Consider the following 112419-nt stretch of genomic DNA (forward strand, 5'->3'; position numbering starts at 1 on the left):
CGTGCCACCCGTTCCATACGGGCTCGCAGATCGCCGTCGGGGACCATCTCGCCAGCATTGGTGATGGTGATGTTCCCGGGAATGACGGTGACGAGTCCGGCGGTGTGCTTACCCAAGTAGGTGGGGGCTTTTGCGGAGCCGAGGACGGCCCGGATCAGCCAGTCAGGCAGCCGCGGTTCCAGCCACCGCCAGAAGGCGTACCAGGCGCCCACGATCACCGCGGTGATTATGGGCAGCAGGACGTTGGCCAGCCCGAGGAGCTGGTCCTGCAGCGGAGCAAGGGCGGGCAGCAGCAGAATCAGCCAGGTGATGAAGCTGCCCCACAGGGACGGGACCAGTGTGCGGAGGATGGAGGTCAAAAGGTTCATTACGTGGCCAACCTTTCCGCGAGCCCGTCAAGAACCTTTTTCACGAGGTCGGCCGGCACCGCCGAGACGATCGTTGGGGCGTCAAGCTGGGAGATGGCCGCCCGGACGTCTTCGAGGCTGTGGACTTGCTTGCGGTCGTTCAGCATGGACTCGGTGACCTCCGGGGCCATGGCCGACAGAATGGCAATGACGGTATCCAGTTTGCCCAGGTCCGGGCCGATCTTGGCGAGCTCGACGGCAACGGTGGACTTCTGTCCATCCGTGCGTTCGATGGGCCAGGAGAGTACTTCTTGTGCGCTCACGTCATCCTCCTCGGATGTAGTTGTGCTTTGTGGGTTGATGCCGGTGCGGGGGCGGATGATGCCGAGCAGTCCCTTGCGGGGGAGGTGCTGGAGGATGGTGGGGCCGGTGGTCCACTGCGGGTACGGGTTACCCGGCAGCGAGGCGGAGCTGTTCTGGCTGATGCACAGCAGCATGGCGCCCAGGTCCCGGACGGCCACCGCGACGTGGGTCTTGGGGTAGACCGCTTTGTTGCTGTCGTCCCAGACGAGGATGTCCCCACCGAGAACAGTGGCGCTCGGTGGCAGCAGCTCGTACGCGGCTGCGATCGCCGGGCTCTGTGGGAAGGCGTCCACCATGTTCCCGGCCCAGCCCGGCCAGCGGCCCTTGCCGTTCGTGCTGATCACGGGCAGGCCGAGGTACTTGGACCAGTTCGCCGGGACGTCCCAGCACTGCGCGCCGAAGCCCTGGTTCGTCGGGTTCCAGTCCTCGTTGAGGTACCGGCTGACCACCTGGGGTATCCAGTTGGTGAGGGCCGTGGTGATGGCGATCATGGCTGCTCCTGCTTGTCTGGTGGGGGTTTCTTGAGCTTCGGCCAGGGCCGGAGTTCCCGGCCGCTCATGCCGTGCTCGGTGCAGTCGCGGCGCAGCTCCGAGGCGTATTCTTCCGTCAGGCGCCGGTTGTGGGCTTCGAGGTCGGCGCGGTCCCGTTCCCGTTCGGCGTCGGCCCACGCCTCGTTACGCTGCTCTTTCATGCTGATGTTGCGGATCCTCTCGCGCCCGGCAGTGCCGTTGGCAACCTTCACGACGCCGTTCACGAGCGCGACGAGGAACCCACTGCTGCCTACGACGCCGAGGACCGCGACGAGGATCTGTGTTCCGTCCATCTGTTACCTACTTTTCGGGGTCGTAGGCGTAATGCCGGGTTTTCACCAGGCGGGCCGCGAACGCGAGGATGGCGAAGACGACGAAGCAGATTGAGGCGACACGGAGGCTGACTTGGCTGATGGGGATTCCCCAGTAAGCGGTGCCGTAGATGCCCATCGCGAACATGCAGAGGATCGCCCCGGCCCGTTCGAGCCACCAGACGCCTTGTAGTACGGTGCACGCGCCGATGCCGCCGCCGACCACGAGCATCCCGGCCCAACACGCCACGAGCGTCTGCCCGAGGGTGCCTTGGATCGTACGGGGCGGGTCGGACATGACTGCCAGGCCGAGTACGGTTACGGCCAGGTAGGCGAAGAAGTAAATCGCTGACAGCGCCCGGGGTTCCTGAACTCGGAGCCAGAGTTTCAGCAGGGCATGTCGCATGGATTTTCTCCTTAGTTCGTGGGCCGGGGTCATCCGGCGGCCGTCGTGCTGGTCATCTGCCGGGCTTGCCATTGCGCGGTGGCTGCGACGGACGCTGCGGCGGTGTAGTTGTTGAGCGTGACGGTGGCGCTGGTTGCGCTGTTGGCGGTGATCGCCCCGACGGTGACCCGGCCGTCCCCGCTGTTGACGTTCAGGATCGGCGCGACACTGAACCGGCTAGCAGGGTAGGTGATTGTGATCGAGGTCGAGGCCCCGGCAGCGATGATGCCAACCGCCACCGTGCCCGCTGCGCCGGCGTAACTGTTCTTATCCAGCTTCGCCTTGTCGGTGGTGCTCAGGAAGCCCGCCACTGAGGCAGTCGCCGCCGCGTGGGTGTGGTTTACCGGGGCGACTTCCTGCCATGCGTTGAAGGGGAAGGTGGAGTACTTGGTGCGCCAGAATTTCCGGTATTGGGTGGCGTAGCCGGTGTACCACTGGAAGGTGAACACGCCGAAGGTGACGACCTCCAGCAGCCCCGCCTGAGGCAGAGGATAGTTCAGCCCGGATACCGCATCTGCCACCTGGCTTTGGGAGTAGTAGCCTGAGGTTACGTAGGTGTCCAGGTCGGCGGCGTCCGGGATTTCCGTGACCGTAACGTCACTGAGCGGGTGCGTGTGTGCTGCCGGGGCGAAGGTGGCGGGTTTGGCCGTCACTTCGGTCCATGCCGGGAACCAGTTACCGGCTTTGGCGGTTGTGGCGGTGGCGCCGACGATCGGGGCGAAGGTGGTCGGCTTGTTGGTCAGGTCCGCCCACAAGTGTGTGTGCGCCTGCAGCGCCCGGAGTGCCACTTGCTGGTCGGTGTAGGTGTTCGCCGCCGTGACGCTGCCCGCCGCGGCTGTCGCGGAATTAGCTGCCGCTGTTGCGCTGCCTGCCGCCGCATTGGCGGAGGCGAAGGCCTGCGCCGCGATGATCGTCACCTGGTCGATGCCGACGCCCGGGGAGCTGGGCACCTTGACCACGGACGCGAGGTCGATCACGGAATTAGAAGGAACCGCCAAGCTGTGCGATGGGATCTGCGACACGGGGCGGCCGCCGCGGGGCAGGAACTTGTAGGTGACCTTCCACGTCCAGTTCAGGGCCATGAGGTCCGGGTCGTCGGTGGCGATGAGCTTCACCCAGGGGACCGTGGCGACTGACGTGTCGCCCGGATCCGGCGTGCAGAGCCGGCCCGATCCGTCCAGGATGCCGACGACGATCTCCGACAGGATCGTGACGGGGGCCGTGGCGGTGGGGTCAGGCCAGTAGTCCACGGACGCTTGGAAGTCGACCGTGCCCTGTACCGGGTAGGTGACGGTGGGGTTCTCGGGGTCGGGGCCATCGCCCACGGCGATGACGAACTGTCCGGTGACCTTCCCGGTGCTGACGTTGCTGGGCAGCGACATGGTCCTCCTGGGGGTAGGAGGAGGAGCCCTTTGGTGGGGCGCCTCCGGTGGGTGTTAGGGCAGCAGCGCCTTGGCGAAGACGCTGTGCAGGTCGAAGTAGCCTTCGGGGTTGGGGTGCCACTGGTCGAAGTAAAGCCCCCGGGCCGACCCAATGCCCCGGTTGATCCAGTGCGCCGACAGGTCCAGCAGGGGCACCTGGTACGCGTCCGCAACGTCGTACAACTTGGGGCAGAAATCGCTGAACCATGTGGTGCGGGTATCGGAGTAGACCGGAGGATCCACCACCAGCAGCACGTCCTTGCCGTACACCCGCAGGTTGGCGAGGATCAGCCCGAGGTTGGTCACCAGCGAGGCCGAGCCGGTGGACCAGATGATCTCGTTGGCGCCGAGCTGGATGATGACGCCGTCGGCCTTCCAGCCGTGCACGATGTCGCTGTACCCGTTGTAGAAGCTCGCCCCCGTGCCGGAGCCTGTGGGGATCCAGTCGTTGGCGATCGAACCGCTGTAACCGAAGTTGCCTATTTCCAGCCCGGTGGCGTTCCGCAGGCTGATGCCGAGGATGTACGCCGTGGTGGCGCTGAGGCTGGTGATCTTCACCGTGTGGGTGGTGTTCGCCAGACCCGTAACAGTGGTGACCTGGATGGCCGAAGCACCGGACGGGGTAATGGTGACCGGGGTTCCGTTGTCGATGCTGTAGCTGACCGCCGAACCGTTGCCGAAGGTGTAGATGTCCACCACCGTGGCGGCGTGATCGAACGCCACCGTGAAGGACTTGCCGGCAGTGGCGCAGCTCAGGTGCAGCTGCATGTTGCTGCGGGGCCCGCCCGTGATGAACCACTCAGCATCCTTGGTGATGCGGGCGTCCGGAGTGGTGTTGTTCCAAGCCGTCACCATGCCGGGGGTCGACTGGCCCGCCTGAGCCGCTCGAAGCTGCAGCAGACGCATGTCGTCGATGACGCCCGGAGTGCCACCCTGACCGGCGATCATGCTGTGTCCCATGCCGGCTGCCCGGTAGGTGTACTTGCCGGCCAGAGCGCCCGCGATCCGCCGCCGCATGGGGCCGATGTCGGCACCCTCCGGGAGGTAGAGCCGGTACGCCGTGGAGTAGCGTCCAGCCCGCACACCCGCCGCTGCGGGAGCGTTGGTGAATGGTGCCGCGAACTCCAGCTCGGTGTCCACCTTGACGGACGGCGAAAGGTTCTCCAGCCCGGTCCAGTAGGCATTCATGCTGTCACCGTCGTGCCACTTATGCACGATGTTGGATTCCATCGGCATACCGGCGCTGACCTCGACGATGTGGCCCGCCAGGGGCACAGTGCTCAGCGTGCTGTTCATGGCCGCGCCGATGCGGACGGTGGCCGTGCCAGCCGGGGCCCGCACGCCGTTGACCTCGAGGTCGGTCCACGCGGTCAGCCCTGCCGGGATGCGGATCAACCGGTTGTAGTACGTGGCCCCGATCTGGGCTCCACCAGCATCGTAGAAGTAGATGGTGGCACCCATCACCGTGGCCACCGAAGACCGCACAGAGACGATCCCGGCCCACATCTTCCCGGGGGTGGCGACACCGAGCGGCAACTTGAGGTTCGCCGACGCCGCAGTCGCGTCGTTGTTCCAGGTCATGCGGACGTAGCCCGCCTTCGACGGGGCCGTGACGTCCGTAACGAACGTGAGGAAGCCGCCGCCGCCAGCTCCGTAGTAGGCGGTCCAGGCAGGGGTGGGTGCCCGGGGAGCAGAATTGGACGTCGGGTTGACGATGAGCGCTTGACCGGAGGATGCTGCCAGGGCCTGCACGATGCTGTACGGGGAGGCGTCCCCGGGCTCACCCTTCATGAGGATGCGGTTGGGTGTGACGTCGGCGAACATGTTGCCAATTGGGCCGCCGCCAGGCTTGACGACGATCCGCTCATCGGGTGTGGCCGTCATCGGCAGCCCGGTGCTGGAGATCCACTTCACTGTCAGCTTGTACGGCACGAACGGACTCGTCCCGAGGGACTCCTGCAGGTCCACTCTGAAGTCCCCGTTAGGCTCGGCTAGGACTTTCGCTGGCTCCCACGGGATGAGAGTCCCGGAGCCGGCTACCACGAGCTGGTCTTCAATCTCAAAGATCAGCTCAGCGGACAGGTTCCCCATACTCGCGCCGATGATCGTTTCGAGGTTGCCGGTAACGGTGGCGAGTGCCATTTGATGCCTCCTGGCATGAAAAAAGGCCCTCATGGGGCCTTGATGTATTAATCTGCGGTCCGCATCGCTACACTCAGCGCATGGGAAAAACTGGGGGACTCGTACTCGTTGCTCTGCTCGCACTCACCGGCTGCTCCGCACCGGCCGCGGCGGACACTGCACAGACGCCGCCGTCACAGGCTTCGACCAACCGTGGCGAGGTGCAACCGATTACAGTCAGTGAAGACGCCAAGGTGCGGGCGTTCGTCAAGGAAATCCAGGAATCTGGCACGGACTACGCCAAGATGCCGGCCACAGACATCGCCGCGATGGCGCCCGAACTCTGCCAGCATTACGACGGCGGGTTCACCACGGAAGACCTGCGGAAGTCCGCTGGGGGCAAGCTGGCCGAGGCCGGCGAAGCTGCCCGCCTCACGGTGTGCCCGCCCCGCTAGAAGACCGCCGTCGAGACCTTGAGGACTTTTGTCACGGGGTCCATGTAGAGGTTCGGCTTATTCGGCGTCGTCGGCAGACCCAGCATTGATACGCCGTTGCCGTTGACGATCACGGCGTAAGCGCCGGCGCCCATATCCGCCTGCGCCGCCGAGACCGTGACCGCTCCGCCTCCGGCCTTGACCAGCTGCGCCCCGTTTGGCGTCGCCGCCAGATAGGTCCCATTCGAGAACCGGACGCTGCCGTCGAAATAGTTCGGGTCCAAGCTCACGCCGCCCGCGGTGACCTTGCCCGCGGTGTCGATCGTGAGAGCCCCGAACTTCACCGATCCGTCGGGGTTGATCTCCGCCGAGCCGGAAGTGATCTTCCCCGCCGGGCTGATAGTGAGGCTGCCGAACTTCGCCGATCCGTCGGGGTTTAGTTCGATGCTTCCCGCGGTGATCTTCCCGCCAGAGGCAATGATGAGGTTGTTTGTAACGGTCAGGATGCCGCTGACGTCCATGGGCCCGGACACGGTCACGTCTCCGGTGAAATCGATAATCCCGGAAGCTATCAGCCGCCCGATGATTTCCGCTGTGCCGGTGACCTTGAGACCACCGTTCTCGATGGTGATCACACCGCCGCCGTACACGCGGAGCCCGCCGCGGCCGATGGAGGCGCCGTTCATCGGGGTTGCGTACCGATCCCGGTGGGCCTGCCTGGCGGCTTGCCCTAGGGTGCCCTGCGTCAGGTCCCTGATCTTGGCCATTACGCCTCCATCGGCTGGAATTGTAGTGTGACTTCAGGCTTGAGCGAGCCGGAGACTCCGATGAGGCGGAGGTTCCGGGTGCCGTTGCCGAGCCAGGCGTTTTTTTGGACATGGACCCGGACGCCGAGTCCGGGCCGCAGCTCCGAGAGCTTATGTTCGGCGCCGGCCTGGATGTTGAAAGCCCACTGCTCTACCGGTTTTTTGTTGAGCGCGAGCTCGGCGTCGGCGAGCGCCTGCAGTACGGTCTCGTCTTTCTCCTGCGGGAACGAGATCGTCTTGACCAGGGCGGGGTATTCGGATGCGCCGTGGATCGCGGACTTTACGAGCATGGCGGCCTCCGTGCCTTCGCCGGTGGCGATAACGTGGTTCGCGAGTTCGTTCGCGTCTTCGGTTACGGTCAGTTTGGAGATACCGGACTTCTTCACTCCGACATGGAAGACCAGCAGCCCGGGGACTGGGACACCGATGTTCAGGACCCACTCGAAGAGGTTCGGGTTTCCAGGCTTCCAGCGGGGGGTGAATATGACGTCGGGACCGTAGGGCTGTTCCTTCAGGTCCTGGATGACGTCGGAGGCCTTCATCATGTGATAGCCGTAATAGGTGCGGGAGTGGACCCCGGCCATATCAGCCGGCAGCACGATCGGGAGCTCGAACATGTCCCCGGCGGTGGCGGCCTGCACGGCCCGCTTCACCTGCGTCTCTAGGGACAGCGGCCCGTACTCCAGGGGCGGGGCCGCCTGCATGCCCGCTGAAGAGTACGGCGCGACGAGTCGCTTCCCCAGGATCGAGTTCGGATCAGCATAGGTCAAGTGCACGGTCGAGGCGTCAAAGTCGTACTTGCGAATCCAGATGATTCCGGCGTACATGGGGAACCCGTCGTACTCGAAGACGAGGGTCCGGAGCACCGGTGTGGTCATGAAGTCGCCCGGCATCCCGAAAGAATCCCGATCGCCGACGAAGAACGACCCTTGCCCCAGCCCGGACGCGTCGAGCGGGCAGGCCCATGTCCCCTCTTTGAGGGGGACGATTCCCTCCCTTGCCCCTGTCTCGGTGTCCACTGACCAGACGACCCAACCCATAGCGGCCCTTCCCTAGATGTGGCTGTCGAAGATTTCGACGTAGCCGGAGCCATTCGTGATGGTGAACTGCACGGCCGGCCCCGGCGGGACGCTGCAGACCTCGGATTTTGTGATGAGGTCCGAGCGGTCGTTGCCGTTGAGCTGCAGACGGCCCGTGTTGAAATCGACCCGGAGCCAGGACCCGACCCCGAGTTCCGCGAGCGCCGAATACTGCCCGCCCGGGTGGTTGATCGTGAAGCCGCCCGTGAGAGGGCCGTTGAGCTGCACGACGGGGGAGGCGTCGTAGTTGCCGCGGTGGAAGACCTGCGCCGGGGTGCCCGGCGCGAGCGCTGGCCGGCGGCGCTCTCCGAGCTTCCGGGGGTCCACGGCTTTTACCCGGACCTGCCAGTGCGCGAAGGTGTCCGTGGTCGGGACGATGTCCAGGGCGGAGGACCGCTTCACGGGCAGCCATAGCGTCGGGCCATGGCCCTCGATCTGCAGCGTTGAGCGCTGGCGCAGGAGGCCGGAGAACCGGGCCATGGCTTTGTGCAGGGCCTCGTGATTCTTGGCTATCACCCGGCCGGTGAGGGTCACATACCGGGCCTTGTAGTAGACGTCGAGGTCGTGGTCGCCGTCCTGGCCGTCCCGTTCCTCGTCGTCTTCCTTCGGTTCCGGGGACCCCCACCAGCCCTCGAGGGTGTTGGTTTTCCAGTCGCCCAGGTGGTCGGACTCGTTCAGGGTCTGACCGTCCAGGGTGATCCGTTCAGCCGCCAATTGTCAGCCCTGCTTTCTGTGCTTCGAATCGGAACTTGCCCCAGATTTCCTGAACGACTGCGCCGGTATCCGTGGCCCCGTTGACCGAGATGTTCGGGGCGAACGTGACCGAGGATCCCTGACCTCCGCCTGCAGCGCTCCCTGCGGCGTAGCCACTGAATCCCTGCACGCTCCCATAGCCGCCGGCCATGGACTTCGACGGCGCTTCATACGACGCGGCGCCGAACACCTTGTCCAGGACCAGACCATCGTTGACAGCCCGCAACCACTTGTCATTGGCCTTGGACTGCGGCTCGTTGATGATCCACTCACCGGACCGGATGCCATACGGTGTACCGTTCTGGGTCCTCGCGCGGACGTTGTCCAGGCGAGGGTTCATAGGCGGAACACCCGGAACTTTGCCGCCACCAGCGAAGCCGACCACGCCACCCGTAAACCGGCCGCGCGGGTCCAGAGCGGTCATCGATGGGTCATCGGCATAGCCGCCACCCTTCACCTGGGTGTTGATGTGGCGGATCTCGATCTCCACGAGTTTGAACGGCGCGATGTCCTCCACGCCCTTCTTCAGGCCTGCCGCTTTCGCCATCGTGTCCGCGTAGTTCTGGATCGCCACATTGATCGGCACGTCCTTCGGGATGCCGAGCGCTGCGCGGGCCATATCGTCGGCCTTCTCCTTGCCCACACCGAAGGCGAAGGCCGTGTCGTACAGCGACTTGTACGTGTCGCCGAGCTTGGCCTGCAGCTCCGGCTGGGTGGCACCGGCGTCGGCCATGGCCTTCGTGGTGTTCCGCGCATTCGTTTCCAGTTCGCCGAACACACCATTCGCAGCACGTCCGGCTATTGTCGTCAGATCGAAGGACCCTGTGGTCGCGTCGAGAACGCGATTCCCTGCGGACTGCGATGCCTTCACCTTGTCGATGCTTACCTTGAGCGCGTCGAGGTTCTCCTGGTACTTGGCTTCCGCATCGCGTGCCGACATCGTGGCGAGGCCCGTGGCGAACATGGCATCCAGGAGCTTAGAGAGGGAAAGGACGGTGCCTTCGGCGCCGATGCCCATGTCCTCAAGCTTCTTCGTTGCCTCTTCGGTCATCTTCGCCTGGTACTCGGCGGCTTTGGCCTGCCCCTCGGCCGTCGTCGTGACGGCCTTGATCTTCTCCGGAGTGTTGCCCAGAGCCCACTGGTACAGCTCCTCATTGGAGATGGCCTTCTCGCCCTCGCCCACATTCACGCCGAGCGCGGTGGCCTGCTTGCGGAGAGCATCGAGGTAGTTCGGGAAGGTCTTGGCCGTCTGCTCCAGGGTGACGCCCTGCTTCTCGGCCTCACCAGCAATCGTCTTGAAGCCGCTGCCTGCGGCGTCGAGGTTGCCACCAGAGACGAATGACGAGAGCGTGGAATCGACGCCTTCGAGGGTCTTGCGCATCGTGTCCAGCCCAGAGCCGACGTTCAAGACGTCCTTGCCCCAGAGCTGAATGTGGTCATTCCCCGACAGGTTGTTCATGCGTTTTACCGCATCACCAATGCTGTTGATCTCGCTGGAGTACCCACCGAAGTCGGCATCCGCGAACAGCCTGTCGATGTTCTTTGACCCCTTGTCGAGGCCGACCATCGCATTCGCGATTTTCTCGAAGGACGTCGTTGCCGGCTGCATGGCGTTGGTGACTGTCGAGATGACCGCCAGCCCCGCTGCGGCGGCCGCCGCCACGCCTGCCGCCTTCGACACCCTGCCGAGGCCCTTGTCGAGCTTGTCCGAGGATCCCCGGAGCTCGTCGAAGAGCCGCTTGCTTTCAATGATCTTGGGGAACGTGGTGAGGAAAGCCCCGCCCAGAAGCGCAGCGCCGCCGGTGACGGCGGTCAACCCGAGCCCTGTCTGCAGCAGAGGGGCCGGGATCTGGCCGATGAAGTCCACCAGCTTGTCCGCGCCCTGGGCCAGCCCGCGGAGAACCTCGTTCGCCTGGGACCCGGACCTGATGAACACGGCATCAAGGGACCCGCCAACCTTCTCGATGTCGCCGGACAGATTGTCCTGCTTGATCGCAGCGGTGGCGGCTGCATAGCCGGACTCGTTGACTTTGTCGGTCCAGTCGGAGATGCCCTGGGCGCCCTCCTCGTAGAGGACATTCGCGGCACGGACGGCGTCGGCCCCGAAGATGATCTTCTGTGACGCGGCACGCTCCTCGTCGCTGAGCGTCTTCATCGAGTTCTGGAGGACCCCCGCGAACTCGGACATGCCGATGAACTCGCCCTTAGCGTCGTAGGCGGAGATCCCCAGCCGCTCCATCTCAGCCTTCGCCTCTTTCGAGGACGGGGTGAGGGCCTGCAGCATTGTCTTGAAGGAAGTGCCCGAGTCGGAACCGAGCAGCCCGGCCGAGGCGAACGCGGCCAGGGTGCCGGTGGTTTCCTCGATACTCAGACCAGTGGCGGCCGCGACGAGGCCGCCCTGCTTCAGGGCCATCCCGAGGTCTGCCACCGAACCCTGTGCCTTGCCGGCGCCGGCAGCGAGCAGATCCGCGACGTGGGGTACCTGGTCGCCGTTGAGCTTGAACTGCACCATGGCCGTCGCGGCGAGCTCGGCAGCGTCGGCGACTTCCATCGACCCGGCCGCGGCGAGCGACAGTGCGCCCGCAAGGCCTCCGCCGAGGATGTCCTTCGTCGTGACGCCGGCCTTCGCCAGCTCCGAGATCGCGTCCGCGGCTTCCTTCGCCGAGAACGAGGTATCGGCGCCGGCTTTGATCGCGGACTCCCGCAGCAGGCCCATGTCCGCCGCAGAGGCGTGCGTCGCCGCTTTGACCTCTGACATGGCCTTGTCGAAGTCCATGTACGACTTGATGGCCAGGCCGACGCCGACCGAGACGGCTGCCCCAAATCCGAGCAGGGCCGCCCCGGAGGACGTCCAGGCCCGTTCGTGCTTGTTTGCGGACTGGACCATCTGGCCGAGCGCCGTTGTGGACTTCGCGGCGGTCTCCTGGGTGGTCTTGCCGACCTCCTCGGTGACCTTGGAGGCTTCCTTCATCTGCTTGCGGAAGTCACTGATCTCGGCACGGATGCGGACAACTATTTGGCGCTCGGACGCCATGTGGTACCTCCGCTGTTGGTTGACTTGCCGAATGATTCAGCAGGGGATTGGGTCTGGCGCTACCGGCGTTCCGGGTCGTGGACAGGCGCCGCTAGCCCCAGTCCTTGGCCTGCCGGAGGATGATCTTCTGTCCGGGGAATGCGTCCCGGTTCTTGTCTGCCCGAAGGGCTTCCAAGGGAGCGCACCCCTCACAGATGACCTGGTCGTCGGCTTCGTGGCGTCCGACGTTGTGGTCGCCACGGGTGACGGAGGAGTGAAGCCCGCAGCCGGGGCACAGCCCGTCCTCATAGGCGGTGAGAGCCAGGGCCATGACCCGGTCGTGGAATGTCCACTTCCCGTCGTTGTGGCGGCCGCGCATGACGGTCTGCGGGACTTTCCAGTCCCTTGCCGAGCGGGCCTCTAGGAGGACGTGTGCCCATCGTCGGTCGGCGAGGGCTTCGACGATTTTGGGACGGTCACCTGGGGGGCTTCGTTCGAGGCGCGGGTATATGCCATGGAAAGAAGCCTGATCTGCGCGTCTCCGACCTTCGTGCACAGCTTGCGTACCTGGCCTACCGTGAGCTTCGGAGAGACCACAGCGGCGGCAATGGTCCGAATGGACACCTCGCGCTCAAAGATCTTTTCCGCAGCGGTGTTCGCCATCGTCCGGGCCAGCGAATTGATGTCATTGGGCTGGGTAATTTCCAGCCGCTTGCACTTCTCCTTGGCCTCTTTCCGCGCCTCGGCCGCGGCCTTGTCTGCCTCGTCCTTCAACTCGGCCTTCACCGCCACCTCGATGGCCTGTTGCTCCTCGTCATCGAGGAAGCTCACCCGGAAAATGCGTTTGGACGCGTCCAGGTCGATGTAGAGCGCGTCGAGTCGCTGCTGGATTTTCGCGCCGCCGTCGTCGCTCAGCGAGCGGTCCTCTTCGTGGACCTCCGCCGCGGTGCGCAGCTGGGCCTCCAGCTCGTCGATGTCCGCCAGGAGATCCGGGCGGGCGTAAAGCGTCACGGAACGTTCCGTGCGCTGGATGCCATCGAGCCAGTTATCGAGGTTGAAGTCGTCGGTGCCGGGTGTTTCAGTCATTTCAGTCTCCTAGAGGCCAAAGTTTTCGGGGGCGGACGTGAGCGTCACGGTGCGAAGCACCTTGCGGTAGTGCGGGTCGCCGCCGTCCTCGTCGAGGATCTTGGCCCCCGTAGGGTCTCGGTAGAACTCCACGTAGGTGAGCTGGTCGCCGTCGATCAGGACTTCCTGCGCGGCGGGTACCTGGCCGGGGTCGATGCCGTTGGCCTCGAACCATGCGATGAGCCGGGGATCTGGCAGGTTGGGAACGTCCAGGTTGATGCGTCGTGCGGTCATGGGAAAACCTCCAAGGTTTTTCGATGTGCGGGGCAAGGTTTTTGGGGTGGAACGCCGGCCGGGTGGAACCTTGGAAAACCACCCGGCCGGCAGTCTGTTAGGACGCGACGGCGCGCTGCTCGTACTTCTGCGGGGAGAAGACCTGCTTGAACTTCTCGTAGCCGGCCGTTGACGGGGACAGGATCTGCTGGTCGTGCGTCAGCACTGCCGCGACCTGCAGCTCGTCGCCGGCGGCCACCGGAACGATTTCCTGGTCTTCGTCGTCTTCGATCTGCCCGATGCGTTGCACCAGGAAGCCGTAGATGTTCTTGCCGTTGAACGTGGTCCAGCCGACGTCGTCGACAGTGTTCTTGAAGCGGAAGAAGTCCACCTCCGCGACGACGGTGGCGATGCCGGGGGAAGTGGCGTCGATCTTGTCGCACGCGGCCGGGTCCGTGATCGAGGCGTTGCCGGTGATCCCGAAGTTGTAGTTCGCGGCCGTGATCAGGCAAGTGATATTCTTGCCGGCTGCGATTTCGGCGACGGTAGGTGCCTTGATGTTGGCGATGGAGGGGACCCAGAAGAGTCCCCGGTTAGCGGTGTTGAGCATCTTGGGACCGGGAGCGACCATGGTCATTTACCTGCTTTCGATGAGGGGGTTTCTTTGAGGTTGGTGAACCTGCCGTCCAGGTGCGTTTCGGGCACCTTGTAGGGCAGCTTCTCGCCCGTCACCCGGTCATATGCGGTGACGCGTTTGTTGGAGTCATAGACACGCGCCGGTGCAGGCGCCTCTGACTGTTCCGATTCGGGAGCATCCGAGGGATCCGGTTCGGGGGCCGACGCCGGGGCCTTGGGTCTGGTTGCCACGATGGGCCTCCTCTGATTCGGGCGGCCCGGTGTAGGGCCTCTGGCTGGGTTTTGTGGAGTCAGCGCGTGCTGAAGACGGCCAGCTCGTCCACCGCGTACACGGGGTTGATGGAGAGGCCGGGGACGGTGATGTCGCGGTCGGTTCTGATGTCGACCAGAGGTTCATGGCGGAAGGGCGCAGAAGACCATCCGGGTACGACCAGGCGCTTTCCCCGAAAGGCGGCGCGGACCTGCTCGATGGCCACGAGGAGCTGGTCGAAGCTGAGTCCCGCGTAGGTCAGTTTGAAACGCAGATCGATCGCGTCAGGTTTGCCGGTGGCCGACTCCGAATAGTCGGCCCCCGCGTTCCCGCCGAGCACCACATACGGGTAGTCGGCCTCGACAGGCTTGCTGGGCGCCGAGCCCCGGAAGATGTTCAGCGTGTCAGGGAGCATGGCCTCGAAGGCGTCGTAGTGTGCCTTACTCATCCAGGACCATCCCCGCGAGCGCTTCGAGGGCCGCGGTGAAGCGGGGCCCTTCGGCTTGCAGGGCGATGATGGGGTCGGCGACGGTTCCACCGCCTCCTCGTGAGCCCCCGTAGATGGCCACGCCGGTCAGGCCGCCGGTGCCGTCGTCCTCGATGAAGGGAGCGATTTCCGCTTCCGCGCTATTGACTGTGTCCCGGCGGTTGTACCTGACGTTCTGGATCACGCCGCCGGGCTTGGTACTGCCGAAAGAATCCGATTGGCGGAAGTCGTTTTTGATTTCCTGCTTGATGTTCAGGCCGCCCTTCGCGACGACCTGGCCGACTTCCTTCCGGAGCTGGTCGGCGGCCGACTCCATGTCGGCGACGAGTGGGTCGAGGCCCGGTGTGTCAATGATCATCCGGTTACCTCCTCGACGCGGACACGTTGAGCGCTTGCCGCCGATTGCTTGGACAGCTCGACCACCCGGTAGACGGTCCCGGCGAGCGCCGGGTTGAATTCCGTGTGGGTCATGGTGATGACGTCGTTGACCTTGACGGGTCCGGCTCCGACGGGAAGCTTGACCACTGAGCCTTGGAGGGTGAAGCGGTACTCTCCTGAGTTCGGGTGAGTGGCCTGCCCCTCGGATTGTTTGACCTCACACCGGCCGTCCTCCCCGTCCAGCGGGTAGACCGGATCCGAGTTCCGCGCGAGCTTGTTTGTGACAGGGTTCAGGGTCCCGGGACCGGCAGGCCGTTCGATTTTGCAGCGGTCCGTCATGTTCCGCTCGGCCGCGCGTTGCGCCCGCCTGAGGCCGGCTGCACGCCTCACAGCTGGCCCCTCACGGATGGCCCGCCGCCGCCGAAGCGCTTCGCGAGACGGAGCCTGGTGCGCTCCGGGAGTGTCATTTCCGTGACCGCCTCGACTTCTTCGCCGGTCGCGTAGCCCTCCCGGTAGTCGTCGATGGCGAATGAGGACAGGCGCCCGTTGCTGAGCGCGAGCCCGTCGGCGTCGTCCTGCGCCGCCAGCAAGCCGGAAATGACCATCCTGGCGACGAGGTCCTTGATGTCCGCGGGGACGTTAGGGAGTCCGTGTGTGTAGTCCACGGTGACGGTCTCCAGTTCGTACCTTGACCACCCGGTGGCGCGGTACAGGCCTGCGATTATGCGCTTCCAACCCACCACGGCCGCCCCGTCCACCGTCACGGAATGGACGCCGGTCACGGGGAGTCCGGGCAGCGGTAGGATTCTGGCCGGCATGGCCGGTAGCTCCACCACGGAACGAGTCTGGAGGATGGGTGACCCGGCGGCGTCAATGACGGCGTCGGATGCGCTGCTGATGAACGTTGCTGCGCGGGGTGTGGTGAAGTCGAGATCTTCGAGCTCGTACTTCGCCAGGTCCGCCGGTGTGATCAAATCAGCCACCGGGCCACCTCCTTCTTACTTCTCGGTCTTGGAACCCTCATCAGTGGACGCCGCCGGAAGCTTGCCGCCCTCGTCGGTTGACGTTGCCGGCGGCTTGGACCCGTCGTCCGTGGACTTCTCCTCCGGAGCTGCGAACAGGGCGCGGATCTCGCCCTGCTTCAGACCATGGAGGTCATCCTCGGTTTTGCCGTTGGCGAGGGCGTAGGTAGCCCATTCCTCGCGGCTGGCGTTACCGCGAGGCTGGCCGTTCACGCCGGCCTCCGGGTCTGCCTGCTTGGGAACGACGTCGGAGACGCTGTTGCCCACCGGGTAGACCACCGCGGGGGACCCTTCCGGATTGAGGATGTTGCTCGGGTCCGGACGCTTCAGGCTGGCTTCGGACTCGCCGTCGGCCAGCTTGGCGAAGCCGTCACGCACGAGGCCCCGGGCCATCTCGCGGTCCACGTCCAGCTCTACGCCAGAGGGGCCGATGATCCGGGGGCTCATGCTGCGGTCCAGTGAGCAACAGCGGTCGGACGCAGAACCTTGCCGCCGTAGACGTGGAGGCCACGCATGCGGTCAGCGAACTTGTTCTGGGCCCGCATGGCCTCGGTCTTCTCGATCTGAGAGACGTAGGCGAGCGCGGACTTGTGGAAGGCCACGATGGACGGCTTGTTGACCGTCGGGAGGTTCTCCGAGCCGAAGCCGTCGAAGCCGAGGATCCGGGGGAGCTCGGCTTCCTGCAGGCCCTTGGTGGAGCCGCTGGTGTTGGCCTGCATGAGCTTGGAGTCGTTCTCCTCCAGGAGGGCGGAGAACTCGGCGTTGGCGACGAACAACCGCTCACCCATGGGGACCTTGGCCTTGTTGAGGGCCTTGCGGAGGTCACGGATGACGTTCCACGCGGTCTTGGCGTCGGTGCCGGGCGCGCCCGGGGTGACGGACGTTCCCTGGAGGAACAGCAGCGCGGCGAGGAACTTGTCCGAGTCCTCGACGAGGCCCTGGGCAGCGGAGTCCGTGTAGGGAGTCAGCTTGCCGGCGGCCTGTGCACGGTCGATGTCGTCAACGTAGAAGTCGAAGTTCTTCTCCTGGTTGATGAGCAGATCGATCGTGGTGTCGGTGATCTCGTCCGGCGTGGTCGTGCGGGGGAGGGTTCCGCCCGCGCCGTCGGGGAGTGCGCCGGCCTTGTAGTCCTTGACTGCAACGTCAACGACGCCGGTGATCTTGACCGTGTTGCCGGAGGTGGCCTCGCCCTCGTACTCGCGGTTGGCGAGTCCAGCGAAGATTGCCTTCTGTCGGAAACCGACCAGCATCTTCGCCGACCAAAGGGCCGGAATGAAATTGTCAATTGCCATGGTGCTCTGCTTTCTCTGTGTGCGTGTTGGCGGCGGCGTGGATTACGCCTGGACGCGTCCCTCGTCGTACGCCTTGGCAATTGCCTCCGGCGTCATCTTGGTGAGGTCCGCTTTCGTGAGTTTCGACTTCGGCTTGGATTTGCCCCGGGCAGAGTCGAAGGTGGTGGCGCCGCCTTGCGCGGCCAGATATGGGTGATCTTCGAGGAGCTTGGTGATCGCCTCGGCGATGGCGTCCTCGTCGACGTTTCCGTCTTCATCGACTTCGAGTTCATCGAGGTCGATGAGCTTCACGGCGAGCGCGGGACTCTTGAGTCGAGTTCCCGCTGCGGCTTTTACCTCGGAGCGGAGAATGCGCTTATTCCCCGCGGCGGTAGCTGCCTCAGTGGCTTCCAACTTCGCTGCCTCGATGGCCTGCTCGCTGGCGGACTTGCCGGCGTTGGCCTGCGCGGCTTTGAGCTGCGCGGCTTCCTGCTTGGCTGTGCGTTCGCCAGCCTTGGCTGCCTTCAGCTTGGCCTTCATGGCATCGATCGCCCGCTTGCCTTTCTCGCCCAGCGCCTTGTTGTCCTCCTCCGAGTCTTCGGAGTCGTCATCGTCGTCCTGGTCGGCATCGTTCTCGCTGTCCTGGTCGTCGGCGTCCTCGTTTTCGTCGTCGTCCTCGCTGTCGTCTTTCATCACTGCGTCCCCGAAGGTGGCGTAGTGGAAGGCGAGCAGCTGTCCAACGGCGCCCGGGGCGCTCATGTCGATGCCGTGCAGGGTTTTCTTGGGCATGGGCTTTCCTTTTCGTCTGGCGCGTTGCGCGTCTGATGAACCGTGCCCATTGCGGGCCCGGTGTCCTACTTGGTGAAGATCTGACCGCTTGACGCGAGCCAGCGGTCATGGTTCTTCTGCGCGAGCTCCAGCTGGCCCGACTGGATGGGCCCCTTGCCGAATGGATTTCGGCCGGCCTTGGCAGCGTCCAGCGAGAGTTTGGAGTCGAACACCCTGCGCTCCGCCTCGGTCATCGTGTAGCGGGACGTCGGGCTTCTGGAGCCGGAGAGGCGGGCATCGGCGACGGCCCGGCGGGCCCCGACAATCTCGCCTCCACGCCCGAGGGCTCCGAAGCCCTCGACATCCCCGCGAATGGACCCCCTGGGGGCCTGTCCGGCGGGAAGAATGTAGCCATACCTTTCAAGGTCCCGAAGCGCAGCGGCACGGTCGGAGCCGTTGAGCGCGTAGATTGCATCGGGAGTGAGTCGCTTGCCCTTCGTGCGGGCGCCTGCCTCAGTGTTGGTACGGAAGTTGCCGCGCCGGGTCGTGCCGGCCGATGTGAAGGAGCCGGCGGCCTTCTGGCCTCGCTTGGAGCCATCGGCGGACGTCCCGGCATAGGACATGCCACGGCGTGCGTTGACGACCTGGTAGATGTCCGAGCCATCTCTAATGGCCTCGGCACCCGCCTTGGTGAAGATCCGGTCCTGTTCCGGCGGGGGCAGTGAGCGGAAGTACTCGAACGGGTCAGTGGTCATGTCATCCGCCATCGCCTCGGCCGAGGGGATGTGCCGGCAGTCGCAGCCAGGGTGACGCAGGAAGCCTGCGTTCCACCGGAACCATTTGCCGGCGAGCAGCGCGCACCGCGAGCACGAGGGCGGGTTCAGCATCCGCACGTACCCTGCCGGCTTGGACCGCGTTGCCATGGCCACGCTCCCGGCGCTCCTCGCTGCATCCGAGATCTGCATCTGTGTGCGGAGCATGAGATCGTTCAAACCGCCGCCCATGGCCCGGTCCAGCGTCAGCCCGCCCCGGATCCCGGTGAGGGCCGTGAACGCTGGAGCCATGAACGTGGCGCTGAGGTCAAAGACCTCGGCAGTCTCCCCCAGCGGGTAGGCGATCCCAGCGAAAGCCTGCGGCGCCACGGGTGGGCCGTAGGTATCCAGGGACTGGGCCGCCAGCGCCACGCTCATGTAGGCCGAGCCGTCAGTTGCCGCGTCGAGTTGGGAGGCGGTGACAACGGCCACCGCCTCCGGGAGCATCTCGGACCACGACGCGAGGATGCTTCGGCGGTCAACGCCCCTCCAAAGCCCCAGCAGCGTCCCGGCTGCCGAGGCCTGGAGGGCCTTGCCGTGCTCGTAGTGGACGTTTGCCAGGTCAAGCGGGGACGGCATCCTACATTCCCTGCTGCATGGCCCGCTGTGCAGCGCGCAGCGGATCGGCCGCCTGTTCTGCCTTGATCATCTTCATGACGCGGGAGACCTCGGCCGGATCCACCAGGATCTTCTCCGCGATGTACTCCATCGGGAAGCCGGCACCTCGGAACTTCACGGCCACGTCGGCCATCTGGGAGTCGGACCGGTACTGCACGTTGGCCCAGATGAGCTTTCCGGCGTTGATGGCGGTGATCCGCCTGGCGTCGGCGCCCATGGCCTTGGCCATGAGCCGTTTGGTCTTCTTTATCCCGCGACCGGCGTACGTGATCCGTTCGCTGGTCTTGGAGACCAGGCCAGCCTCGGCGATGTTCAGGGACTCGGCCGCCGTGTTGACCATCTTGGCCACCAGGTAGTGCGGCGGCGTCCGGGTCTGGGCTGCAATGTGCTCGACCAGCTGGCCGATGACCTTTGAGAACACGTCGAGGGATGCAGCCGTCCACTCCTCGATCTTGGCCTCTTTGCCGGGGATCCAGAGGATGCGTTCTTTCATCAGCTCGTCGAGCTCGACGTCGCGATAGCCGGCGATGCTGCCGTCCGAGGCGAGGATCGGCACCTTTGGCAGCTCCGCGCCGGTGACGACCCGGGCTGGGAGTGAAGCCTGGTCAAGGGCATTCAACAGGTATGCCCAGATCAGGTTGACAGAGTCCTGCAGCGCACCGACGCCGTCGATGTCGGAGATCGGTTCATCATCGAGCAGCGTCTGGTTCCGCAGTTCCGACAGGGGGACTTCTCCGAGGGGATTGACCTCGACTTCGATCTTTTCGTCGCGAAGCATCCAGCCTGCTGCCAGATCGACGGCCTGGCCCTCGCGCTCGTGCCGGTCCTGCGAGGTCTCCTTCTTGAACTTGAAGACCTGGTCCGGGGTGTACAGGGTGGCGTAGTCCATCTTGTCGTCGGCCCAAACGACGAGGCCGAACCGGTCAAGCCCGGTGGCCGGGTCGGCGTCCACGATGGCCGATTCCGGGTGCTCCCACGTCAGCCGCGGGATCCCGTCCGGGCCGCTGGCAGGGTGCACCAGCGAGTAGGACCGGGAAGCCACACCGAACAGCAGGAACGCTTCGGAGGAGCCGGCGTCGCCGTCGTTGCTCAGCCAGGCGCGCTCCAGATCCCGGTCAACACCCGTGGAGCGGCCGTACGGGCGGATCCCCAGAAAGTTCATACGTTCCGCCGGCGCCTGGGCAACCGGCATGCACCAGTTATCCGAGAATCCGGCGTACTGCTTTTCGAAGTACTCGGCGAATTTGTCGGAGGCGAAATGGAGCTTGCCCGACTCGCCCTTGAAGTACTTGATGCGCTTGGCGATTTGCGGGCGGCGTGCCTGGAGTTCGCGGCTGAGCTGCTCGGTTTTGGCCTTCGCTTGGATCAGGTCCACTCGGTCACCTCCGTTTCGTGCTGGATCCCGTGTGAACCACGGATGTGCGCTCTCTCAGAGAGCTGCGGACAATGCCGTCCATGCCCGTCACGGCGGCCTGGAAGCCGTCGATTCGGGTGCTGGACTTCTTGCGGTTCGGCTTCACCGGGCGGATGTTGTCCAGGTCGTCGGTTTTGACCTCGACGACGGAGGCCATCCACTTCATGGCGGGGTTTCCGTCCCAGCCCATGGTCTTGGAGCGCCACAGACGTTCCATTTCCTTGGCCGCGGGGGAGAGCCCGTAGAAGGTCTGGGCCACGGGCGTGATCTCGATGCCCTTCAGGTCCTCGTCCAATTCCTGGACGAGCTGGCCGGCGAACATCCGGTCGTAGGAGACGCGCTGCATGTCGAAGTGGTGGCAGTCGCCGATCACCGCGGCCTTCACCGCGGTGTAGTCGATGACGTCGCCTTCGGTGGCCGTGACATAGCCGCGGTCGATCCAGTCCTGCAGCGGGATCTGCAGCTGCTTCTGCAGGTCGATGACGCGTTCTGCCGGGACCCAGATCCGGGTGAAGAGATCCAGCTCGAAGCCGGGCCGGTTGGACTCCACCCAGACGGACCAGGCCGTGAGGTCAGAAGTGGCGGACAGGTCGAGGCCGCCCCATGCCCTCCGGCCCCGGAGGGGGGTCCGTGTGGCGATCCGCAGGGCGTTCCACTTGTCCATGTCCACCCAACGCATCTGCGACGGCGAGCGCCGGTTCAGGGAGAGCTGAAGGAAGGAAGGGAGCGTGGTGGGGGAGGACTTGGCCTTCTCCGCTTGGCTGCGCATGTAAGCGAGCGTCGGGGACTTGCCCAGTCCGGGGTTGGCCTTGTACCAGGTGGACTCCGCGAAGGGGTCGTCGTCCGGGCCGGCGGCCCAGATCACGCCGTAGAACGACGGATCGAAGACGATGCCGTTGGCGATGTTGCGGGTGTAGAGGTGCTTCTCGTCGTACGGCGTACCCTCTTCGGCCTCATCCGCCGTCGTGATGAACACGATGAGGGGCTGGTCGCGGGCGCCGACGCCCGTCTCGATGGCCTCGATGAGCTTCCGCTGGAGACGGAGAGTGTGGATCTCATCGATGGTGGCCCCGGAGACGTTCAGGCCGTGGGCGGTCTCAGCGACGCGGGAGAGAACACGGAGGATGCCTGCGGTCTTCGGTACCCGAACGACCTCCTTAAGCGGCTCGATGCGCTTCCTGGCGGCCGGCGAGGTCATCAGCATGTGCTTGGCGTCTTCGAAGACGCGGCCGGCCTGCAGCGCGGAGCCAGCCGCGTTGTACACCTCGGCGCCCATCTCGCCGTCGGCGAGCAGAAGGACGCCGGAGATCCCCGACGCGAAGGTGGATTTGCCGTTCTTTCGGGGGATCTCGATCCAGACGGTCCGGATGACCCGGACAACCCTGTCAATCTCGGCGTCGTGGTACACCCAGCCAAAGACCGGCGCCATTACCCAGACAACCTGCCAGGGGTCCAGCCCTTCGCCCAGGCGCAGCCGGGTGCCGGCCCAGCGGCCTTTGGAGTGCTTGAAGGTCCCAAGGGCCCGCAGTGCTTTGCGGGCACGGTCAACGTCGAACCACGAGCCCGCGCGCTGGTCGGCCTGGTTGGCCACGACGAGCGGTTCCTTGCACGCTGCGTCGACGATCTGCTCGTGGGTCATGCCAAGCTCGACCAGCGCCTCGTACGGGGCTGGCAGCCGGGCGGGGTCGAAGTCCGCGAGCATCAGACCTCCTGGGGTGCGCTGGGTCCGCTATCGGGCCAGCGCGGCAGGTCACGTGCGCGGTGGCCACGACCAATGCCCGGGAGCGGGAACGTCACTGAAGGGGACGTTCTCGTTGAAGAACATCCCGGTGGGATTGAGTACAGCGAGGGAGATCGAGTCGATGTAGTCCGGTGCTTCGCGGATCTCGCTGTCCGGCTGTTCGACTCCCTGCTCGATGCCCTGCCAGTCCTCACCGTCGGCCGTGTCGCTCCAGTGAACGGCGGTGATGATGGCCGCACGAGCTTCGGGGCGGAACTCGCCGCCAGGGGTGCCGTAGGAGTGGTAGTGGACGATGCGTCCGACGCTTGGCTGCTGGGTCATGGGGTGCCTCACTTGCTAGTCGAATGGGTCGTCATCGTCTCCGCCGTCGGGGCGGGACGGCAGCCCGGTGCGGGCCGATGGAGACAGGCCCAGCTCCCGGATGTAGGTCTTGAGCTGCGTCCGGTACTGCCCGGCGATGGTTGTCATCGGGTTCTTGCACGGGCCACGCTGGCCCATCACGATCAGGCCCTCGCGGGAGAGTTCGTGCTCGCACCATTCGAGGCGGGCGACGCAGATGCACATGTCCACCACCACTGAGTAGTCGGGGTTGCCCAGACCGATGGAGTTTTGGAGCACGGGGACTACGCGTGCCCATTCCTGCGCTGCGCGGCGCTTGACGAACCGGGTGCCGTTGATGGCCTGCCGGCGGAGCTCGTAATCTTCGAGCTTCTTCTCGAAGCGGTACTCGCGCTGCACGAAGTGCTCGATGGACTCTTCCTCGTCGCGCTCCGGAGGAACAGGCTTCCTGGGCGCCTTCGACTCGGGCAGTTCCTTGGTCCAGTCCGGCTCAGGAAAATCGGCCGGCGGCACGGTCGCGGATTCGAGAACCGGACGGTGCCCGGGGTTCCCATCACGCACAACAGCGAGCGCCGGGCGGCCAATTGGACCAGACATTGGGGTACCCCCTGATCAAAAAGGTCTAACCTGCGGGTGTGTGAGTTTCCCTGCCCGGTGGCTAATTGGGAGGGGGTCAATGGGGGTACCCCCTCCCCCTTTGACCCCGGTTTCTAGGGGTGAAACGGCCTCTCATTGAGGTCGATTCCAGCCTCCGGGCTGATGTTTCGCTGTTTCGGCCGAGTGACACGGCTTGCACAGTCCGCGGCCCCGTTTGGGATCGTCAGGGTTCAGGCCGAGCGTTATCAGTCCCTTTCGCGAGACTGGGAAATGGTCGGCTTCTTGAGACGGTCTCCGCATACACATGACACAGATCGGGTCTCGTGCCAAGACCTCTTCACGGAATCTGAAGTGTCCGACGCTTGTGTATCCGCGCTCGGCCGCCGTACCCCGATGCTGATCAGCCGCCCTCCGGTGCTCCTCGCACTTGCCGGAGCTGACCAACTGCGGACAACCAGGCACGGGGCAAGGCTTCTTCATCGCTCGTGGCACATGGCGCCTCCGATGTTGGGCGGATACAACAAAGGCCCAGCCGGTTTGACCAGCAGGGCCTTTGCTTGAAGTGTTTTGGGGACAACTATCCCGCGCACCCACAGTCTATCCAGAGTCCCCGGGGATTAACAACTACCACTCAGCTCACGCGTGTCACATGGTCGGCCAGGTCGTGGAGCCGGTATCCCGACCAGGACGCCTTGCAATAGCCGCAGGATGCGAAAGTCCCACGCTCGTGAGGAACAGCAGTCAGCGTCCGCTTCCGGATGATCTCGCCCTCTTCCTCCACGAGGTAGTACGCCCAGCCGCATTCCGGGCACTTGCCCCTCAGCTCGATCCGGTGCTCCGGATTGAACAGGGCCTCTATGTCCATGCACCATCCGGTGATCATCTGAGTGGCTTCCTTCTCGGCCGCCGGCGTCGCCAGCGCCTTGGTTGCCCAGAACCAGATCCTCTTCTCCAGCGATGTGGCGTCAAGCCGGCTGGTCCCACCGAGAGTCCAGTACTGATGCGTGCTGACGCTTTCGATTCGGCGCATGAGGTCGAAGGCATTGAGGGCCAGGGGAGCAGGCCGTCCGGAACCACCGCCGGACCCTGCCCCCATGCTGGGCTGGAACGCTGCCCGGAGCTGGCCGAGCAGGGATGGCCACATCTTGAAGGTGGTCACGGGACTCCCCTCGGCGTCTTCGGTCTTGACCGATTGAGGGGTGTTTCTAGTCAACAGGCTGACAGCGGCGTCGAGGGTCAGTGGCTTGTTGTCGTTCAAGGCTTGCGGTCCTCCTGGCAGTGACGGCAGGGCTGCTCTTGCTGGTGTTCGGTGCAGGTGGTTTCTGTGACGGTGGACGGCTTGCCAGTCCAGCCATGCCAGGGTGAGCCGAAGCGACCCGGAGCGTTGACGGGAGGAGCTTCTCCTGCGTCGTGATTGGAAGAGGGAGCAGGTTCCTGCTGCCCAGGGGCAGCAGGGATTTGTGGTTTTCCTTTGCCCCGTCGTCTTCTGCGTGAGGGTTTGGTAGCGGGTTCAGCAGGCGTAACCCCTTCTCTTAACCCTTCGGTCACCCTGCCCTGCCCTGCCCTACCCGGACGCGTGCCCGTACGCGCGCCCGCGGGGATACCTTTTTCGTCTGATATCACAGTTGGTTCGGTCCGGATATCAGTCTGATCTGCCGGCCTGATCTGCTCCTGCAGCGCATCAGCGGCTCCTGCTGCTGCCTGGGACGTGTCAGCGGCCGCAGTTGCGGGCGATACGTCCTCGGAGGCTTCAGCGGGCTCCTGCGAGCGCGGTGCGGGGTTCAAGGTCATTCCGGCCTGCTCGGGTGTGCGTGCGCCCTTCTTGCGGTTGCATGCGAGGCAGGCGAGGACGATGTTGCGGGGGCCGCAGTACAGGTTGGGTACTACGTGGTCCATCTCGGGGCGGATCTCGGACTTCCGGTCCTGGCGTCGCACTTCCTTCTGGCAGTAACGGCAGAGACCGACGGCGGGGTTCGCCGGGTCGTCGATGCAGTCACGCGCCCAGACGGCGGCGATGATGACAGGATCCTTGAGTTCTTTGCGCTTCCCTCGGGTGGTCTTCACCTGGGCGGCGGTGTCATAGCCGAGGGAGAACCAGTCGTGGTAGAGGTACGTGCCAGCGTCAACCCTCGGGCATCGTTCGCAGCTGTGTCCCGGTGCGTGCCAGAGTCCTGCGGAGACCAGGTGGTCTGCGAGCTCAACAGCGGCGCCGTGGTTCAGCGTGATCGATACAAGGTCTTCGACTGTCGTGACACCGTCGGTGAGTGCGGCTTGGCACATCGAACCGGCCATGGTCCACAGGCCGAGACTGGCGAGGCCCCGGATGTCGTTCATGAGGGCTTTGCGGGCGAGTGTCTTTGCTTTCTGATTGACGTGGAACTGGTCATCGATCTGGAAGAACAAGGGTCAGGCACCGCCCATATCGTCGGCAGCCTTGTTGGCCAGCTCCAGGAGGAGGTCGGCGTGGCAGGCTTTGTCGAGCGGGCACCAGCACGCGAGGTTCTTGCCAGCCAGCTCAGCACGGATCGTGATGTCGATGCTGCGGCCCTGATCGTCGAGGGGCGCTCTTTGCAGCATGTCGCTGAACAGGCGTACGGCTTCGCCGGGGTCGCCGTGGGAGTGGTACAGGTTGCCCCACTTAGAGCCGCGGCCGACGTAAGCGGTGTTCTCGGGCATGCGCCAGCCCTTCGTCCGCTTCCGCTGGACTCTTCCTGGTGTCATTGGTGCTGCTCCGTTTCCGGTTGAGATCGGCGAGCGCCGGAGGTTTTGGTCGGTCGGTCGTGGTTGACGGGGTCATAGTCCGCGCCTGGGGCACTTCATGGGTTCTGGGATCTCCGGGCGAGGGGCGACGTGCGCGCCCCCGTTCATGCTTCGCGCCGGGTTGCCTCGGCGCGGGAGCGGATGACCTTTTCCACGATCACCAGATCGTTCCTGGCCCACGAGCCGGTTCGTTCCTGGTCGATCTCGCGAATCCGGGCCCGGAGAACGTCGGCCGCCTCGTCGAGCGCCCGGGCTTTGGCCTTCTGAATATCGTGGTCGGGATCCGGGACAACGAACAGGCGCGAGTCAGCCAGCTTCTCGACAGAGATCTCAGGGCTGCCCATGACAACGCGGATCCGGCCAGCCAACTGCATTACATACTCGAAGCTCGCCCTCAGGTGACGGGCGTCTTCCAGCGCATCGTGGAGACCCGACTTCTGGGACGGCAGCGCCTCGATTCCATACCAGCGGAGGAGGGAGCGGAGGTCGTTGGTGTACATCGGGATCCCGGTAGGGAAGTGCAGCATTGTGCCGAAGAGCTGAGCCAGGGCCACGTGGTCGTAGGCCGCGTAGTCTGCCCACAGCTCCGGGTGCCCATCGTGCAGCAGGAATGCTGCCACCTCGTCCCGGATCTGTACTTTGGGCTTCCAGTCCTGCATCGGTGGAAGCTGGGGTACGACGTTCCACATGAGCCACTGGTGCTCGGCGATCCGAGCCCAGTCGGCGTCTGCGTTGACGGCGTAATACTCGCGGCCGTCCTCAGCGACGATGGCGATGCTGATGAGGTCGATCGTGTTGCCGTCGTCGTGGAATTCGGTGTCGTAGAAGCACTTCACTTCGCCTCACCTTCGTGGTGCTGTGCGAACGCGCCGACGACGGCGTGGAAGACGAGGTCCTTGAGCCGCTGCTCGGCCGGAAGTTCGGAGTAGGGCACGACGCAGGGATGCGTCTTCTTGGCTGCGTCCTTCGCCTGGCCGTAACACCAGCCGTCCTGGATTTTCGACTTAGTCCAAGACTCGTGAAGTTCCTCGGGGGACGAGCCGGCGAGCGCCTGTTCCACTCCTTCAAACGCCGAGTCGACCTGCCATTGGGCCGCCTCCATGAAGTGCGGTGACACGGCGGGGTCTCCCTGGGTGACCTGCAATGCGCGGTTGGCCTCGTGACAGACGTGGGCGATCTGCTCAACGTCGATGCCGGGGTAGTGGTTCATGATGCTCCTTCTGTTTCGGGTTGGCTGCTCACGGGGTCTCTGCGAGATTCCAGAGACCGAGCTTGCCGGTCTCAGGGAAGGGGCAGGCCAGCGGTCGGGGATTGGCGAGCTCCCAGTGGTAGGAGCCGCGCTGCGCCCATTGCGAGCAGATCCATTCGCCTTGGCCGCCGACGGGTCGTTTCATGCAGTCAGCGGAGTGGTGGCAGCCGACGACGTCGACGGTTCCGAGGACGTATCCGAGCTTGTCGATAGTGTGCCGGACGTGCAGAGCCGCGTCCTGCAATGCGTTTGCAAAGAGAGTGAAGTGGAAGGCTTCATCGTCTGCGAGGGTCTTGGCGGCGTGGATATAGAGCTGGCCGCGGTAGCTGGTTGGCTTGGAACGGTTCTCTACGTCCTTGCCGGCGTTGATGATGGACCACGCCCAGGGGTTTTTGACGGTGAGGGCTTTCACGATTCCTCGATCCTTGGTCCGAGGACCAGCTCGGCGTCGATTACTTCCGCCGGGTACCTTCCGGGGAGCGCTGGGGCCTTCTCTTCCTCCGACATGAGCATTTCCAGCGGACAGTCCAGGAGGTGCGGGCGGCATTCAGGCGGGTGCTGGATACCGTACGAGGTAGGCCGAATCTCCAGAACGTGTCCGGGCCGGCGGAGAGGGTCAACGGCGTCGGCAGCGGCGAGCGCCTCCGTTGCGTAGCCCATGAATTCGGCGCTGACCTTTTCCGAGGTCCCGTAGGCGCCGATGACGCGGGCCACGGCTTCGACGCGTGGGTCGGTGCTCATTCGGAGTCTCCGAGTGCGTCGAGGGCTTCCTGGAGCTGCTCGGGTTTGAACTTCACGTCGCGGGCGTGGGAGCCGATGGAGGGTCCGACGATGCCCGCGGTTTCGAGGCGCTTCATGATCTTGCCGGCGTTCGCGAAGCCGATGCGGAGTTTGCGCTGCAGCATGGACGTCGATCCGAACTGGGTGTTGATGATGAGCTCGGCGGCCTGCTCGAGGAGTGCGGCGTCTTCGAAGATGCTGTGGACTTCTTTCGAAAGGTCGCGGGTGAGGGCGTCCGGGTCGGAGGCGTTGATGACAACCGGGCCGGACTCGGATCCGGAGTGGAAGCCGCGGCCGCGCTTGAGGAGGTCCGCGGCGGTCTTGGGTTCGATGTCGATGATCTCGGGGAGGCGGTCGATCCAGCCTTCCCGCCACTCTTTGAGGTTAGCGGCGAGCTTTGTGTCGTCGGCCGAGCTGACGGGCATCAGCAGTCCGAGGAACGACGGTCCGCAGCTGATGACGATGGAGCTGTCACTGCCGGTGGGCTCGATCAGGAGGGGCTCGCCGTACGCGGAGCCGGCCGCGGCGAAGGTCTTCAGGAACCGGGCGTTCGTCGCAAGGCGAGGAGGGACGCACTTCTCGGCGAGGATGGACCCGATCAGGGTGGGGATCAGGTTGCGTGCGAGCGCCTCGTTCTCGGAGCGGGGGATCTGGAACAGCTTGCCGGGAAACAGGCCAGAGATGTCTGTGAAGGTCAGTTTGTCGTCCTCTACGTGGATCCGGAGTGCCTGGCCGATTTCGTCGTCCGGCTGGCTGCTGCCGGAGCGGAACAGCTGGAGCAGTTCCTTGGCAACGTCCAGGTCAAGGTCGAAGGCGTCATCGGCGATGCTGCCGGTGAGCCCGGTGGACTCCCACACGCTGGCGATCGCGAGGGCGATGCTCACGCGGTTCGTGGCGGAGACGTACAGGTTGTTGGGGGTGGCGGTGAAGGCCACCGCCCGGAGGCCCGGCAGCTTCGCGTCCGTGTCTGCGTGAGGGATCACCGCCTGCAGCGCCTGGCGGAAGTCCAGGGTGTTGACGTCCAGGATCATCGGTTCCTCTTCTAGTTGGTGTGGTTGGGGCCGGAACATGCGCATCGCTTGGCGCCGCCTGCTTCGGTTCTCGTGACCGCGATGCACTTGGACCAGCTGCCGTCGCGGCCGTGGAAGTGGCCGCACCTGGTGCAGTAGGAGTGCATTGATCTGGCTCCTTCGCCGTCACGGGTGTTCGGGGGGCCGCCCGGATTCGAACCGGGCCCCGATCGCCTACTCCCTCATGGGGGGATTGGTTTCGGCGGGTGGGTTTCCTATCGGCCCCATGTGGTGCCGGCTATTCGGCCGGCACCCGGGTCTAGCGCTTGCCTTCGGCAGGGATTCCCCGTTCGTCCCGTCCTGCTCGGAAGGCTGCGAGGCCGAAATCGTTGGCAGGCTTCACGTTGACGGCGGTTGCCGGACCCTTGGGCGCCCGAGGCGGGGGAGTCAGTGCCGTTCCGGACTTGACTGCTTGCCGGACTTTGGCCTTGTCAGTGGCGAGGGCGGCCTCTTTGGCTGCCCCTTCGGGGTACCGGACGTAGACGCTGAACGTTTTTCCGTCCTTATTACGACGCGCCGTTCCTTCGCACCCGGCGCGCTTGAACGCCGGGGGGATGCTCGAGGATTTCCACTCTTTGTTGACACAGGCCCAGCGGCCGGGGTTGTTCTTCAGTTCGGTGATTATGCTGTCGTAATGTTCGTCGCGCTTGAGTAGGCGGACAGGCGGTTCTTCCCACAGGATTTCGACCATTGTTTTGCCTTCCTTCAGGAGCAGCGGCATTCGCCGGTCTGCATGTTGATGACGCCGTTGCACGAACCGCAACGCTCTACCTTTTCGGGCCGGGTGGCCTCGACCTTGGGGCTCAAGGGTTCTCGGTCCCGTCCAGGTTCGTTCCGGACTGCCGGCAGGCGCCCACGGTCAGGTGCCCCACGCTTACCGCGCTGTACCGGTCAGAGTGGATCCGGTCCCGCGCAAAGATGGCCGGCACAATGCGGTCCCGCTCCCAGAGCGTCAGCAACCAGGAGCCATCGGCCATCTGCCGGACACCGGCCCGCGGGTACTTTGCATCGCGGCGGCCGCGGAACGGGGACTCCGGGTCAATCCGGCCCGCGTCCGGGGCCTCGTCCTGAGCCACCGCTTCGACGTGGGCCAGGACGGCGGCCTTGGCCTTCCAGAGTTTCCCGACCGGCCCGAGGACGTCGAGGATCTCGGGCCGGTACCCGCACGCGCAGACGGGCTCGTTCCACGGGTTGCGCTTGAGGAAGTGATCAATCATCATCGGAACCGTCCTCGTCCTCGTCCTCGTTGGCGCGGTCGGCCTCGGCGGCGGCGAGCCGGGCGGCCTTGGCTTCGACTTCGGCAGCGCGCTTCTCGTCGATGTAGATCATGGCTTCCTGCTCGATGTCGCTGTAGGTGTAGCCGAAGACGGTTTCGACCTGTGCGCGGTGCCTGGCGCAGTAGTCCTGGCCCCAGTGCGTGGGTCCCCAGCCGTCGACGGATTCGAGCTCGCGCTCTTCGTAGGAGCGCCCGGCGATGAGGTCCAGCGCGTCGAGCTGGTGGGTACTGAAGTCCTTGATGGCTTCGCGGATCACGCCCTTGGCGGAACCTTCCGGGAGGTCGAAGAGCTGGCTCGCCAGCGGATCGGTCAGGCGCCCGGCCACGGTGGCGATACGTTCCTGGCGGATGTGCTCCAGGAGCGAAGCGGAGGGCTTCAGGATCGCCTCTTTGAGGAACTGGCGGCGGACGTGCGCGGCGACGGCCAGACCGGCGTCGAGGGCCTCACAGCGCAGGCGGTCCGCCTGCTCGTCGGGAGTCTCCGGCTGCGGGGCCGCCTCAGCTACTACAGGGGCCTGATCCTTGGGGAGGATCCAGACCGGCTTACCGTCGCCGGAAGAGACGTAGGCCGTATGGCCGGCGGTGACATGCTGCTCCTCGGTCCAGTCCTCGAAGTCCTTGAACCGCCGCGCTGACACGAACTCAGATGCTGCGTCGTAGGTGTCGACCGGCTCCGTAACCTCGGCCCCAAGCGCTTCCAGACGGGCCGTGGTCGCCACCGAGGCCGCACGGGCAGCGACCTGCCGGCGGAGTCGTTCAAGGACATACGGCCAGTTGTACGAGCCGTGGTTTTCGAGGAGCTCGGCAGTGGCCTCGGCATCGTCGTTGAACTCGGCCAGGATCAGGGCATCTTCGAGGGTCATCTGGTGCTTTTCGATCTTGTCAATCGCGCCCTGGGGCAGGGTTGTCAGCTTCACGCGGTCTTTGACCAGGCGCTGGGATCGACCGAGGTTCTTGGCCAGCTGCTTGACCGTGTATCCGGGGTACGACAAAACCGACTGCAGGCCGTAGGCCTCCTCCATCAGGGTCAGGTCCGCCCGCTGCGTATTCTCAACGAGCATGGCCTCGATCTGCTTGGGCTCGGTGTTCAGATCCGCTCTGATCACGCAGGGAAGCAGATCCAGATTGGCCAGCTGGGCGGCCGCGTAACGACGGTGCCCGGCGATGATGATGTACCGGAACGGCTTGTCATCCCACTGGCTGAGGTCCGGGGCTACCACGAGCGGCTGCATGATGCCCTGGGCGCTGATGCTATTCGCCAGATCGGTGACGATTCCGACGTCCTTCCGGACGTTCTTCGGGTGGACGAGAACCTGATCGACGCGGAGTTCTTTGAAGTTGGTGCTCACTGGTCGGCCACCTCTCGTACAAACTCAAGGAGCTCGCGGTCAGCCTCGGTGGAATCGATCTCCGCGAGGCTTTCCACAGCGAGCGCCGCGCTCAAGGCGTCCTCTGCCTGCTTGGCCGTTGCCCGGGCCTTGGAGAGCTTGGCTGCGGCAGTGATTGACTTGCGGAGCAGTACGTTTGCCTGGGCGACTTCGTAGGGGCGGGACATGGCGACGGCCGGGGCCGGGTAGATCGGGGCCGGGGGAGTGAGGCGGGGCGGTGCAATGCGCTGCGCGTTGGGCGGAGTGTGGTGCAGCATGGCCGAGGGTGCTGGGTTGCCGAGGAACTCCTGCTCGGTCATCGGATCTACGGGCTGTTCGGTCATTTCTGGTTTCCTGTCTCAAGTACGAATCCCGCGGCACCGGCGGCGAGGAAGATCACGCCCAGCACGTAGGCGGAGTTGAATGTCGGGAACGCTGCGAGCACCGCGAGCGCGCCGAGGATGAGGAGCGGGCTGTAGAGGAAGAGGCGGCGGCGGTTCCGGAAGGTCCGGGCACACGGCGCGTTCACTGTTTTGCTCCGGCCGCAGCGGGGGAGCGGTACTCGTGGATGGAGAAGTTCGCTCGGGGTGTGCCGTCGACGAGGATTTGTTCGGTCAGGACGTCCACGCTGATCTTCTGCGGGACGGGCCATTTCGTCCTGGCGTAGGTCGTCAGCTGGGTGGTCAGTTCGTAGTTGTCCCGGTAGTGGAGGTTGGCGCGGTCCTTGTATGGGGCGTGGCCGACGGGCTGGACGACAGCGAAGCGCCTGATTCGCGTCTTCACCGGAGGCCACCGGCGAGGCGGACAGATTTGCTGATCTGGTCGGCGATCATCGCGGGGCTCGGGGCGGGGGCGGAGTGGAAAGCTATGTATTCCGAGAGGTCCGCGTCGGCGAGGTTGTGGTCTTCCTCGTCATCTGGCCTGGCGTCGTCGACTCCGGCGTCTTCGCGTTCCTCCTGCTCGTCGGAGGCCTCCAAGATGGCGGTCTCGTACCGTGCCTCTGACTGCTCGATTTCGATGAGCAGGTTCGTGGTCAGCTTGAATAGGTCCTGCACCAGCACCTCGACGTGGGCCAGCGCGGCGCCGGCATTGCCGGTTCCGTCGAAATCTTTGAGCGTTCTTACACTGGCGAGCAGCCGCTCGGCTTTATGCGTCACGTGGCCGACGAGGGCGTGCCGCTGGTTCCGGACCAGCGCGAGGTCTTTGTCAGTGATCGAAGGCTGCAGCGCTACCCAGTCCTCTGCACCGAAGTAGAGGTTGCGGGGAAGATCCGTGGGGGATTCTGAAGGACTTCGAGCGTCCATTGATAGACTCGATTCTGATTCGAGCGTCAGCATTCATTTGATTGGGGGCTGACGTTTGGGTTGGGTTATGGGCGGTTCAGTGGATTCTTTGGCGAGAGGTCACTGGACCGCCCTTCTTACTGCCTGCCGGCTGTGCCTGGCAGGACAACTTAGGAATCAGGCGGACCGAGCTGTCCGCTGGTCGACGCGTGGGGCCGCATGCGCCGCTGCCAGGGCATCGATGGTTACTTCTGTGAAGCGGTGATGGCCCCCGGGAGTTGTGACGTCCGGGGTGACAATGCCGGCGTTAACCCACCGACGGACCGTGGCGATGTTGACGCCGAAACGGTCCGCGACTTGGCGAGTAGTGATATGCACCGGTTGTGTGTTCATGCCCGTAGCTTGCCACGCATATACAAGTAGTGTCAAACACCACAATAAGTACTTGTAGGGTGTCGCTGCGGCGCCATGTAGGGACTGCGCGGCTCGCGAGAGGCCCTGGCGTGCGGAAACGCACTAGCGGGGCAATGTTAGGTATTGCGCTTTATGCACTACTTGTGTAATTCTTTCCACATGAGCACACAGATGCATGAGTCGTTTGTTCCTCGCACAAACAGTTTCGGCGCGAGGCTGGCACTGATCCGTTGGCAGATGGGCTGGAACATGAAGGAAGCTGCGCTTGCTTGCGGCTTCTCCCAGCAGTCTTGGCGCGGATGGGAGCTTCAGGGGCACGATCCCCGGGGCTTCGCCGAGGTTGCTGAGCGCATCTCTGAGCGGACAGGCATCGACGAGTACTGGATCCTGACTGGCAAAGAGCAGTCGGCCGGCCCGGGGGGGCCTGGTGAAGGGGAGTCTTCCCCAAAAATTGAGCAGGTCTCGAAGTCTCAGCCTTTGGATTAGAAGGCCGCTGCTCTATCCCCTGAGCTACTGGGGCACGTCTGGCGCTCCGCCCGGCTGCTGCCGGGGGATGCCTCCAAGAGTTTACAGTGCCGGGCGTCCGAAGGTAGATATCATCGCCCGACGGGTTGGCCGCGCGGCCCGACCTGTCCCCAACAAGCCCTGCGGGTCTTGGTTTTCCACATGCCGCCGTCCGGCCCTCCCCGAAGCGTGTCCGTTGCCCGAAGCTGAAATTGCCTGCTAGGGCACGACAATTCGAGACAGGACATGAGAATGAGTGACAACATCACGGTCCGTGGCTTCGTTGCCTCGGAGATCAGAAGCTCAACGACGCCCGGTGGCGTGGCTACGGCGTCGTTCCGGCTGGGCTCCACGGAACGGCGTTATGACCGCGCCTCCAGCACATGGATCGACGGGAACACCAACTGGTTTACGGTCCAGGGTTATCGTCAGCTGGCTGGAAACATCGGCTGCAGCATCAAGAAGGGCCAACGCGTCATAGTCGTCGGGCGGCTGAAGATGCGGAGCTGGGAAAAAGACGGCCGGATCTATCACGTGGCCGAAATCGACGCCGAATCCGTCGGCCACGACCTCATGTGGGGATCCGCGAACTTCATCCGCATGGCCGCCGCCCACGCCACATCCGTGCCGTCCGCAACATCTGCCGCGGATGAGGACGAGGGGCCGGGGCGGCATCCGGAAGCAGGCGCGGACGCCGACGCTGACGGGGAGGAATCCCACACCACCTTCATGGACGATGCCAGCGGCGAGCTCGAGGAGGTCGATGAGGAGACCGGCGAACTGAAAGGAGCCGCAGCCTGATCCCCGGCGGCCGCGTGGCAGAATTGCCGGATGATACGGGCTGGACCGGGCATGTGGCAGGCGACAGCCCTCGGCGTCGCCGGGCTTTCCGTCCTGCTCAGCGCAGGCTGCTCCACAGCCACAGCCACAGCCACTGGCTCGGCCTCGGGAGCAAACGTCAGCGGGAACAGTTTGAGTGTGGCCCCGCCGCAAACCGGGGCGGCGTCTGCCCCGCAAACATCCGCTTCCCCGGCCGCCCCAGCCACCCAGGCCGCGCAGGCCCGGCTGGAGACGGCTTTGCGGCAGGCTGCCGGCAGCGGCAATCCCAGTTCCGGACAGCTCCGCGAAGCGGTGACCGCGGCCGGGTTCGCCGCCGGGGACGTCCAGGTCGCTGCGAGCCGCACGCCCACGGGCCTCGAAGCCGACGCGGTCGAGGTCGGGGTGAGGGAGGGCGACGGCTGCCTGGTCGGCCAGGTCCGGAAGGGGACGGTGAACGTCATAGTTTTGCCGGTCCTCGCGGACGGGCGCTGCCTTGCCGGTGCAGCAGCGCCCGGAATGTGAGTTATCCGGGCCAAGCCACTAGATTTGTAGGCATGGCGGAATTTATCTACACAATGACCAAGGCCCGCAAAGCCGTTGGCGAAAAACTTATCCTCGACGACGTCAGCATGTCCTTCTTCCCAGGGGCAAAAATTGGCGTCGTTGGCCCGAATGGTGCCGGTAAATCCACCATTCTCAAGATCATGGCCGGCCTGGACACGCCCTCAAACGGCGAGGCAAGGCTCAGCCCCGGCTACACGGTCGGCATCCTGCTGCAGGAGCCGCCGCTGAATGAAGACAAAACCGTCCTCGGCAACGTCCAGGAAGGCGTCGGCGAGATCATCGGGAAGATCCAGCGCTTCAACGAGATCTCCGAAGAGATGGCCAGCCCGGACGCTGACTACGATGTCCTTCTTGAGGAAATGGGCCAGCTGCAGGAAGCGATTGACGCCGCGGATGCCTGGGACCTCGATTCCCAGCTCGAGCAGGCCATGGACGCCCTCCGCTGCCCGCCGGCCGATGCCGACGTCACACTGCTTTCCGGTGGTGAGCGCCGACGCGTCGCCCTCTGCAAGCTCCTGCTCCAGAAGCCGGACCTGCTGCTCCTCGACGAGCCCACCAACCACCTCGACGCCGAGAGCGTGCTGTGGCTTGAACAGCACCTCTCCAACTACCCCGGCGCCGTCCTCGCCGTGACCCACGACCGTTACTTCCTCGACCACGTGGCCGAATGGATCGCCGAAGTGGACCGCGGACACCTGTACCCCTACGAGGGCAACTACTCCACGTACCTGGAGAAGAAGCGCGCCCGCCTGGAAGTCCAGGGCAAGAAGGACGCCAAGCAGGCCAAGCGCCTCACCGAGGAACTCGAGTGGGTCCGCTCCAACGCCAAGGGCCGCCAGACCAAGTCCAAGGCCCGTCTGGCCCGCTACGAGGAAATGGCTGCCGAGGCGGACCGCACGCGCAAGCTCGACTTCGAAGAAATCCAGATCCCGCCGGGACCGCGCCTCGGTGGCCTGGTGCTGGAAGCGAAGAACCTCCAGAAGGGCTTCGAGGACCGCACCCTGATCGACGGGTTGTCCTTCACCCTGCCCCGCAACGGCATCGTCGGCGTCATCGGCCCCAACGGTGTCGGCAAGACCACCCTCTTCAAGACCATCGTCGGGCTGGAACCCCTCGACGGCGGCGAGCTGAAGATCGGTGACTCCGTTAAGATCTCCTACGCGGACCAGAGCCGCGGCGGCATCGACCCGGACAAGACCCTGTGGGAGGTCGTCTCCGACGGTCTCGACTACATCCAGGTCGGCCACGTCGAAATGCCGTCCCGCGCCTATGTGGCCGCCTTCGGCTTCAAAGGCCCGGACCAGCAGAAAAAGGCAGGTGTGCTCTCCGGTGGTGAGCGCAACCGCCTGAACCTGGCACTCACGCTCAAACAGGGCGGAAACCTGCTGCTCCTCGATGAGCCGACTAACGACCTCGACGTCGAGACCCTCAGCAGCCTCGAAAACGCCCTGCTCGAATTCCCGGGCTGCGCCGTCGTGGTCTCGCACGACCGGTGGTTCCTGGACCGGGTGGCCACGCACATCCTGGCCTACGAAGGCGACGAGGAAAACCCCTCCAAGTGGTACTGGTTCGAGGGCAACTTCGAATCCTACGAGGAGAACAAGGTCGAGCGCCTCGGCCCCGATGCGGCCAAACCGCACCGCGTGACCCACCGCCGCCTCACCCGCGACTAGGCACGCGAGGCCGCCGGGCCACGACGCAGAAGGCCGGCTCCCCTCTGGCGGTTTCTAGGGGTCGTTGCAACTCCCAAAAATTCTGGGTGTTGCAACGACCGCTAGAACCCAAGACTGGGGAGCCGGCCTTTTTGTGTGTGCCGCTGGGCAGTTTGACCCGGGAGGGGCGGGTCAGCCCCGCTCGGCCTTGCGCATCTGGTGCTGCAGCACCTTGGACTGGACGGCGCCCCGGACCTTGTTCTTCAGGTCGGTCGGGACCCGGATCATTCCCTCCTGCGCCACCGTTGCCACGTGCTGGCCGTCGCGGCTGAAGATCTTGCCCGTGGCCAGGCCGCGGGCTCCCTGCGCGCTGGGGGACTCCTGGACGTACAGGAGCCACTCGTCCACGCGGACGGGCCGGTGCCACCACATGGCATGGTCCAGGCTGGCCACGGACATCCCCGGCGTGATCCAGCTCATCCCGTGTTTGCGGAGGATGGACTCCAGCAGCGTGTAGTCGCTCGCGTAGGCCAGGGCCGCCCGGTGCAGGTCCGGGTCCTCCGGCATGGGCCCGAACGTCTTCATCCAGACCGCGTTGCGTGCTTCCTTCGGACCCTTGGCCGAGACGTACAGCGCGGGATCGACGTGCCGGATGTCGAAGGGCCGCTCATAGGCCCAGTGCCGCGCCACCGGATGATCGAACTTCCCCAGGAGGTCGGCAGTGCTGGGCAGTGATTCAGGGTCCGGAATGCCGGCCGGCATCTCGGACTGGTGCTCGATGCCCTCGTCCTCGTCCTGGAACGAGGCGATCATCGACAGGATGGGCATGCCCTCCTGGTACGCATGGACCCGCCGGGCCGAGAACGACCGGCCGTCCCGCAGCCGCTGGACGCCGAAGGTGATCGGCTTGTTCGCATCTCCCGGCCTGAGGAAATAGCCGTGCATCGAGTGCACGCTGCGGCCCTCGGGGACGGTGCGGCTCCCGGCAATGAGGGACTGCGCCAGCACCTGCCCGCCAAAGACGCGTTGCCGCGGCTGCTGCTGCGAGGGCCCCATAAAGATGTCCTCATCCGTCCGGGCACCCTCCAGCTCGCCGAGGTTCAGGAGTTCGATGAGCGAGGATGTGGGGTCCTGGGCGGGCAGCCCCTGCAATCCGGCTTCGGCTTCAGTCATGGACTGACTCTAGACGTCACCACGGCACCGCTCAAAAGAGGCACAACCGGTAGAGTCCATATTGTGTCTGACGTCCTAACCCAGCCCCTGCAGTTCACCGATCCCCGAGACCTCGCGGACCTGCGCACCTTCGCCACCCGTGCCAGGTCCATCGACGACGGCGCCATCCGGCTCCAGGCCTCGGGCCCGGTCCTGGCCGCCTACGTGTGTGTGCTCCGGCCCCGGCTGCTCGGGGAATCCACGCCCACCATCCTCGGCCTGCGGACCATGGCGCTCGCGCAGCCTGCCGAGACCGACGTCACCGTACCGCTGTCAGCGGTGCTTGACCGGCTGGCCCGGGCGGGGGAGAACGACGTCGAGCTGCCGCTGCCGCCGATGACCGCCACTGAATCCTGGGCCGGCGTGGGCGCACCGCGGACCGGCTGGGTCCAGGTGGGCACCCTGCAGGATGCGGCGTTGCGGCAAGCAGCCGAGGCCGGCATCACTGAGGTGGCCGCCATCCTGCCGGACAAGCCCGGCGCACTGATCGTTAACAACGCCCGCGCCACCGTGTGGGGGCGGGACCTCCCCGGATCGGGCGGACTGCCGGCGGGGGCCGCCTTCGCGGCGCTTACCCTCGGCTTCCTGTCCGACGGCGAGCAGCAGCTCTACCGCGCCGGCCGCTGGTTCCGGCTCAGCGGCAGCCGCGGGCACGTGCTGGCCCGCACCGGCTCCGGACTCTAAGCCCGCCGGACTAGGCTCCGGACGGGCTGTTCACCATGGAGAGGGCAGCCCGCTCCATGTAGTCCCACAGTGTCCCCTCGTGCAGCGGCGGGAGCTGCAGGGCATCCACGGCGGTGCGCATATGCAGCAGCCAGCGGTCTTTGGCCTCCGGCGTCACACGGAACGGCTGGTGCCGCATCCGCAGGCGGGGGTGCCCGCGCTCTTCACCGTATGTTGTGGGTCCGCCCCAGTACTGTTCGAGAAACATCAGGAAGCGCCGCTTTGCGGGGCCGAGGTCCTCTTCCGGGTACATCGCCCGGAGCAGCGGATCCGTCGCGACGCCGTCGTAAAAGACGTCGATCAGCTTCACGAACGTCTCGTGGCCGCCAACGGCGTCGTAGAAGTTGTCGGTGTAGCCGGGCTGGCTGAACGGGTCGTTCTGCATCAGCTGCTTGGGCTGCCGGGGTTCGCCGGCCAGCGGGATCGTCATTTTTATTCTCCGGCTTTCTGCTGGGTGGCCGTAGCGGCGTCGGGAGCGGCCTCCGCGGCCGCCGCGGGAGCGACGTACGTGCCCTGCGAACGGTTCCCCACGCGCAGGATCTCGCCGTTGCGGAGGTACCAGACGGTGCCGTCTTCAGCCCGGACCCGGGTGATCCGCAGGCCCATGGCTTCAACCTCGCCCACCACCTCGGACGTTTCTATGATGTCGCCGATCCCGTACTGGTCCTCGATGGTGATGAAGATGCCGGCCAGGAAATCCCGGATCAACTGCTGGGCACCGAAGCCGATGGCCACACCCAGGATGCCCACGCTGGTCAGCAGCGGCGCAATGTTCACGTTCAGGTTATTAAGTACGTACATGATGGTGATCACGGCGACCAGGACGCTGACGACGCTGTTGAGCAGCGAGCCGATGGTGTTGGCCCGCTGGACCCTGCGCTCGTGGTCCAGGGCACGGAGTGCAGGAGCCACCCAGCGGAAGTGCGGCTTCTTGAAGAATGTGGTTCCGGCGGCAACGCGTTTGGTAATCCCGGCGATCACAAATGTCGCCACGAGCCACACGGCAACACCGACCCCGATGCTGATGAGGATTCCGGGAACGTTGATGTCCGAGATATCCGGAGGGGTGATCGGGGTAGTCGTGGTCAATCCGTACATCGTCTGGGGGTGCTCCTTGCCGTAGCGCTCTAGCGCCCTGCTGCCGGTCGGCATTCGCCGGGCGCGTTGTTCCCTTTCAACATTAGCGCCGTCGCGGCGCGGCGTGCGCATCGGTCGCCGGGCTGCGAGTCAAGGAAAGTTGAAGGTCCTTGTGCCACGGTATCCACGTGAATGGTCCGTAAGGGTCTTGTTGGCCCCGAGCTCCGGGCTTGTAGTTTTCCGGGCGGCAGCGCTCAGTTACGGATGGTGAACCCGTGCCAAGCAATCTGGTTGAAATGTTCCGAGGGCTGCTGGTCGGCATCGCCGTCTCGGCCATGGTGTTCGCGGGTGTGGTGCCCGCGCAGGCAGCAAATCCGGTTACCGTGCTGCACGTTTTCCTCGCCGTGGGACAGTCGAACATGTCCGGGCGCGGATTCCCCATCGGCGGAGCCCGGGATCCGGTCGATCCACGGATCTTCCAATACGGGGCCAAGGTCCGCACGCTGCGGGCCGCTACCGTCCCCCTGGACATGCACGACAAAGCCACCGGAATCTCCCCGGCAACCACGCTGGCCCGCGAGTACCTGAAAACCCAGGCCGGCAACGTCGGCGTCCTCATCATCCCGGCTGCCCACGGGGCCACCGCATTCACCAGCGCCGCGAACACCCTCACCTGGTCCGTCGGCAAGGCATCCGCGTCGAAGTTCGACCTCCCCACGCTGGCGGTGGTCCAGGCGCGCGAGGGCATCGCGGCGGCGAAGGCGGCCGGCTTCGCCGTCGACCTCAAGGGCATCCTGTGGCACCAGGGCGAAAACAACTCGACCATGTCCACCGCGGAATACAGCACGAGGCTGGATGAGCTCATTGCGTTCTTCCGGTCCAAGCTGGCCGCGCCGAAACTTTCCTTTGTGGTGGGTCAGATGACGCCGGAGGGAATCGCGGACACACCGGCGCGGGCCAACGTGGACCGGGCGCACCGCGGAACCCCCGCCCGGGTCCCGTACACGGGCTTTGCGGCGGCCACGACCGGCGGCGTGAATACCGGTGACAGGATTCATTTCTCCCGCGTGGGAGTTGAATACCTGGGCACGACCTACCTTTCCGCCTACCGGAAGGCTGCCGCGGCCGGGGGCGCCACCAGTCCTCCGGCGCCGGGCGGACCGGGCACAAGCCCGCCGGTCCCGGCCGCGGCCAGCGCGGCCATCGGGAAGGCGGCGGTTGCGAACCCCGGCCTCGGCCAGGCGGCCGCGCCCATAACGTGCGGGCTGCCCGGCGGCGGCTGCCGGCAGGAATACCAGCGCGGGGCGATCATCTGGTCCACTGCAACAAGTGCCCGCACAAGCGTCGGCGGGATCCGTGCGACCTGGGCTGCCGCCGGAGCCGAAGGCGGCCGGCTGGGGTATCCGACCAGCAATGAGGCCTGTGGCCTGCGCAACGGCGGCTGCTATCAGATGTTCCAGGGCGGCGCGATCATCTGGTCTCCCGCCACGGGATCGCGCGTGAGTATCGGCGGAATCCGCGCCGCGTGGGCTGCTGCCGGACTTGAGAACGGCAGGCTCGGCTATCCCACCAGCAACGAAGTATGCGGGCTTCGCAGCGGCGGTTGCCAGCAAACGTTCCAGGGCGGCGCCATTCTCTGGTCACCGGCCACGGGATCGCGCGTGAGTATCGGCGGAATCCGCGCAGCCTGGGGCGCCACCGGGTTCCAGAACGGCCGGCTCGGCTATCCCACCAGCGACGAATTCTGCGGCCTGCGCAGCGGCGGTTGCCAGCAGCTGTTCCAGGGCGGCGCGATCGTCTGGTCCCCGGCCACCGGCTCGCAGTTGAGCGTTGGCGCCATCCGGGCGGCTTGGGCCGCCAACGGGCTCGAAAACGGACGGCTCGGCTATCCGACGACCCATGAATACCGGATGGGCGACGGCGTCGCCCAGAACTACCAGGGCGGCCGCATCGTCTGGTCCCCGGCCACGGGTGCCCGAATCGGCTAGCCGGGTGGCGGCTTAGCCGGCCCGCTCCACAACCAGGGTCGGTTCGTGGAGCACCGGAAAGTTGACGCTTCGGGCGATGAAACAGACCCTGTTGGCCTCGGCGTGCAGCTGCTCCAGCAGCCCGGAGCCCGGCGGCTCCCCGTACGCCGGAGCCGCTGCCGTCACCCGGGGCTTGAGCGTGACGGACGCGAACTGGCCGCTGCCGTCCCGGTTGGTCCGCATCAGGCCCTCTGCGTGGTCCTCATAGGCAGTGACCAAGAGGCCGTGCTTCACCGCCACATGCAAGAAGGACAGCATGTGGCACTGCGAGAGCGCCGCCAGGAGCAGCTGCTCGGGGTTGTACCGGGTCCGGTCGCCGTGGAAGGTCGGATCGGCGGAGCCCCGGAGGACCGGGAGGCCGGGGAATTCGATGTCATGGTCGCGCGAATAGCCGCGGTACGACGCCGTCCCCTCGCCCAGGTTCCCGGTCCAGCGGACCGTCAGCGCATAGCGGTGCTCGTCGAAGCTCATGCGTCGATGTCGGCCTGGCGGGCACGCAGGGCGCGGGCCACGCCGTCGCGGTTCTCGAGCATCATCCGTCGCAGCGCGGCGCTGTCGTCCGGGAGGGCCGCGAGGAACGCGTCCGTCCGGTCAACGGTGGCCTGGGTGGTCAGCTGTGCCGGGTAGAGCCCGACGACGATCTGCTGGGCGAGCGCGTGCGTGCGGTCCCTGACGACGCCCGGGACGGCCTCGAAGTATTTCTCGGCGAAGGGTTCCAGCAGTGCCGTGTCCAGCACCCGGGTGAAGCCGGCCACGGCCGAGCCCTGAAGCGCGTTGGAAAGTTCGCCCTTGACCACAATCGACTCCCACGCTGCAGCCTTGGCCTCCGGGGTGGGGATGGCGGCCTTGGCGAGGGCCGCGGCGTTCTGCCCGGTGGCGGTGTTGTCGCGCCCCAGCTCGGCATCGATCTGCTCTTGCCCGGCCCGGCCGCCGGTGACGAGGGACGCGATCAGTTCCCAGCGGAGGTCCTGGTCCACGGTCAGGCCGTCGAGCGTCAGGGTGCCCTCCAGCAGGCCGGACACGGTGTCCAGCTGACCGGCGCTGCGTGCCAGCAGGGCGTAGGACTTCACAAACTGCAGCTGCGCGTCGGAACCGGCGGGGACGCTGGAGGCCAGCTCCCAGAGCCGGTCGGCGGCGGCGACGGCGTTGGCTTCCTTGTGGTCCCCGGCGACGTAGAAGTTCAGCGTCGTCGCCAGTTGGCGGAGCTGGACCAGGATCACTGAGGAATCGGATTCCTCCGCAATGTTCGCGAGGATCAGTTCCACGTAGCCGCGGGCCGGGGTTTCGCCGTCGCGGGCCGCGTCCCACGCAGAGCCCCACACGAGGGTGCGGGGCAGGCTCTGGCTGAAGTCCTTCAGGTGCGCCGTGGCGGTCGCGAGCGACTTCGGGTCCAGGCGGACCTTGGCGTAGGCGAGGTCGTCGTCGTTGAGCAGGATCAGGTCCGGCTGCGCACGGCCGGCCAGCGCCGGAACCTCGGTGCGCCCACCGTCAACGTCGAGCTCCTCGCGGTGGACCCGCTCCAGCTTCCCGGCGGCGGTGAGGTCATAGAAGCCGACGGCGAGGCGGTGCGGCCGGATGGTCGGCTGGTCCTCCGTGGCGGTCTGCAGGATCGCGAAGGACGTGATCGTGCCGTCCGCGCCCACGGCGAGCTCGGGCTTGAGCGTGTTGACGCCGGCGGTTTCCAGCCAGAGCCGGCCCCACTGGTCCAGGTCGCGGCCGCTGGCCTTTTCCAGTTCGGCCATCAGATCGCTCAGCTCGGTGTTCTGCCAGGCGTGCTTGCTGAAGTACTCGCGGACGCCGGACATGAATTCCTCCGGGCCAACCCAGGCCACCAGCTGGCGGAGCACCGAGGCGCCCTTGGCGTAGGTGATGCCGTCGAAGTTCACCTCGACGTCCTGCAGGTCGTTGATCTCGGCGAAGATCGGGTGGGTTGTGGGCAGCTGGTCCTGCCGGTAGGCCCAGGACTTCTCCACGGACGCGAAGGTGGTCCACGCGTGGTCAAACCTGGTGTTCTCCACGGCGGCCAGGTGGGACATGTACTCGGCAAAGGATTCGTTGAGCCAGAGGTCGTTCCACCAGCGCATCGTCACCAGATCCCCGAACCACATGTGCGCGAGCTCGTGCAGCACGGTGATGGCGCGGCGCTCCACCTGGGCGTCCGTGACCTTGCTGCGGAACACATACCCTTCCAGGATCGTGACGGCTCCGGCGTTCTCCATAGCGCCGGCATTGAACTCCGGCACAAAGAGCTGGTCGTACTTCTCGAACGGGTACGGGCAGCCGAACTGCGCCTCGAAGAACTCGAAGCCCTGGCGGGTGAGCTCGAAGATGTTGTCGGCGTCCAGGTACTGCATCAGGGACTTGCGGGCGAAGATGCCCAGCGGCGTGACCTTCCCGGCGGCGGACTTCACTTCGCTGCGGACCGACTGGTAAGGTCCGGCGATCAGGGCCGTGACGTAGGACGAGAGCCGCGGCGTGGGCGGGAACTCCCAGACCGAGCGGGCGCCGCCGTCGTCGCCGGGAATGGTCTCGACCGGCACGGGCGTGGGGGAGTTGGAGATCAGGTCCCAGTGCGAGGGGGCGGTGACGGTGAAGGTGAAGCTGGCCTTGAGGTCGGGCTGTTCGAAGACGGCGAACATGCGGCGCGAATCCGGGACCTCGAACTGGGTGTAGAGGTAGACCTCGTTGTCCACCGGGTCCACGAAGCGGTGCAGGCCCTCGCCCGTGTTCATGTATGGGGCGTCCGCCACAACCAGCAGGTCGTTCTCGGCGGCCAGCTCCGGCAGGTGGATGCGGATGCCGTCGGAGACCTCGGCCGGATCAAGTTCGCGCCCGTTGAGGGTGACGCTGTGCACCGCATGCGTCACGGCGTCGATGAAGGTCGAGGACCCCGGCCTGGCCGAGAACTTCACGGCGGTGGTGGCGCCGAAGACCTTGCCGCCGCGCGTCAGGTCGAGGCTGACTTTGTAGGATTCGACGGCGATCAGTTCGGCGCGCTCGCGGGCTTCGGCGCGCGTCAGGTTCATACCGGGCAAGGGGGCCTCCAGGAAAGTATCGGCGTTAACGTGAAATTATTCTTTCACGTTCACGGCGCTTGGCAAGTTGCATGAATCACATATCTGCCGGGTGTCCGTAAGGGTAGCGTTAGGAATATGGGAAAGCTTCGGGAGTCCGTCGATGTCAGGGCCCTGCGGTTCGCGTTGGGGTTCCCCGTCATGCTGGCCGCCTGTTTCGCCATCTGCGCCCTCCTTGTCCGCCCCGATCTGCCCGAGCCGCTGGCTGTCCGCTGGACCGGGGACGGGGCCGTGGACTTTGCCCCCTTCGAGGCGGTGGTGGGAGCAGGCGCGGCGCTGATTGTGCTGATCGGCTGGGCCGTGCTGGTGCAGGCCGTACCGCTGTCCCGTCCGGCCCTCATGCGCCGGATCATGATGGGGGCCGGGCTGTCCCTCGTCCTCTTCGTCACCACCGTGCTCGCTGCCGCACTGGTCGGGCAGCTGGGCCTGGAGAACGCTCGGGAGTCCCGCGTGGACGCCTCCGTCCTGGCGCTGGGCAGTGGCGCGGCCCTTTCCCTCGGCGTCGTCATGGGCTTCGTCTTCAAAGCGGACGAGCGCTGGTCTGCCGATGATGACCGCGGCATGCAGGAGGCCCTGCGGCTCGAGCTGGATCCCGGTCTGGCCCGGGACTCCGTGAGCCTGTGGGTCCATGCCCGCAGTTCCGTCTTTGTGATGCTCGGGATCGCCACCCTGTTGCCCGCGGCTCTCGTGACCATCGCCGTGCCCTGGCTGGCGGCCGTCGTCGTGGCACTGGCCCTGCTCGCGGCCGCGTTCCTGTTCGTCCGCGTCCGCGTGGACCGGACCGGGCTCCGGGTCTTCGCCGCGGGCTTCCTGCGGGTCATGGACGTGCCCGCCGCGGCCATCGAGGCTGCCACGCCGAAGGAGGTCAAGGCCGCGGACTATGGCGGCTGGGGCTACCGCAGCCACGGCGGCACTACTGCCCTGCTGGTCAGCAGCGGGCCCGCCGTCGTCGTCGACCGTTCCGACGGGCGGAAGCTGGCGGTCAGCGGCGGCAGCGCCGCCTCCGCGGACCATGTGGCACAGGTACTGACCCGGGTGGCTGACCGGGCGCGCCGCGGCGGCGAAAACGCTGAGCTGTGACCCGTTTGTGAAGTGCGTCCCGGCTGCCCGGCCGGCCCCGCAGCCGGTGCCCTAGTAGGCTGGGGAACACCCCCTACGTCCTACCCGGCAGTGCCCGCGCCCGCACTGGCCTGCCCCCGATCGAACGGATTCGCCGTGACCTCATCTGACTTCCCCCGCGTGCACATCGCCACGGACCACGCCGGGATGGAGCTCAGCGCCCACCTGGTGAACCACCTCAGCGCCAAGGGCTACGACGTGGTGGACCACGGGCCCAAGGTCTACGACGCCCTGGATGACTACCCGTCCTTCTGCATCAACGCCGCGCTCGCCGTCGTGGCCGACCAGGAAGCCGGGAACAACGCCCTCGGGATCGTCCTCGGTGGATCCGGGAACGGGGAGCAGATCGCCGCCAACAAGGTCAAGGGCGTCCGTGCAGCGCTGGCCTGGAACCTGTCCACCGCGCAACTGGCCCGGGAACACAACGATGCCAACGTCGTGGCCGTCGGCGGTCGCCAGCACAGTGTCGAGGAGGCCACCGCCATCATCGAAGCCTTCCTGCTGGAGCCCTTCAGCAACGACGAGCGCCACGTCCGCCGGATCGGCAAGATCGCCACGTACGAGCGCACCGGCCAGGTCATCGACTAGTGCCGGAAGGGCATTCGGTCCACCGGCTGGCACGCCAGTTCGAGGACGTCTTCGGCGGGGAGCGGCTCGCGGTCTCCAGCCCGCAAGGACGGTTCGTGCACGGCGCGGCCTTGCTGGACGGCCACGTGCTGACCGGCTCGGTGGCCCACGGCAAACACCTGTTCCTGACGTTCGAACACGGCCTGGTGCTCCACGTCCATCTGGGCCTCTACGGGGCCTGGAATTTCGGCGGCGACGCCACGTTCCGCGGTGCCTCCAGCATCGGCGCACCGCGCAAGGTGGGGGAGCGGGAGGTGTACGACGACGCCGGGGCCGATGCCGCCCCGGATGACCCGGTTGACGGCTACGCCGGTCCGCCCGCCCCCGTCGGCGCCGTGCGTGTCCGGCTGGCCGGCGCCCATGGCTGGGCTGACCTGCGCGGGGCCAGCACGTGCGAGGCAGTCACCGAGGCGGAGGGCGAAGCCGTGCTGGCGCGGCTCGGTCCCGACCCGCTCCGGAACCGCCCCGGCGACCGGGATACCTTCACCGCCGGGATCCTGGCCCGGCGCACACCCCTGGCCGCGCTGCTGATGGACCAGAAGGTGATTGCCGGCGTCGGCAACGTCTACCGCGCCGAACTGCTCTTCCGGCAGCGCCTCGACCCCTGGCTCGCCGGCAACGCGCTGTCCCTGGACACCGCCCGGCTGCTCTGGGACGACACCGTCGCCATGATGTCCGACGGCGTCCGCGACGGCAGGATCATCACGACGCCGGCTCGTTACTGGGGCGGGCCCGGTGCTGCGGAACCGGCCGGCGGGCTGCCTTCCCCGGAGGAGTCCCATTTCGTCTACCAGCGCCAGGGCCGGGACTGCCGCGACTGCGGAACGCCCATCGCGCTGACCGAACTCGGTGCCCGGAAGCTCTATTGGTGTCCGGACTGCCAGCGGTCGAAGCACTGACCGTTCCGAGCGCAGGCCGGCACCCCAGGGCGCAGGCCCGAACCACTGAGGGCACAAAAAAGCCCCTCCGCGGAGGGGCTTTTTTCTGTCATATTTCTGAGGGGACGACGGGAATCGAACCCGCGTAATCAGTTTGGAAGACTGAGGCTTTACCATTAAGCTACGTCCCCGGGAACTTGCTGGAACTTCAACAAAACTTCCGGGCGGCTGTTCAAGCCGGATACAACTAAACCCAATTCAGTGCCCCGGTGTCAAATGTGCAAACCGGCATGATTTGACCGTAGACTGTTCTGTGCACTTACGGGGTGTAGCTCAGCTTGGCTAGAGCACCTGCTTTGGGAGCAGGAAGTCGCAGGTTCAAATCCTGTCACCCCGACTCTGCAGGTACTGCCAGATCTTGGCGCTGCAGAACCCCACCCCCTAAACCCAGGAGTACTTAGACTGTGAAGAGCGCTGTCGAGAACCTCACCCCCACGCGGGTCAAGCTCAATGTTGAGGTCCCCTTTGAGGAATTGAAGCCCAGCATCGCAGAGGCATACAAGACTGTTGCTTCGCAGATCCAGGTCCCCGGTTTCCGCAAGGGCAAGGTCCCCTCCAAGCTCATCGACCAGCGCGTCGGCCGCGGCTACGTGCTGGAGACTGCCATCAACGACGGCCTCAACGGCTGGTACCAGGCTGCCGTGCAGGAAACCGGCATCCGCCCGCTGAGCCGTCCCGAGGTTGAAATCACCGAGGTCCCGGACCCCACCGCCACCGACGGTGAACTCAAGTTCCACGCCGAGGTTGACGTCCGCCCCGAGATCGAGCTGCCGGAGTACGCCGGCATCAAGGTTGAGGTTGCCGCCGCCGAGTCCACCGACGCCGACGTCGACAAGGCCCTGGACGAGCTCCGCGGCCGCTTCGGCACGCTGAAGTCCGTCGACCGCCCGGCCGCCGACAAGGACTTCCTCACCATCGACATCACGGCCTCCATCGACGGCGCCGAAGTCGACTCCGCCACGGGCCTGTCCTACCAGGTCGGTGCCGGCACCATGCTCGAAGGCCTCGACGAGGCCGTCACCGGCCTGAGCGCCGACGAAGACGCCATCTTCGACACCACCCTCGTCGGCGGCGACCACGCCGGCGAATCCGCACAGGTGAAGGCGGTCGTCAAGTCCGTCAAGGAGCGCGAGCTTCCCGAGGCCGACGACGACTTCGCCCAGCTGGCGTCCGAATTCGACACCCTCGCCGAGCTGCGCGAAGACCTCGCCAAGCAGGCCGCCGAGTCCAAGATCGTCGAGCAGGGCGTAGAGGCCCGCGACAAGGTCCTGGACAAGCTCGTTGAGCTCGTCGAGGTCCCGGTTCCCGAATCCGTCGTCGAAGAGCAGCTCGAGCAGCACTTCAACGCCGAGAACGCCCACGGCGAAGGCGAACACGACACCGAGGAGCACCGCGCCGAGGTCAAGGCCAACACCGAGCGTGCGTTCCAGAACGAGATCATCCTTGACGCCATCGCCGAAAAGGAAGAAGTCAACGTCAGCCAGAACGAGCTGATCGACTACATCGTCACCACAGCCGGCCAGTACGGCATGGACCCGAACCAGTTCGCCCAGATCATCGATCAGAGCGGCCAGGTCCCCATGATGGTTTCCGAGGTCCGCCGCCGCAAGGCACTGGCCGTCGTCCTGGGCCAGGCCGAGGTCACCGACGCTGAGGGCAACAAGGTTGACCTCAGCGACTTCGTCCGCCCCGGCGGCGAAGAGGCAGCTGTTGAGGCGGCTGCCGGAACTGAAGCCGACATCGAGGAGACCGCTTCCGAAGAGGCAGCAACCGAGACCGCCAAGAACGATGACCCGGCAGCAGTGAAGTTCTAACACTTCGGCGTTCCCGCAGTCCCCGCCCGCACCCCCGGACCTTGCTCCGGGGGTGCGGGTTTTTAAGCCGTCGATGAACCCTCCCGGGCAATCGTGCGCCGTCAGCGAACAGCCCCGCGCCAGCGCACAAAGCGGGCGTGAAAAACGTTAGTGTCCATGTAGGAAAGTTCAGTGATGTCGTCCAGTGGCGTCACCGTCGCCAGCGAGAGGTAAGTACACATGTCACAGCAAGCAGGGGCACCCCGGATGGCTACCGTCGATCCGGCAGCCCAGGATAACTACATTTACAACCGCCTGCTGAAAGAGCGCATCATCTGGCTCGGCTCCGAGGTCCGCGACGAGAACGCCAACGCGATCTGCTCGCAGCTGCTCCTGCTCTCGGCGGAGAATCCCGAAAAGGACATCTACCTTTACATCAACTCACCCGGCGGCTCCGTCACCGCCGGCATGGCCATCTACGACACGATGCAGTTCATCCCGAACGACGTCGTGACCGTCGCCACCGGCCTCGCCGCCTCCATGGGCCAGTTCCTGCTCTCCTCCGGCACCAAGGGCAAGCGCTACGCCACCCCCAACGCCCGCATCCTGATGCACCAGCCCTCGGGCGGCATCGGCGGCACGGCCTCGGACATCAAGATCCAGGCCGAGCTGATCCTGCACATGAAGAAGGTCATGGCCGAACTGACCGCAGACCAGACCGGGCAGACGGTGGAGACCATACTCAAGGACAACGACCGCGACAAGTGGTTTACCGCGAAGGATGCCCTCGAGTATGGCTTCTTCGACAAGATCGCGGCCCACGCCGGGTCCGTGGCGGGCGGCGGCGGGACCAACGCCAACGGCGCCGGCGCTGCCTCCGGCATTGACACGGCCACCGAGAACTGACCGGCACGTAGACAGAAATGACTTCAGGAGCAATGAACATGAACTACAATTTCGGATCGACTGCCGGTAACCTGCCGAGCAGCCGTTACGTGCTGCCGCAGTTCGAAGAGCGCACCCCCTACGGCTTCAAGCGCCAGGACCCCTACACCAAGCTGTTCGAGGACCGCATCATCTTCCTCGGCGTCCAGGTCGACGACGCCTCGGCCGACGACGTCATGGCGCAGCTGCTGGTGCTCGAGTCCACCGACCCGGACCGCGACATCACGCTCTACATCAACTCCCCGGGCGGCTCCTTCACCGCCATGACGGCGATCTACGACACCATGACGTACATCCGTCCGGAGATCCAGACCGTCTGCCTCGGCCAGGCCGCCAGCGCCGCCGCCGTGCTCCTCGCGGCCGGAACGCCGGGCAAGCGCCTGGCCCTGCCGAACGCCCGTGTGCTGATCCACCAGCCCTCACTGTCCGGCGGACAGGGCGGGCAGGCCTCGGACCTGGAAATCCAGGCCGCCGAAGTCATGCGGATGCGGGCCTGGCTCGAAGACACGCTGGCCAAGCACTCCGGCCGGACGCCGGAGCAGGTCAACAACGACATCGAGCGCGACAAGATCCTCACGGCCGCGGAGGCCATGAATTACGGACTGATCGACCAGGTGCTTGACTCACGCAAGATCAAGCCGCAGGCAATCAGCAAGTAGCAGTTCGACGCAACACCCGAATACCGGCGCCGGTGCGGCTCACCACAAATGGCCGCACCGGCGTCGGCATTCCACCCAACGGGCCCAAAGTGACCTAGAGTGGAACCTGTCACAGGCACCAGCAAGATACTAAAGGGGTTCACATATGGCTCGGATTGGCGAGAGCACGGATCTGCTGAAGTGTTCTTTCTGCGGGAAGAGCCAAAAGCAGGTCCGGAAGCTCATTGCCGGGCCCGGCGTCTACATCTGCGATGAGTGCATTGAGCTCTGCAACGAGATCATTGAAGAAGAACTCGCGGAAGTCGCCGATCTGGGCAGTTTCGAACTGCCCAAGCCCCGCGAGATTTTTGATTTCCTACAGGAATACGTCATCGGGCAGGAGCCTGCCAAGCGGTCGCTCGCAGTGGCCGTCTACAACCACTACAAGCGCATCCAGGCCGGGCACGCCCCCAAGAGCGGAAGCCTTGCCGAGGGCGGTCACCACGACGACGTCGAGCTCGCCAAGTCCAACATCCTCCTGATCGGCCCCACCGGCTGCGGCAAGACGTATCTGGCCCAGACCCTGGCCCGGCGCCTCAACGTCCCCTTCGCCGTCGCCGACGCGACGGCGCTGACCGAAGCCGGCTACGTCGGCGAGGACGTGGAGAACATCCTCCTCAAGCTCATCCAGGCCGCCGACTACGACGTCAAGAAGGCCGAACAGGGCATCATCTACATCGACGAGATCGACAAGATCTCGCGGAAGAGCGAGAACCCTTCCATCACCCGGGACGTCTCGGGCGAGGGCGTGCAGCAGGCCCTGCTGAAGATCCTCGAAGGCACGGTGGCCTCGGTCCCGCCGCAGGGCGGACGCAAGCACCCGCACCAGGAATTCATCCAGATCGACACCACGAACGTGCTCTTCATCGTTGCCGGCGCCTTCGCCGGCCTTGAGGAAATCATCGGGTCACGGTCGGGACGGAAGGGCATCGGTTTCGGCGCCCCGCTCAACGAGGTCAAGAACAAGGCGGACTCCTACGGCGAGGTCATGCCGGAGGATCTGCTGAAATTCGGGCTCATTCCGGAATTCATCGGCCGCCTGCCGGTCATCACGACGGTCTCCAACCTGGACCGCTCCGCGCTGATCCAGATCCTGTCGACCCCCAAGAACGCCCTCGTCAAGCAATACCAGAAGATGTTCCAGCTCGACGGCGTCGAACTCATCTTCGAGGACGAGGCACTCAACACCATTGCCGACCAGGCGCTGGAGCGCGGCACCGGAGCCCGCGGGCTCCGCGCCATCATGGAGGAAGTCCTGCTCCCGGTCATGTTCGACCTCCCCAGCCGCGACGACGTCGCCAGCGTGATCATCACCGAAGAAGTCGTGACCAAGAAGGCCGCGCCCACGATGATCGCCCACGACGTCAAGCGCCGCAAGTCCGCCTGACCCGGAATAGGCCCGAACGGGAATAAACAGCCCGTAGCGGTCGCTGTCACCATTGGCGCGCCGTGCATTCGATCCACCGCAGCGCACTTCCCCGCAGACTTCCCAAGGAGAACACCTGTGCCTGAATCCATGACCAACAAAGCCGACTTCTGGTTCGACCCGATGTGCCCCTTCGCCTGGGTCACGTCCCGCTGGATCGGCGAAGTGGAAGAAGTCCGCGACATCAGCACCGAGTGGCACGTCATGAGCCTCGCCGTGCTCAACGAAGGCCGCGACGAACTCCCGGAGCAGTACAAGGAATTCATGGCCAAGGCCTGGGCGCCTGTGCGGGTCATTGTTGCTGCCGCCGAAAAGCACGGCACCGAGTACGTCAAGGCGCTTTACGACGCCATGGGCACCAAGATCCACAACGAGGGCAACAGCGACATCGCCGAGGTCATCTCCAAGTCCCTCGCCGAGGTCGGTTTGCCGGCCGAGCTCGCGGCCGCCGGGCAGAGCGACGAATTCGATGCGCAGCTCCGCACCAGCCACGAGGCCGGCATGTCCCTGGTGGGCCAGGACGTGGGCACACCCGTCGTCGCCTTCAACGGCACGGCCTTCTTCGGCCCGGTCCTGACCCGCATCCCGCGCGGCGAGGAAGCAGGCAAGATCTGGGACGCCACGGTGACCCTCGCATCCTTCCCGTACTTCTTCGAAATCAAGCGCAGCCGGACCGAAAGCCCGGTCTTCAGCTAGGCCATCGGGCGCCGGACCGGGCACCCTGCCCGGCCACTTTCCGGCCCGCCATGAGCCCCGGAAGAACTACTCCGATGTAGTTCTTCCGGGGCTCTTGTGCACCGCAAAACGGGCGGGCACAATAGAACTTACCCACTTCGCGAGAGGTGGGACGCAGGAACCAAGGATTCAGTGACACTCATCCGACGCAGCCTTCGGCAAAGTCAGATGATGGCTACCAGTGACGGGGTAGGAAGACCTGAAAATCCAAGGATCCCGCCAGATTGTCGAAGACGTCACGTGACAATCGAAAAGTCGAAGCCCCACCAACGGCAAAACGCTGATGGGGCTTCCCCTTTGCCCTCAATGAGCTTGACCTCCAGATGACTTGCCCGAACAGCCCGGCCACTGCTGCTCCGCGGCGCTGGCCAGTGCGGCCGGCTCCGTGGACTGGCTCTGCTTCCCCGCAGCCGCCCACACCTCGACCCGGTGCTACTTTGGCCCACGATGGTCCTGGAGACCGCGCACGCCACCGCAGAAGGGCGTGACCGCCAGGTGGCCTGCCCGATGGGCTCCGTCGACGTTGATGTCGTCCTCAATGCTCGCCCAACGCGCCCGCGCCGTCTTCGAGCGGGCGGACCGGCCCTGACCCGGCAGGCGAGCGAGGGCCCCGGCCAGGTTTCCCTGGCCGGGGCCCTCATCACCCAGCGGGGGTTAGGCCTGGGCAGGCGCCTCGGCAGGTGCCAGCACGACGTCGCTCACGGTCAGCTCGCCCTCGCCGGCAACAAGCGCCAGTTCACGCGCGTTGGCCGCGGCCTTGAGGTCGGCGAGGCCGGCCTTCAGCTGCGTCGTCAGGGATTCCGATGCCGTGATGGTCGCGGACAGCACCTCGGTCCGCTGCTTGACCTTGGCCTCGGACTTGGCCTTGCGGATGCCGCTGAGCGCGGTCCCCACAGTGGACAGCAGGGTGGTGTCGCCGTCGATCTCGACGGCCGACGGCCACGCCGCGCGGTGTACCGACCCGGCACGCCACCAGCTCCACACCTCTTCTGTCGCAAACGGCAGGAAGGGGGCGAAGAGGCGCAGCAGCGTATCCAGGCTCGTGGCCAAAGCGGCCAGGACGGAGGCCTGCTGCGCCCCGCCGGCAGCACCGTAGGCGCGGTCCTTGATGAGCTCGACGTAGTCGTCGGTGAAGTGCCAGAAGAAGCTCTCGGTGATCTGCAGCGCGCGGGCGTAGTCGTAGTTCTCAAACGCCTTCGTGGCCTGCAGGACAACATCGGAAAGCTGGGCCAGCACGGCCCGGTCCAGCGGGTTGCTCAGGACGGAGAGGTCATCGGAGACCACCGAGTTTTCCGTGGCGCCCAGGTTCAGGACGAATTTGGAGGCGTTGAGCAGCTTGATCGCCAGGCGGCGGCCGATCTTCATCTGCGCGATCTCGTAGGCGGTGTCCGCGCCGAGCTTGGCCGAGGCCGCCCAGTAGCGCACGGCGTCCGAGCCGTACTCCTCAAGGACATCGGTGGGCACAATGACGTTGCCCTTGGACTTGGACATCTTCTTGCGGTCCGGGTCCAGGATCCAGCCGGAGATGGCCGCGTGCTTCCACGGAGCGACATCCTGCAGGGCGTCGGCCCGCACAGCCGTGGAGAACAGCCACGTCCGGATGATGTCATGGGCCTGCGGGCGGACGTCGAACGGGAAGACCTTGGCGAAGAGTGCCTCGTCGGTGCTCCAGCCGCCCACAATCTGCGGCGTCAGCGAGGAGGTGGCCCACGTGTCCAGCACGTCGGCGTCGCCGGCGAAGCCGCCCGGCACGTCGCGCTGGGCCTCTTCGTAACCCGGTGCGGTTTCCGCGGCCGGGTCCACCGGCAGCTGCGCGTCGGACGGGACGATCGGCGCGTCGTATTCGGGATTCCCGTCGGCGTCCAGCGGATACCAGACGGGGACCGGCACGCCGAAGAAGCGCTGGCGGGAAACCAGCCAGTCGCCGTTCAGCCCGGAGATCCAGTTCTCGTACCGGGAACGCATAAACGCCGGGTGGAACTCGATTTCCTGGCCGCGGGCGATGAGCCGCTCGCGCCGTTCGGCGTCGCGGCCGCCGTTGCGGATGTACCACTGGCGGGAGGTCACGACCTCGAGAGGCTTGTCGCCCTTCTCGAAGAAGTTGACCGGGTGCATGATCTTCTTGGGCTCGCCGTCCAGGAGCCCGGCCGCGGCCAGGAGTTCCACCACGGCTTCCTTGGCGCTGAAGACCGTCTTGCCGGCGATGGCCTCGAAGCTGGCGCGGCCTTCGTCGGTGCCGATCCACTCCGGGGTCTCGCCGATGATGCGGCCGTCGCGGCCCACGATCGCGCGGGTGGGGAGCTGGAGTTCGCGCCACCAGGTGACGTCGGTGAGGTCGCCGAAGGTGCAGACCATGGCGACGCCGGAACCCTTATCCGCCTTGGCGAGCGGGTGGGCCTTGACCTCAACCTCGACGCCGAACAGGGGAGAAGTGACCTTCTTGCCGAACAGCGGCTTGTACCGTTCGTCGTCGGGATTCGCCACGAGGGCGGCGCAGGCGGCCAGCAGCTCCGGACGGGTCGTCTCGATGTGGATCTTCTCGCCGTCTTCGGTGAAGAACGGGTAGCGGTAGTAGGCGCCGGCTACCTCGCGGTCCTCGAGCTCGGCCTGGGCCACTGCGGTGCGGAAGGTGACGTCCCACAGGGTGGGTGCCTCGGCCATGTAGGCGTCGCCCGCGGCGAGGTTCGCCAGGAAGGCGCGCTGCGAGATGGCGCGGGACTTGTCGTCGATGGTGCGGTACGTCAGGTCCCAGTCCACGGACAGGCCGAGGGTCTGGAACAGGTTCTCGAAGACCAACTCGTCCTCGACGGCGAGTTCCTCGCACAGCTCGATGAAGTTCCGGCGCGAGACGACGTCGAAGTCGCGCTGGTTCTTGGCGGGCTCGGCGGGCGGCCGGTAGCCGGCGTCGTAAGCGGTGGTGGGGTCACAGCGCACGCCGTAGTAATTCTGCACCCGGCGCTCGGTGGGCAGGCCGTTGTCGTCCCAGCCCATCGGGTAGAAGACGTTCTTGCCGGTCATGCGCTGGTAGCGCGCCAGGACGTCGGTCTGGGTGTAGGAGAACATGTGCCCCACGTGCAGGGAACCCGACGCGGTGGGCGGGGGAGTGTCGATCGAGTAGACCTGCTCCCGGGTGGTGTCCGGGTTGAACTTGTAGGTCCCTTCGTCAAGCCAGCGCCGCGTGAGGGCGTCTTCCAGCCCCTCCAGGGCGGGCTTGTCCGGAACGTTGATGGGGGCGGTGGTGGGCGTGTCTGTACCCTGCGTGTCTTCAGCCATGGGGTCAATTCTTCCATTATTTCCACCCCCGGATACACCGGAACGTACTCGCGGCAGCTCGCTTAGGAGTAGACGGGCTGCAACCAGCCCTGCAGTAGCATGCGCACATGGAGAAAACAGCCGGAAGTTTTGCGATCAAGCGGGTCTATGACGCGCCCGCCGACGACGACGGTTACCGGGTCCTGGTGGACCGGCTGTGGCCGCGCGGGGTGACCAAGGAGCGGGCGCAGCTCGGGCTGTGGCTCAAGGAGGTGGCGCCGTCGCCGCCACTGCGGACGGAATTCGCGCATATGCAGGAACGGTTCGCCGGTTTCCGCGCAGCCTACGAGGCCGAGCTGGAGACCAACCCGGCGGTGCAGACCCTCCGCGACCTCGCCTCGGAGCACGGGCCGGTGACGCTGCTGTTCGGCGCCAGGGACCCGGAGACCAACCATGCCCGGGTGCTGCTGGAGTTCCTGCAGCGCTGATTCACGCCCCTCCGTAGGGAAGTTCACCCTGCGGGCACCGGGCGCGGGGAGCCCGGCCCAGCCGCTAGGGTGGTGCCATGACTGAGGGAATCGACGACGCAGGAACTGCAAATACAGCAGCAGCAGCCAAAGCAGCAGTAGTGACCGGAGCGAGCACCGGAATCGGCGAGGCCACCGTGCGTGCCCTCCGGAGCGAGGGCTGGACGGTTTACGCCGTCGCCCGCCGCGCGGACCGGCTTACGGCGCTCGCCGCCGAAACCGGTGCTGTGGCGCTCCCGGCTGACGTGACCGAAGACGCCGACGTCGCGCGCGTCCTCGACGAGGTGACCCGCGCGGGCGGCATCGACACGCTGATCAACGTCGCCGGCGGCGCCCGCGGCGCCGACAAGGTGGCCGACGCCAAGACCGACGACTGGGACTGGATGTACCAGGTCAACGTGCTCGGCACGATGAAACTGACCCGGGCGTTCCTGCCCATGCTGCGCGCCTGCGGCGAAGGAACGGTCCTGAACCTGACCTCCACCGCCGGGCTTTCCGCGTATGAGGGCGGGGGCGGCTACAACGCGGCGAAGTTCGCCCAGCATGCACTCACCGGTGCCCTCCGGCTCGAAGAGGCCGAGCACAACGTCCGCGTGATCGAGGTGGCACCGGGCCTGGTTCAGACCGAGGAGTTCGCGCTGAACCGCCTCGGCGGCAACCCTGACGCAGCCGCCAAGGTCTACCGGGGTGTCGAGAAGCCCCTCACCGCGGCGGACGTCGCCGACGTCGTCCGGTACGCCGTGGTGGCACCGCACCACGTCAACCTGGACCAGATCGTGATCCGGCCGGTAGCGCAGGCCGCCAACTACAAACTGATCCGCAAGGGCTGAGGCTTCCCCGACGCTGCGCTCAGCCGCCTGCCGGGACGGACAGCGTGGCCAGGACGGCCGCGTGGTCCGTTCCGGCCACAGACTGCACGGAATAGCCGCTGATGCGCACATCCGGGCTGGCCACGATGTGGTCGATCACCACGCCGGGCAGCCATTGGCCGTCTTTGGGCCAGGTAGGAACAAACCGGGCGAGGGCGACGACCCCCGCATCCACGAGCCTCCCGGCCCCGGCAGGCTTGCCCGGGCCGCCGGCCAACAACCTGCGGAACTCGGCGTGGTCAAAGGTGGCATTGAAATCGCCCAGCAGCAGCACGTTCCCCGGACGGGTGGCTACGCTGCCCAGCAGGGCCAGGTCACTCCGCCACTGAGGGGCCTCGCCCTCCACCGGGGCCTGGGTGTGCACGTTGGTCACCGCCAGGGCCACCGGCCGCCCTCCGGCCTCCAGGCTTAGCTGCAGCGTGGGGATGCGGAAGGCCGAGCCGGCCACGGTGTCCAACGGAGCCAGCGGACGGTTGGAATACACGCCGCCGCCGCTGGCGCCGCCCTGGGAGTGACTGATCCGGTTCGGAAGCAGCCCGCCCAGCCCCTCGGCGTCCAGCCGTTTCTCGAGGGCAGGTGAAAGTTCCTGGACCGCCAGCAACGACACACCGTTGTCCCGGACCAGCCTGACTACGCCGGCGGCATCCGCACCGCCCACTCCGGCGTTGAGGCTCATGACTTTCAGCTCCGCCGCCGGCGCCGCTGCTGACGCATCCGGCCCCCGTCCCTGAAGCTGGCCCTCGCGCCGTTCCAGGAGCACGTCCGGCGGGTACAGCCAGAAGAACTGGACGGCCAGGAGAACGGCCGCCGGCAGGACAGCCCAGGAACGGCGGCTCGGCAGTGCCAGCAACAAGGCCGCCGCGGCGGGGAACACAAGCCACGGCGTGAAGGCCACCAGCTGCACTACCGGCGTCGGCCACGCTGCCGGGACGGCACGGAAGAAGGACAGCACCACCACAGGCGCGGCGACCAGCAGTGCCGACGGCAGCCAGAGGCGACGCGCGCGGCGGCCCGTCACGCGGCTGCCCGGATCGCCCAAGGGGACTGTCATGGCACGAGTCTAGGCAGTCCCCGGCACGGCGTCGCCGTTGATTTATTGGCCGCGGCCGTGACGCCCAACATTCACCAGCCCGTGGTGCGCCGGCCAGCCCGCCGCGGCCGGCAGTTGGCTGCGGAACGGAACCGTGGCAGGCGCAACTGCACACCACCAGAGTGGAGACCCTTTCCCATGCGAACCCCGACGAAGCTTGGCGCTGCCGTACTCAGCGCAGCCCTGCTCCTCGCCACCTCCGCCCAGGCCCACGCCATCGGCACGGACAACCACGGCACGGACGCCCGCGGCACGGACAACCATTTCGACCTTGAAGCCCACCGCGGCGGAATCGGACTGACCGTCGAATCCACGCTGGCGTCCTTCGCCAGGGGCCTCGAGACCGGTGTGTCGACCCTGGAGCTTGACCTCCAGATCACCAGGGACGGCCGCGAAGTCATCACGCACGACCGCAAGGTCAGCGACAAGAAGTGCCTCGATACGGCACCGGTCACGCCGAACGACCCGGAGTTTCCCTATGCGGGCAAGTTCATCAAGGACCTGACCTTCGAGCAGGTCCGCAGCCTGGACTGTGGTTCGCTTACCCAGCCGCAGTTTCCGGGCCAGACGGCGTCTCCGGGTGCCAAGATGCCCACTCTCGCCGAAGTCTTTGCGCTCGCCGATTCCCACCGGGCCAGCCAGGTGAAGTTCAACATCGAAACGAAAGTCGAGGCCGGTGCGCCGGAGGAAACCGCCCCGCGCGAGCAGTTCGTCGACGTCGCCCTCCGCGAAATCCAGGCCGCCCACATGCAGAGCCGCGTCTCCATCCAGAGCTTCGACTGGGGCTCCCTCCGCCTCGTCCAGCAGCGCGATCCGCAGATCCGCACCGTGGCCCTGACCAACAAGGACTTCCTCCAGGCCGGGCAGCCGGGCAGCTCGCCGTGGCTGGGCGGCATTGACGCGGACGATTTTGGCGGCGACCTCGTCGCGGCAGCGGCCGCTCTCCGTTTCGACGCCGTCTCTCCGGTGCACGGGACGCCGCAGAACGGCAAGGTCACGGACCCCGGCTACGTCCCCTACGTCACCGCGGACATGGTGCACCGGGCCCACGCTGCCGGGATGCAGGTCATTCCGTGGACGGTCGATGACCAGCCGACCATGAAGGCGCTGATCGACGCCGGCGTCGACGGGATCATCACCGACTACCCGGACCGGCTCCGCGGGGTCATGGCAGGTGCCGGCCTGAAACTTCCGCACAGCTTCAAACTCCAGCCCGGGCACTAAGCCGCCGTCACTGCGTTTCACTGCCAGCGGACCGGGCTGTGCAGTGAAACGCAGTGACTTCTCCGGTAACATCGACATATCAGCTTTGACCCGGCCATCACCGGTGAGCTTCCGGAAGAACGCCCCGACGCAACGTCAGCACGCGCCAGGGCCGGTAGAACCGGACGGGTAAGCCCGTCACAGCAGTAACGAGCGGCCGACGCCGGAGCAGCTTCTTCCCGAAGGAGCAGGACCGGTGGCGGTAAGTGAGGTGGTACCGCGGTACGGGTGCTGGAAACAGTGCACGGGCCGTCCTCGCATCCTGAATGAATCCTTTGTTCACCAGCTCAAGCCAGGATGTCGAGATGACTTATTACCCGAAGGCCTCCGCCGCGCTCTCCGGCGCAGGCGCCCACACCTCCGCTTCCAACGCCGCAGGCGTGCCGGCCTCCGCGAGGTTCCCGGAGATCGAAGAGCGGATCCTCAAGTACTGGGATGAGGACGGGACCTTCCAGGCCAGCATCGACCAGCGGGATTCTGATCTTCCTGGCGGAAAACGCGGGTCCAACGAATTCGTCTTCTACGACGGCCCGCCCTTCGCCAACGGACTGCCGCACTACGGCCACCTGCTGACCGGCTACGCCAAGGACCTGGTGGGCCGCTACCAGACCCAGCGCGGCCGCCGCGTGGAGCGCCGCTTCGGCTGGGACACCCACGGCCTGCCCGCCGAGCTGGAAGCCATGAAGCAGCTGGGCATGACGGACAAGACCCAGATCGAGGCCATGGGCATCGACAAGTTCAACGACGCCTGCCGCGCCTCCGTGATGAAGTACGCCGACGAGTGGAAGAGCTACGTCACCCGCCAGGCGCGCTGGGTGGACTTCGAGAACGACTACAAAACGCTCAACGTCGAGTACATGGAGTCGGTGCTCTGGGCCTTCAAGCAGCTGCACGAAAAAGGGTTGACCTACAACGGCTACCGCGTGCTGCCGTACTGCTGGAAGGACGAGACGCCGCTGTCCAACCATGAACTGCGCATGGACGACGACGTCTACAAGAACCGCCAGGACCAGACCGTCACCGTGACGTTCCCGATCACGGCGGGGGAGTCGGAGCTGTCCAGGCAGCTCGCCGGCGTGCAGGCGCTCGCCTGGACCACGACGCCCTGGACGCTGCCCACCAACGCGGCGCTCGCCGTCGGGCCTTCCATCAACTACGTCGTCCTGCCCGCGGGCCCGCATGGGATCAAGGCCGCGTCCGAGGGGGCGCCCGTCACGGGGGGCTTCCTGCTCGCCGCGGAGCTGCTGGGCGCCTACGCCAAGGACCTCGGCTACGGTGACGGCGCCGAGGGCGTGACCGCGGCCGAGGCCGCGGTCACCTCCCGCCACACGGGCGCCGAGCTCGACGGCCTGGCCTACGAGCCGCTCTGGGACTACTTCGCTGACGACGAGAAGTACGGCAACCAGAACGCCTGGCGCTTCCTCGTCGCCGATTACGTCACCATCACCGACGGTACCGGCATCGTCCATCAGTCTCCCGCCTACGGTGAGGACGACCAGAAAATCTGTGAAGAAGCCGGCATCCCCGTGGTCCTCTCAGTGGACGAGGGCGCCAAGTTCCTGCCGTTGTTCAGCCACGGCCCGCTGGCCGAGATCGCCGGCCTGCAGGTCTTTGAGGCCAACAAGCCCATCACGCAGGTGCTGCGCGCCGAGGGCCGCCTGGTCCGCCAGGCCAGCTACGAGCACAGCTACCCGCACTGCTGGCGCTGCCGCAACCCGCTGATCTACCGCGCAGTGTCCTCCTGGTACGTCGAGGTCACCAAGTTCAAGGCCCGCATGTCCGAGCTGAACCAGGACATCAACTGGATCCCGGGCAACGTCAAGGACGGCCAGTTCGGCAAGTGGCTCGCCAACGCCCGCGACTGGTCCATCAGCCGCAACCGCTACTGGGGCAGCCCCATCCCTGTGTGGCAGTCCAGCGACCCCGACTACCCCCGCACGGATGTCTACGGCTCGCTCGCCGAGATCGAAGCCGACTTCGGCCGCCTGCCACTGAACAAGGCCGGCGAGGTTGATCTGCACCGCCCGTTCATCGACGAGCTGACCCGCCCGAACCCGGATGATCCCCGCGCCCCGGAAGAGGGCCAGTCGGTCATGCGCCGCGTCGAGGACGTCCTGGACGTCTGGTTCGACTCCGGTTCCATGCCTTACGGCCAGGTGCACTACCCGTTCCAGAACGAGGAATGGTTCGACACCCACAACCCGGCGGACTTCATCGTCGAGTACATCGGCCAGACCCGCGGCTGGTTCTACATGCTGCACATCCTCTCCACCGCGCTGTTTGACCGGCCGGCCTTCCGCAACGTCATCAGCCACGGCATCGTCCTCGGCTCGGACGGGCAGAAGATGTCCAAGAGCCTGCGCAACTACCCGGACGTCTCCGAGGTTCTGGACCGCGACGGCTCCGACGCGATGCGCTGGTTCCTGATGTCCAGCCCGATCCTGCGCGGCGGCAACCTCGTGGTCACCGAGCAGGGAATCCGCGACGGCGTCCGGCAGGTCATCCTGCCGCTGTGGAATGTGTACAGCTTCTTCACGCTGTATACGAACGCGGCCGACGCAGTCGGTGGACAAGCGAACGGATATGACGCGAAGCTGCGCTACGACGGCTACGCCGACACCCTGGACCAGTACCTTCTGGCCAACACCGGGGACCTGGTCCGCAACATGACCGCCCAGCTGGACAGCTACGACATCTCCGGGGCGTGCGACGAACTCCGCAGCTACCTGGACATGCTCACCAACTGGTACGTCCGCCGCAGCCGGCAGCGCTTCTTCGACGAGAACGTGGACGCCTTCGACGCGCTCTACACCGCGCTGGAGACCGTCTGCCGCGTGGCCGCCTCGCTGCTGCCGCTGGTCTCCGAGGAGATCTGGCGCGGCCTCACCGGCGGGCGCTCCGTGCACCTGGCCGACTGGCCGGACGCGGGACTGTTCCCGGCCAACCCGGGCCTCGTCGAGGCGATGGACCGCGTCCAGCAGATCTGCTCCACCGGATCCTCGCTGCGCAAGGCCGCAAACCTCCGCGTCCGCCTGCCGTTGCAGGAACTCACCGTCGTCGCCCCCGGCGCGGACTCGCTGGACGGCTTTGCCGGCGTCGTCGCCGACGAACTGAACCTGCGCTCGGTCCGCCTGCTTGGCGCCGAGAGCGCCTCCCCGGAGGAGTTCGGCATCGAACAGAAGCTCGTGGTCAACGCCCGGGCCGCCGGTCCGCGGCTGGGCAAGAATGTCCAGCAGGCCATCAAGGGGTCCAAGTCCGGTGACTGGAGCGTGCAAACAATCGACGGTGTCGACGGGGTGGTTGTTTCCGGCGGGCTCGCGCTCGAGCCACAGGAATACACCCTGGAAACAGTGGTGGCCGAAGCCGCGGAAGGCGAAGGATCGCGTGCCGCGGCTGTGCTGCCCGGCGGCGGTTTCGTGGTCCTCAACACCGAGGTCACCCCGGAACTCGAAGCCGAGGGCGCGGCCCGGGATATGGTCCGCGCCATCCAGCAGGCCCGCAAGGATGCCGGACTCAACGTCAGCGACCGGATCCGCACGTCCGTCACGGCGGCGCAGGATGTCGTCGACGCCGTGAAAGCCCACGAGAGCCTCGTGGTCACAGAAACGCTCACCGTGGAGCTTGGCTTGTATTCCACCGGGGACGACACCGAGTTGCAGATCACCGTCGAAAAAGTAGGGGCCTGAACCATGACTGACGAATTCTCCGTAGAAAGCGTCTACGCCGAGCTGCTGGGCCGCGCCCCCGAAAACAAGATGGAGCCGCGGCTGGCTCCGCTGTACCGGGCGATGGACATCCTGGGCGAGCCGAACAAGGCGTTCCCGATCATCCACGTCACCGGCACCAACGGCAAGACCTCCACCGCGCGGATGATCGAGGCCGGGCTGCGAGCCCACGGCCTGAGCACCGGTCGGTACACCAGCCCGCACCTGTCCAAGGTCACGGAGCGGATCAGCATCGACGGTGCCCCGGTCCCGGACGAGACCTTCGTCCGGATCTGGGACGAGATCCGCCCGTACCTGGCCATTGTGGACAGCGAACTTGAGGCCGAGGGCCAGCCCCGGCTGACGTACTTCGAGTGCCTGACCATCCTCGGCTTCGCGGTCTTCGCGGACCAGCCCGTCAACGTGGCCGTTATGGAGGTGGGCCTCGGCGGGATCACCGACGCCACCAACGTCGGCGACGGCCAGGTCTTTGTGGTCACGCCGATCTCGCTGGACCACACGGAACTGCTGGGCGACACCACCGAGGAAATCGCCTACGAGAAGGCGGGAATCATCAAGCCCGGCGGCTTCCTGGTCAGCGCCGCGCAGCCGACGGACGCGGCCCAGGTCCTCCTGGAGAAGGCCAAGGAAGTCAACGTCCCGTTCCGGTTCGAAGGCGTCGAGTTCGGCGTCGAGTCCCGGACCGTTGCCGTCGGCGGCCAGGTGGTGACCATCCAGGGCATCGCCGGCCGCTACGAGGAACTGCTGGTTCCCCTGCACGGCGCGCACCAGGCCGAGAACGCCGCCGTCGCAATTGCCGCCCTCGAGGCCTTCTTCGGCGGGGAAAAGCCGCTCGACGCCGACATCCTGCAGGAAGCGTTCGCCTCGGTCACGTCCCCCGGCCGGCTCGAAGTGGTCCGCACGGCCCCGACCATCATCGTGGACGCGGCGCACAACCCCGAGGGCATCCGGGTCTCGGCCGAGGCCATCCATGAGGCGTTCAGCTTCACGAAGCTCGTGGTGGTGGTCGGCATTCTGGCGGACAAGGACGCCGAGGAGATCCTCCGCCAGCTCAAGGAATCCCTGGGCGATCTCGCCACCGAATACTGCTTTACCCAGTCCAACTCGCCGCGGGCCGTCCCGGCCGAGGACCTCGCGGAAATCGCGATGGACCTGGGCTTCGGCGAGGACAACGTCCACGTCTCCGACAAGCTCGATGACGCCCTGGAATGGGCGGTGGAACGCTCCGAAGCCAACGACGACCTCGCCGGCGGTGTGCTTGTCACCGGCTCCATCACGCTGGTTGCGGACGCCAGGATCCTGCTCGGAAAGGCGGACGCGTAAACGATGGCACGACTCACCAAAGCCCAGCGCGATTGGCGTCCGGGCATGCCCAGGAAGCGCCGCTCCACCAAGGTCATGTTCGCCTCCACGGTCTTGCTGCTGGAAGCCTTTGTGGTGCTCTTCGGCACGCTGGCGGTCTTCGGCCTCCGCCGGAACGAGTTCCCGCCGGTCCTGATCTTCTCGGTGGGGATCGGGCTGTGCCTCGTGTTCGTGTTCACGTGCGCGGTCCTCTCCAAACCCTGGGGCGTGGGCCTGGGCTGGATCCTGCAGATCGTGCTGATCCTGGCCGGCATCGTGGAGCCCACGATGTATGTGGTGGGCCTGCTCTTCGCGATTTCATGGTGGTACGGCATCCGGACCGGCATCCGGATCGACCGCGAGGCCGCCCAGCGGGACCGCGAACAGGCGGCCTGGGATGCGGCCCATCCCGCGGAGGCAGGCCCGGGACAGGCACCCGAAGCCGGCGCCCAGAACCCGTAACCCGAAACCCGTAGACTAGACCCGAACCCCACCCCAACACATTGGAGCAGTTGTGAGCATTGAGCGCACCCTCGTCCTGATCAAGCCCGACGGCGTCGCCCGCAAGCTGAGCGGCAGCATCCTTGCCCGGATCGAAGCCAAGGGTTACACCCTGGCCGAGCTCAAGAAGGTCGACGCGAGCCGCGAACTGCTGGAGCAGCACTACGAGGAGCACGTGGGCAAGCCGTTCTACGAGCCGCTGGTCGAATTCATGCTCAGCGGACCCGTTGTCGCCGCCATCTTCGAAGGCCACCGTGTGATCGAGGGCTTCCGCTCGCTCGCCGGGACCACGGACCCCACGACGGCGGCCCCCGGCACCATCCGCGGCGACTTCGGCCGCGACTGGGGCCTGAAGGTGCAGCAGAACCTGGTCCACGGTTCCGACTCCGTGGAATCCGCGGAGCGCGAGCTCAAGATCTGGTTCCAGGACTGACCCGCTCCTCACAGAGGTGACAGTTACGGCCAATGTTCGCGACGAACATTGGCCGTAACTGTCACCTCGCGGTGTTTAAAGCGTCAGTATCCGGACGTTCCGATGAAGACCTGGATGAAGGCGAAGAAGATCGTGGCGATCACAGCGACGTAGAGCAGCGCCGTGAGGATCCAGCCCGAGTCGCCGAGGATCCGGGCGGCGCCGGCGGGCAGCGGGATAACGCCGTGGGACACGTTGCGGACGGTGGTCCAGACGAACAGCGGAATCATGGCGGCCCAGACGATCATGCAGAACGGGCACAGGATGTGGATGGAGTACAGGGCCTGCGACCAGAGCCACACCACAAAGATGAAGCCCAGGGTCACACCGGCCTGCAGCCCGAGCCAGTACCAGCGGGCGAACCGGGCGCCGGCCAGAATGCCCATCGCGGTGGTGATGATGACGGCAAAGGCCACGATGCCGATGAACATGTTGGGGAAACCGAACACCGAACTCTGCGGCGTCTGCATGACCTGGCCGCAGGAGATCCACGGATTCACATCGCAGACGGTCACGTGGCCGGGGTCCTTGAGGACCTCGAGTTTCTCCAGCACCAGGATTCCGGAGGCGAGCCAGCCGACCACGCCGGTGATCAGGAGCAGCCACGCGAACGGCCGGTCGCGGGTCATCGGCGGCAGGGGCCGCTCGGCAACAGCCGGGCCGGAGTCGTGCTGCTGCGAGGTCGCGTCGCCGGTGGCGCTGGAGATGCTGGGCATGGAATGTCGGTCCTTCGCGTCGGGAGCTTCTGGCCCCGATTGTATAGCCGGCGGCTGGGGGAAGCCGGGGAATCGCCCGCCCGGGCCTGGGTCGGGCCGCCCGCGTTGGGATTGACGCCCGGCTTACGCCTGCTTTCGCGGCTCCTGTGAGACAATGATCGTGGCTGGAACCCGATCCACATCCGGGTCCCGGTCCGGCGATTTTGTTCCCAAGACCGCCAATGATGAGCAGGGAGCTACGGATCCACTGATCCAGGCTGTCCCGCAATGCCATTGGACGGCACCTGGTTGTGGCGTGTAGATCAACGGGTTTCAGAACAATCTTGCCGGCCCTCCAGGGCTGCCGCACCCCACTGCCGGTGCGAACCTGAGGGTATCCAATTGACTTCTGTCAATGCCTGCGGGTGTTGACAAATAATTGCCCCAGCGGGTGCCGGATGTGGCGGTAGCCAGGGGCAGGAGTGTCACCACATATGGATAATGACCAGGTTGTAGCCGACAACGATGCAGCAATTGTTGCCGATGGAACAGCAGAAACAGCGGCCGTAACGGGACCGGTCAAGCGGGCAGTCCGGGCACGCCGCAAGCCGCTCGCCAAGACCGCGGCCGAGGTGCCGGCTGAAGCAGCCGCACCTGAGGAAGGGTCGCCGGCCGGCGGGGCCATCCCGGAGACGGCAGCGGAGCCCGTGGGCGACGTGAAGAAGGCCCCGGCCCGACGCAGCCGTGCCCGCAAGCCGGTGGAAGCAACCGAGCCGCTGTCGGCATTTGCCGAGGAGGCACCGGCCGCAGCGGCCGCAGAAGCGGTCGTGACCGAGGCGCCCGCCGTCGAAGCACCGGCAGAAAAGCCCGTCCGCCGCCGTGCCAGCCGGGCAAAGACCGCCGTGCCGGCGGCTGGAAAAGCCCCGGCAGCTGTCGGCACCGAGGCAGGAGCAGGCGCGGCCGTCGAACCGGCTGCGGAAACTCCCGCAGCCCCGGCCGTGGAAGCACCCGCCGAGGCAGCTCCGGCGGCTCCGGCCGAAGCCGCCGCAGCAGACGCCAGCGAACAGCCCGTCGAGGCACGTTCCGCCGCCTCGCTCTTCCTCGAGCCGGGAGCCGTCACCTCGATGATCTTCCAGGCCCCCGACCTGACCACTGCCGCGCGTCCGGTTCCCGTCGCTGCGGCCCCCGAAGAGCCTGAAGAGGAGGAGGAAGGCGAAGAGGGCGAAGACTCCAGCGGCCGCCGTCGCCGCCGCAGCCGCGGACGCCGCGGACGCAGCCGCACCGGCAGCGACGCAGGCAACGATGCAGGCACAGATACGGAAGACTCCGGTGAGGAAGCCGAAGAGGCAAGCGAAGGAACCCTCGAAGACGGCGTGACCTCGCGCCGCCGTCGCCGCCGCCGCCGCGGTGACCAGGACCTGGAGCTGACCGGCGGGGAGGGCGATGACCCGCCCAACACCGTGACCCGCGTCCGCGCACCGCGCGCCGTGACCGAAGCGCCCGTCAACAACCGCGTCACTTCCGTCAAGGGCTCAACCCGCCTTGAAGCCAAGAAGCAGCGCCGCCGCGAATCCCGCGACACCGGCCGCCGCCGCACCGTCATCACCGAGGCCGAGTTCCTGGCCCGCCGCGAATCCGTGGACCGCCAGATGATCGTCCGCCAGCGCGACGACAGAATCCAGATCGGCGTCCTCGAAGACGGCGTCCTGGCCGAGCATTTCGTGTCCAAGACCCAGCAGGACTCCCTGATCGGCAACGTCTACCTGGGCAAGGTCCAGAACGTGCTGCCCTCCATGGAAGCCGCCTTCGTCGACATCGGACGCGGCCGCAACGCCGTGCTCTACGCCGGCGAAGTGAACTGGGAAGCCGTCAACCTCGAAGGCAAGCAGCGGCGGATCGAGAACGCCCTCAAGTCCGGCGACTCCGTGCTGGTCCAGGTCACCAAGGACCCGGTCGGCCACAAGGGTGCCCGGCTCACCAGCCAGATCTCCCTGCCCGGCCGCTACCTCGTGTACGTGCCCGGCGGTTCCATGACCGGCATCTCCCGCAAGCTGCCCGACGTCGAGCGCAACCGCCTCAAGCGGATCCTCAAGGACCGCCTGCCGGAAAATGCCGGCGTGATCGTCCGCACCGCGGCCGAGGGTGCCTCCGAGGAGGAGCTGACCCACGACATCAACCGCCTCCGCGCGCAGTGGGAAGGCATCGAGAGCCAGTCGTCGTCGACTAAGATCCTCGCCCCCGAGCTGCTCTACGGCGAACCTGACCTGACCATTAAGGTGGTCCGTGACGTCTTCAACGAGGACTTCTCCAAGCTGATCGTCTCCGGCGAGGAGGCCTGGGACACCATCGAGGCCTACGTCACCTACGTGGCTCCCGACCTGGTGGGCCGGCTCGAGAAGTGGACCAAGGACACGGACATCTTCGCGGCCTGGCGGATCGACGAGCAGATCCACAAGGCGCTCGACCGCAAGGTCTTCCTGCCGTCCGGCGGTTCCCTCGTGATCGACCGCACCGAAGCCATGACCGTGGTGGACGTCAACACGGGCAAGTTCACCGGCAGCGGCGGCAACCTCGAGGAAACAGTCACCAAGAACAACCTGGAGGCGGCCGAGGAAGTCGTCCGGCAGCTCCGGCTCCGCGACATCGGCGGCATCATCGTGATCGACTTCATCGACATGGTGCTCGAATCCAACCGCGACCTCGTGCTGCGCCGCATGGTGGAGTGCCTGGGACGCGACCGGACCAAGCACCAGGTGGCCGAGGTGACCTCGCTGGGACTCGTGCAGATGACCCGCAAGCGGATGGGCACCGGGCTGCTGGAAGTCTTCGGCGAGCAGTGTGACGCCTGCGCCGGGCGTGGCATCGTCACGCACGACGAGCCGGTGGAACACCGCCGCGCCAACGTCGTGGCTGCCGAGCACCACGTGCCGCGGACCGAGAACCAGCCGGCACAGCGGACCGAGCGCAAGAGCCGCCGCCGCGGCAAGGGCGGCCAGGGCACGCCGGAGCTTGTTCCGCCGGCACCCGGAGCCGTCCATGCCGAGCCCACCGACGCCGAGCGCCACGCCAAGGCCGAGGCAACCCGGGCCGCCCTGGCGAACATCGCAGCCGCCGCGCACGCCGCCCACCTGCACGACGGGGAGGCGGCTGCCGGAACCAGCCAGCACGAAGCGGAGGCCCGCAAGGCCGCCGTCGAAGCCGCCGTGGAACTGGCCGTGACGGAAGGAGCGGCCGGACGCCCCGCGGCCGTGCTGACCTTCGGCGGCGAGCAGGTAGCCTTGCCGTTCGTCGATCACGCCGACGAATCAACGGCTCCGGCCCTCACCCTGGACCTGCTGACGGAGGCCTTCGCCAATCTGGGCGGAGCCGAGACGAGCAGGCCCGTAGTGGACCGCGCCCCCGCGGCCAAGGCGCCGGCCAAGGCACCGGCAGCGTCCAACGCACCGGCGCAGGTCCGGGTCGACGCCGACGCCGAGGCGGGCACCACCCGTGGCCGCCGCGTCCGCCGCAACCGGAGCGCGAGCCGCGCCCAGGGTGCAGCCAACGAGACGTCTGTGGAGCACCGCGAGGCGACCACCGCGTCCGCGGCCGGATCCGTCCACGAGGCCAAGGCCCCGGCCATGACCGCCGACAAGCCGGCGGCCAAGCCGGCAGCCGCGAACGAGCCGATCATCCTCGGCGTCGGCGTCCCGGCGTCGGAGCTTTAGGAGCCGGCAGCAAGACAGTTCAGCGTGGCCGCGGGTGTGGTCCGGAACGGCGGAGCAATTCGCCGATCCGGACCGCGCCCGCGGCGTCGTTAAGCCGCAAAGGCTAGGCTGGGGGACTGACACGGGGTGCCGCGCATCGAGCCGGCTGAGATCCAGACCCGTCGAACCTGTCCGGTTAGCACCGGCGAAGGGATGTCTTTCGTGGCTTCACCTGTTCCTACCTCGGCGTTTCTGCCGCCAGTTCCCGCCGCGCCCGCCGCCCCGGGCGGCATCCGGCCCCGGATTCCGCGGGTCCTGGCCATCGCGGGTTCGGACCCGTCCGGCGGTGCAGGCATCCAGGCCGACCTGAAAAGCATCGCCGCGCACGGCGGCTACGGTATGGCCGCGATCACCGCCCTCACTGCGCAGAACACCCGCGGCGTCAGCGCCGTCCACATCCCGCCGGCGGGCTTCCTGACCGCGCAGCTGGACGCCCTGAGCGCGGACATCGGCATCGACGCCGTCAAGATCGGCATGCTGGGCGACGCCGGCGTCATCGATGCCGTCCGCCGCTGGGTCGAAGAAACCCGGCCCGGCGTCGTCGTCCTTGACCCGGTGATGGTCGCCACCAGCGGTGACCGGCTCCTGCAGGAAACAGCCGAAGCCGCCCTGCACGCGCTGCTGCCGCTCGCGGACCTGATCACGCCCAATCTCGCCGAACTCAGCATCCTCCTCCGGGAACCCGTCGCCGCCGACTGGGCAGAAGCCCTGGACCAAGGCAAGCGCCTCGCCGCCCTGGCCGGCACCACGGTACTGGTGAAGGGCGGCCACCTGGAAGGAAACGCCGGCGGAACCGCCGGCGGGGACGACGTTGGCTGCCCCGACGCGCTTATCAACACCGGGGGAGTGCTCGGCCAGGAGACGGTGGTGGTGGCCGGCGGGCGCGTGTCCACCCGCAACAGCCACGGGACCGGATGTTCACTGTCCTCGGCGCTGGCCACCGTGCAGGCCCGGGTGGGGGACTGGGAGGCGGCCCTCCGGGAGGTCAAGCCCTGGCTGGAGGGTGCGCTGCGCGCCTCGGACCGCCTGGACGTCGGGACGGGCAACGGTCCGGTCCACCACTTCCACCGCGTGCAGCACCTGACCGAGGACCACGGCGCTGGGGCCCACGCAGCCGAAGGCCATGGCGGCACGGATGAGGGCAACACCGGCTACCGCATACCGGACGAAGGGGCGTTCGTGGCTGCCCTCGGGAAGGGCGCCGCGGCGGACCTCGCCGCCATCTACGGCCTGGAGTTCATCCGGGGCCTGGCCGACGGCTCACTGCCCGAAAAGGACTTCGCCTACTATCTGGCCCAGGACGCCCTGTACCTCAACGGCTACTCGCGGGTGCTGGCCCGGGCATCCGCAATCGCGCCCACCGAAGCCGAACAGCTGTTCTGGGCACGCTCGGCACAACAGTGCCTCGAGGTCGAATCGGAGCTGCACCGGAACTGGCTCAGCACCCGGCCCGCGGACGTGCAGCTGGGGCCGGTCACGAAATCCTATGTTGACCACCTGCTGGCCGCCTCGGGTTCCGGCAGCTACGGGGTGCTGGTGGCCGCGGCGCTGCCGTGCTTCTGGCTCTACGCCGAGGTCGGCGCGACCCTGCACGCACAGTTCCTGGCGGCTGGTGCCCCCGCAGCGCACCCCTACGCCGAGTGGCTCCGCACATACGCCGACGAGGACTTCGCCGCAGCGACGCGGCAGGCGATCGCCCTGACCGACCGGGCAGCGCGGGCGGCCTCCGCCGCCGAGCGGGACGCCATGGTTCTGGCCTTCCGGCAGTCGGCGCGCTACGAGATCGACTTCTTCGACGCGCCGAGGCTGCACGCCTGAGCGCAGGCGCCCCGGCCAGCCTGTACGATAGTGGGGCACGGTTCCGGAAGTCGTTGCGGGAGCGCTCGGCCTAGATCGAGTTGCGTCCATCACGCAAGGCCCCTCCGGAGCCAGCCTCATTTGCGGCCGAAGGCAAAATTAGCGTAGTCTAGATCTTCGGTGCTTACGCCAACACTTGGGTTATGACCTTGAGGACACTCCATTCGTTATTCGAATGCGAATGTCCACGGGATAGCTCATGGGTCCCCCCGGGGAACCCACCGGCGTAGAGGCACAGCGTGAGCCAGCCAAACAATTTGGACCAGGTTCCGCACGCAAATCTAGTAATAAACGTCGAGAGAAGTGAGTTCCCCAGTGGTGTACGCGATTGTCCGCGCAGGCGGCCGCCAAGAGAAGGTTTCCGTTGGAGACTTCGTTACCCTGAACCGCGTCCCCGGTGGAGCCGGCAGCACCTTTGAGTTGCCCGCACTGCTCCTGGTAGACGGTGACAAAGTCACCTCTGCTGCTGCGGACCTGGCCAAGGTAACGGTTACGGCTGAGATCCTCGAAGACCTCCGTGGTCCGAAGATCGTCATCCAGAAGTTCAAGAACAAGACCGGTTACAAGAAGCGCCAGGGTCACCGTCAGGAATTGACCAAGGTCAAGATCACCGGTATCAAGTAACTCTTCGTTACTGTTCAGGTTCCAGCAGATTCCCCAGAATTTTTGAAGGCAGGCATTCCAAATGGCACATAAAAAAGGCGCGAGTTCCACTCGCAACGGTCGTGACTCCAACGCCCAGTACCTCGGCGTCAAGCGCTTCGGTGGCCAGGTAGTTTCCGCAGGCGAGATCATCGTCCGCCAGCGGGGCACCCACTTCCACCCGGGCGCCGGCGTAGGCCGCGGCGGGGACGACACCCTGTTCGCCCTGACCCCCGGTGCTGTCGAGTTCGGCACCCGCCGTGGTCGCCGCGTTGTGAACATCGTGGCTGCTGCAGCTGCAGAGTAACAAAACGTTCTAAATCGGTGGGGCGGGCCATTAGGTCCGCTCCACCGGTGTTTTAACCGCATTACAATCATCTTGGGCCCCTGTGGGCCCGGGGAACAGCACTGAGGAGATCCACGTGGCGAGCTTTGTAGACCGGGTAGTACTGCACGTATCCGGCGGTACCGGCGGCCACGGCTGTGTCTCCGTCCACCGCGAGAAGTTCAAGCCCCTCGGCGGTCCCGACGGCGGCAACGGCGGCAATGGCGGCGACGTCATCCTGCGCGTTGATCCCCAGACCACCACCCTGCTCGACTACCACCATGCACCCCACCGGCACGCCACCAACGGCGGCCCCGGCATGGGCGACTGGCGCGGCGGCAAGAACGGCGAAACCCTGATCCTTCCGGTGCCCGTGGGCACCGTGGTGAAGTCCAAGTCGGGCGAAGTCCTCGCCGACCTCGTAAGCGAAGGCGCCGAATTCATCGCGGCAGCCGGCGGCATCGGCGGCCTCGGCAACGCCTCGCTCTCCTCCCAGAAGCGCCGCGCCCCCGGCTTCGCGCTGCTCGGCATCGAAGGCGAATCCAGTGACGTCGTCCTGGAACTGAAGTCCATCGCTGACATCGCCCTCGTAGGGTTCCCCTCCGCCGGCAAGTCCAGCCTGATTGCCGCCATGTCGGCCGCCCGGCCCAAGATCGCCGACTACCCCTTCACCACCCTGATCCCGAACCTGGGCGTCGTGCAGGCCGGCGAGGTCCGCTTCACCATCGCCGACGTCCCGGGCCTCATCGAGGGCGCCAGCGAAGGCAAGGGCCTCGGCCACCACTTCCTGCGCCACGTCGAGCGCTGCGCCGCCCTCGTGCACGTCCTGGACTGCGGCACGCTCGAATCCGACCGCGACCCGCTCTCCGACCTCGCCATCATCGAGGCCGAGCTGGAGAAGTACGCCGTGGACATGAGCTACAGCGGGGCCGACGGCGAAGTCGTTCCGCTGAACCACCGCCCCCGGCTGGTCGCCCTGAACAAGGTGGACCTGCCCGACGGCAAGGACATGGCCGAGTTCGTCCGCCCGGAACTGGAATCCCGCGGCTACAGGGTCTTCGAGATCTCCGCCACGAGCCACGAGGGCCTCCGCCAGCTCGGCTTCGCCATGGCCGAAATCGTCCAGGCCGCCCGCGACACCCTCGCCGCCGCACCGCCCAAGGTAAATGCCCCGATCCTGAAGCCGCGCGCCGTCAACGAATCCGGTTTCAAGATCCGCCGCGAAGAGAAGAACCTCGAGCCGCTGTTCCGCGTCCTCGGCGACAAGCCCGTGCGCTGGGTCAAGCAGACCGACTTCACCAACGAGGAAGCCATCGGCTACCTCGCCGACCGGCTCGCGAAGCTCGGCGTCGAAAACGAACTGTTCAAGCAGGGCGCAGTGCCCGGCGACACCGTGGTCATCGGCGAGGACGACGGCGTCGTCTTCGACTGGGAGCCGACCATGATGGCCGGCGCCGAACTCCTGGCGTCCCCGCGCGGCACCGACGTGCGCTTCGCCGAGATCGGCGACCGCCCCACCCGCGGACAGAAGCGCGACGAGCAGCAGGAGCGCCGCGACGCCAAGGCGGCCGCCCGCGCCGAGCTCGAAGCCGAGCGCAAGGCCGGCATCTGGACCGAATCCGTGAGCAGCCGCCGCGTCGCCAAGCCGCTCAAGGAGAGTGGACTGGGCGACGACAATGAGGAGTGAACCCGCCGAAGTGAGTGCTAGTCCCGCAGTAATCATCGAGGAACCCAGCGACGACCGGAGCGTGCTTGCCAGGGCGCGCCGCATCGTAGTCAAGGTCGGATCGTCGTCACTCACCAGCATCAAGGGCGGCATTTCCGAAGAAGCACTCATCGGGCTGTCGGATGCCCTTGCAGTCAAGAGCAACGAGGGCATGGAAATCATCCTGGTGTCCTCGGGGGCCATCGCCGCCGGCCTGGCGCCGTTGGGACTGGCCAAGCGTCCTCGGGACCTGGCCACCCAGCAGGCTGCGGCGAGCGTGGGCCAAGGTCTCCTGATGGCGCGGTACACCCATGCCTTTGGCGCCCACGGCGTGACTGTCAGCCAGGTGTTGCTCACTGCCGATGACCTCATGCGGCGCACTCACCATACGAACGCCTTCCGCGCCCTGAACAGGCTGCTGAACCTGGGCGTCGTGCCGGTCGTCAACGAAAACGACACCGTGGCCACGCACAAGATCCGCTTCGGTGACAACGACCGTCTCTCGGCGCTTGTGGCCCACCTCGTCCGCGCCGATGCCCTGTTGCTGCTCTCCGACGTCGATTCGCTCTACGACGGCCCCCCGGCGATGGGCGCCAAGCGGATTCCCCGGGTGGACGGCCCGGAGGACCTCGAGGGTGTTTCCATTGGCGCGCCCGGCAAGGCCGGAGTCGGAACCGGCGGAATGCAGACCAAGGTCGAGGCGGCCATCATGGCGGCCGATTCCGGAATCCCCGCGATGGTCACGTCGACTGCGAACGTCGCGGCAGCCCTGGCCGGCGAAGACGTCGGAACATGGTTCACCGTGAACGGTGCACGCAAGCCGGTGCGGATGATGTGGCTCGCCCACCTCGCGCACGTGCAGGGCCGGCTGATCCTCGACGACGGCGCGGTGACGGCTGTTTGTGACAACCACACGTCGCTGCTACCGGCCGGCATTTCGGCGGTTGAAGGTAACTTCGAAGCAGGGGACGCCGTGGAAATGGTCGCGGCCGACGGTACCGTCATTGCGCGCGGTCTGGTCAACTATTCCGCTGCCGAGTTGCCCCAGATGCTGGGCCGGTCCACCGTGGAACTCGGCGAGTCACTGGGACGTGGGTTTGACCGCGAGGTTGTCCACGTTGACGACCTGGTTCTGGTTTAGCCACCACCCCCGCCTAGACTTGAAGGATGACTGAGGCACTGATTCCCCAAGCCGCTGCGAGTTCCAACGAAGCCACCCAGGCAGCCCCGACGCCCGAGGAAGTGACCGTGCGTCCTTCAACGTCCGACGTCGAGGCCGCCGTCCACGCCATCGCCGACCGTTCCCGGCACGCCGCCCGGCTGATGGCCAGGGCAAACCGTGCGTGGAAGGACCGCGGCCTGCGGGCGATCGCCGCCGCGCTGCTCGAGCGCAAGAGCCAGATCCTGGCCGCCAACACCAAGGACGTCGCCGCAGGACGGGCCAACGGCACCTCCGCGGCCCTGCTGGACCGGCTCACCCTCACCGAACCCCGGATCCAGGCCCTCGCCGGCGCCCTGGAAAACCTCGCCACCCTTCCCGACCCGGTCGGAAACGTGGTCCGCGGCCAGACGCTGCCCAACGGGCTGCGCCTGCGCCAGATCAACGTGCCCATGGGCGTCGTCGCCGCCATCTACGAGGCACGCCCGAACGTGACCGTGGACATCGCCGGGCTGGGCCTCAAGAGCGGCAACGCCGTCATCCTCCGCGGCGGAACCGCCGCGGCCGCCACCAACGCTGCGCTGGTCACCATCCTTCGCGACGCGCTGGAATCGGTGGGCTTGCCCGCCGACGCCGTACAGACCGTGGACCAGTTCGGCCGCGAGGGCGCCAACGTCCTGATGCGCGCCCGGGGCAGGGTGGACGTCCTGATTCCCCGCGGCGGCCGTGACCTGATCCAGTCCATCGTGATGAATGCCTCGGTGCCGGTCATCGAGACGGGGGAGGGCAACGTCCACATCTTCCTGGACGCCTCCGCGGGCGAGGACATGGCTGTCGAGATCCTGCTGAACGCCAAGACCCAGCGGCCCAGCGTCTGCAACACCGTGGAAACCCTCCTGGTGCACTCGGGATCCACCGTGCTGCCCGCCGTCGCCGCGGCCCTGCGCGCCGCCGGCGTCACCCTGCACACCGACGAGCGGATCCGCGCGGCGCTGCCGGCGTCCGTCGCCTCCGTCCCCGCCACGGACGAGGACTGGGCCACGGAATACATGGACCTTGACCTTGCCGTGGCCATGGTGGACAACCTGGACGAGGCGGTCAGGCACATCCGCAAATGGTCCACGGGACACACCGAGGCCATCGTGACCAACGACCTCGGCAACGCCGAGCGCTTCATCGCCGAGATCGATTCCGCAGCCGTGATCGTGAACGCGTCCACGCGGTTCACTGACGGCGGCGAACTCGGCCTCGGCGCCGAGGTAGGGATTTCCACCCAGAAGCTGCACGCCCGCGGCCCGATGGGGCTGACCGAACTGACCACCACCAAGTGGATCGTGCAGGGTGAGGGCCAGATCAGGGGCTAGTAACGCTGTAACATGGAACAGAAGCCAGGAACGGCGGGGAATTCCGCCGTCGTAACATTTTGAACTCATTAGGGGAGAACATGCTGTCGCAGCAGATCGCCACAATCATCGCCGCCGCCGGCGAATCCGGCCACGAGGAACTCGCGCCGCTCATCGCACCGCCGTTCGTCATCGGCGCCTCGATGTTTGCGGTCCTCCTCCTCATGATGTTCATCACGCTGTCCTACTCCAACCTGGGCAAGCGCCACGAGGCCGTCAAGGAGCACTCGGATCCGCACCGCCAGCACCCGAACAAGCACGATCACGGCCAAGGCCACTAATATTTCCGCCACCGTGAAGCAGCGCGACGCCACGCGCCGCCTGCGCCTGGGTGTGATGGGCGGCACGTTCGACCCCATCCACCACGGACACCTTGTCGCAGCCAGCGAGGTCGCGGCCAAGTTCGATCTGGACGAAGTGGTGTTCGTGCCCACGGGCCAACCGTGGCAGAAAATGAGCAAGAAGGTCAGCGAGGCGGAGCACCGCTACCTCATGACCGTCATTGCCACGGCGTCGAATCCGCGCTTCACCGTCAGCCGCGTGGATGTGGACCGGCCAGGTCCCACCTACACGATCGACACCCTGCGGGACCTGCGTACTTTGCGGCCCGACGCCGACCTCTTCTTCATCACCGGCGCGGACGCCCTGTCCCAGATTCTGTCCTGGAAGGACATCGACGAGCTCTGGTCCCTCGCGCACTTCGTGGGAGTCACGCGCCCCGGCCATGTGCTGGACGGGATGGGCAGGAAGGATGTCAGCCTGCTCGAAGTCCCCGCCATGGCGATCTCGTCGACGGACTGCCGCGCCCGCGTCGCGGCCGGAAATCCCGTCTGGTACCTCGTGCCCGACGGCGTGGTCCAGTACATCGCCAAGTATGGGCTGTACGACGGCGACCCGGACCCCGCGGACGATGCCACCGTCGGAATTGAAGCCGAGAACGAAGCCGCCCGGTATCGCCGGGCTACCGAAATAAGCCAACCAGCCAGCACTGAATGAGTTTGTAATGAGTCAGGAACAGTCACCCGTCCGCAGCCGTCGCGAATTGCGACAGGCTCGAGATGAACGCCTGGAAGCGGGCCAGGAGCCCGGTACCGCGGCTCCGGGCGCCGTTGACCCTGCCTCAAAATCGCCCGCCCCCGACGCTGCCGCCTCCAAGCCGGCCACCCCGGTTGACCCCGGTGAGCCCACGCCCGCCGAAATCACCGGACGCAGCCGCCGGGTAGCTGACGGCCCCGTGGACTCGGTGCCCAATCCCGGCGGCTCCGAGCGCTCCTCGCAAGTGCGCGCGCGGGACCGGGCTGCGCTCCGCGCCATCAAGGAGCTCGCGGAAAAAGAAGGCCAGCTCGCGGGAGGCGGTCCTCCCACCCGGCGCCAGTTGAGGCTGATGCAGCTGGCGGCGGAAACGGCACCGGCCACCGCGGCCAACCTCATCGTTCCCGCTTCCCCGCGGACGCGGGCGAATCCCGTGGTCAGCCAGCCTGCCGGGAGTAAGCCGGCATCCAAGCCTGGTGCCACTCCCGCCGGCAATGCCGCGGCAGCTACTGAAGAGGCAGCCGGCGCAGCGGCCGCAAAAGACAAGCCCGCCGTCGGCCAGGAAGCCGCACCGGCTCCTGCCAAGGGCAAGAAGGGCGCGGCAAACCCCGGTCCCGACGGCCAGCTCCCGGATGGAATGACCGTCGAGCAGGCCCTGGCTGCACGCGAACTCCTGGCCCGGCAGGCGCAAAACCAGCTGGCCAAGATGGACCACATCGTCGCCACCGACCCCGACGCGGTGGATCCTGACGTGCTGGCGGAGCAGATCGCCCTGGCCGAGCGCGCGGTGGTGTTGAACCGCCGGGCAGCCGCCAAGCAGAAGCTGGCCGAACAGGCCAGCCTGCCGGCGCCGCCGCGGAATGATCCCTCGACCGCCAGCAATCTGGCCATGGTCACACCCCTGGAATTTGTCCAGGTCCCCGGCATGGAGCGGCCAGTCATGAAGCCCCCTGCCACGTCCTATGTTCCGGTCGTCACCAATCCGGGCCCCCGGGTTGAGAATCCCCGGAAGCCGGGTAACCGCCGTCCCGCTTCGGCCAAACAACGTCCGGGCACCGCGTCAGGCCGTGCCGGCGTGTTGGCCCGTGCGGAGGCTGCCGCCAAGGCGGCCTCCGGGTCGGTGAACCGGTCACGTCCGGCCGTTGTGAATCCCGCGCCGATGCAGTCCGAAGAGGACTTCGCCGGCCGGACCCCGGTGGCCGCTAACAGCGCCCACGGCCTCGATCCCCTCGACGTGGCCACGGCCGGCCTCGGCCGGGCCCGTCGCCTGCGCATGCTGCAGCTGGGGGTCCTGGCATTGGGCGTCCTCGCCCTGATCGCCGGCATTACCCTGATCATCACCGGCCTGGCGGGCTAGCCCCATGCCGCCGGGCCTGGCATCTCAAGCATTTTTTACAAGAGCTTTTCACCCCAACAAGGAGTCCCGTGACTGCAACAGATTCATCCATCGCCACAGCCCGCCACGCAGCCCGTGCTGCCTCGGAGAAACTCGCCGAGGACATTGTTGCCCTTGACGTCAGCGAGCGGCTGGCCCTGGCCGACGTCTTCCTGATCGCCTCGGCACCGTCCGAGCGCCAGGTCAACGCAATTGTCGACGGCATCGAAGAAGAACTCTCCAAGTTCGACCTCAAGCCGACCCGCCGCGAAGGCCGCTCCGGCGGACGCTGGGTCCTACTTGATTACTCCGACGTCGTCATCCACGTCCAGCACGAGGAAGACCGCGTGTTCTATGCTCTCGAGCGCCTGTGGAAGGACTGCCCGGTCGTGGACCTGCAGCTGGGCGACGACGCATCGGCGAAGGCCACAGTCTCCTCCGAAACGGAGTAGCAACACGGAACAGCCGCCGGGCGGAAGCGTGAATATGCCCGATTTGGAATTTTCCGAAAGGCTGTTCTAAGATATTTGAGTTGCTTCGGAGAGATCCGGACACAGGGCCGGCGCCGGAAGCGTAAGCTGACAGAGCCGGAGCAGCGAAAATTCGGGGCTGTGGCGCAGCTGGTAGCGCACCTGCATGGCATGCAGGGGGTCAGGGGTTCGAGTCCCCTCAGCTCCACCGGATAATCCGCCGGAATCGAAAGATTCCGGCGGATTTTTTGTTCCCAATGCCGGGTGGTTGCGTCACCTGCAGGCTGCCTCGGGGGCCCGGCGCGCCGATTCGCGTCAATGGGAAATGTGGTTTAAGATAATCAGGTTGCTTCCGGGAAAATGGTTCTTCCCCAGCACATTTCGGGGCTGTGGCGCAGCTGGTAGCGCACCTGCATGGCATGCAGGGGGTCAGGGGTTCGAGTCCCCTCAGCTCCACCGAAGAGGCCCTACTCATTGAGTAGGGCCTCAACTGTTTAACCGCGGTTCCGGCCCGCTGCCCGTTCCGCACCCGAGTAGCGGAGGTAGGGGGAGCGGGCCGATTTCAAGTGGTCCTGACGGGTTTTCTAGTACCCGCTACTCGTGCGCTGCAAAGTTCCGCCCTTTAGGGTCATGCCTACGATTTAGTGCCGGTTGACAGTCGGAAGCAGGGGTCGATATGCGCCATGAGTCTAGTTCCGCCCGAGCGACCACAGCCCGGGCCCCAGGCCTGGCGCGGAGGCTGTTTCGGCTGATCCGCGCCGTCACGGTCGCCATAGGGCTAATGGGCGCCATGCTGGTCAGCATTGCGCCGGCAGCCGTGGCCGTCACGTGCGCTCCCTCCACTCCAAAGCCCACGAACACATTTCCCGGCACCGCCGTTGCGGCCGCGAACTTCGAGTCCGGGGACCTCAAGGGCTTCAAGGTCTTCACGTTGGGGAACGGCACTGTCAAGGTTTCTTCCGCGTTTTCCCACTCGGGATCCTGCGCCGCGTTCCTGCACGCCACGACGGCCAACAACTCAATCGCCAACATGCAAGCGGCCCTGCCGGCCGGAACGACGGAAGCCTATGCGGACGGCTGGTTCAATATCGCCAAAGACGGGGTGGCCGGCAACAACGTTCCCTACTTCCGCTTCTTCAGCGGCACCGAGCGGGTCATCGACCTCTTTCGGGACAACGGCAGCGGCGCTGTCGTGCTGCGCACAACGGCTCCCTCCGGGGCCTTCAGCTACAACACCCTGGTGCCCAGCACGAAACTGGATGCTTGGGACCACGTGGCCATGCACGTCGTGGCCAACGGCACCAAGACCGGCGTGCAGGTCTGGTTCAATGAAAAATCCGTCCATGCCAGCACCTCCGCCAAGATCGGCGCCAAGTCGCTGACCGCGGTTCAGCTGGGCGCTGAGCACGACACCCAGATGGGGGACATCTACGCGGACGACGTGATCGTCAAGGCCGGCAGCGGCACGCCCGGTCCCATCCCGGGTCCGGGCGGCGGCACGAACACCCCGGGCCCAGGTAGCGGAGGCAGCGGCGTTCCTGCGGCTGCCAGTGCCGACATCCAGCGCGTGGCTGCCGCGAACCCCGATCTGGGCCAGGCGCTCTCACCAATTGCGTGCGGCACTCCTGGCGGCTGCCGCCAGGAATACGCGGCCGGCCTCATCGTCTGGTCGTCGGCAACAGGGGCGCACGTAAATGCTGGCGGAATCCACGTTGCGTGGACCGCTGCCGGAGCGGAAAAAGGCCGCCTTGGCTATCCGACCACTGATGTTGTGTGCGGGCTGCGCAATGGCGGCTGCTATCAGATGTATCAAGGCGGCGCGATCATCTGGTCTCCCAACACAGGGTCGTGGCTGAGCGTTGGAGCGATCCGCGCCGCGTGGGGTGCCGCCGGATTCGAAAACGGCCGGCTCGGCTATCCCCTGAACAACGAAGCCTGCGGGCTGCGCAGCGGCGGTTGCGTCCAGGCGTACCAGGGCGGCACCATCGTCTGGTCCGCCGCAACCGGCCCGCGCGCTCTGTTTGGCGGGATCCGGGCCGTGTGGGCTGGTTCCGGGTCCCAGAACGGGCGGCTCGGATACCCCAGCAGCAACGAAACCTGCGGCCTGCGCAGTGGCGGCTGCTACCAGATGTTCCAGGGCGGCGCCGTTATCTGGTCCCCGGCCACGGGGGCACTGATGAGCGTGGGCGGAATCCGGGCCGCGTGGGCCAGCACCGGGTTTGAAAACGGCCGGTTCGGCTACCCGACGACGAATGAATACGTGTCCGGCGGAGAGGTTGTGCAGAATTACCAGGGAGGGCGGATCATCTGGTCGCCCTCGACCGGTATCCGGTTCGCCTAGGCCCGACGGCCCGGTCCCTTCCTGCGCAGCCCGGCTGCCCGGCGAGGAGCTCGGGCGACTAACATTGGGGCGTGAACGCGACCCTGCCCCCGTGCCCGGAATGCTCCAGCGATTACACCTATGAGATGGGGGCGCTCCTGGTCTGCCCGGAGTGCGCCCATGAATGGGCAGCAGCACCCGGGCCGGACGAGCCGGAAGAAAAAGCCATCAGGGACGCCGTCGGCAACGTGCTGGCCGACGGCGACACCGTCACGGTTATCAAGGACCTCAAGATCAAAGGCAGCTCCACCGTGATCAAGGTCGGCACGAAGGTCCGTGGCATCCGGCTCGTCAACGGCGTGGGTGACCACGACATCGATTGCAAGGTCGACGGCGTCGGTCCCATGCAGCTCAAGTCCATCGTCGTCAAGAAGATCTGACCGGCGGATGACCCCCATTGGCGGGACCGGGACCGATGCCGAGGCGCAGCCGGTGGAGGTGGTTGTGATCGGCGCAGGGCAGGCCGGCCTCTCGGCGGCCTACCATCTGCAGCGCCGCGGGTTCATCCTTCCGGGAAGGGAAGAGCCCGCCACGGAAGCCCCGGCCCGGACGTATCTCGTCCTCGATGCTGAGGATGGTCCCGGCGGGGCGTGGCGCCACCGCTGGAAAAGCCTCCGGATGGCGACAGTGAACGGCATCAGCGACCTGCCCGGCATCCCGCAGCCCGCCGTGGACCCGGAGGAGGCCAGTTCGAGCTTCCTGAGCCGCTACTTCGGCGGCTACGAGGACCAGCTGGGGCTGGCCATCCTGCGGCCGGTCAAGGTGCACTCCGTCCGCAGGGAGGATAACAACCCGGACGGACGCCTCAGGATCTGCACGTCCCGCGGGGACTGGTCCGCCCGTGCCGTCATCAACGCCACCGGTACCTGGACGCGGCCGTTCTGGCCCATCTACCCGGGCCGCGCCGTCTTCCGCGGACGCCAGCTGCACGTCGCCGACTATGTCTCGGCCGATGAATTCCGCGGACAGCACGTGATCGTGGTCGGCGGCGGGATTTCGGCGGTCGGGCTGCTGGATGAGATCTCGCAGCTCACTGCCACGACGTGGTTCACCCGCCGTGAACCCGTTTGGCGGGACGCCGGATTCGACCGCCAGGCCGGGCACGACGCCGTCGCCCTCGTCGAGGAGCGCGTCCGCCGGGGCCTCCCGCCCCAGAGCGTCGTCTCGGTGACCGGACTGATCCGGACCCCGGCCCTGCGCGCTGCGGCCGCCCGCGGTGCCCTGGACCGGCACCCCATGTTCACCGCGATTGAACCCGGCGGCGTGCGGCTGGCCGACGGGAACTTCCTGGCAGCCGACGTGATCCTGTGGGCCACCGGCTTCCGGGCCGAACTGGACCACCTCGCCCCGCTGCACCTGCGCGGACCCGGCGGCGGCATCGCCGTGGAGGGCACCCAGGTGGCCGCCGAGCCGCGGGTCCACCTGGTCGGCTACGGACCCTCCTCGTCCACCATCGGGGCCAACCGCGCCGGCAGGGCCGCCGTGAACGGCATCCTAGGGATGCTCACCAGGCAGGATAAGTTTGATACCGGCCCCGAAACCTTGGGGCACCTCAAGATCCAGGCCTGAACAGACAAGGCGGCAGCTCGCGCGTGGCGGACAACAATCTCGAATCCCACTTTTCCCGGCTGCGGAGGTTCCCGGACGTCCAGGCGCCCAACCTCCAGGCCTGGGACGCCACGGACCGGCTCCTGCTGGACGCAGCGGCCGGGCTGCTGACACCGGACAGCCGGCTCGCCGTCGTGGGGGACCGCTACGGCGCGCTGACCCTCGGGGCGCCCGGCCTGGCCGCGGCCGGGCCGAACGGAACCTGGCCCGTCCGCGTCCACCAGGACCTCATCACCGGTGAGCGTGCGCTCCGCACCAACGCCGCCGCCCTGGGCATCGCCGGCGGGTTCGAACAGCTCCCGCTCGGCGCGGCGCTGTTGGAGGGCGCCACCGTCGTACTCCTCCAGCTCCCCAAGTCCCTCGCCGAGCTGGAGGAAATCGCCGACGCCGTGGCCCGGCACGCCGCACCCGACGTCGTGCTGCTGGCAGGCGGACGCGTCAAACACATGAGCCTCGGCATGAACGCGGTGCTGGAACGCTATTTCAGCACCGTCCAGCCGCAACTCGCGCGGCAGAAGTCCCGGATCCTGCTGGCCGGCGGACCCCGGCCGGCCGCGGCCGCACCGCCCTTCCCGGTCACCGAGGATCATGCGGAGCTCGGGCTGACGGTGTGCGCGCACGGCGCCGTGTTTGCCGGGACGGGGCTGGATATCGGCACCCGGTTCCTGCTGGACTTCCTGCCGGACATGCCGCCCGCCGCCCGCGCCGTAGACCTTGGCTGCGGCACGGGCATCCTCGCGGCCATGTACGCCCGGGCCAACCCCGGCGCCCGGGTCGTCGCCACGGACCAGTCCGCGGCCGCCGTCCGGTCCGCCCGGGCCACGGCCGCCGCCAACGGACTCGAGGAGCGGATCGAGGCACTCCAGGACGACGCCATGGGCTCCCTGCCGGCCGCAAGTGCCGAACTTATCCTGTTGAACCCGCCCTTCCACATCGGCGCGGCAGTCCATGCCGGTGCGGGGATCAAGATGATCGAGGCCGCGGGGCGGGTCCTCGCGCCGGGCGGGGAACTGTGGACGGTGTACAACAGCCACCTGCAGTACCGGCCTGCGCTGGAGCGGCTGATCGGTCCCACCCGCGAGGTCGGACGGAACCCGAAATTCACGGTGACGGCGAGTATCCGCAAAACTGCCGCGTTGTGAAGCCCGTGTGTGGGCGGGCTCATGCTCGTAACGTACGATTTTGACATAAGCAGTGCCTGCCCAAAGACGTATAGGGGAATCAGTGACCGAGATCCGCCAGCCCTCGCCAAGGCGCGGAACCAACTTGCCCCGTATGGGCGACTTCAACCTCACCGTCATCCTCGATGCCATCCGGCGTTCGCCCGGAGGCCTGAGCCGTGTGGAGCTCGCCCAGATCGTCGGATTGTCGCCGCAGACCATTTCCAACATCTCACGCCGGCTCCTGGACCAGAGCCTGATCGTGGAGGCCGGGAAAGAGGGCACCGGGCCGGGGAAGCCCCGGACCATGCTCCGGCTCAATCCCGCCGGCATGTACGCCGTCGGGGTCCACCTGGATCCCGCCGTGCTGACGTTCGTTGTCCTGGACCTGGTGGGCGCGGTGGTCAAGCACTCCCGCGTTAAGACACCCTCCGGCGCGGATCCCGGCGCGGTCATCGGCACCATTGCCGCCGAGATCAACCAGCTCGTCGCGGACTCTGGCGTGGACCGGGCCAAGATCGCCGGGCTCGGCGTCGCATCACCTGGCCCCATAGACCTTGAGGAAGGCACCGTCGTCGACCCGCCGCTCCTGCTCGGCTGGCACCGGGTACCGCTGCGGGACGCCCTGGCCGAGGCCACGGGACTCTCCACCCTGGTGGACAAGGACGTGACCAGCGCCGCCGTCGCGGAGACCTGGGCGGGCGGCCCCAGCGGCGCCGGCAGCTTCGTCTTTATGTACATGGGAACGGGCATCGGCTGCGGCATCGTCCTGAACGACGAAGTGGTCCGTGGCACCTCGGGGAACGCCGGCGAGATCGGGCACATCATGGTGGACCCGGACGGCCCGCCCTGCGACTGCGGCATCCGCGGCTGCGTGAAGTCCTCCTGCATCCCCCAGGTCCTCGTGGCCCAGGCCGAGGCGGCCGGAATCCTGGACGGCTCCCGGCAGGACAGGAGTGCCCCCGCCATCCAGGACAGCTTCGCCGAACTCTGCGCCGCCGCGTATGCCGGCAATGAGAAGGCCGCCGAAATCATCGACAAATCCGCGGTGCTCGTGGCCCGCGCCGTCTCCTCCGTCACCAACACCCTGGACGTGGACCGGGTGGTGTTCGGCGGCCCCTTCTGGACCTCCCTCTCCCAGGCCTACCTGGCCCGGATCCCGGGGCTCGTTGAGGAAAGCAGCGCCACCCGGAAGATCCACGCCATCGAGGTGGTCGGCACCGGCGTCGGCGAGGACGTCGCGGCCATCGGGGCCGCCTGTCTGGTCCTCGAGCACATGCTCGCCCCACGGTCCCAGCGCCTCCTGCTGGAGGGCTGAGGCCGCGGACCCGGCCGGCGTCAGTCGATGTCCTCGATGACCGTCCCGAACGGGATGGTCTGATCGAGGTGGGCCTGATGCCCGTGCGGAAGCACGAGAACCCGGACGCCATGTGACTTGTCCGCCGCGGACTGCATCAAGACGGGCCGGACCGTGAGGATGAAGTTCTCACTCTTGCCGGCGAGATATTCCTGGTAGCTGGCTGGAAGCTGGATCATGGCAACAGGATAGACCCGCACCGGCGCTATGGGGAGGGCTCCCCATTGCCGGAATCCCCGGCCCGGGCTTGGATAGGATGGCCGGTGGTGGGAGCCGCCCGGCCGCCACCGGACCAGACCAGCTAGCAGGGGGACCTTGAGTGTTACAGACCATGGCCCCCGCGCGGATAGAACCGCCGGAACTGGCCCGGGCCCAGCAGACGCTCGCCGCCATCTCCCGCAGCTTCGACGCCAAGGTGGTGGGGCAGGCCAGGCTCCGGGAGTCCCTGCTCATCGGGCTCATGACCGGCGGGCACATCCTGCTGGAAAGCGTGCCCGGCCTGGCGAAGACCACCGCGGCCCGGACGATGGCCGAGGCCATCAGCGCCGACTTCCGCCGGATCCAGTGCACCCCGGACCTGCTCCCCAGCGACATCGTCGGAACCCAGATCTACGACGCCGGCCAGGGCACCTTCGTCACCAGGCTGGGTCCGGTCCACGCCAACATCGTCCTGCTGGACGAGATCAACCGCTCCAGCGCCAAGACCCAGAGCGCGATGCTCGAAGCCATGCAGGAACGCCAGACGTCCATCGGGGGAGAGGCGCATCCGCTGCCCACGCCGTTCCTCGTGCTGGCCACCCAGAACCCCATCGAGCAGGAAGGCACGTACCTGCTGCCCGAGGCGCAAATGGACCGCTTTATGCTCAAGGACGTGCTGGACTACCCCACGCCGGCCGAAGAGGCCGAGATCATCCGGCGGATCGATGCCGGAGTCTTCACCCCGGAGCAGAAACCCGCCGCAGCCGCCTCGCTCGATGCCGTCGCCGGGCTGCAGGAGACCGTCCGCAGGGTCTACATCGATCCGGCGATCGTCCGGTACATCGTGGGCCTGGCCTTCGTGACCCTCAATGCGTCCCAGTACATCGACGCACGGCTCGCCGGCTACATCGAGTTCGGGGCGAGCCCGCGCGCCAGCATCGCCTTCAGCCAGGCGGCCCTTGCCGTGGCCTTGCTCAACGGGCGGGACCACGTGATCCCGGAGGACGTGAAATCGCTCGCCCACCGCGTCCTGCGGCACCGGCTGATCCTCGGCTTCGAAGCCGTCGCCGAACAGGTGCCGGTGGATCGCGTCATCGACGTCGTCGTCGCCGCCGTCCAGACTCCCTGAGCCCGGCGGATGGCCAGCCTGCTCCGACGCGTCAAGTCGAAGATGTCGATCTTCGCGCACCGCAAAGCCCGCGGCATGCTCGAGGGCGAATACGGGTCCGTCTTCAAAGGCCGGAGCCTGGACTTCGATGACCTGCGCGCCTACGTGCCTGGCGATGAAGTCCGCGACATCGACTGGAAGGCGACCGCCCGCCACGGCTCCCCGTTGGTCCGCCGATACGCCGCCGTGCGACGGCAGACCCTGCTGCTGGTTACGGACACCGGGCGGAACATGGCCGCCGAATCCCGGGACGGCGAGGAGAAAAAGGACATCGCCGTGATGGCCATGGGAGTCGTCGGGTACCTCGCCCAACGCCACGGCGACGCCGTCGGGCTGGTCTGCGGCGACACCGGTGGTTCCCGGACCATCCCGGCGAAGGCAGGCGAAGCGCACCTTGAACGGGTGCTGCGCGAAGTCCATGACGGCGCGTCACTGGCGGGGGAGCCCAGCCGGATCGAAACCCAGCTTGAGTATGTGGCGCAGCGCTTCCCGCAGCGCCTGCTGCTCCTCGTCGTGGCGGACGAGCTGCTCCCGGGCACAGAGACCGAGCGGCTGCTCCGCCGGCTGCGCGCCCAGCACGAGATCCTGTGGCTCACCGTGCGGGACGCCGAACTCGCCGGCGCCGCCGCGACCGGCGACTCCTACGACGTCGCGGCTCCCGGTCAACGGTCCGGGCAGCAGTCCGGACTGCTGCCCGGCCGGCTGGCGGCGTCCCCGGCCGTGGCTGCAGCCTATACGCGGGCCCGGGACGAACGGGACGCTGCCCGGACATCGCTGCTGCGTCGGCTGGGCATCGCCGAAGCGGACGCCGGCAGCAGCCACGATGTGGTTCCCGCGGTCTTTGCCCTCCTGGAACGGCACCGGCGTGGACGGTAGCTTCTACGGACCCCTGCAATACAGCAGCTGGTTCCCGTGGGCGGGGCTGGCATTGCTGTTCCTGTGGGCGCCTGGTACACCTGCGTTTTCCTGGCCACCCGGCGGCAGCGTGCTGCGCGCGGAGCGAAGGGGGCAGTCCCGTCCACCCCGCCGCCGGACCTGCGGGGGCTGCAGCGCGACTACCTCGAGCGGATCGACGCCGTGGCCCTCGAAGCGGGGGCCGGCATCCGGTACGCCCGCTCCTCGCACCAGGAGCTGAGCCTCCTGATCCGCAGCTTCGTCCGGGACGCCTCCGGAGTCGACGCACCGCGGATGACCCTCGCCGAGCTCCGGGCAGTCACCGGGGCCGGCCAGCCGTTTTCCGCCGTCGCGGACGCCGTCGGCCGCAGCTACCCCGCAGCGTTCGCCGCCGGGGCAGCCCCTGACCAGACCGCCTACGCCGTTCCCGACGCCGTCGAGGCCGCCAGTGACGTGGTCCGGTCATGGAAGTGACCTTATGGTGGGTCCTGGCCGCCGCCGTGCTGGCCGCCGCCGCAGCCTGGTTCCTCGGCGTCCGGCGGCCCCGCGCCAGGGAACCCCGACGCCGCCCCGTCGCCCACAGCGACCGGCTCACCGCCCTGCCGGAGTATCAGGCGGCCCTCCGGCAGCACAGGGTCCGGCTCCGGATCCTGGCCGCGGCCGGGATGGTGCTTCTGGTCGCCGCGGCGGTGGCCGCCGCCCGGCCGGCCGAACGCAGCAGCGCCCGGCCAGAGCAACACAAACGGGACATCATCCTGTGCCTGGACGCCTCCGGCTCGATGAACAGCGCCGACGCCGAGATCGTGGACGTCTTCGGCCGCCTCGCCGCCGAATTCGACGGCGAGCGGATCGGCCTGAAGGTGTTCGACAGCAGCGCCGTCCAGGTCTTCCCCCTGACGGACGACTACGGGTACGTCCAGGAGCAGCTGCGGCTCGCCAAGGGCGCCTTCGACGGCGACGGCGCCGCCAGCTTCCTCGACGGGACGTGGGGCGGACAAGGCTCGTCGCTGATCGGAGACGGACTGGCCTCCTGCGTCCAGGGATTCCCGGCAGCGCCACCGGCGGCGGCGGGGGCCGCGGAGCCGGGGGAAGGCGGACGACGTCGGACGGCCCTCCCGCTCGGTCATCCTGGCGACCGACAACTACCTCTCCGGCGCACCCATCTTCAGCCTGGCGGAGGCCGGCGGACTCGCGAAGGAACGCGAAGTCCGCGTCTACGCCCTGAACCCGGGCGACTACGACTACGGGACGGATCCCGGCCAGCCGGGAGCACGGCTCCGCGCGGCCGCCGAGGACAGCGGCGGCGCCTACTACGCACTGGACAGCCCGGACGCGGTGCCCGGCATCATCAGCCGCATCCGGGCCACCGAGGCCGCGGCATTCCAGGCCGTACCGCGGGCCGTGATCACTGACCACGCCGAGGTACCGCTCACCATCGCACTCCTGGCGGGCCTCGTCCTCGCCGTCGCCACCTGTAGGTTCAGGCCATGAGCTTCGCACCGGTCCTGCCCTGGTGGGTCATGGTCCCGCTGACCGCCGCCGTCGTCCTGGGCCTCGGCGGGGTCTTGTTCCGTGCGTGGACGGACCGGGCCGGGCCCGGTCCGGTCCGCGGCTGGCTCTGCCGCGGCGGCCTCGTGCTGCTGCTGCTCCTGGCGGCATTCCGGCCCGGCATCCCCGGCGGCACGGTACAGGGCGCCGCCTCGGAACTCGATGTGTTCTTCGTGGTGGACACGAGCAGCAGCATGGCCGCCGAGGACTTCGCCTTCCGGGACAGCGAGGGTGGCTCACCGCGGCTCGACTGCGTCCGGCAGGACATCCGGGCGATCGCCGAAGAACTGGGAGGAGCCCGCTTCGCGCTCCTTACCTTCGATTCCCTGGCCGTGGTCCGGATGCCGCTGACGGGGGACACCTCCGCACTGGGCACCGCCGTGTCTGTCCTCGGCCCGCAGGTCACCGCATACTCCCGGGGCAGCAGCGTCACGGCCGCGGGGCCGGCACTCGCCGAACGGCTCACCGCCGCCAAGCAGGGCCATCCGGAGCGGCCCCGGCTCGTGTTCTACCTCGGCGACGGCGAGCAGACCAGCGCCACAGCTCCACCGCCCCTAGGCGTGGAGGCCTCCCTCGTGAGCGGAGGTGCGGTCCTCGGCTACGGCACGGCCGCCGGCGGCCGGATGAAGGAGAACAGCGGCGATCCGCGCCGGACGTCCGGGACGTTCATCCAGGACCCGGGCAGCGGCACCGACGCCGTGTCCCGGATCGACGAAATTGGCCTGCGCGGCCTCGCCGGGCAGCTGTCAGTGCCCTACGTGCACCGGGCGGCCGGGGATGCCACCGCACCGATGCTTTAGCGGGCCTCGCCGGGTTCGCTGGCACGCACCGGGGAATCCCTCGAGGGCCGGACCGAGCTGTACTGGCTGCCCGCCCTCGCGGCCTTCCTGCTGGCCCTGCGCGAGACCGTGCTGGTCCTCCGCCAGCTCAGGGAACTCAGGCGCACATGAACCGTCCCGACATCCGACGCCGCAGGCTGCTGCTCTGGTCCGCCCTGCCCGCGCTCCTGGCGCTCGCCGTCGCCGTGAAGCTCCTCGGCGCCGCCTGGTCCGGCGGCCAGGCCGCGGACGCGTTCGCCCGCAACGACGTCCCGGCCGCAGAGTCGGCCGCCGCTGCCCTGGGCGTTGCCAACTTTTTTGAGCGGCACAAGGCACCCTTCGCAACCGGCGACGCCCTGGTGCTCCGGGGCGACTACGCCGGAGCACGCGCAGCGTTCGAGGCTGCCCTGGCGGACGCCCCGCCTGCCGATGAATACCCCGTCCGCGTGAACCTCGTCCTGAGCATCGAGCGGCTCGGCGACGCCGCCGCCGGCGGCGGGGACGGCGCCGACGGGGACGCTCTGTCCGGGGAGGCGCTGGCTGTAGCCAACGATGCCCCGGCCGGCTGCTTCGAGCCGGACGGGGCCGGGCCGGACGGGGCCGGGGCGGGCGGGGCCGAGCCGGGCGGGGCCGGGGAGCGGCTGCAGGCCGCGGAACAACGCCTGACAGACAAGCTCGAACGGCTCCGGGACCCCGCGGCGCCCGGGACTGATTCCGGTGCGGACAGCACGCCGGAAACGGAACCCCCGGCCCAGGAACAGCAGAAGCAGCTGGAGCAGCTCCAGGAGTCCGGAAAATCCGCCCAGCAGGAACGCAACCGCGGCCTGCAGCGGGACGACTACCTCAACAACAGCGGCCCCGGCCTGCTCACCGACAAGCCCTGGTGACGGCCGCGTCCCCGAAAACGGCAGCATTCTCGAATATTGTTCTGCCCCCTGCCGCATTTGCCCGTAAAGGTGCGTCTTAATTCGGCGGCCGACTTGAATGCCCCCGCGCCGGGCCCTAGAGTTCTATACAAGTTACCGAGGTAACGTGTCAGCGATCCTCCGCTGAAGGCCAGCCCCACGGCGGCCAAGGAGGGTGTGGGTGCCCCCATGTGGGCCTGACATTTGCTCACGGACAACTTCGTTACAGGCGTAACAGTCGCGGCTGCGTCCTGCTGGAGTTTGCTCCGTGTTCCCCAAACTCAATCCACTGACGGCGGCGTTTCCGTTCCCGGTTATCCGGTGTCCGGCATCGCGGCGTCAGTGTTCACGGCCAAGGACGCAAATGTCTCCCCCAAGTCTTATTGATACACATCCCAATCTTGCCGGCGCGGCGCCCGTCGCGCTGTCCTATGAGCTCTTTCCGCCCCGCTCGCCCGCGGCGGCAGAATCGCTGTGGACCACCATCGGCGAACTGGAAGCCACGGACCCGGACTACGTGTCGGTGACCTACGGCGCCAGCGGCTCCAACCGCAACACCGCCGTCGAGCTGATCAACCGGCTCGTGCAGGAAACCACGCTGCGGCCCCTGGCCCACCTGACCTGCGTGGGCAACTCGCCGCAGGAACTCGCGGAGATCATCGGCGAACTGCTCGACGTCGGGGTCCGCGGGATCCTGGCCCTGCGCGGTGACCAGCCCAAGGACGGCGGCACCCCGCCGGAGGGTTCGCTGCGCTACGCACAGGACCTCATTGAACTGATCCGCCGGGTGGAGCAGCGCCGCTCGGCGTTGCTCTGCGCCGGCAAAGTGGCTGTCGGTGTGGCCGCGTACCCCACCCGGCACCCCGAATCCCCGAGTGAGGCGCACGACGTCGAGGTGCTGCTGGCCAAGCAGCGCTCCGGCGCCGACTTCGCCATCACCCAGGTCTTCTTCCACACCGAGCAGTACGCGGACCTCCTGACCCGGGCCCGCCGCGCCGGCGTCACCATCCCGATCATCCCGGGCGTCATGCCGCTCACCAGCATCCGCCGGCTCACCCGCCTCGGCGAGTTGACCGGCGTCGAACCGGCGCCCGAGCTGATCGAACGGCTCGCCGCCGCCGACACCGACGCCGAACGGGCCCGGATCGGGGTCAACGCCACCGTGGACCTGGCCAACGCGGCCCTGGACGCCGGCGCCCCCGGACTGCACCTGTACACCTTCAACGAACACACCGCCGCCCTCGAAGTGCTGGACAAGCTCGCGCTGCCCAGGCCGCGAAGCGGCAACCGGCATAGTGGCCTCCGGCACAACGCCGCACTCGCGGCACGGCGCTCCGCCGGCCACCAGCTCGCCAGCTAGCCACAACAACTTCCCTCCGTACAGAACCACCGACACCAAGGACTTCCCATGACTGAACAGCACACCACCACCAGCAGCACCCCCTTCCCGTCCGCCTCGATCCTGGGCTACCCGCGGATCGGCCGCCGCCGCGAACTTAAGAAGGCCGTCGAGGCCTACTGGGCCGGCAAGATCGACGCCGCCGCCCTGGACGCCGCCGCCAAGGAAATCCAGCTCGGCACCGCCAAACGACTCCAGGGCCTGGGCCTCACCGAGGCCGCCGCCGTGCCCGGCACCTTCTCCTACTACGACCAGGTCCTGGACGCCGCCGCCCACCTCGGCGCCGTGCCTGCACGCTTCGGCAACCTCCTCACCGCCGGAGGCCAGCTCGACATCGACGGCTACTTCACCCTGGCCCGCGGCAACAAGGACCAGCAGCCGCTGGAAATGACCAAGTGGTTCGACACCAACTACCACTACCTCGTTCCGGAGATCGGCCCGGAGACCAGCTTCGCGCTGACCTCCAACCGGATCGTCGAGGAATTCGCGTACGCCCTCGCCAACGGTGTGGAGACCCGCCCGTACATCGTCGGCCCGGTGACCTTCCTGCTGCTCAGCAAGGCCTCCGACGACGCCCCGGCCGGCTTCAACCCGCTGTCCCGCCTCGAAGACGTGCTGCCGGTCTACGCCGCCCTGCTGGAGAAGCTCGCCGCCGCCGGCGCCAGCTGGGTCCAGCTCGACGAGCCCGCCCTCGTGGTGGACCAGGACACCCCGGCCGTGGAAATCCAGGCCGCCGTCGCCCGCTCCTACGAGGCCCTCGCCGCCGTCGGCCAGCGCCCGCAGCTGTTCGTCTCCACCCCGTACGGCGCGCTCAACGGCCAGCTCGGCACCCTCGCCGCCACCGGCATCGACGCCCTGCACCTGGACGTCTTCAAGGGCGAGGTCCCCTCCGCCGCCGCCCTGGCCGCGCTGGGCGACAAGACCCTCGTCGCCGGCGTCGTCGACGGCCACAACATCTGGCGCAATGACCTCGCCGCCTCCGCGGACAAGATCGCCGAACTGAAGAAGTCCGTCGCCAAGCTGGCCGTCAGCACCTCCACCACCACCGCGCACGTCCCGCACGACGTCGGCGAGGAGGTCCAGCTCTCTGCGCAGCTGCGCGGCTGGCTGGCTTTCGCCGACCAGAAGGCCACCGAGGTTGTTACCCTCGCCGGCCTTCTGACGGACCCGGACGCCGTCCGGCCGGCCATCGACGAGGCCACCCGCATCATCGCCGACCGTGCCGGAGCCGACGGCGTCCGCCGCGCCGAGGTCCGGGCCCGCACCGCGGCCCTGACCGACGCCGACTTCAGCCGCTCCGCGTACGGCGTCCGCGAGGCCGCCCAGACCGCGGCCCTGCACCTGCCGCCGCTGCCCACCACCACCATCGGATCCTTCCCGCAGACCGGTGAAATCCGCACCGCCCGGGCCCGCGCCAACAAGGGCGAGCTCAGCACGGAGCAGTATGAGCAGCTCATGAAGGATGAGATCAAGCGCGTGGTGGAGCTGCAGGAAGAGCTCGGCTTCGACGTCCTGGTCCACGGCGAGCCCGAGCGCAACGACATGGTCCAGTACTTCGCCGAGAACCTCGAAGGCTTCGACGTCACCGTGCACGGCTGGGTCCAGTCCTACGGTTCACGCTGCACGCGTCCCTCGATCCTGTGGGGCGATGTCACCCGCAGTGCCCCGATCACGGTGGAATGGGCCCGGTACGCGCAGTCCCTGACGGACAAGCCGATGAAGGGCATGCTCACCGGTCCGGTCACCATCCTGGCGTGGTCCTTCGTCCGTGACGACCAGCCCCTCGGCGAGACCGCCAACCAGGTGGCCCTCGCCTTGCGCGACGAGATCGCCGACCTCGAAGCAGCAGGCATCAAGGTCATCCAGGTGGACGAGCCCGCACTGCGCGAACTCCTGCCGCTGCGCAAGGCCGACCAGGCCGCCTACCTGGACTGGTCTGTGAAGTCCTTCCGCCTGTCCACGGCCGGCGCCGGGGACGCCACCCAGGTCCACACGCACCTGTGCTACTCCGAGTTCGGTGCCATCATCGACGCGATCGACGGCCTCGACGCCGACGTCACCTCGATCGAGGCCGCCCGCTCCCGCATGGAGGTCGTCCACGACCTCGAGTCCCACGGCTTCGGCCGCGGCGTGGGCCCGGGCGTCTACGACATCCACTCGCCGCGCGTCCCGGGCGAGCAGGAAGTCACCGAACTGCTCAGCACCGCCGTCAAGCACGTCCCGTCCCGCCAGCTCTGGGTCAACCCGGACTGCGGCCTGAAGACCCGCGGCTACGCCGAGACCGAGGAGTCCCTGCGCAACCTGGTCCACGCCACGAAGACGGTCCGCGCGGAACTGCTCGCAGCCGCCAAGTAGCCCGCTCCACCCAGAACGACGCCGGCCGGCCACCTCGCAAGGTGGCCGGCCGGCGTCGTACGTTCTTAGCCGATTCAGGATTCCCAGAGGATTTCGTCGTCGACGACGCCGTCCTCATCCGCCGAGGCCACCAGGACTTCGTCGCTGAAGTGCGAGCCGAGAGTGAAGTCGAGCACGAAGTAGCGTTCGGGCTGGCCGGGGTAGATGCCCACATGGCCCAGCTTCAGCGCCTTGAGGAAGACCTCGTCGGTGAGCTGGCTCTTGTCCTCGACACCGAAGACCTTCTTGAGGTGTTCGTCCTTGATCGCATTGCAGTGGAAGTGGCGGTACTCCTGCGGGCTGGTGCCGTCCTGCTCCAGCTCCTCGGCAATCATTTCGCGGACCTGGTCCACGAGTTCGGGCAGGAAGCGCAGGCGGTAGTCAACTTTATGCATGGCCGCTTCATCGAAATGGTCATGCGCATTGACATTGAGGTCAAGCTCCACGGGTTGGCCCGCCAGTTCGTGCTTGGCGGTGAAGCTGTGGTCCCTGCCGTGGTTGAGCTCGACTTCGCCGAAGTGCTTGCTCGCTACCTTGTTCATATCATCAACATAGTCCTCTAAACCGGCCCATTCCAGCATTCCAGCGCTTTTCTCCAGTACCCCGCCCGCCCCGGCCGTCCCGGCCGGTACATTGAGCGGATGCAGACAGTTGCCCCCGCCGCCGCCCGTGCCCGGAGCTTTTTTGACAGCGGCGCCACCCGCCCGCTGGCCTGGCGGCTGGAGCAGCTGCGCAGCCTGCGCCGGATGCTGACGGAGCGCCGCGCGGAGTTCGCGGCCGCCCTCGGCAGTGATCTGGGCAAGCACGCCGCCGAGTCGCTGCTCGCCGAGATCGGCTTTGTCGCCGCCGAGGCCGCACACCTGGAAATGAACCTCGGGGCGTGGCTGCGGCCCCGGCCCGTGCCCGTCCCGCTCACGGTCCAGCCCGCCCGGGCCTGGACCGAGCTCACCCCGCTGGGCGTGGTGCTGGTGATCGGTCCGTGGAACTACCCGGTGCAGCTCCTGCTGGCCCCGCTGGCCGGGGCCCTCGCCGCCGGCAACTCCGTGGTGCTCAAACCCAGCGAGCACGCTCCGGCGACCTCCGCGGCGCTGGCGCGGTGGCTTCCCGACTACCTGCCCGGGGCGGTGGAGGTGGTCCAGGGCGGCATCCCCGAGACCACGGCCCTGCTGGCCGAACGCTTTGACCACATCTTCTTCACGGGAGGCGAGGCCGCGGCCCGGGTGGTGCTGCGCGCCGCGGCGGAAAACCTCACCCCGGTCACCCTGGAGCTGGGCGGGAAATGCCCGGCCTATGTGGACGCCTCCACCGACCTGCCCACGGCGGCGAAGCGGATCGCGTGGGGCCGGTTCATGAACGCCGGACAAACCTGCGTCGCGCCCGACTACGTGCTGGCCACGGAAGAGGTGCTGGAACCGCTGCAGCGCGAACTGGTCGCGGCCATCGCTTCCCTGTTTGGGCCGGATCCAGCCCGGAGCAGCTCGTACGGCCGGATCGTCGATGACCGCCATTTCGAGCGGCTCGCCGCGCTCGCGGACGGCAGCACCGTGGTCCACGGCGGGGACCGCGACGCCGCCGGCCGGTACTTTGCGCCGACGCTGCTGCGGCCGGCGCCGGGCGACACGGTAATGGAGGAGGAAATCTTCGGGCCGTTGCTGCCGCTGGTGCCGGTCCGCGGCCGGGACGAGGCGATCCGGTTCATCAACGGCCGGGCCAAACCCCTGGCGTTGTACGTGTTCAGCAACGACGCCGGAAGCCGCCGGGCCTTCGCGGCGGGCACCAGCTCGGGGGCGCTGTGCTTCGACGTCCCGGCGGCGCACCTGATGGTTCCCGGACTGCCGTTCGGCGGCGTGGGCGCCAGCGGCATGGGCGCCTACCACGGCGAACACTCGCTGCGGACCTTCTCACACGAGCGGTCCACCCTGGCCAAATCCCTCCGGCCCGACACCCTGAAACTGGTCTACCCGCCGTACACCAGGACCAAGCACCGGATCATCAGCGCCCTCGTGTCGCCGGCCGGGAGACTGCGCCGGAAGGGCTAGTTCGTCCCGAGCTTGTGCATCGTCTCCGCCAGCAGGTCCACGAACAGTTGGACCTGCGCCGTCTGCTTGTCGTTGATGAGCAGGGCGAAGACGTTCCGGGCCAGCCGGATCTCCGGGACATCGAGGACCACCACCCCCGCCGGCCGGTGCAGCAGGGCCAGTTCGGGAACCAGGGCCGCGCCCAGCCCGGCCGCCGCCATCTCGAGGCTGGCGTGGAAGTCGTCACTGTATGCCACCACCCGCGGGTGCAGGTTGCAGCTCGCGAAAAGCCGCTCGATCACAGTGGCGTCGCTCGTGCCCGGGTGGTGCACAATCCAGGGCATGTCGGAGAGGTGATCGGCGGCGACCTTCGACTCCGTGCCGATGCCCCAGGCCGCGGGCAGGACCACCCGGAAGTCGTCGTCGCCGATCCACTGCCGGTTCACGGTGTGCGGCCACGCGAGCCCGGACTGGCCCACCTGGTAGACCAGGGCCACATCGAGTTCGCCGCCGGTGCGCAGGCCCTGGATGGTCTGGGCCGGTTCGGCGACGGACACCCGCAGATCGATGCCGAGCTTCTTCCACGCCGGGTTCTGCAGGATCCGCGGCAGCACATACGTGGCCAGGCTGGGGAAGATGCCGAGCCGGAGCTCCTGGCTCGTCGCGTCCTGGGTCCGCGAGGCCGCGGCCATGAGCGCTTCGATGTCGGTGAGCACCTTGGCCGCGTGCCGGGTCATAACGACGGCGGCTTCCGTGGGTTGGATGCTGCGCGCCGAACGCTGGAAGAGGGTGACTCCGGTGTCGCGCTCGAGGGCGGACATCTGCTGGGACACGGCCGATGCCGTGTAGCCGAGCCTGACGGCCGCTGCCGCGAACGAACCCAGCCGGATCACTTCAACGAGGGTCCGCAGGTGGACGGGGTTGATCAAGGGCTGCCCTTCGCCTGGTAGCTGGAATCCCGCTTCATTCTGGCATATCCGGAATGTCTCCGCGGCGAGGCCCAGTTCATGACGGAGAATCCTGGGAAGGCAGCCGGCGGGAATTCACACTCATCCGGCGGCCCCTTGGTTACGAATTGCCCATAAGACGATTCACCACGACGATTTCGGCTAGCCAACAGGAGCAGATCAGTGTCGCAAGAAGCAGGGATTCCCGGGGGCCGGCGCATAGCCGTCATTGGCAGCGGCGTGGCAGGACTGACCGCCGCGTACGTCCTGAACCACACGGACAACGTCACCCTCTTCGAGGCGGATTCCCGGCTCGGCGGCCATGCCCACACCCATGACGTGCCGCAGTCCGACGGCTCCGTCCTGAGCGTAGATACCGGCTTCATCGTCCACAACGAGCGGACCTACCCCACGCTGCTGCGGCTCTTCGCCGAGCTCGGCGTCGAAACCCAGGACTCGGAAATGAGCATGTCCATCCGCTGCGACGGCTGCGGGCTCGAATACGCGGGTGCCCGGGCCAAGGGCCGCGGCATCATTCCGCGGCCGTCCACCATGCTGCGCGGCCGGTACCTGCTGATGCTGGTGGAGGTCATGCGCTTCTACCGCCGGGCCCGCGCCCTGCTTGCCGAGGCGGATACAGCGAACACGGCGGATACCGCCCGGGCCGAACTGACCCTGGGGGAATTCCTGGCCCGCGAAAAGTTCAGCAGCTACTTCATCTCTCACTTCATGACCCCGATCGTGAGCGCCGTCTGGTCCTGCGACCCCACCACCGCGCTGGCCTACCCGGCCCGCTACCTCTTCACGTTCCTGGGCCACCACGGCTTGCTCGGGGTCGCGGGCTCACCCCAGTGGCGGACCGTCACGGGAGGCTCCCGCAGCTACGTGGACAAGCTCGCCGCCACGCTGCCGGACATCCGCCTCGCCACCCCGGTCACCGGAGTCCGCCGGCACGCGGACGGGGTCGAGCTGACCACCCGGCACGGATCCGGCACGCCCGGGACAGAGACCTTCGACGCCGTCGTGATCGCCACCCACCCGGAGCAGGCGCTGCGCATGCTCAGCGATGCCTCGCCCGCCGAGCAGGACGCCCTGGCCGGGATGCCCTACTCGGTCAACCAGACCGTCTTCCACCGCGACGACGCCGTGCTGCCGTCCAGCGACAACGCCAAGGCCTCCTGGAACTACCGGCTGCCGTCCTGCGACGCCCGGCCGGAGAAGGTCCTGGTCAGCTACGACATGACCCGGCTGCAGAGGCTGGAGCCCGGCGACGGCGGGCGCTACATCGTCAGCCTGGGCGAATCGGAACTGATCGACAACGGCGCCGTGCTGGACCGGATGGTCTACGAGCACCCGCAGTACACCCCGGACTCACTCAAAGCCCAGCAGCAGATCCTCGGGCTCGGCGACGGCCGGCTGGCCTTCGCCGGCGCCTACCACGGCTGGGGTTTCCATGAGGACGGGGCTCTCTCCGGCGTCCGGGCCGCAGCCCGGCTCGGACGCGACTGGGATGGGGACGGGACTGCCGCCGGATTCATCGAGCAGTACCGGGCCGTCTCCATCGACCCGGACCTGCACGCCGTCTCCGCGGAGGGCGCATGAGCGCCCCGGCAGCCATCTACCGCACCTCCATTGCGCACGTGCGGCGGACCCCGCTGCGCAACGCCTTCACCTACCGCAGCTACAGCTGGTATGTCGACGTCGACCAGCTCCCTGCCGTGCCCCGCGTCCTCAGGCCGCTGGCCGGCTTCGCCGTTGCGGACCACCTGGGCGACCCGGCGGGCACGCTCCGTGGCAACGTTGAACGCTTCCTCGCCACCCGGGGGATCGAGCTCGACGGCGGCCGGATCACCATGCTGGCCAGCGCCCGGGTGTTCGGGCACGTGTTCAATCCGCTGAGCCTGTTCTGGTGCCACGACGCCGCGGGGGAGCTGCGCTGCGTCGTCGCCGAGGTCCACAACACCTACGGCGAGCGGCACTGCTACGTGCTGGAAACCGACGACGCCGGCCGGGCCGGCGTGCCCAAGGCCTTTTACGTCTCACCGTTCAACGACGTCGAGGGGGAGTACCGGATGAAACTTCCGGAACCGGGCGAACGGCTCGCGGTCTCGATCGTCCTGGAGCGTGAGGGGCACAAGCCCTTCATCGCCACCGTCGACGGCGAACGCCGCGAAGCGACCGTGCCGAACATCCTCGCCGCGGCGCTCGCGGTTCCCCTGGCACCGCTGCGCGTGAGCGCGCAGATCCGCTGGCAGGGCATCAAGCTGTGGGCACGTCGGCTGCCCGTCATCAACAAACCACACCACCCCTCACAGGAGGCAGTTCAGTGACAATGACCGAAGCGACCGGATCCGCCGAAGGGCGCGCGCACGCAAAAGATGCGCCGGCCGCGGTCCGCCCCGGCACTGTGAACACTGTGCCCTACACCGCGCCTCAGCCGCCCGGTGCCGTCGACGCCGGCATCTGGCCCAGCATCGCCACGGTGCCCTCCGGCCTCAAGGCTGCCCTGGCCGGGCGCGCCGCCCAGGCCATCTTCAAGGCGGCCGTCCGCCGGCTACCGATCGAAGTCCGCTACCCGGACGGCGCCGTGCTGGGCACGGCGCCCTCCGCCGAGGACGGGTCCGCGACCAAGGTCCCGGTCATGACCATCAACCGGCCGGAGGCCTTCGCCGCCCGCCTCGGCGACGGTGCGCTGATCGGCCTGGGCGAGTCCTACATGGCCGGCGACTGGGACGCCGAGGACCTCACCGCGGTGCTCGAGGTGTTCGCTGCCCGGGTGGGCTCCCTTGTACCCGAGCCGCTGCAGAAGCTGCGCGCGCTCTACCTGCCGCGCCAGCCGCGCAAGGAACGCAACACCGAGCAGAACACGCGCTCCAACATCTCGCGGCACTACGACCTCTCCAACGATCTCTTCGCGACGTTCCTGGACGAGACCATGACGTACTCCAGCGCGCTCTTCCCGGAATCCGGGGAGGCCCTGAAGAGCGTCGCGTGGGACGGCTTCGCCGCAGCCCAGCAGGCGAAGATCGACCGGCTGCTGGACAAGGCCGGCGTCACGGAGGGCACCCGGGTCCTGGAGATCGGTACCGGCTGGGGCGAGCTTGCCCTCCGGGCCGCCGCCCGCGGCGCCACCGTCTACTCCGTCACGCTCTCCAGCGAGCAGCAGGAACTGGCCCGCCGGCGGGTCGCGGAGGCCGGCTACGCCGATGCGGTCACGATCGAACTCAAGGACTACCGCGCAGTCGAAGGCGAGTACGACGCCGTCGTCTCGGTGGAAATGATCGAGGCCGTCGGCTACGAATACTGGGCCACGTACTTCCAGACGATCGAGCGGGTCCTCGCGCCCGGCGGCAAGGTGGCCATCCAGGCCATCACCATCGCGCACGACCGCCTGCTCGCCACCCGCACCAGCTACACGTGGGTGCACAAGTACATCTTCCCTGGCGGCGTCATCCCGTCCGTCCGCGCCATCGAGGACATCACCGAGCAGCAGACCGGCCTGCGGGTCCGTGAACGCCTCGCCATGGGCGAGCACTACGCCCAGTCCCTGCGGCTCTGGGAGGAGCGCTTCATGGCCCGCCAGGACGAGGTCCGCGACCTGGGCTTCGATGCGATCTTCCAGCGCATGTGGCTGTTCTACCTCTGCTACTCCCGCGCCGGCTTCGAGACGGGGTACCTCAACGTCCAGCAGATCGTGCTGGACAAGGCTGCCAAGTGACCGTCCGTAGGGGCGGCGTCCGCGCTGCAGCAGGGACGGCCTGTTAGAAGAATCACCGATAGTCGCTGCCGGGAAGGCGGGCACCCCAGGGTGCCCGCCTTTTTCGTGTCCCCGGACACCACATGTGGTGTTTGCCGCCACGGGCCGGACCCATCGCACCCCAGCGCGACACGCCGTCCACAACGCGACACGCGGGACGGTTAATTGTGGCTAAGTACTCCACAGGGTGTGGATTTCGTCCCCGAAATCGGCAGAAATCCGGACATTTTGAACCCACCTGCCTGTGGATTAAAGGTGTGTTAAATGACATACTTGTAATACATCATCTTGGGGTCCTCACGGGGCTCTTGCACTACATGTAGTATCGACATACAGTTCGAGCGGAGCAGCTGCCAGCTGGATACCTAGCGGCAAACAGCGCAGATGCAGCCCGCCGGTACGGCCAGTAACGGATCAGGATTCCTGTCCCGGATCGGCGTACCAGGGTGAACCACAGACTTTTCAAGCACCACAGACTTAGCAAGCAAAAGGGGACAGGAACCATGACCGTTACGGTTTACACGAAGCCGGCCTGTGTTCAGTGCAATGCGACTTACCGCGCGCTGGACAAGAAGGGCATCACCTATCAGAGCGTCGACATCTCCCAGGATGCCGAGGCCCTCGAACGCCTCAAGGCCCTCGGCTACATGCAGGCCCCGGTTGTCGTCACGGACCAGGACCACTGGTCCGGTTTCCGCCCGGACAAGATCGAAGAATTGGCGCAGGCTGCCGCCGTCGCCGTAGCCTGAAACATTGTTTGAGATGAGGTGACCCGCATGGCACCAGTTGCAACGGCAACAGCGCATATGCCGCCGGCAGCGGACGCTGCGCGGACCACCAGCAGCCACCTCATCTACTTCTCCTCCACTTCGGAGAACACCGCACGCTTCGTTAGAAAGCTGGGCATCGACGCCGCCCGGATCCCCCTCCACGCGAGGGAATCCGCGCTCGTGGCAGCCGAACCCTACGTGCTGGTGCTTCCCACGTATGGCGGCTCCGGGGGAGAGGGCTCGGTTCCGAAACAGGTCATCAGGTTCCTCAATGACCCGGTGAACAGGAAGCAGCTCCGCGGAGTGATCGGGGCGGGAAACACGAATTTCGGGGATAACTACTGCATGGCCGGCGATATCATCGCCGCGAAATGCCGGGTTCCCCACCTATATCGATTCGAACTCATGGGCACTCCAGAGGACGTCCAGCGGGTACTAGAAGGATTGGAAGAGTTTTGGACACGACTGTCGCAGACACAGCAGTAACTGGGGGCGCAGGCACCGCCGTAGGCACCGGCACCGCCACCGCCGTCGAGAAGCACGAAAAGCACGAGATGCCGGCCGCGTACAAGGGCCTGGGCTATCACGAGCTCAACGCCATGCTGAACCTCTACGGCCCCAGCGGGGAGATCCAGTTCGAGGCCGACCGCGAGGCTGCGCACCAGTACTTCCTGCAGCACGTGAACAACAACACCGTGTTCTTCCATGACCTTGAGGAAAAGCTCGACTACCTCGTCAAGAACGAGTACTACGAGCGCGAAACCCTCGACCAGTACACGATGAACTTCATCCGCGAGCTCTACAACCGCGCGTACAAGAAGAAGTTCCGCTTCGAGACCTTCCTGGGCGCGTTCAAGTTCTACACCTCCTACACGCTGAAGACGTTTGACGGGAAGCGCTTCCTGGAGCGCTACGAGGACCGCGTCTGCATGGTGGCCCTGCACCTGGCCCGCGGCGACGAGCAGCTCGCGCTGCAGATGGTGGACGAGATCATCGAGGGCCGCTTCCAGCCGGCCACCCCCACCTTCCTCAACGCCGGCAAGCGCCAGCGCGGCGAGCTGGTCTCCTGCTTCCTGCTCCGCATCGAAGACAACATGGAGTCGATCGGCCGCTCCATCAACTCCGCCCTGCAGCTGTCCAAGCGCGGCGGCGGCGTGGCGTTCGCGCTGACCAACATCCGCGAAGTCGGCGCGCCGATCAAGCAGATCGAAAACCAGTCCTCCGGCGTCATCCCCGTGATGAAGCTCCTCGAGGACAGCTTCTCCTACGCCAACCAGCTCGGTGCCCGCCAGGGTGCCGGCGCCGTGTACCTGCACGCGCACCACCCCGACATCTACCGCTTCCTGGACACCAAGCGCGAGAACGCGGACGAGAAGATCCGCATCAAGACCCTCTCGCTCGGCGTCGTCATCCCGGACATCACCTTCGAGCTGGCCAAGAAGGACGAGGACATGTACCTGTTCTCGCCGTACGACGTCGAAAAGGTCTACGGCATGCCGTTCTCCGACGTCTCGGTCACCGAGAAGTACTACGAGATGGTGGACGATTCCCGGATCAAGAAGACCAAGATCAAGGCCCGCGAGTTCTTCCAGACCCTCGCCGAGATCCAGTTCGAATCCGGCTACCCGTACATCATGTTCGAGGACACCGTGAACCGGGAAAACCCGATCGACGGCAAGATCATCATGTCCAACCTGTGCTCCGAGATCCTCCAGGTCTCCCAGCCCACCACGTACCACGATGACCTGTCCTACGATGCGACCGGCAAGGACATCTCCTGCAACCTGGGCTCGCTGAACATTGCCAAGGCCATGGACTCGCCGGACTTCGGCCTGACCATCGAGACGGCCATCCGGTCCCTCTCGGCCGTCTCGGACATGTCCAATATCACCTCGGTGCCCTCGATTGCCCGCGGCAACGACCAGAGCCACGCGATCGGCCTCGGCCAGATGAACCTGCACGGCTACCTGGCCCGCGAGCGGGTCCACTACGGCTCCGAAGAGGGCCTGGACTTCACCAACATCTACTTCTACTCGGTGGTGTTCCACGCGGTCCGCGCCTCCAACCTGCTGGCCATCCAGACCGGGCAGACCTTCGGCGGCTTCGAGAAGTCCAAGTACGCCTCGGGCGAGTTCTTCGACAAGTACACGAACCAGGAATGGGTCCCGCAGACCGAGAAGGTCGCGGAGCTGTTCAAGAACATTCACATCCCCACGCAGGATGACTGGCGCGAGCTGAAGGCTTCCGTCATGGAGCACGGCATCTACAACCAGAACCTGCAGGCTGTGCCGCCCACCGGCTCGATCTCCTACATCAACAACTCCACCTCCTCGATCCACCCGGTGGCGTCCAAGATCGAGATCCGCAAGGAAGGCAAGCTGGGCCGCGTGTACTATCCGGCGCCGTACCTGACCAACGACAACCTGGAGTACTACCAGGACGCGTACGAGATCGGCTACGAAAAGGTCATCGACACCTACGCCGCTGCCACGCAGCACGTGGACCAGGGCCTTTCCCTGACGCTGTTCTTCAAGGACACCGCCACCACCCGGGACATCAACAAGGCCCAGATCTACGCCTGGAAGAAGGGCATCAAGACCATTTACTACATCCGTCTCCGCCAGCTCGCGCTGGAAGGGACCGAGGTGGACGGCTGCGTCAGCTGTATGCTTTAATCTTCAACTAAATCTTGACAGTACGACGGCGGGCAGCCGCCCGCCGTCGTACGCTTAACTTAACGAAGAACCCAACTTTTAGGGGATGACATGACCGAGAAGGTCAAGCTGCTTAGCCACGTCGAGGCGATCAACTGGAACCGCATCCAGGATGAGAAGGACGTGGATGTCTGGAACCGCCTGGTCAACAACTTTTGGCTGCCGGAGAAGATTCCGCTGTCCAACGACGTCCAGTCGTGGGCTACGCTGACCCCGGACGAGCAGCAGCTCACCATGCGCGTCTTCACCGGTCTGACCCTGCTGGACACCATCCAGGGCACCGTCGGAGCTGTCTCGCTGATTCCGGATGCGCTCACCCCGCACGAAGAGGCCGTCTACACGAACATCGCCTTTATGGAGTCCGTGCACGCCAAGAGCTACTCCTCCATCTTCTCCACGTTGGCCTCCACCAAGGAGATCGACGAGGCATTCCGCTGGTCCACCGAGAACGTGAACCTGCAGAAGAAGGCGCAGATCGTCATGGACTACTATCAGGGCGACGATCCCCTCAAGCGCAAGGTGGCCTCCACGCTGCTGGAGAGCTTCCTGTTCTACTCCGGCTTCTACCTGCCGATGTACTGGTCCTCCCGGGCCAAGCTGACGAACACGGCCGACCTGATCCGCCTGATCATCCGCGACGAGGCCGTACACGGCTACTACATCGGCTACAAGTTCCAGAAGGGCCTCGAGGGCCTGTCCGAGGAACGCAAGCAGGAAATCAAGGACTACACCTTCGAGCTGCTCTTCGAGCTGTACGAAAACGAAGTCCAGTACACGCACGACCTCTACGACTCCGTCGGCCTGGCCGAGGACGTCAAGAAGTTCCTGCACTACAACGCCAACAAGGCGCTCATGAACCTGGGCTACGAGGCCATGTTCCCGGCTTCCGTCACCGACGTGAACCCGGCCATCCTCTCGGCCCTGTCGCCGAACGCTGACGAGAACCACGACTTCTTCTCGGGTTCGGGTTCGAGCTATGTGATTGGCAAGGCTGTTAATACTGAGGATGACGACTGGGACTTCTAGTTAATTGTGAGATGTCGACCTAGTTGGAAGAACCTCTACCTAGTTGGAAGAAACGCATCGTCTAGTTGGATGTCTTCCAAATGGACGGCTGGTCGACCAGAGGTTTAGATCGCCAAACGCATGGTCCTTCTGCCAATTACTTAGTCTTTGACAAACGTATTTGGGCTTTTGGTCCTTTGGCTGCCACCAAAGCGGGCCCTGCACGGGAAGTCGTGCAGGGCCCGCTTTGTGAGCTTCCAGCCATGTAGCCATCTTCCTGCTCGTGTTGCCTGACCGAATCGGCATCCGCGTCGAGCTCCCTCAGCTGATGCTTCGAGGATAGCGATCGGAGCAGCCGTGTCGTTCATATGGACAGCCTAGCCGCGGGGATTGACTAACGAGCTTCAGACTGGTTATTGCGCCTCGGGTGCCGGGGATTCCTCGCCGACCCGGGCGGTGTCGATCTACTAGCACGGCGTTGGCACGAGCTCCAGCCCATGTCCACCAGCGAAGCCTCCCGTTCGGCTCACGGATCATGACAGTGGAATTACCGGAAACCCGGTGTGCACATTCTTCCCGCAGCTCGCCCAACTTGGTCACGGCCCTTTTGGACGGCAGCACGCCGGCGGGAGTGGCCCCGAGCAGCACCCGCCGCGTTGCATCGCTCAGGGCATAGGACGCGGGCTGCGGCATGCTTGACCATTTGGCGTCGGCGGACTTTGCAGACGGTTCAACGCAGGCGCGGTGGCGCTTTCAATCGACGTAGTTCACCTGCCAGGCCATGCGTCCGAGCGGAAGAAGCCGCGGACCGTCAACTTTGCGCTGGAGCACCATTGGGTCAACGGAGCCGATTTCCTCGCGACCGTGCAGTATTGCTACCTGTGGGTCCGCAGTGAAAACGGCCATGAGGTCCCGGTAGTGGATGCCGCCGTACTTTCGCTCAGCTTCGGGCCCCATGAAGAGCATCCCTTGGTCGGAATCGAGGTGTCCAGTTTCCACCAGCCAGGCTGCGATCTCTTGCCACTCGCCCGGCGACGCGAGTTCGAGCCCGGAGAACCACTCGTGCCAGGTACTGGCCCCTACTCGACGCTCCTGCAGGGTCAAGCCCAGGAGTTGCTGTGCTGCCACGTGGAAGGTCTTCCAAATCGCTGTGTGTGGCGATGCGGCGAAAGTGTCGGGACACGGCAACACCCCCTTCCCGAAGGCCACCTGCTAGCGGCCGGTGCATCGGAAGGGGGTGTTACCAGTGGTATACGAATCAGGCGTCGGCGGACTCCTCCACCGGCTCGACAGAGGTCTCTGCCGCGGCTTCTGCCGCCTTTTCGGCAGCTTCCGCGTCAGCCTCGGCGGCGGCCTCCGCAGCTTCGGCGGCGGCTTCCTCTGCAGCCTTCGCGTCAGCGGCTGCCTTTGCGGCTGCCGACTTCGCTGCTGCGGTTTCACGCTTCTGCGCCTGGGTGGCCTTCTTGGTGATCTTCTTGGCCTCCTGGGCGGCGCGCTTCTGCGCGGCATCCGCAACGGTGGCAGCCTTCTTCGCCTCGGCGGCAGCCTTCAGGGCGGTGACCTTGGCCTTCACCGCGGCAAGCTTCGCGGCGGCCGCCTGCTTCTTCAACTCCGCCTTGGCCTTCGCCTCGATGGCCTTTGCGGACGCCTTCGCGGAGACCGAGTGTGCGGACTTGGTCGGGGCCGCGTTGGCCACACCGGCACCTGCTCCGGTGAGAACGGCGGCGGTCAGGACGACAGCGCCCAGCTTCTTTGCAATCGACATGCGTAATGCTCCAATCATGTGTGGCCCGGGCAGTGCGGGCGGGGATCCGGCTCGCCGGTTGCCGTCAGCCTAAAGTGGAAGCAGAGCGCTGTTCAACCGGAAGCGCCGATGCTTGGCAGAACCTTGGCGAATGTTGAGGCTTCAGTCATCCAGGCCCCCATATTGTGCCGGACGCTTTCGCGATGGACGCCTGCCAGTCTTCGCCGCCGTCCCCGGGCCGCCAACTCTTGCTGATCCACTTCAGTCGTCATGGGATCCATGGTTCCGCTCACGATCAGTCCTTCCTGCCAGGCACCGGCCGGCGTGTCAGGCCACTCTGGATCCACCGTTAGACACTCCCGCGGCCGGTGACCTTCGGCGGCCAGTGGGTCCGGGAATGTAGCGCTTGCTGACTCGACAGCAGTTGGCGCAGGACTCCCGCGCGGCTCGGAGACGGCGGTAGTAATCCCGGTCTTCCCGACAGGCGGGGAGGCTGGCGAGGTCGGGTCGCCGGGGCTGAATCGTCGTTCAGCGCGGGTAGGTCAGGGCGTGGAAGCATACGGGATCGGTGCATCGTCGTGGGCCCGGATACAACCTTCTTCCAAGCTGTTGCGCTCGGACAGGTTTTGACGCTATGAGAACGCCAAGTTCGAAGCCTATGGTTCGTCGTGCCGCGAGTAGGAGGAGCCGGAGGGCGTCCGTTCCAATAGTCCGAAGTCGATCATGTAGCGGCGCAGCATAATGACATCATCGGTATAACTGAGGAGCCGTTGATTTACCTGCTTTTCCGTTAGGTGTTCGCCCGGCTCGATGGCTTCGCTGACAATCCAGGCCAGGAGCTCCCGCCGTTCCGCCATGTCGGCTGGATACCTCTCGATCCTGCCCAGGCGCATGAAGCGAGCCAATCCGGTCTGCGCCTGTCGGCGGGGTTGCTGCGTGAGCAGGTCGCGGAAGATCGACTCAGACGCCTCCAGTTCGTTGGCAGCATTCCGTTCGACGAGCCCTGACTCAAGCAGAGCGGCGATGGCCCGGTTTCGCCGTTGGTCATTCAGATCAGCAACCACGTCGGGGGGCTTGGCGCCCAGCACGATTTGCGCGTAGGCGGTCCGCGCGTCGTTGTTGGCGAGGGCTGCCACCACTCGCCGCCCGTGCGGTCCGCTCAGCCTCGTCCCTCCGGTCACTCCCGCAGATTCTTCTCGGATGCCTTGATCCGCGCGACCTCGATCTCTCGATACGTCTTGAGTTTCTCGCGCTTCGTGCTCTCCGTCTGGTGGATCTGGATCGACTCTCGCACAACATCCACGATCTGGTTGAGTGCGCTGAGTGCATCGGCCGAGCTGAGCTTCCCCACCGCCAGGATCAGCGGGCCGTTCGAAGAGCTCGTGGCGGCGACGTTCGGAAAGCACCACCAGTACCCGGACGGGTTCGCGCTGTTCACAGGCACCCTTTTCGCTCCGACCCAGGACAGGGACGAGCCGGGGCAGGGGTTCACGCAGCAGTTGGGCGACGTTGTGACCATCCGCAGCAGCCATCTCGGGGCTCTCGTCAACTGGGTGGGCTCTGCGGAAGAGCTGCCGGAATGGTCGTTCGGCCTGCGGCAGCTGTTCGATTATCTGCATGACCAGCGCTTGGTCCAGGAATCCGCGCTCACCGCTTGATAACCGACACGGGGTAAGGCGGCCCGACTGGCCGCGGAAGGCTGCAACTGATGAGGACGACGGCGGGAAGCTCCCGCCGTCGTCCTTAGCGGGTTGGCATTGGTTCCGGGACCGAAAATGCACCGCTGGTTTTAGGCCCGTATACATACTTTCCGGGCGTTGCTCTGGATAGCATTGGGTGTACGGACAGAGCCGTCCGGACGGGTGTCAAATGTCAGAAGGATGCACATGGCCGCAGCTACAGTGGACGACATCCTGTCGGATCTCCCTCTGGGTTTCGCCAGTCTCATTCTTCGACCGTCCCGCGCCGATTCTCCGATCGAGCGCTTCCTGATCGTTGACGCCGACGACGTGACTTCCGACGGCGGGGCTGCGTTCGTCCTGCTTATCGGGGTTCGCGGACGCTCTGCGTTGCCGGCGCTGCGGCGTCTTCTGACGAATCCTCCCCTGGTGCTGGCCGTCAAGGGCAGTCCCGAGGAATTAGGGGAAGCTGAAGAGCTGCTCCGGGCTGCCGGAACGGGTCTCTTTCTGGTGGACCCGGCCGCGGACTGGGACCGGCTCCTGTCAATTGCCAAGGACCGGATTCAGCCACGCAGCTACCAGAGCGAAGTGCTGACGCTGTTGGAAGAAGACCTGTTCGCCATTGCTCAGACGACGGCCCGCCTGACGTCGAGCCACGTTGTCATAGAGGACGCTGCCAACAAGGTCCTGGCCTACTCCACGGTGTCGAACGACATCGACGAGCTGCGTAAGGCATCGATTCTGGCCCGGCGTGGTCCGCGCAAATACGAACTTCTCCTCAAGGACCTTGGTGCCTACCGCGAACTGCATCGAACCCGCCTGCCTGTCAGGGTTCCGGCCAGGCCCCAGGACGGTCTGAGGGAGCGCGTCGCGACGGCCTTGTTCGCAGGCGATCGCGTTATGGGATACATCTGGCTCCAGGAAACAGGGGATGGCTTCGGCGCGGACGTTGACTATGTATTGACCGGATCAGCTGCGCGAGTGTCAGCCGAGCTCATCCGCTACCGCAACCAGCAGTCGGTGCACATGCGCGAGGACAGGATTGTCCGTATCCTTTCGGGTCCGGCAGAAGCCGCGGCGA

At 66.4% G+C, this 112419-nt stretch carries 114 protein-coding genes, 4 tRNA genes, 1 pseudogene and 1 riboswitch (2 of these 120 running past the window's edge); of the genes and pseudogenes, 60 read left to right on the forward strand and 59 right to left on the reverse strand.

The features are described from left to right. The 6 genes in view from ABIB51_RS10030 to ABIB51_RS10055 are tightly spaced (at most 54 nt apart) and all read right to left on the reverse strand, a layout consistent with a single transcriptional unit that may run on beyond the window. A protein-coding gene (locus ABIB51_RS10030) for a hypothetical protein (RefSeq protein ID WP_354187799.1) crosses the window boundary here: on the reverse strand, positions 1 to 368 show its 5' portion. It extends 19 nt beyond the left edge of the window; the window shows 368 of its 387 coding nt (coding positions 1–368); its start codon is at positions 366 to 368; the stop codon falls past the left edge of the window. After that, entirely contained in the window at positions 368 to 1201 is an 834-nt protein-coding gene (locus ABIB51_RS10035) for a hypothetical protein (protein ID WP_354187800.1), read from the reverse strand. The genes ABIB51_RS10030 and ABIB51_RS10035 overlap by 1 nt, the downstream gene beginning before the upstream one ends. Continuing rightward, entirely contained in the window at positions 1198 to 1533 is a 336-nt protein-coding gene (locus ABIB51_RS10040) for a hypothetical protein (protein WP_354187801.1), read from the reverse strand. Before ABIB51_RS10040 ends, ABIB51_RS10035 begins: the two co-directional genes overlap by 4 nt. A gap of 7 nt (positions 1534 to 1540) precedes the next feature. After that, positions 1541 to 1957 carry a hypothetical protein gene (locus ABIB51_RS10045; RefSeq protein WP_354187802.1) on the reverse strand — a complete coding sequence of 139 codons (417 nt, stop codon included), beginning with the start codon at positions 1955 to 1957 and terminating at the stop codon, positions 1541 to 1543. 29 nt (positions 1958 to 1986) lie between these two features. Next, entirely contained in the window at positions 1987 to 3378 is a 1392-nt protein-coding gene (locus ABIB51_RS10050) for a pyocin knob domain-containing protein (protein ID WP_354187803.1), read from the reverse strand. Positions 3379 to 3432: 54 nt separating this feature from the next. Beyond that, a complete protein-coding gene (locus ABIB51_RS10055) occupies positions 3433 to 5559 on the reverse strand; it encodes an SGNH/GDSL hydrolase family protein (RefSeq protein ID WP_354187804.1) in 2127 nt (708 codons plus the stop codon). 80 nt (positions 5560 to 5639) lie between these two features. Here ABIB51_RS10055 and ABIB51_RS10060 point away from each other — a divergent pair, with 80 nt between their 5' ends. Further along, positions 5640 to 5993 (forward strand): hypothetical protein, encoded by a 354-nt coding sequence (locus ABIB51_RS10060; RefSeq protein WP_354187805.1) that lies wholly within the window; start codon positions 5640 to 5642, stop codon positions 5991 to 5993. Here the strand turns inward: ABIB51_RS10060 and ABIB51_RS10065 are convergent. The 37 genes from ABIB51_RS10065 to ABIB51_RS10245 form a co-directional block, all read right to left on the reverse strand. Next, positions 5990 to 6739, reverse strand: a complete 750-nt coding sequence (locus ABIB51_RS10065) for a hypothetical protein (RefSeq protein WP_354187806.1) — start codon at positions 6737 to 6739, stop codon at positions 5990 to 5992. The two genes, ABIB51_RS10060 and ABIB51_RS10065, sit on opposite strands and share 4 nt — an antisense overlap. After that, a complete protein-coding gene (locus ABIB51_RS10070; protein WP_354187807.1) occupies positions 6739 to 7818 on the reverse strand; it encodes a hypothetical protein in 1080 nt (359 codons plus the stop codon). The genes ABIB51_RS10065 and ABIB51_RS10070 overlap by 1 nt, the downstream gene beginning before the upstream one ends. 12 nt (positions 7819 to 7830) lie before the next feature. Further along, on the reverse strand, positions 7831 to 8571 hold the full coding sequence (locus ABIB51_RS10075; RefSeq protein WP_354187808.1) for a phage tail family protein: 741 nt from the start codon (positions 8569 to 8571) through the stop codon (positions 7831 to 7833). Further along, complete coding sequence (locus tag ABIB51_RS10080) at positions 8561 to 11644, reverse strand: phage tail tape measure protein (protein ID WP_354187809.1); 3084 nt, start codon at positions 11642 to 11644, stop codon at positions 8561 to 8563. Before ABIB51_RS10080 ends, ABIB51_RS10075 begins: the two co-directional genes overlap by 11 nt. A 91-nt stretch (positions 11645 to 11735) precedes the next feature. Further along, positions 11736 to 12002 carry a hypothetical protein gene (locus ABIB51_RS10085; protein ID WP_354187810.1) on the reverse strand — a complete coding sequence of 89 codons (267 nt, stop codon included), beginning with the start codon at positions 12000 to 12002 and terminating at the stop codon, positions 11736 to 11738. Between the two features lie 41 nt (positions 12003 to 12043). Beyond that, a complete protein-coding gene (locus tag ABIB51_RS10090) occupies positions 12044 to 12709 on the reverse strand; it encodes a hypothetical protein (RefSeq protein ID WP_354187811.1) in 666 nt (221 codons plus the stop codon). Positions 12710 to 12718: 9 nt separating this feature from the next. Next, positions 12719 to 12982, reverse strand: a complete 264-nt coding sequence (locus ABIB51_RS10095; RefSeq protein ID WP_354187812.1) for a hypothetical protein — start codon at positions 12980 to 12982, stop codon at positions 12719 to 12721. 97 nt (positions 12983 to 13079) lie between these two features. After that, positions 13080 to 13598, reverse strand: coding sequence for a phage tail tube protein (locus ABIB51_RS10100; RefSeq protein ID WP_354187813.1), 519 nt, complete (start codon positions 13596 to 13598; stop codon positions 13080 to 13082). Next, complete coding sequence (locus ABIB51_RS10105; RefSeq protein ID WP_354187814.1) at positions 13595 to 13828, reverse strand: hypothetical protein; 234 nt, start codon at positions 13826 to 13828, stop codon at positions 13595 to 13597. Before ABIB51_RS10105 ends, ABIB51_RS10100 begins: the two co-directional genes overlap by 4 nt. 59 nt (positions 13829 to 13887) lie before the next feature. Further along, positions 13888 to 14295 (reverse strand): hypothetical protein, encoded by a 408-nt coding sequence (locus ABIB51_RS10110; protein ID WP_354187815.1) that lies wholly within the window; start codon positions 14293 to 14295, stop codon positions 13888 to 13890. Continuing rightward, positions 14288 to 14692 (reverse strand): hypothetical protein, encoded by a 405-nt coding sequence (locus ABIB51_RS10115; protein WP_354187816.1) that lies wholly within the window; start codon positions 14690 to 14692, stop codon positions 14288 to 14290. Before ABIB51_RS10115 ends, ABIB51_RS10110 begins: the two co-directional genes overlap by 8 nt. Then, entirely contained in the window at positions 14689 to 15102 is a 414-nt protein-coding gene (locus ABIB51_RS10120; RefSeq protein WP_354187817.1) for a DUF6093 family protein, read from the reverse strand. Before ABIB51_RS10120 ends, ABIB51_RS10115 begins: the two co-directional genes overlap by 4 nt. Beyond that, positions 15099 to 15695 carry a hypothetical protein gene (locus ABIB51_RS10125; RefSeq protein WP_354187818.1) on the reverse strand — a complete coding sequence of 199 codons (597 nt, stop codon included), beginning with the start codon at positions 15693 to 15695 and terminating at the stop codon, positions 15099 to 15101. Before ABIB51_RS10125 ends, ABIB51_RS10120 begins: the two co-directional genes overlap by 4 nt. 15 nt (positions 15696 to 15710) lie before the next feature. Next, complete coding sequence (locus ABIB51_RS10130) at positions 15711 to 16181, reverse strand: hypothetical protein (RefSeq protein WP_354187819.1); 471 nt, start codon at positions 16179 to 16181, stop codon at positions 15711 to 15713. Beyond that, entirely contained in the window at positions 16178 to 17026 is an 849-nt protein-coding gene (locus tag ABIB51_RS10135) for a major capsid protein (protein WP_354187820.1), read from the reverse strand. The genes ABIB51_RS10130 and ABIB51_RS10135 overlap by 4 nt, the downstream gene beginning before the upstream one ends. Before the next feature lie 42 nt (positions 17027 to 17068). Next, complete coding sequence (locus tag ABIB51_RS10140) at positions 17069 to 17794, reverse strand: hypothetical protein (RefSeq protein ID WP_354187821.1); 726 nt, start codon at positions 17792 to 17794, stop codon at positions 17069 to 17071. Positions 17795 to 17859: 65 nt separating this feature from the next. After that, complete coding sequence (locus tag ABIB51_RS10145) at positions 17860 to 19164, reverse strand: hypothetical protein (protein ID WP_354187822.1); 1305 nt, start codon at positions 19162 to 19164, stop codon at positions 17860 to 17862. 1 nt (position 19165) lies between these two features. Then, complete coding sequence (locus ABIB51_RS10150; protein WP_354187823.1) at positions 19166 to 20578, reverse strand: phage portal protein; 1413 nt, start codon at positions 20576 to 20578, stop codon at positions 19166 to 19168. Positions 20579 to 20582: 4 nt separating this feature from the next. Continuing rightward, positions 20583 to 22319: a terminase large subunit gene (locus tag ABIB51_RS10155; protein WP_354187824.1), complete on the reverse strand. Its 1737-nt coding sequence runs from the start codon at positions 22317 to 22319 to the stop codon at positions 20583 to 20585. Positions 22320 to 22367: 48 nt separating this feature from the next. Next, positions 22368 to 22679 carry a hypothetical protein gene (locus ABIB51_RS10160; protein ID WP_354187825.1) on the reverse strand — a complete coding sequence of 104 codons (312 nt, stop codon included), beginning with the start codon at positions 22677 to 22679 and terminating at the stop codon, positions 22368 to 22370. Between the two features lie 15 nt (positions 22680 to 22694). Next, on the reverse strand, positions 22695 to 23294 hold the full coding sequence (locus tag ABIB51_RS10165; protein ID WP_354187826.1) for a phage terminase small subunit P27 family: 600 nt from the start codon (positions 23292 to 23294) through the stop codon (positions 22695 to 22697). A 631-nt stretch (positions 23295 to 23925) separates the two neighbouring features. Continuing rightward, positions 23926 to 24552 carry a DUF7341 domain-containing protein gene (locus tag ABIB51_RS10170; RefSeq protein ID WP_354187827.1) on the reverse strand — a complete coding sequence of 209 codons (627 nt, stop codon included), beginning with the start codon at positions 24550 to 24552 and terminating at the stop codon, positions 23926 to 23928. After that, positions 24549 to 25697, reverse strand: a complete 1149-nt coding sequence (locus ABIB51_RS10175; RefSeq protein ID WP_354187828.1) for an HNH endonuclease — start codon at positions 25695 to 25697, stop codon at positions 24549 to 24551. Before ABIB51_RS10175 ends, ABIB51_RS10170 begins: the two co-directional genes overlap by 4 nt. 3 nt (positions 25698 to 25700) lie before the next feature. Next, the gene (locus tag ABIB51_RS10180; protein ID WP_354187829.1) at positions 25701 to 26015 is read right to left on the reverse strand and encodes a DUF4326 domain-containing protein; all 315 of its coding nucleotides are present in this window, start codon (positions 26013 to 26015) and stop codon (positions 25701 to 25703) included. A 143-nt stretch (positions 26016 to 26158) separates the two neighbouring features. Continuing rightward, positions 26159 to 26890 carry a 3'-5' exoribonuclease domain-containing protein gene (locus ABIB51_RS10185; RefSeq protein ID WP_354187830.1) on the reverse strand — a complete coding sequence of 244 codons (732 nt, stop codon included), beginning with the start codon at positions 26888 to 26890 and terminating at the stop codon, positions 26159 to 26161. After that, complete coding sequence (locus ABIB51_RS10190; RefSeq protein ID WP_354187831.1) at positions 26887 to 27264, reverse strand: RyR domain-containing protein; 378 nt, start codon at positions 27262 to 27264, stop codon at positions 26887 to 26889. Before ABIB51_RS10190 ends, ABIB51_RS10185 begins: the two co-directional genes overlap by 4 nt. 28 nt (positions 27265 to 27292) lie before the next feature. Next, complete coding sequence (locus ABIB51_RS10195) at positions 27293 to 27715, reverse strand: ASCH domain-containing protein (protein ID WP_354187832.1); 423 nt, start codon at positions 27713 to 27715, stop codon at positions 27293 to 27295. Further along, positions 27712 to 28044: a hypothetical protein gene (locus ABIB51_RS10200; RefSeq protein WP_354187833.1), complete on the reverse strand. Its 333-nt coding sequence runs from the start codon at positions 28042 to 28044 to the stop codon at positions 27712 to 27714. Before ABIB51_RS10200 ends, ABIB51_RS10195 begins: the two co-directional genes overlap by 4 nt. Beyond that, the gene (locus ABIB51_RS23200) at positions 28041 to 29114 is read right to left on the reverse strand and encodes a DNA translocase FtsK (RefSeq protein ID WP_502916109.1); all 1074 of its coding nucleotides are present in this window, start codon (positions 29112 to 29114) and stop codon (positions 28041 to 28043) included. The genes ABIB51_RS10200 and ABIB51_RS23200 overlap by 4 nt, the downstream gene beginning before the upstream one ends. A 298-nt stretch (positions 29115 to 29412) precedes the next feature. Then, on the reverse strand, positions 29413 to 29844 hold the full coding sequence (locus ABIB51_RS10210; RefSeq protein WP_354187834.1) for a hypothetical protein: 432 nt from the start codon (positions 29842 to 29844) through the stop codon (positions 29413 to 29415). A 112-nt stretch (positions 29845 to 29956) separates the two neighbouring features. Continuing rightward, positions 29957 to 30373, reverse strand: a complete 417-nt coding sequence (locus tag ABIB51_RS10215) for a hypothetical protein (protein WP_354187835.1) — start codon at positions 30371 to 30373, stop codon at positions 29957 to 29959. After that, on the reverse strand, positions 30363 to 31778 hold the full coding sequence (locus ABIB51_RS10220) for a ParB/RepB/Spo0J family partition protein (RefSeq protein WP_354187836.1): 1416 nt from the start codon (positions 31776 to 31778) through the stop codon (positions 30363 to 30365). The genes ABIB51_RS10215 and ABIB51_RS10220 overlap by 11 nt, the downstream gene beginning before the upstream one ends. Next, positions 31775 to 32140 carry a hypothetical protein gene (locus tag ABIB51_RS10225; RefSeq protein WP_354187837.1) on the reverse strand — a complete coding sequence of 122 codons (366 nt, stop codon included), beginning with the start codon at positions 32138 to 32140 and terminating at the stop codon, positions 31775 to 31777. Before ABIB51_RS10225 ends, ABIB51_RS10220 begins: the two co-directional genes overlap by 4 nt. Further along, complete coding sequence (locus tag ABIB51_RS10230) at positions 32137 to 32325, reverse strand: hypothetical protein (RefSeq protein ID WP_354187838.1); 189 nt, start codon at positions 32323 to 32325, stop codon at positions 32137 to 32139. Before ABIB51_RS10230 ends, ABIB51_RS10225 begins: the two co-directional genes overlap by 4 nt. Next, positions 32322 to 32579, reverse strand: coding sequence for a hypothetical protein (locus ABIB51_RS10235; protein WP_354187839.1), 258 nt, complete (start codon positions 32577 to 32579; stop codon positions 32322 to 32324). The genes ABIB51_RS10230 and ABIB51_RS10235 overlap by 4 nt, the downstream gene beginning before the upstream one ends. Continuing rightward, positions 32576 to 33100 carry a hypothetical protein gene (locus tag ABIB51_RS10240; RefSeq protein WP_354187840.1) on the reverse strand — a complete coding sequence of 175 codons (525 nt, stop codon included), beginning with the start codon at positions 33098 to 33100 and terminating at the stop codon, positions 32576 to 32578. The genes ABIB51_RS10235 and ABIB51_RS10240 overlap by 4 nt, the downstream gene beginning before the upstream one ends. A 156-nt stretch (positions 33101 to 33256) precedes the next feature. Next, positions 33257 to 33472, reverse strand: a complete 216-nt coding sequence (locus ABIB51_RS10245) for a MerR family DNA-binding transcriptional regulator (RefSeq protein WP_354187841.1) — start codon at positions 33470 to 33472, stop codon at positions 33257 to 33259. A 180-nt stretch (positions 33473 to 33652) separates the two neighbouring features. Here ABIB51_RS10245 and ABIB51_RS10250 point away from each other — a divergent pair, with 180 nt between their 5' ends. The 4 genes from ABIB51_RS10250 (at position 33653) to ettA (ending at position 37053) form a co-directional block, all read left to right on the forward strand. After that, complete coding sequence (locus ABIB51_RS10250; protein WP_354187842.1) at positions 33653 to 33979, forward strand: helix-turn-helix domain-containing protein; 327 nt, start codon at positions 33653 to 33655, stop codon at positions 33977 to 33979. Between the two features lie 270 nt (positions 33980 to 34249). Continuing rightward, on the forward strand, positions 34250 to 34798 hold the full coding sequence (locus tag ABIB51_RS10255) for a single-stranded DNA-binding protein (RefSeq protein WP_354187843.1): 549 nt from the start codon (positions 34250 to 34252) through the stop codon (positions 34796 to 34798). Positions 34799 to 34828: 30 nt separating this feature from the next. Beyond that, positions 34829 to 35338: a DUF6993 domain-containing protein gene (locus ABIB51_RS10260; protein ID WP_354187844.1), complete on the forward strand. Its 510-nt coding sequence runs from the start codon at positions 34829 to 34831 to the stop codon at positions 35336 to 35338. 32 nt (positions 35339 to 35370) lie between these two features. Beyond that, the gene (gene ettA / locus ABIB51_RS10265) at positions 35371 to 37053 is read left to right on the forward strand and encodes an energy-dependent translational throttle protein EttA (RefSeq protein ID WP_354187845.1); all 1683 of its coding nucleotides are present in this window, start codon (positions 35371 to 35373) and stop codon (positions 37051 to 37053) included. A gap of 171 nt (positions 37054 to 37224) precedes the next feature. Here the strand turns inward: ettA and tesB are convergent, their stop codons facing one another. Continuing rightward, positions 37225 to 38205 (reverse strand): acyl-CoA thioesterase II, encoded by a 981-nt coding sequence (gene tesB / locus ABIB51_RS10270; protein WP_354187846.1) that lies wholly within the window; start codon positions 38203 to 38205, stop codon positions 37225 to 37227. 63 nt (positions 38206 to 38268) lie between these two features. Here tesB and ABIB51_RS10275 point away from each other — a divergent pair, with 63 nt between their 5' ends. Beyond that, entirely contained in the window at positions 38269 to 38928 is a 660-nt protein-coding gene (locus ABIB51_RS10275) for a DUF8185 domain-containing protein (RefSeq protein WP_354187847.1), read from the forward strand. A gap of 10 nt (positions 38929 to 38938) precedes the next feature. Here the strand turns inward: ABIB51_RS10275 and ABIB51_RS10280 are convergent, their stop codons facing one another. Together ABIB51_RS10280 and ABIB51_RS10285 are read right to left on the reverse strand one after the other, a co-directional pair. Next, on the reverse strand, positions 38939 to 39397 hold the full coding sequence (locus ABIB51_RS10280; RefSeq protein ID WP_354187848.1) for a globin: 459 nt from the start codon (positions 39395 to 39397) through the stop codon (positions 38939 to 38941). 2 nt (positions 39398 to 39399) lie between these two features. Next, positions 39400 to 40065 (reverse strand): mechanosensitive ion channel family protein, encoded by a 666-nt coding sequence (locus ABIB51_RS10285; RefSeq protein WP_354187849.1) that lies wholly within the window; start codon positions 40063 to 40065, stop codon positions 39400 to 39402. Positions 40066 to 40319: 254 nt separating this feature from the next. Between ABIB51_RS10285 and ABIB51_RS10290 the strand changes: the two genes are divergently transcribed. Continuing rightward, on the forward strand, positions 40320 to 42032 hold the full coding sequence (locus ABIB51_RS10290; protein WP_354187850.1) for a sialate O-acetylesterase: 1713 nt from the start codon (positions 40320 to 40322) through the stop codon (positions 42030 to 42032). 12 nt (positions 42033 to 42044) lie between these two features. On the opposite strand, the gene ABIB51_RS10295 is transcribed toward ABIB51_RS10290, so the two are convergent. After that, positions 42045 to 42542, reverse strand: a complete 498-nt coding sequence (locus ABIB51_RS10295; protein WP_354187851.1) for an OsmC family protein — start codon at positions 42540 to 42542, stop codon at positions 42045 to 42047. Further along, positions 42539 to 45097 carry an aminopeptidase N gene (gene pepN / locus ABIB51_RS10300; protein WP_354187920.1) on the reverse strand — a complete coding sequence of 853 codons (2559 nt, stop codon included), beginning with the start codon at positions 45095 to 45097 and terminating at the stop codon, positions 42539 to 42541. Before pepN ends, ABIB51_RS10295 begins: the two co-directional genes overlap by 4 nt. A gap of 126 nt (positions 45098 to 45223) precedes the next feature. Here pepN and ABIB51_RS10305 point away from each other — a divergent pair, with 126 nt between their 5' ends. The 3 genes from ABIB51_RS10305 (at position 45224) to ABIB51_RS10315 (ending at position 47790) form a co-directional block, all read left to right on the forward strand. Then, entirely contained in the window at positions 45224 to 46225 is a 1002-nt protein-coding gene (locus ABIB51_RS10305; protein ID WP_354187852.1) for a hypothetical protein, read from the forward strand. A 135-nt stretch (positions 46226 to 46360) separates the two neighbouring features. After that, positions 46361 to 46852 carry a ribose-5-phosphate isomerase gene (locus ABIB51_RS10310; RefSeq protein WP_354187853.1) on the forward strand — a complete coding sequence of 164 codons (492 nt, stop codon included), beginning with the start codon at positions 46361 to 46363 and terminating at the stop codon, positions 46850 to 46852. Further along, positions 46852 to 47790 carry an Fpg/Nei family DNA glycosylase gene (locus ABIB51_RS10315; protein WP_354187854.1) on the forward strand — a complete coding sequence of 313 codons (939 nt, stop codon included), beginning with the start codon at positions 46852 to 46854 and terminating at the stop codon, positions 47788 to 47790. The genes ABIB51_RS10310 and ABIB51_RS10315 overlap by 1 nt, the downstream gene beginning before the upstream one ends. A gap of 99 nt (positions 47791 to 47889) precedes the next feature. Here ABIB51_RS10315 and ABIB51_RS10320 read toward each other — a convergent pair. After that, positions 47890 to 47960: transfer RNA gene (locus ABIB51_RS10320), tRNA-Gly, on the reverse strand. A gap of 131 nt (positions 47961 to 48091) precedes the next feature. Here ABIB51_RS10320 and ABIB51_RS10325 point away from each other — a divergent pair. From ABIB51_RS10325 to ABIB51_RS10350, 6 genes are all read left to right on the forward strand, one after another. Further along, positions 48092 to 48166, forward strand: a tRNA-Pro gene (locus tag ABIB51_RS10325). Positions 48167 to 48233: 67 nt separating this feature from the next. Further along, positions 48234 to 49643 (forward strand): trigger factor, encoded by a 1410-nt coding sequence (gene tig, locus ABIB51_RS10330; RefSeq protein ID WP_354187855.1) that lies wholly within the window; start codon positions 48234 to 48236, stop codon positions 49641 to 49643. 246 nt (positions 49644 to 49889) lie between these two features. After that, positions 49890 to 50528: an ATP-dependent Clp protease proteolytic subunit gene (locus ABIB51_RS10335; protein WP_354187921.1), complete on the forward strand. Its 639-nt coding sequence runs from the start codon at positions 49890 to 49892 to the stop codon at positions 50526 to 50528. A 38-nt stretch (positions 50529 to 50566) separates the two neighbouring features. Further along, positions 50567 to 51226, forward strand: coding sequence for an ATP-dependent Clp protease proteolytic subunit (locus tag ABIB51_RS10340; RefSeq protein WP_354187856.1), 660 nt, complete (start codon positions 50567 to 50569; stop codon positions 51224 to 51226). 145 nt (positions 51227 to 51371) lie between these two features. Continuing rightward, positions 51372 to 52652: an ATP-dependent Clp protease ATP-binding subunit ClpX gene (clpX, locus tag ABIB51_RS10345; RefSeq protein ID WP_354187857.1), complete on the forward strand. Its 1281-nt coding sequence runs from the start codon at positions 51372 to 51374 to the stop codon at positions 52650 to 52652. A 129-nt stretch (positions 52653 to 52781) separates the two neighbouring features. Continuing rightward, complete coding sequence (locus ABIB51_RS10350; RefSeq protein WP_502916111.1) at positions 52782 to 53387, forward strand: mycothiol-dependent nitroreductase Rv2466c family protein; 606 nt, start codon at positions 52782 to 52784, stop codon at positions 53385 to 53387. Between the two features lie 693 nt (positions 53388 to 54080). Here the strand turns inward: ABIB51_RS10350 and valS are convergent. Further along, positions 54081 to 56699: a valine--tRNA ligase gene (gene valS, locus ABIB51_RS10355; RefSeq protein WP_354187859.1), complete on the reverse strand. Its 2619-nt coding sequence runs from the start codon at positions 56697 to 56699 to the stop codon at positions 54081 to 54083. Between the two features lie 107 nt (positions 56700 to 56806). Here valS and ABIB51_RS10360 point away from each other — a divergent pair, with 107 nt between their 5' ends. Beyond that, positions 56807 to 57166 carry a DUF488 domain-containing protein gene (locus tag ABIB51_RS10360; protein ID WP_354187860.1) on the forward strand — a complete coding sequence of 120 codons (360 nt, stop codon included), beginning with the start codon at positions 56807 to 56809 and terminating at the stop codon, positions 57164 to 57166. A gap of 77 nt (positions 57167 to 57243) precedes the next feature. Next, on the forward strand, positions 57244 to 58035 hold the full coding sequence (locus ABIB51_RS10365; protein ID WP_354187861.1) for an SDR family oxidoreductase: 792 nt from the start codon (positions 57244 to 57246) through the stop codon (positions 58033 to 58035). Between the two features lie 19 nt (positions 58036 to 58054). Here ABIB51_RS10365 and ABIB51_RS10370 read toward each other — a convergent pair whose 3' ends face one another. Then, entirely contained in the window at positions 58055 to 59125 is a 1071-nt protein-coding gene (locus ABIB51_RS10370) for an endonuclease/exonuclease/phosphatase family protein (protein WP_354187862.1), read from the reverse strand. A gap of 177 nt (positions 59126 to 59302) precedes the next feature. On the opposite strand from ABIB51_RS10370, the gene ABIB51_RS10375 reads away from it, so the two are divergent. The 5 genes from ABIB51_RS10375 to ndk all read left to right on the forward strand — a co-directional run bounded on the left by ABIB51_RS10375 (position 59303) and on the right by ndk (position 66427). Continuing rightward, on the forward strand, positions 59303 to 60388 hold the full coding sequence (locus tag ABIB51_RS10375; RefSeq protein ID WP_354187863.1) for a glycerophosphodiester phosphodiesterase family protein: 1086 nt from the start codon (positions 59303 to 59305) through the stop codon (positions 60386 to 60388). A 344-nt stretch (positions 60389 to 60732) separates the two neighbouring features. Continuing rightward, the gene (gene ileS / locus ABIB51_RS10380) at positions 60733 to 64113 is read left to right on the forward strand and encodes an isoleucine--tRNA ligase (protein WP_354187864.1); all 3381 of its coding nucleotides are present in this window, start codon (positions 60733 to 60735) and stop codon (positions 64111 to 64113) included. Between the two features lie 3 nt (positions 64114 to 64116). Continuing rightward, positions 64117 to 65475 (forward strand): bifunctional folylpolyglutamate synthase/dihydrofolate synthase, encoded by a 1359-nt coding sequence (locus ABIB51_RS10385; RefSeq protein ID WP_354187865.1) that lies wholly within the window; start codon positions 64117 to 64119, stop codon positions 65473 to 65475. 3 nt (positions 65476 to 65478) lie between these two features. Then, a complete protein-coding gene (locus ABIB51_RS10390; protein ID WP_354187866.1) occupies positions 65479 to 65955 on the forward strand; it encodes a DUF4233 domain-containing protein in 477 nt (158 codons plus the stop codon). Between the two features lie 52 nt (positions 65956 to 66007). Further along, a complete protein-coding gene (ndk, locus tag ABIB51_RS10395; protein ID WP_354187867.1) occupies positions 66008 to 66427 on the forward strand; it encodes a nucleoside-diphosphate kinase in 420 nt (139 codons plus the stop codon). 83 nt (positions 66428 to 66510) lie between these two features. Here ndk and ABIB51_RS10400 read toward each other — a convergent pair whose 3' ends face one another. After that, entirely contained in the window at positions 66511 to 67182 is a 672-nt protein-coding gene (locus ABIB51_RS10400) for a vitamin K epoxide reductase family protein (RefSeq protein WP_354187868.1), read from the reverse strand. A gap of 473 nt (positions 67183 to 67655) precedes the next feature. On the opposite strand from ABIB51_RS10400, the gene ABIB51_RS10405 reads away from it, so the two are divergent. From ABIB51_RS10405 to ABIB51_RS10490, 18 genes are all read left to right on the forward strand, one after another. Then, complete coding sequence (locus ABIB51_RS10405) at positions 67656 to 70868, forward strand: Rne/Rng family ribonuclease (protein WP_354187869.1); 3213 nt, start codon at positions 67656 to 67658, stop codon at positions 70866 to 70868. Positions 70869 to 70980: 112 nt separating this feature from the next. Then, positions 70981 to 71078: riboswitch (TPP riboswitch) on the forward strand. 21 nt (positions 71079 to 71099) lie between these two features. Further along, positions 71100 to 72725 carry a bifunctional hydroxymethylpyrimidine kinase/phosphomethylpyrimidine kinase gene (locus ABIB51_RS10410; RefSeq protein ID WP_502916112.1) on the forward strand — a complete coding sequence of 542 codons (1626 nt, stop codon included), beginning with the start codon at positions 71100 to 71102 and terminating at the stop codon, positions 72723 to 72725. Positions 72726 to 73079: 354 nt separating this feature from the next. Continuing rightward, positions 73080 to 73388, forward strand: a complete 309-nt coding sequence (gene rplU, locus ABIB51_RS10415; protein WP_018773353.1) for a 50S ribosomal protein L21 — start codon at positions 73080 to 73082, stop codon at positions 73386 to 73388. A gap of 61 nt (positions 73389 to 73449) precedes the next feature. After that, positions 73450 to 73713, forward strand: coding sequence for a 50S ribosomal protein L27 (gene rpmA / locus ABIB51_RS10420; protein ID WP_009372867.1), 264 nt, complete (start codon positions 73450 to 73452; stop codon positions 73711 to 73713). 115 nt (positions 73714 to 73828) lie between these two features. Then, positions 73829 to 75418, forward strand: coding sequence for a GTPase ObgE (gene obgE, locus ABIB51_RS10425; protein WP_354187871.1), 1590 nt, complete (start codon positions 73829 to 73831; stop codon positions 75416 to 75418). Further along, positions 75408 to 76577, forward strand: a complete 1170-nt coding sequence (gene proB / locus ABIB51_RS10430; protein WP_354187872.1) for a glutamate 5-kinase — start codon at positions 75408 to 75410, stop codon at positions 76575 to 76577. The genes obgE and proB overlap by 11 nt, the downstream gene beginning before the upstream one ends. 26 nt (positions 76578 to 76603) lie before the next feature. Further along, entirely contained in the window at positions 76604 to 77959 is a 1356-nt protein-coding gene (locus ABIB51_RS10435; RefSeq protein WP_354187873.1) for a glutamate-5-semialdehyde dehydrogenase, read from the forward strand. Between the two features lie 80 nt (positions 77960 to 78039). Beyond that, complete coding sequence (locus ABIB51_RS10440; protein ID WP_354187874.1) at positions 78040 to 78279, forward strand: hypothetical protein; 240 nt, start codon at positions 78040 to 78042, stop codon at positions 78277 to 78279. 55 nt (positions 78280 to 78334) lie between these two features. Then, complete coding sequence (nadD, locus tag ABIB51_RS10445) at positions 78335 to 78994, forward strand: nicotinate-nucleotide adenylyltransferase (protein ID WP_502916113.1); 660 nt, start codon at positions 78335 to 78337, stop codon at positions 78992 to 78994. 7 nt (positions 78995 to 79001) lie between these two features. Continuing rightward, complete coding sequence (locus tag ABIB51_RS10450; RefSeq protein ID WP_354187876.1) at positions 79002 to 80387, forward strand: hypothetical protein; 1386 nt, start codon at positions 79002 to 79004, stop codon at positions 80385 to 80387. 68 nt (positions 80388 to 80455) lie between these two features. After that, positions 80456 to 80857 carry a ribosome silencing factor gene (rsfS, locus tag ABIB51_RS10455; protein ID WP_354187877.1) on the forward strand — a complete coding sequence of 134 codons (402 nt, stop codon included), beginning with the start codon at positions 80456 to 80458 and terminating at the stop codon, positions 80855 to 80857. A gap of 153 nt (positions 80858 to 81010) precedes the next feature. After that, positions 81011 to 81083 (forward strand) — tRNA-Ala (locus ABIB51_RS10460). Between the two features lie 175 nt (positions 81084 to 81258). Further along, a tRNA-Ala gene (locus ABIB51_RS10465) sits at positions 81259 to 81331 on the forward strand. 334 nt (positions 81332 to 81665) lie between these two features. Then, entirely contained in the window at positions 81666 to 83216 is a 1551-nt protein-coding gene (locus ABIB51_RS10470) for an LGFP repeat-containing protein (RefSeq protein WP_354187878.1), read from the forward strand. Positions 83217 to 83287: 71 nt separating this feature from the next. Continuing rightward, a complete protein-coding gene (locus tag ABIB51_RS10475; protein ID WP_354187879.1) occupies positions 83288 to 83635 on the forward strand; it encodes a zinc ribbon domain-containing protein YjdM in 348 nt (115 codons plus the stop codon). 7 nt (positions 83636 to 83642) lie between these two features. Further along, the gene (locus ABIB51_RS10480; RefSeq protein ID WP_354187880.1) at positions 83643 to 84824 is read left to right on the forward strand and encodes an NAD(P)-binding domain-containing protein; all 1182 of its coding nucleotides are present in this window, start codon (positions 83643 to 83645) and stop codon (positions 84822 to 84824) included. 23 nt (positions 84825 to 84847) lie between these two features. Then, positions 84848 to 86005, forward strand: coding sequence for a class I SAM-dependent methyltransferase (locus tag ABIB51_RS10485; protein ID WP_354187881.1), 1158 nt, complete (start codon positions 84848 to 84850; stop codon positions 86003 to 86005). A gap of 133 nt (positions 86006 to 86138) precedes the next feature. Further along, a complete protein-coding gene (locus ABIB51_RS10490) occupies positions 86139 to 87341 on the forward strand; it encodes an ROK family transcriptional regulator (protein WP_354187882.1) in 1203 nt (400 codons plus the stop codon). A gap of 20 nt (positions 87342 to 87361) precedes the next feature. Here ABIB51_RS10490 and ABIB51_RS10495 read toward each other — a convergent pair whose 3' ends face one another. After that, positions 87362 to 87559, reverse strand: coding sequence for a hypothetical protein (locus ABIB51_RS10495; RefSeq protein ID WP_354187883.1), 198 nt, complete (start codon positions 87557 to 87559; stop codon positions 87362 to 87364). 140 nt (positions 87560 to 87699) lie between these two features. Here ABIB51_RS10495 and ABIB51_RS10500 point away from each other — a divergent pair, with 140 nt between their 5' ends. The 9 genes from ABIB51_RS10500 (at position 87700) to metE (ending at position 96665) form a co-directional block, all read left to right on the forward strand. Beyond that, the gene (locus ABIB51_RS10500; protein ID WP_354187884.1) at positions 87700 to 88707 is read left to right on the forward strand and encodes an AAA family ATPase; all 1008 of its coding nucleotides are present in this window, start codon (positions 87700 to 87702) and stop codon (positions 88705 to 88707) included. A gap of 9 nt (positions 88708 to 88716) precedes the next feature. Continuing rightward, the gene (locus ABIB51_RS10505) at positions 88717 to 89622 is read left to right on the forward strand and encodes a DUF58 domain-containing protein (protein ID WP_354187885.1); all 906 of its coding nucleotides are present in this window, start codon (positions 88717 to 88719) and stop codon (positions 89620 to 89622) included. Between the two features lie 63 nt (positions 89623 to 89685). Beyond that, entirely contained in the window at positions 89686 to 90114 is a 429-nt protein-coding gene (locus tag ABIB51_RS10510) for a hypothetical protein (RefSeq protein WP_354187886.1), read from the forward strand. A gap of 305 nt (positions 90115 to 90419) precedes the next feature. Further along, positions 90420 to 91052 (forward strand): vWA domain-containing protein, encoded by a 633-nt coding sequence (locus tag ABIB51_RS23205; protein WP_502916114.1) that lies wholly within the window; start codon positions 90420 to 90422, stop codon positions 91050 to 91052. Then, positions 90976 to 91131: a hypothetical protein gene (locus tag ABIB51_RS10520; protein WP_354187888.1), complete on the forward strand. Its 156-nt coding sequence runs from the start codon at positions 90976 to 90978 to the stop codon at positions 91129 to 91131. Before ABIB51_RS23205 ends, ABIB51_RS10520 begins: the two co-directional genes overlap by 77 nt. Beyond that, a complete protein-coding gene (locus tag ABIB51_RS10525; protein ID WP_354187889.1) occupies positions 91128 to 91988 on the forward strand; it encodes a VWA domain-containing protein in 861 nt (286 codons plus the stop codon). The genes ABIB51_RS10520 and ABIB51_RS10525 overlap by 4 nt, the downstream gene beginning before the upstream one ends. 146 nt (positions 91989 to 92134) lie before the next feature. Beyond that, complete coding sequence (locus ABIB51_RS10530; protein WP_354187890.1) at positions 92135 to 92893, forward strand: hypothetical protein; 759 nt, start codon at positions 92135 to 92137, stop codon at positions 92891 to 92893. A 382-nt stretch (positions 92894 to 93275) separates the two neighbouring features. Beyond that, on the forward strand, positions 93276 to 94271 hold the full coding sequence (locus tag ABIB51_RS10535; protein WP_354187891.1) for a methylenetetrahydrofolate reductase: 996 nt from the start codon (positions 93276 to 93278) through the stop codon (positions 94269 to 94271). Between the two features lie 48 nt (positions 94272 to 94319). Next, positions 94320 to 96665 carry a 5-methyltetrahydropteroyltriglutamate--homocysteine S-methyltransferase gene (metE, locus tag ABIB51_RS10540; protein ID WP_354187892.1) on the forward strand — a complete coding sequence of 782 codons (2346 nt, stop codon included), beginning with the start codon at positions 94320 to 94322 and terminating at the stop codon, positions 96663 to 96665. Positions 96666 to 96739: 74 nt separating this feature from the next. Here the strand turns inward: metE and ABIB51_RS10545 are convergent, their stop codons facing one another. Continuing rightward, entirely contained in the window at positions 96740 to 97246 is a 507-nt protein-coding gene (locus ABIB51_RS10545; protein WP_354187893.1) for a DUF2004 domain-containing protein, read from the reverse strand. A gap of 99 nt (positions 97247 to 97345) precedes the next feature. Here ABIB51_RS10545 and ABIB51_RS10550 point away from each other — a divergent pair, with 99 nt between their 5' ends. Then, complete coding sequence (locus tag ABIB51_RS10550) at positions 97346 to 98743, forward strand: aldehyde dehydrogenase family protein (protein WP_354187894.1); 1398 nt, start codon at positions 97346 to 97348, stop codon at positions 98741 to 98743. On the opposite strand, the gene ABIB51_RS10555 is transcribed toward ABIB51_RS10550, so the two are convergent. Further along, positions 98740 to 99651 (reverse strand): LysR family transcriptional regulator, encoded by a 912-nt coding sequence (locus tag ABIB51_RS10555; RefSeq protein WP_354187895.1) that lies wholly within the window; start codon positions 99649 to 99651, stop codon positions 98740 to 98742. The genes ABIB51_RS10550 and ABIB51_RS10555 overlap by 4 nt on opposite strands. A 201-nt stretch (positions 99652 to 99852) precedes the next feature. Here ABIB51_RS10555 and ABIB51_RS10560 point away from each other — a divergent pair, with 201 nt between their 5' ends. From ABIB51_RS10560 to nrdF, 7 genes are all read left to right on the forward strand, one after another. Then, the gene (locus ABIB51_RS10560) at positions 99853 to 101271 is read left to right on the forward strand and encodes an NAD(P)/FAD-dependent oxidoreductase (protein ID WP_354187896.1); all 1419 of its coding nucleotides are present in this window, start codon (positions 99853 to 99855) and stop codon (positions 101269 to 101271) included. Next, a complete protein-coding gene (locus ABIB51_RS10565) occupies positions 101268 to 101999 on the forward strand; it encodes a DUF1365 domain-containing protein (RefSeq protein WP_354187897.1) in 732 nt (243 codons plus the stop codon). Before ABIB51_RS10560 ends, ABIB51_RS10565 begins: the two co-directional genes overlap by 4 nt. 2 nt (positions 102000 to 102001) lie before the next feature. Beyond that, entirely contained in the window at positions 102002 to 103387 is a 1386-nt protein-coding gene (locus tag ABIB51_RS10570) for a class I SAM-dependent methyltransferase (protein ID WP_354187922.1), read from the forward strand. 542 nt (positions 103388 to 103929) lie between these two features. Continuing rightward, positions 103930 to 104175, forward strand: a complete 246-nt coding sequence (nrdH, locus tag ABIB51_RS10575; RefSeq protein WP_306917018.1) for a glutaredoxin-like protein NrdH — start codon at positions 103930 to 103932, stop codon at positions 104173 to 104175. A 27-nt stretch (positions 104176 to 104202) separates the two neighbouring features. Continuing rightward, positions 104203 to 104682, forward strand: a complete 480-nt coding sequence (gene nrdI / locus ABIB51_RS10580; RefSeq protein ID WP_354187898.1) for a class Ib ribonucleoside-diphosphate reductase assembly flavoprotein NrdI — start codon at positions 104203 to 104205, stop codon at positions 104680 to 104682. 68 nt (positions 104683 to 104750) lie between these two features. Continuing rightward, a complete protein-coding gene (nrdE, locus tag ABIB51_RS10585; protein ID WP_354187923.1) occupies positions 104751 to 106871 on the forward strand; it encodes a class 1b ribonucleoside-diphosphate reductase subunit alpha in 2121 nt (706 codons plus the stop codon). A 90-nt stretch (positions 106872 to 106961) separates the two neighbouring features. Beyond that, positions 106962 to 107936: a class 1b ribonucleoside-diphosphate reductase subunit beta gene (nrdF, locus tag ABIB51_RS10590; RefSeq protein WP_354187899.1), complete on the forward strand. Its 975-nt coding sequence runs from the start codon at positions 106962 to 106964 to the stop codon at positions 107934 to 107936. 732 nt (positions 107937 to 108668) lie between these two features. Here the strand turns inward: nrdF and ABIB51_RS10595 are convergent. The 4 genes from ABIB51_RS10595 to ABIB51_RS10610 all read right to left on the reverse strand — a co-directional run bounded on the left by ABIB51_RS10595 (position 108669) and on the right by ABIB51_RS10610 (position 110962). Then, positions 108669 to 109043, reverse strand: coding sequence for a hypothetical protein (locus ABIB51_RS10595; RefSeq protein WP_354187900.1), 375 nt, complete (start codon positions 109041 to 109043; stop codon positions 108669 to 108671). A gap of 130 nt (positions 109044 to 109173) precedes the next feature. Then, positions 109174 to 109680 carry a hypothetical protein gene (locus tag ABIB51_RS10600; RefSeq protein WP_354187901.1) on the reverse strand — a complete coding sequence of 169 codons (507 nt, stop codon included), beginning with the start codon at positions 109678 to 109680 and terminating at the stop codon, positions 109174 to 109176. Between the two features lie 635 nt (positions 109681 to 110315). Next, positions 110316 to 110795 carry a DUF2087 domain-containing protein gene (locus ABIB51_RS10605; RefSeq protein WP_354187902.1) on the reverse strand — a complete coding sequence of 160 codons (480 nt, stop codon included), beginning with the start codon at positions 110793 to 110795 and terminating at the stop codon, positions 110316 to 110318. A 41-nt stretch (positions 110796 to 110836) separates the two neighbouring features. Next, complete coding sequence (locus ABIB51_RS10610) at positions 110837 to 110962, reverse strand: hypothetical protein (RefSeq protein WP_354187903.1); 126 nt, start codon at positions 110960 to 110962, stop codon at positions 110837 to 110839. A 49-nt stretch (positions 110963 to 111011) separates the two neighbouring features. Between ABIB51_RS10610 and ABIB51_RS10615 the strand changes: the two are divergent. Together ABIB51_RS10615 and ABIB51_RS10620 are read left to right on the forward strand one after the other, a co-directional pair. Next, a pseudogene (locus tag ABIB51_RS10615) lies at positions 111012 to 111317 on the forward strand (fumarylacetoacetate hydrolase family protein); the annotation flags it as partial. A gap of 228 nt (positions 111318 to 111545) precedes the next feature. Next, positions 111546 to 112419: the 5' portion of a PucR family transcriptional regulator gene (locus tag ABIB51_RS10620; RefSeq protein ID WP_354187904.1), read on the forward strand. 725 nt of this gene lie beyond the right edge of the window; only the first 874 of its 1599 coding nucleotides appear in the window; the start codon lies at positions 111546 to 111548; its stop codon lies beyond the right edge, outside the window.

Source organism: Arthrobacter sp. UYCu712 (assembly GCF_040547005.1).
Taxonomy (GTDB): Bacteria; Actinomycetota; Actinomycetes; order Actinomycetales; family Micrococcaceae; genus Arthrobacter.

Excerpts from the sequence above, each read along its gene's own strand:
- ABIB51_RS10360 (WP_354187860.1), top strand. The coding sequence starts at position 56,807 with ATGGAGAAAACAGCCGGAAGTTTTGCGATCAAGCGGGTCTATGACGCG.
- ABIB51_RS10040 (WP_354187801.1), bottom strand. The coding sequence starts at position 1,533 with ATGGACGGAACACAGATCCTCGTCGCGGTCCTCGGCGTCGTAGGCAGC.
- ettA (WP_354187845.1), top strand. The coding sequence starts at position 35,371 with ATGGCGGAATTTATCTACACAATGACCAAGGCCCGCAAAGCCGTTGGC.
- ABIB51_RS10440 (WP_354187874.1), top strand. The coding sequence starts at position 78,040 with ATGCTGTCGCAGCAGATCGCCACAATCATCGCCGCCGCCGGCGAATCC.
- ABIB51_RS10100 (WP_354187813.1), bottom strand. The coding sequence starts at position 13,598 with ATGACCATGGTCGCTCCCGGTCCCAAGATGCTCAACACCGCTAACCGG.
- nrdE (WP_354187923.1), top strand. The coding sequence starts at position 104,751 with ATGCCGGCCGCGTACAAGGGCCTGGGCTATCACGAGCTCAACGCCATG.
- ABIB51_RS10240 (WP_354187840.1), bottom strand. The coding sequence starts at position 33,100 with ATGGACGCTCGAAGTCCTTCAGAATCCCCCACGGATCTTCCCCGCAAC.
- ABIB51_RS10085 (WP_354187810.1), bottom strand. The coding sequence starts at position 12,002 with ATGCGCGGCCGCCACAACGACGGGAAGTGGACATTCCACGACCGGGTC.
- ABIB51_RS10365 (WP_354187861.1), top strand. The coding sequence starts at position 57,244 with ATGACTGAGGGAATCGACGACGCAGGAACTGCAAATACAGCAGCAGCA.
- ABIB51_RS10070 (WP_354187807.1), bottom strand. The coding sequence starts at position 7,818 with ATGGGTTGGGTCGTCTGGTCAGTGGACACCGAGACAGGGGCAAGGGAG.
- ABIB51_RS10055 (WP_354187804.1), bottom strand. The coding sequence starts at position 5,559 with ATGGCACTCGCCACCGTTACCGGCAACCTCGAAACGATCATCGGCGCG.
- ABIB51_RS10095 (WP_354187812.1), bottom strand. The coding sequence starts at position 12,982 with ATGACCGCACGACGCATCAACCTGGACGTTCCCAACCTGCCAGATCCC.
- ABIB51_RS10295 (WP_354187851.1), bottom strand. The coding sequence starts at position 42,542 with ATGAGCTTCGACGAGCACCGCTATGCGCTGACGGTCCGCTGGACCGGG.
- ABIB51_RS10385 (WP_354187865.1), top strand. The coding sequence starts at position 64,117 with ATGACTGACGAATTCTCCGTAGAAAGCGTCTACGCCGAGCTGCTGGGC.
- ABIB51_RS10470 (WP_354187878.1), top strand. The coding sequence starts at position 81,666 with ATGCTGGTCAGCATTGCGCCGGCAGCCGTGGCCGTCACGTGCGCTCCC.
- ABIB51_RS10570 (WP_354187922.1), top strand. The coding sequence starts at position 102,002 with ATGACCGAAGCGACCGGATCCGCCGAAGGGCGCGCGCACGCAAAAGAT.
- ABIB51_RS10495 (WP_354187883.1), bottom strand. The coding sequence starts at position 87,559 with ATGATCCAGCTTCCAGCCAGCTACCAGGAATATCTCGCCGGCAAGAGT.
- ABIB51_RS10305 (WP_354187852.1), top strand. The coding sequence starts at position 45,224 with ATGGGAAAGCTTCGGGAGTCCGTCGATGTCAGGGCCCTGCGGTTCGCG.
- ABIB51_RS10545 (WP_354187893.1), bottom strand. The coding sequence starts at position 97,246 with ATGAACAAGGTAGCGAGCAAGCACTTCGGCGAAGTCGAGCTCAACCAC.
- ABIB51_RS10225 (WP_354187837.1), bottom strand. The coding sequence starts at position 32,140 with ATGACCGAACAGCCCGTAGATCCGATGACCGAGCAGGAGTTCCTCGGC.
- ABIB51_RS10375 (WP_354187863.1), top strand. The coding sequence starts at position 59,303 with ATGCGAACCCCGACGAAGCTTGGCGCTGCCGTACTCAGCGCAGCCCTG.
- ABIB51_RS10525 (WP_354187889.1), top strand. The coding sequence starts at position 91,128 with ATGAGCTTCGCACCGGTCCTGCCCTGGTGGGTCATGGTCCCGCTGACC.
- proB (WP_354187872.1), top strand. The coding sequence starts at position 75,408 with ATGAGGAGTGAACCCGCCGAAGTGAGTGCTAGTCCCGCAGTAATCATC.
- ABIB51_RS10245 (WP_354187841.1), bottom strand. The coding sequence starts at position 33,472 with ATGAACACACAACCGGTGCATATCACTACTCGCCAAGTCGCGGACCGT.
- ABIB51_RS10335 (WP_354187921.1), top strand. The coding sequence starts at position 49,890 with ATGGCTACCGTCGATCCGGCAGCCCAGGATAACTACATTTACAACCGC.
- ABIB51_RS10210 (WP_354187834.1), bottom strand. The coding sequence starts at position 29,844 with ATGGTCGAAATCCTGTGGGAAGAACCGCCTGTCCGCCTACTCAAGCGC.
- ABIB51_RS10090 (WP_354187811.1), bottom strand. The coding sequence starts at position 12,709 with ATGACTGAAACACCCGGCACCGACGACTTCAACCTCGATAACTGGCTC.
- ABIB51_RS10530 (WP_354187890.1), top strand. The coding sequence starts at position 92,135 with ATGAACCGTCCCGACATCCGACGCCGCAGGCTGCTGCTCTGGTCCGCC.
- ABIB51_RS10490 (WP_354187882.1), top strand. The coding sequence starts at position 86,139 with ATGGGCGACTTCAACCTCACCGTCATCCTCGATGCCATCCGGCGTTCG.
- ABIB51_RS10200 (WP_354187833.1), bottom strand. The coding sequence starts at position 28,044 with ATGAGCACCGACCCACGCGTCGAAGCCGTGGCCCGCGTCATCGGCGCC.
- ABIB51_RS10600 (WP_354187901.1), bottom strand. The coding sequence starts at position 109,680 with ATGTCGATTGCAAAGAAGCTGGGCGCTGTCGTCCTGACCGCCGCCGTT.
- ABIB51_RS10165 (WP_354187826.1), bottom strand. The coding sequence starts at position 23,294 with ATGTCTGGTCCAATTGGCCGCCCGGCGCTCGCTGTTGTGCGTGATGGG.
- ABIB51_RS10435 (WP_354187873.1), top strand. The coding sequence starts at position 76,604 with ATGACTGAGGCACTGATTCCCCAAGCCGCTGCGAGTTCCAACGAAGCC.
- ABIB51_RS10260 (WP_354187844.1), top strand. The coding sequence starts at position 34,829 with ATGATACGGGCTGGACCGGGCATGTGGCAGGCGACAGCCCTCGGCGTC.
- tesB (WP_354187846.1), bottom strand. The coding sequence starts at position 38,205 with ATGACTGAAGCCGAAGCCGGATTGCAGGGGCTGCCCGCCCAGGACCCC.
- ABIB51_RS10135 (WP_354187820.1), bottom strand. The coding sequence starts at position 17,026 with ATGGCAATTGACAATTTCATTCCGGCCCTTTGGTCGGCGAAGATGCTG.
- ABIB51_RS10255 (WP_354187843.1), top strand. The coding sequence starts at position 34,250 with ATGAGTGACAACATCACGGTCCGTGGCTTCGTTGCCTCGGAGATCAGA.
- ABIB51_RS10405 (WP_354187869.1), top strand. The coding sequence starts at position 67,656 with ATGGATAATGACCAGGTTGTAGCCGACAACGATGCAGCAATTGTTGCC.
- nrdF (WP_354187899.1), top strand. The coding sequence starts at position 106,962 with ATGACCGAGAAGGTCAAGCTGCTTAGCCACGTCGAGGCGATCAACTGG.
- valS (WP_354187859.1), bottom strand. The coding sequence starts at position 56,699 with ATGGCTGAAGACACGCAGGGTACAGACACGCCCACCACCGCCCCCATC.
- rpmA (WP_009372867.1), top strand. The coding sequence starts at position 73,450 with ATGGCACATAAAAAAGGCGCGAGTTCCACTCGCAACGGTCGTGACTCC.
- ABIB51_RS10130 (WP_354187819.1), bottom strand. The coding sequence starts at position 16,181 with ATGAGCCCCCGGATCATCGGCCCCTCTGGCGTAGAGCTGGACGTGGAC.
- ABIB51_RS10370 (WP_354187862.1), bottom strand. The coding sequence starts at position 59,125 with ATGACAGTCCCCTTGGGCGATCCGGGCAGCCGCGTGACGGGCCGCCGC.
- clpX (WP_354187857.1), top strand. The coding sequence starts at position 51,372 with ATGGCTCGGATTGGCGAGAGCACGGATCTGCTGAAGTGTTCTTTCTGC.
- ABIB51_RS10390 (WP_354187866.1), top strand. The coding sequence starts at position 65,479 with ATGGCACGACTCACCAAAGCCCAGCGCGATTGGCGTCCGGGCATGCCC.
- ABIB51_RS10565 (WP_354187897.1), top strand. The coding sequence starts at position 101,268 with ATGAGCGCCCCGGCAGCCATCTACCGCACCTCCATTGCGCACGTGCGG.
- ABIB51_RS23200 (WP_502916109.1), bottom strand. The coding sequence starts at position 29,114 with ATGATCCTGGACGTCAACACCCTGGACTTCCGCCAGGCGCTGCAGGCG.
- nrdI (WP_354187898.1), top strand. The coding sequence starts at position 104,203 with ATGGCACCAGTTGCAACGGCAACAGCGCATATGCCGCCGGCAGCGGAC.
- ABIB51_RS10060 (WP_354187805.1), top strand. The coding sequence starts at position 5,640 with ATGGGAAAAACTGGGGGACTCGTACTCGTTGCTCTGCTCGCACTCACC.
- ABIB51_RS10285 (WP_354187849.1), bottom strand. The coding sequence starts at position 40,065 with ATGTACGGATTGACCACGACTACCCCGATCACCCCTCCGGATATCTCG.
- ABIB51_RS10065 (WP_354187806.1), bottom strand. The coding sequence starts at position 6,739 with ATGGCCAAGATCAGGGACCTGACGCAGGGCACCCTAGGGCAAGCCGCC.
- ABIB51_RS10045 (WP_354187802.1), bottom strand. The coding sequence starts at position 1,957 with ATGCGACATGCCCTGCTGAAACTCTGGCTCCGAGTTCAGGAACCCCGG.
- nadD (WP_502916113.1), top strand. The coding sequence starts at position 78,335 with ATGGGCGGCACGTTCGACCCCATCCACCACGGACACCTTGTCGCAGCC.
- ABIB51_RS10155 (WP_354187824.1), bottom strand. The coding sequence starts at position 22,319 with ATGCTCGCGGACTTCGACCCCGCCCGGCTGCCAGCCCCGTACGAGGCG.
- ABIB51_RS10160 (WP_354187825.1), bottom strand. The coding sequence starts at position 22,679 with ATGACCCAGCAGCCAAGCGTCGGACGCATCGTCCACTACCACTCCTAC.
- ABIB51_RS10145 (WP_354187822.1), bottom strand. The coding sequence starts at position 19,164 with ATGCCGTCCCCGCTTGACCTGGCAAACGTCCACTACGAGCACGGCAAG.
- ABIB51_RS10115 (WP_354187816.1), bottom strand. The coding sequence starts at position 14,692 with ATGATCATTGACACACCGGGCCTCGACCCACTCGTCGCCGACATGGAG.
- ABIB51_RS10480 (WP_354187880.1), top strand. The coding sequence starts at position 83,643 with ATGACCCCCATTGGCGGGACCGGGACCGATGCCGAGGCGCAGCCGGTG.
- ABIB51_RS10450 (WP_354187876.1), top strand. The coding sequence starts at position 79,002 with ATGAGTCAGGAACAGTCACCCGTCCGCAGCCGTCGCGAATTGCGACAG.
- ABIB51_RS10180 (WP_354187829.1), bottom strand. The coding sequence starts at position 26,015 with ATGACACCAGGAAGAGTCCAGCGGAAGCGGACGAAGGGCTGGCGCATG.
- ABIB51_RS10215 (WP_354187835.1), bottom strand. The coding sequence starts at position 30,373 with ATGATGATTGATCACTTCCTCAAGCGCAACCCGTGGAACGAGCCCGTC.
- ABIB51_RS23205 (WP_502916114.1), top strand. The coding sequence starts at position 90,420 with ATGAACAGCGCCGACGCCGAGATCGTGGACGTCTTCGGCCGCCTCGCC.
- ABIB51_RS10550 (WP_354187894.1), top strand. The coding sequence starts at position 97,346 with ATGCAGACAGTTGCCCCCGCCGCCGCCCGTGCCCGGAGCTTTTTTGAC.
- pepN (WP_354187920.1), bottom strand. The coding sequence starts at position 45,097 with ATGAACCTGACGCGCGCCGAAGCCCGCGAGCGCGCCGAACTGATCGCC.
- ABIB51_RS10035 (WP_354187800.1), bottom strand. The coding sequence starts at position 1,201 with ATGATCGCCATCACCACGGCCCTCACCAACTGGATACCCCAGGTGGTC.
- ABIB51_RS10190 (WP_354187831.1), bottom strand. The coding sequence starts at position 27,264 with ATGAACCACTACCCCGGCATCGACGTTGAGCAGATCGCCCACGTCTGT.
- ABIB51_RS10340 (WP_354187856.1), top strand. The coding sequence starts at position 50,567 with ATGAACTACAATTTCGGATCGACTGCCGGTAACCTGCCGAGCAGCCGT.
- ileS (WP_354187864.1), top strand. The coding sequence starts at position 60,733 with ATGACTTATTACCCGAAGGCCTCCGCCGCGCTCTCCGGCGCAGGCGCC.
- ABIB51_RS10080 (WP_354187809.1), bottom strand. The coding sequence starts at position 11,644 with ATGGCGTCCGAGCGCCAAATAGTTGTCCGCATCCGTGCCGAGATCAGT.
- ABIB51_RS10140 (WP_354187821.1), bottom strand. The coding sequence starts at position 17,794 with ATGCCCAAGAAAACCCTGCACGGCATCGACATGAGCGCCCCGGGCGCC.
- nrdH (WP_306917018.1), top strand. The coding sequence starts at position 103,930 with ATGACCGTTACGGTTTACACGAAGCCGGCCTGTGTTCAGTGCAATGCG.
- ABIB51_RS10110 (WP_354187815.1), bottom strand. The coding sequence starts at position 14,295 with ATGAGTAAGGCACACTACGACGCCTTCGAGGCCATGCTCCCTGACACG.
- ABIB51_RS10505 (WP_354187885.1), top strand. The coding sequence starts at position 88,717 with ATGGCCAGCCTGCTCCGACGCGTCAAGTCGAAGATGTCGATCTTCGCG.
- metE (WP_354187892.1), top strand. The coding sequence starts at position 94,320 with ATGACTGAACAGCACACCACCACCAGCAGCACCCCCTTCCCGTCCGCC.
- ABIB51_RS10535 (WP_354187891.1), top strand. The coding sequence starts at position 93,276 with ATGTCTCCCCCAAGTCTTATTGATACACATCCCAATCTTGCCGGCGCG.
- ABIB51_RS10280 (WP_354187848.1), bottom strand. The coding sequence starts at position 39,397 with ATGACGATCCCGCTGGCCGGCGAACCCCGGCAGCCCAAGCAGCTGATG.
- ABIB51_RS10350 (WP_502916111.1), top strand. The coding sequence starts at position 52,782 with ATGACCAACAAAGCCGACTTCTGGTTCGACCCGATGTGCCCCTTCGCC.
- ABIB51_RS10400 (WP_354187868.1), bottom strand. The coding sequence starts at position 67,182 with ATGCCCAGCATCTCCAGCGCCACCGGCGACGCGACCTCGCAGCAGCAC.
- ABIB51_RS10050 (WP_354187803.1), bottom strand. The coding sequence starts at position 3,378 with ATGTCGCTGCCCAGCAACGTCAGCACCGGGAAGGTCACCGGACAGTTC.
- ABIB51_RS10250 (WP_354187842.1), top strand. The coding sequence starts at position 33,653 with ATGAGCACACAGATGCATGAGTCGTTTGTTCCTCGCACAAACAGTTTC.